This window comes from Streptomyces sp. DSM 40868, assembly GCF_011820545.1.
GTDB classification, from domain to species: Bacteria; Actinomycetota; Actinomycetes; order Streptomycetales; family Streptomycetaceae; genus Streptomyces; species Streptomyces eurythermus.
The window spans coordinates 2,325,333-2,438,795 of the sequence record NZ_CP050504.1; the positions used below are offsets into that span (position 1 = coordinate 2,325,333).

Sequence of the window (113,463 nt, forward strand, 5' to 3'; positions counted from 1 at the left end):
CGGCCCGTGCTCAACGGCGGCACCGGACGCCCGGTCCGGGTCACCGACATCGACCGGGCGGTACGGCTCTCCCGCCGCGTCGGCCTGCTCGCCCTCGGCACCACGCTCGCCGCGCGCGCACTCCTGAAAGGACGTGGGAAGTGAACGGTGGCCTCCTCGTGGCCGGCACCACCTCGGACGCCGGCAAGAGCGTCGTGACGGCCGGGATCTGCCGGTGGCTGGTCCGCCAGGGCGTCAAGGTGGCGCCGTTCAAGGCGCAGAACATGTCCCTGAACTCCTTCGTGACCCGGGAGGGCGCGGAGATCGGCCGCGCCCAGGCCATGCAGGCCCAGGCCTGCCGGATCGAGCCGACCGCGCTGATGAACCCGGTGCTGCTCAAGCCCGGCGGCGAGCAGAGCAGCCAGGTCGTGCTGCTCGGCAAGCCGGTGGGCGAGCTGAGCGCGCGCGGCTACCACGGCGGGCGCCAGCAGCGGCTGCTGGGCACGGTACTGGACTGCCTGGCCGAGCTGCGGGGCACGTATGACGCGGTGATCTGCGAAGGGGCGGGCAGCCCGGCCGAGATCAACCTGCGGCGGACCGACATCGTCAACATGGGCATCGCGCGGGGCGCGCGGCTGCCGGTGCTGGTGGTGGGCGACATCGACCGCGGGGGCGTCTTCGCGTCCTTCTTCGGCACGGTCGCCCTGCTCTCGCCCGAGGACCAGGAGCTGGTCGCCGGGTTCCTGGTGAACAAGTTCCGCGGCGACGTCGGCCTGCTCGAACCCGGCCTGGACATGCTGCACGGCCTCACCGGGCGGCGGACCTACGGCGTCCTGCCGTTCCGGCACGGGCTCGGCATCGACGAGGAGGACGGACTGCGCGTCTCCCTGCGCGGCACCGTACGGGAGTCCACGGTCACTCCCCCGGTCGGCGAGGACGTCCTCCGGGTCGCCGTGTGCGCGATCCCGCTGATGTCCAACTTCACCGACGTGGACGCGCTCGCCGCCGAACCGGGCGTCGTCGTACGGTTCGTGGACCGGCCGGAGGAACTGGCCGACGCCGACCTCGTGGTGATCCCGGGCACCCGCGGCACCGTACGGGCGCTCCAGTGGCTGAGGGAACGCGGACTGGCGGACGCCCTCGTACGCCGGGCCGCCGAACACCGGCCCGTCCTCGGCATCTGCGGCGGCTTCCAGATCCTCGGCGAGCACATCGAGGACGACGTCGAAAGCCGCAAGGGACACGTCGACGGGCTCGGCATCCTGCCCGTGCGGGTGCGCTTCGCCCGCGAGAAGACCCTCACCCGGCCCAGCGGCCAGGCCCTCGGCGAGCACGTCGACGGCTACGAGATCCACCACGGCGTCGCCACGGTCGAGGGCGGCGAACCCTTCCTGGACGGCTGCCGCGTCGGCCAGACCTGGGGCACCCACTGGCACGGCTCCCTGGAGTCGGACGGCTTCCGGCGCGCCTTCCTGCGCGAGGTGGCCGCCGCCGCGGGCCGCCGCTTCGTCCCCGCGCCGGACACCTCCTTCGCCGCGCTGCGCGAGGAGCAGCTCGACCGGCTCGGCGACCTCATCGAACAGCACGCGGACACGGACGCGCTGTGGCGGCTCATCGAGTCCGGCGCGCCGCAAGGACTGCCTTTCATTCCACCGGGAGCGCCCGCATGAGCACAGTGTTGTTGTTGTCGACCGCCGACACGGATCTGCTGGCGGCCCGGGCCTCCGGCGCCGGCTACCGCATCGGCAACCCCACCCGGATCGACGTCGCCGGGGAACTGCCGGCCCTGATCGAGGGCGCGGACCTCGCCGTCGTACGGCTGCTGGGCGGCAAGCGGGCCTGGGAGGACGGGCTGGCCGCGCTGAAGGCGTCCGGCATCCCGACCGTGCTGCTGGGCGGCGAGACCGTACCCGACGCCGAACTCATGGCCGAGTCCTCGGTGCCCGCCGGTGTGGTCGCGGAGGCGCTGAAGTACCTGGTCGAGGGCGGCCCCGCCAACCTGCTGGAGCTGTCCCGGTTCCTGTCCGACACCGTGCTGCTGACCGGCGAGGGCTTCGAGGAGCCGCGCCGCATGCCCGAGTTCGGTGTGCACGGCGGCTACGACATCCAGGACGGCCGCCCGACCGTGGGCGTGCTGTTCTACCGGGCGCACGAACTGAGCGGCAACACCGCCTTCGTGGACACCCTGTGCCAGGCGATCGAGGCGGCCGGCGCCAACGCCCTCCCCGTGTACTGCGGTTCGCTGCGCGGCGCGGACCCCGCCCTGTACGAGCTGCTGGGCCGGGCCGACGCGCTGGTCGCCACCGTGCTCGCGGCCGGCGGCACCCACGCCTCCACGGCCTCCGCCGGCGGCGACGAGGAAGCCTGGGACATCGGCGCGCTCGCCGACCTGGACGTCCCCGTGCTGCAAGGGCTCTGCCTCACCTCCTCGCGCGCCGCGTGGGAGGAGTCCGACGCCGCCCTGTCCCCCATGGACGCGGCGATGCAGGTCGCCATCCCCGAGTTCGACGGCCGGCTGATCACCGTCCCCTTCTCCTTCAAGGAACAGGGCCCCGACGACGTCCCGGTGTACGTCGCCGACCCCGAGCGGGCCGCCCGGGTCGCCGGGATCGCCGTCCGGCACGCCCGGCTGAAGCACAAGCCGAACGCCGAGAAGAAGGTCGCCCTCGTCTTCACCGCCTACCCGACCAAGCACTCCCGGGTCGGCAACGCCGTCGGCCTGGACACTCCCGCGTCCGCCGTCCGGGTGCTCGACGCGCTCCGCGACGCCGGCTACTCGCTGACCGAATACCCCGACGGCGGCGACGAGTTGATCCACCGGCTCATCGAGGCCGGCGGCCACGACGTGGAGTGGCTGACCGAGGAACAGCTGGCCGCCGCGCCCGCGCGGGTACCGCTCGCCGACTACCGGGCCTGGTTCGAGAAGCTGGACCCTCAGCTGCGGGACGCCATGACCGTGGCGTGGGGCGAACCCCCGGGCAGCCTCTACGTGGACGGCGACGACATCGTGCTCGCCTCCCTCCAGTACGGCAACGTCGTCGTCATGATCCAGCCGCCGCGCGGCTTCGGCGAGAACCCGATCGCGATCTACCACGACCCCGACATGCCGCCCTCCCACCACTACATGGCGGCCTACCGCTGGCTGGAGAACAGCTTCGGCGCCGACGCGATCGTGCACATGGGCAAGCACGGCACCATGGAGTGGCTGCCGGGCAAGGGCCTCGGACTCTCGCGCGGCTGTGCCCCCGACGCGGTCCTCGGCGAACTGCCGCTGATCTACCCGTTCATCGTCAACGACCCCGGCGAGGGCACCCAGGCCAAGCGGCGCGGGCACGCCACCGTGGTCGACCACCTGGTGCCGCCGATGGCCCGCGCGGACACCTACGGCGACCTGGCCAAGCTGGAACAGCTCCTCGACGAGTACGCGCTGGTCAGCGACCTGGACCCGGCGAAGGCCCCGGCCGTGCGCGCGCAGATCTGGACGCTCGTCAAGGCGGCGGAGCTGCACCACGACCTGCACGTGGACGAGCAGCCGGACGACGACGAGTTCGACGAGTTCGTCATGCACATCGACGGCTACCTGTGCGAGATCAAGGACGTCCAGATCCGCGACGGCCTGCACATCCTGGGCGGCGGCCCGGTCGGTGAAGCACGCGTCAACCTCGTCCTCGCGGTGCTGCGCGCCTCCCAGGTGTGGGGCGGCCAGGCCAACGCCCTGCCCGGCCTGCGGGCCTCGCTGGCGGCCCACTTCGGGCTGGTGGAGAAGGAGTTGCTGGCCGAGCCGGGCGCCCCGGTGAAGGTGCCGGTGGAGCTGACGGACCTGGTGGAGGGCCCGGCCCGGTCCGCCGCCGACGCCATCGACCTGCTGGAGCAGCTGTGCCGGCGGATCGCGGAGGGCATGGAGGCCCGGGCGTGGGACCGTACGGTGGTCCCGGCCGTCCTGCGGGGCGTGCTCGGCGCCGAACTGCCCGAGGCGGTCGCGGTGCTGGAGTTCGCGTGCGACGAGGTCGTACCGCGGCTGGCCCGGACCACCGACGAGATCGGGCACATCCTGCGGGCCCTGAACGGCGGTTACGTACCCGCCGGCCCGTCCGGCTCCCCGACCCGGGGCCTGGTGAACGTCCTGCCGACGGGCCGCAACTTCTACTCCGTCGACCCCAAGGCCATCCCGTCCCGGCTCAGCTGGGAGGTCGGGCAGTCACTGGCGGACTCGCTGGTGCAGCGGTACCTCAGCGACACCGGGGAGTACCCGAAGTCCGTGGGCCTCACCGTGTGGGGCACCTCCGCGATGCGCACCCAGGGTGACGACATCGCCGAGATCCTGGCCCTGCTCGGCTGCCGCCCGGTGTGGGACGAGGCATCGCGCCGGGTGACCGGCTTCGAGATCATTCCCCTGGCCGAACTGGGGCGGCCCCGCATCGACGTCACGGTCCGCATCTCCGGGTTTTTCCGGGACGCGTTCCCGCATGTGGTCGGGCTGATCGACGACGCGGTCCGGGCGGTGGCGGAGCTGGACGAGCCGGCCGAGTCCAACTACGTGCGGGCGCACGTGGACGAGGACGCGGCCGAGCACGGCGACCGGCGCCGCGCCACCGCCCGCATCTTCGGCTCCAAGCCGGGCGCCTACGGCGCGGGCCTGCTGCCGCTGATCGACGCCCGGAACTGGCGCAGCGACGCGGACCTCGCCGAGGTGTACGCCGTCTGGGGCGGCTACGCCTACGGCCGCGGACTCGACGGGCGGGCGGCGCGCGGGGACATGGAGACGGCGTTCCGGCGGATCGCGGTGGCCGCGAAGAACATCGACACGAGAGAGCATGACCTGGTCGACGCCGACGACTACTTCCAGTACCACGGCGGCATGGTCGCCATGGTCCGGCACCTGACCGGCGCCAGCCCCGAGGCGTACGTGGGCGATTCGGCCGTCCCCGACCAGGTGAAGACGCGGACGCTGGGCGAGGAGACGCACCGGGTGTTCCGGGCGCGGGTGGTCAACCCCCGGTGGATGGCGGCCATGCGCCGGCACGGCTACAAGGGCGCCTTCGAGATGGCGGCGACCGTGGACTACCTGTTCGGCTACGACGCCACGGCGGGCGTGGTGGACGACTGGATGTACGAGAAGCTCAGTGCCGAGTACGTCTTCGACCCGGAGAACCGGGAGTTCATGAAGAGGTCCAACCCGTGGGCCCTGCGCGGCATCACCGAACGCTTGCTGGAGGCGGCGGACCGGGGGCTGTGGGCGGAACCGGATCAGGAGACCTTGGACCGGCTCCGGGCGACCTACCTGGAGCTTGAGGGAGATCTGGAGGGGGACGCTTGATGTCCCTGGGGAGCCCCGCAGCGGCGGGGAGCACAGCAACCGCGGCCGCAACTCGCCCTCTTCGGGAGGACCACCCCCACATCAGCGGGGAGCACACGGCGACTGTCCCAGGTCCGGATTCGGAGCCCGATCCGTTTCGGCATGATTCACCCGGAGGAGTGATCAACGCGTGAGCACGCCCTACCCCTTCACGGCCGTTGTCGGCCAGGACGACCTGCGGCTGGCCTTGCTCCTCAACGCCGTCAGCCCCGCAGTGGGCGGTGTCCTGGTGCGCGGGGAGAAGGGGACCGCGAAGAGCACGACTGTACGCGCTCTTTCCGCCCTGCTCCCGGAGGTCGCCGTCGTCCCCGGGTGCCGTTTCTCCTGTGACCCGAACTCCCCGGACCCGGAGTGCCCGGACGGTCCGCATGAGCCGGGTAGTGGCACGCAGCGGCCCGCCCGGATGGTCGAGCTGCCTGTAGGTGCCTCCGAGGACCGGCTGGTGGGCTCGCTCGACATCGAACGCGCTCTCGCCGAAGGCGTGAAGAGCTTCGAGCCCGGCCTCTTGGCACAGGCCCACCGCGGGATCCTTTACGTCGACGAAGTCAATTTGCTGCATGACCACCTCGTCGACGTCCTGCTGGACGCGGCCGCGATGGGTGCCTCGTACGTCGAGCGTGAAGGCGTCTCCGTGCGGCACGCGGCTCGTTTTCTCCTCGTGGGGACCATGAACCCTGAGGAAGGCGAGTTGAGACCTCAACTGTTGGACCGTTTCGGTCTCACGGTCGAAGTCGCCGCCTCCCGTGAGCCGGACCAGCGGGTGGAGGTCGTGCGGCGGCGCCTCGCCTACGACGACGACCCCGCCGCCTTCGCCGCCCAGTGGGCGCAGGAAGAGGCCGCCGTACGGCAGCGGATCGTCGCCGCGCGGGAGTTGCTGCCGCAGGTGCGGCTCGGTGACGCGGCGCTGCGGCAGATCGCGGCCACCTGCGCGGCTTTCGAGGTGGACGGCATGCGCGCCGACATCGTGATGGCGCGGACCGCGACCGCGCTGGCCGCGTGGGCCGGGCGGACGGACGTCCTCGCCGAGGATGTGCGGCAGGCGGCGTTGCTGGCGTTGCCGCATCGCAGGCGCCGTGCGCCCTTCGACGCGCCGGGCCTGGACGAGGACAAGCTGGACGAGACGCTGGAGCAGTACTCCGGGGACGACGGCGACGACGAGCCGGACCCCGACGGTCCCGGCGGCGGTGGGCAGCCGGCGCCGGACAGCGGTCCGCAGGGTGACGGCGGTGAGGCCGCGCGGCCGGAGGCCGGTGAGGGCGGGCAGCCGCAGGCGTCCGGCGCGGGCGAGCAGTCGGCCGCACGCGCCACCGAGCCCTTCCGTACCAAGGCGCTGACCGTCCCCGGGATCGGGGAGGGTGCCGCCGGGCGGCGCTCGCGGGCGCGGACCGAGCACGGGCGCACCACCGGGGCGCGCCGGCCGCAGGGGACGCTGACCAAGCTGCACCTGGCGGCCACCGTTCAGGCGGCCGCGCCGCATCAGCGGGCGCGGGGGCGGTCCGGGCCGGGGCTGATCGTGCGCCGGGACGATCTGCGGCAGGCGACCAGGGAGGGGCGTGAGGGCAACCTCGTTCTCTTCGTGGTCGACGCCTCCGGTTCGATGGCCGCGCGGCAGCGGATGAGTGCCGTGAAGGGTGCGGTGCTGTCGTTGCTGCTGGACGCCTACCAGCGGCGGGACAAGGTGGGGCTGGTGACCTTCCGGGGTACCTCGGCCGATGTCGCCCTGCCCCCCACCTCGTCCGTGGACGCCGCCGCCGCGCGGCTGGAGTCGCTGCCGACCGGCGGTCGTACGCCGCTGGCGGCCGGGCTGCTGAAGGCGCACGAGGTGCTGCGCGTGGAGCGGCTGCGGGATCCGGCGCGGCGGCCGCTGGTGGTCGTGGTGACGGACGGGCGGGCCACGGGTGGTCCGGAGCCTGTGCTGCTCGCGTCCAGGGCCGCCGGGCTGTTCGCGGCCGAGGGCGTCGCCTCGGTGGTCGTGGACTGTGAGTCGGGGCCGGTGCGGCTGGGGCTGGCCGGGCAGCTGGCCGGTGAGCTGGGCGGTACGGCGGTGACGCTGGACGAGCTGCGGGCGGACTCGATCGCCGGGCTGGTGAAGGGTATTCAGGGCAGGAGGGCCGCGTAGTGCCGCAGGGACAGCCGAGTGTCGTACCGGACGACGGGCTGACGACGCGTCAGCGGCGGAACCGTCCGCTGGTCGTGGTGCACACGGGTATCGGCAAGGGCAAGTCCACCGCCGCGTTCGGGCTCGCGCTGCGCGCCTGGAACCAGGGGTGGCCGATCGGGGTGTTCCAGTTCGTCAAGTCGGCGAAGTGGAAGGTCGGCGAGGAGAACGCGCTGCGGGTGCTCGGTGCCTCCGGTGAGGGCGGCACGGTCGACTGGCACAAGATGGGCGAGGGCTGGTCGTGGGTCCAGCGGGATGCCCAGATGGACAACGAGGAGAAGGCCCGGGAGGGCTGGGAGCAGGTCAAGCGTGACCTGGCCGCCGAGACGTACCGGCTGTACGTGCTGGACGAGTTCGCGTACCCGATGCACTGGGGGTGGGTGGACACCGGCGAGGTGATCGAGGTGCTGCGGAACCGGCCCGGTACCCAGCATGTGGTGATCACCGGGCGGAACGCGCCGCCGGAGCTGGTGGACTTCGCCGATCTCGTCACCGACATGTCCAAGGTCAAGCACCCCATGGACGTGGGGCAGAAGGGCCAGAAGGGCATCGAGTGGTGACATCGTCGGTGCCTCGGCTGGTCGTCGCCGCACCCTCGTCGGGCAGCGGCAAGACCACCGTCGCCACGGGGCTGATGGCCGCGTTCGCCGCGCGGGGGCTCGCCGTGTCCCCGCACAAGGTGGGGCCGGACTACATCGACCCGGGGTACCACGCCCTCGCGACCGGGCGTACGGGGCGCAACCTGGACGCGTATCTGTGCGGGCCGGAGCTGGTCGCTCCGCTGTTCCTGCACGGGGCGCGGGGGTGTGACCTGGCCGTGGTCGAGGGTGTGATGGGGCTGTACGACGGGGCGGCCGGGCAGGGTGAGCTGGCGTCCACCGCGCATGTGGCGAAGCTGCTGCGGGCGCCGGTGGTGCTGGTGGTCGACGCGTCCTCGCAGTCGCGGTCGGTGGCGGCGCTGGTGCACGGGTTCGCCTCGTGGGATCCGGAGGTGCGCCTCGGGGGCGTGATCCTGAACAAGGTCGGGTCGGACCGGCACGAGGAGTTGCTCAGGGAGGCGCTGGATTCGTCCGGGGTGCCGGTCCTGGGTGTGCTGCGGCGGGTTCCTCAGGTGGACACTCCGTCGCGGCATCTGGGGCTGGTGCCGGTCGCCGAGCGGCGGGCCGATGCGGTGGACGCGGTCGCGGCGATGGCGGCGCAGGTCGAGCGGGGATGTGATCTCGAGGCTCTGTCGCGGCTGGCGGGCAGTGCGGGACCGCTGCCGGACGTGCCCTGGGAAGCGCCCGTCGGCGCGGCGGGGAGGCGTGCGGTGGTCGCCGTGGCCGGCGGTCCGGCGTTCACCTTCTCCTACGCCGAGCACACCGAGCTGCTCACCGCCGCCGGAGCCGAGGTCGTCGTATTCGACCCCCTGCGGGACGAGCGGCTGCCCGAGGGTACGGCGGGGTTGGTCATCGGCGGGGGCTTCCCCGAGGTGTACGCCGCCGAGCTGTCCGCCAACGAGCCCCTGCGCAGGGCCGTCGCCGAACTGGCGCTCTCCGGTGCCCCCGTGGCCGCCGAATGTGCCGGACTGCTCTACCTGTGCCGGGAGTTGGACGGCAGGCCGATGTGCGGTGTGCTGGACGCCACCGCGCGGATGAGTGAGCGGCTGACGCTCGGCTACCGGGACGCCGTGGCCGTCGGTGACAGCGCGCTGGCGGCGGCCGGGACGCGGATGCGGGGGCACGAGTTCCACCGCACGGTGGTGGAGCCGGGCGCGGGGGCCGCTCCCGCCTGGGGGGTCACGGCCCCGGTGCGGCGGGTCGAAGGTTTCGTACAGCAGGGCGTGCACGCGAGTTATCTGCACACGCACTGGGCTGCCCGGCCCGGTGTCGCCCGTCGGTTCGTGGAGAGGTGCCGGACGTCATGAGCAGCAGGCTGGTCGGAGTCGGGGTCGGTCCCGGTGATCCGGAGCTGGTGACCGTCAAGGGGGTCAACGCCCTGCGGGCGGCCGATGTCGTCGTGGTGCCCGTCATGGACACCGGGGAGCGGGGGCGGGCCGAGGCGACGGTGGCGCACTACGTGCCCGCGGAGAAGATCGTGCGGGTGGTGTTCGCGCTGAACGAGCGGACGGACCGGGCGCGCCGGGAGGCGGCCTGGGACGCGGCCGGGCGGCGGGTGGCCGAACTGCTGGAGGCGCACGCGTGTGTCGCGTTCGCCACCATCGGTGACCCGAACGTGTACTCGACGTTCACCTATCTGGCGCAGACCCTCGTGGAGCTGGTGCCGGATGTGGTCGTGGAGACGGTGCCGGGGATCACCGCGATGCAGGATCTCGCGGCGCGGTCGGGGGCGGTGCTGACGGAAGGCACCGAGCCGCTGACCCTGGTGCCGGTGACGGCCGGGGCGGCGGTGCTGAAGGAGGCGCTGGCCGGTCCGGGCACGGTGGTGGCGTACAAGTTCGGGCGGCAGGCCGCCGAGGTCGCCGAGGCGCTGAAGGAGACCGGGCGGCTCGCGGACGCGGTGTGGGGGTCGGCGCTGGGGCTGCCGGAGGAGTCGGTGCGGCCGGCCGCCGAGCTGGACGGGACGCCGCTGCCGTATCTGTCGACGCTGATCGCGCCGCCGCGGCGGGACGGCGGCCGGGGCGGGAAGCTGTGAGACCGGCCCCGTCACCCGCTGACGCCCACCACCAGCCATATGAACGCGACACCCGCGACCGTGCACAGCAGGGTGGAGCGGGCGGGGTGGGCGTGGTGGGCCTCGGGGAGGATCTCGGCGGCGGCGAGGTAGAGCAGGGCGCCGCCGAACAGGCCGAGATAGCCCCCGAGGACGTCCTCGGGAATGGTGAGGAACGCGGACGCGGCGGCTCCGGCGACGGGTGCGACGGCGTCCGCGAAGAGCATGGCGAGGGCCTTGCGGCGGGCGTTGCCGTACAGGCGGGTGAGGGTGAAGGTGTTGAAGCCGTCCGCGAAGTCGTGGGCGATGACGGCGAGCGCGACCGCGGTGCCCATGCCGCCGCCCACCTGGAAGGACGCGCCGATCGCCACGCCGTCCATCAGGCTGTGCCCCACCATGGCGGCCGCCGCGGTCAGTCCCACCTCGGGGCTGCGGTGGCGGTGCTCGGCCGCGTCGTGCTCGGCCGCGTCGTGCTCGGCCGCGTCGTGCTCGGCCGCGTCGTGGTCGGCCGCCGCGTGCCGGGCCGCGTCGTGGTCGGCCGCCCCGTGCCGGACCGCCGTGTGTTCGACCGCCCCGTGCGCGGCGCGGCGGGCCGCCAGCAGGCGTTCCACCAGATGGGCGAGGAGGAAGCCGGCCACGAACAGCAGCAGCGCGGCCGGGACGCCGTGGATCTCGTGGTCCGCCGCCCGCAGGGCCTCGGGCAGCAGGTCCAGGCCGACCACGCCGAGCATCAGCCCGCCGGCCAGGCCCAGCACCAGATGGCGACGGTCGGTCACGCGCTGTGCCGTCCAGCCGCCGGCCAGCGTCATCAGGAACGCGCCGAGCGCGACGAAGACCGCCATACGCCCTTGCTATCGGATCGACCCGGGTTCCCGCACGTCCGACGGCAGTCCCCGCAGTACTCGTAGGAGAGGACCGATTTCCATGGCCGATGCCACCACCGGCAAGGTGACCTTCGTCGGTGCCGGCCCCGGCGCCGCCGACCTGCTGACGTTCAGGGCCGCGCGGGCCATCGCCGAGGCCGACGTCGTGATCTGGGCCGCGAGCCTGGTCCAGGCGGAGGTCCTCGACCACGCGCGCGAGGGCGCCGAGATCCTGGACTCGGCGGCCATGTCGCTGGAGGACGTCGTCGCGGTGTACCGACGTGCGTTCGAGGAGGGGCTGAAGGTCGCCCGGATCCACTCCGGCGACCCGGCGCTGTGGGGCGGCACGCAGGAGCAGCTGGACCGCTGCCGGGAGATCGGCATCGCGACCGAGGTCGTGCCGGGCGTGTCGTCGTTCTCCGCGGTGGCCGCGCTGGCGCAGCGGGAGCTGACGATCCCGGAGGTCGCGCAGTCCGTGGTGCTGACCCGGCTGGGCGGCGGCAAGACGCCGATGCCGCCCGGCGAGGAGGTGCGCGAGTTCGCCCGGCACGGCACCACCATGGCCGTGTTCCTGTCGGCGGCGCGCAGCGGGCAGCTGGTGCGGGAGCTGCTGGAGGGCGGCTACCCGACGTCCACCCCGGTCGTGGTGGCGTACCAGGCGACCTGGCCGGAGGAGCTGGTCGTGAAGTGCACGATCGGCACGCTGGAGGAGACGGTCAAGGAGCACAAGCTCTGGAAGCACACGCTGTTCCTGGTCGGTCCGGCGCTGGACGCGTCCGGCACCCGCTCGCACCTGTACCACCCGGGGCACTTCCACGGCTACCGCAAGGCCGACCCCGAGGCGCGGCGGGCGCTGCGGGAGCAGAGGGCGAAGAGTTGATCACGGTCGTCGGTACGGGGACCGGGACGCCGGCTGATCCGGACCTGCTCGCCGGGGCCGCGCTGGTGGTCGGCGGGCGGCGGCACCTGGACGCCGTGGCGCTGCCCGAGGGCGCGGAGCGGGTGGTGCTCGGGCCGCTGGCGCCCGCGCTGGACACCGTCGCGGAGTACGTCGGCAAGGAGCTGCCGGTGGTGGTGCTGGCCTCCGGGGACCCGGGGTTCTTCGGGATCGTGCGGGCGCTGGCGGAGCGGTTCGGTGCCGGGCTGCTGGACGTGCGGCCGGGGGTGTCCTCGGTGGCGACGGCGTTCGCCCGGATCGGGCTGCCCTGGGACGACGCGGTGGTGGTGAGCGCGCACGGCCGGGAGCTGCGGACGGCGGTGAACGTGTGCCGGGCGCGGCCGAAGGTGGCGGTGCTGACCGGGCCGGGGGCCGGTCCGGCCGAGCTGGGGGCGGCGCTGCCCGGGGACCGGGTGCTGGTGGTGGCGAGCGCCCTCGGTGATCCGGAGCGGGAGCGCGTGGAGCGGGTGACGGCGGCCGAGGCGGCGGCGCGGGACTGGGGTGCGGCGGTGAGCGTGGTGCTGTGCCTGGACGAGGCGCGGGCGCTCGGTGCGGTGCGGACGGTCGCGGGGGTGCCCGCGGCTCCGGAGCGGTGGGCGCTTCAGGAGGACGCGTTCGCGCACCGGGACTCGATGATCACGAAGTTCGAGGTGCGGGCGCTGGCCCTGGCCCGGCTGGGGCCGCGCCTGGGCGATCTGGTGTGGGACGTGGGGGCCGGGTCGGGGTCGGTCGCGGTGGAGTGCGCGCGGCTCGGCGCGGCCGTCGTCGCCGTGGAGAAGGCGGCCGACGGGGTCGGGCGGATCCGGGCCAACGCGCGCGCCCACGGCGTCGAGGTGGACGTGGTGCACGGTGCGGCGCCGGCGGCCCTGGCGGGGCTGGCGGACGATCCGGACGCGGTGTTCGTCGGCGGCGGGGGCCGGGAGCTGCCGGAGGTGGTCGCCGCGTGTGCGCGGCGGGCGCGGCGGACGGTGGTCGTGGCGATGGCCGCGCTGGACCGGGTGCCGGCGGCGCGCGCGGCGCTGACGGAGGCCGGGTTCGTCTGCGACGGGGTGCTGTTGCAGTCGTCGCGGCTCGCGCCGCTGCCGGGGGACGTGACCCGGCTGGCGGCCACCAATCCGGTGTTTTTGCTGTGGGGCGTGAGAACCCCGGTGTCTAGTGAAGGAGTTGACCAGTGATCGGCCTGATTTCCGCCACCGCGGCGGGGGCGGCGGCGCGGGACCGGCTGGCCGCGGCCTGGCCGGACCGTACGCGGGTGTACGAGGGTCCCGTCAAGGAGGCGGTGCGGGCCGCGTTCGCCGAGTGCGAGCAGCTGGTGTGCTTCCTGGCGACGGGCGCGGTGGTGCGGCTGCTGGCACCGCTGCTGGCCGGCAAGGCGGCCGACCCGGGTGTGGTGTGTGTGGACGAGGGCGGCCGGTTCGCGGTGTCGCTGCTCGGCGGGCACGGCGGCGGCGCCAATGAACTGGCCCGCGAGGTGGGCGCGTTGCTGGGTGCGGAGCCGGTGGTGACGACCGCGACGGACGCGGTGGGGCTGCCGGGTCTGGACACGCTGGGGCTGCCGTACGAGGGTGCGGTGGCGGCGGTGTCGCGGGCGCTGCTGGACGGGGAGCCGGTCGCGCTGGCGGCGGAGGTGGCGTGGCCGCTGCCGCCGCTGCCGTTCGCGGACGAGGGGGCGTACACGGTCCGGGTCACCGACCGGGACGCCGTACCGGGTGAGCGGGAGGTGCTGCTGCGCCCGCCGTCGCTGGTGGTCGGGGTCGGCGCGTCCAGGGGCGCGCCGGCCGAGGAGGTCCTCGCCCTGGTGGAGGGGGCGCTGCGGGAGGCGGGGCTGACGGCGCGGTCGGTCGGTGAGCTGGCCACCGTGGACGCCAAGGCCGGGGAGCCGGGCATCGTGGCCGCCGCCGAGCGGCTCGGGGTGCCCCTGGTGACGTACTCCGCCGAGGAGTTGGCGGGTGTGGAGGTGCCGAACCCGTCCGCCGCGCCACTGGCCGCGGTCGGCACACCGTCGGTCGCCGAGGCCGCCGCCCTGCTGCGCGGTGGTGAACTCCTGGTGCCGAAGCGGAAGTCGGCGATGGCGACCTGTGCGGTGGTACGGCGGCCGGCGCGCGGGCGGCTCGCGGTGGTCGGACTCGGGCCGGGCGCCCGGGACCTGCTCACCCCGCGTGCGGCGGCGGAGCTGCGGCGGGCCTCGGTGGTGGTGGGTCTGGACCAGTACGTGGACCAGATCCGGGATCTGCTGCGGCCGGGGACCCGGGTGCTGGAGTCGGGGCTCGGCGCGGAGGAGGAGCGGGCGCGGACGGCGGTCGCCCAGGCCCGCGCGGGGCACGCGGTGGCGCTGATCGGCAGCGGGGACGCTGGGGTGTACGCCATGGCGTCCCCGGCGCTCGCGGAGGCGTCGGACGACATCGACGTGGTCGGGGTGCCGGGGGTGACGGCGGCGCTGGCCGCCGGGGCGATCCTGGGCGCGCCGCTGGGCCACGACCACGTGTCGATCAGCCTGTCCGACCTGCACACGCCGTGGGAAGTCATCGAGCGGCGGGTGCGGGCGGCGGCCGAGGCGGACCTGGTCGTCACCTTCTACAACCCGCGTTCCCGGGGCCGGGACTGGCAGTTGCCCAAGGCGCTGGCGATCCTCGCCGGGCACCGGGAGCCGGCGACGCCGGTCGGTGTCGTGCGCAACGCGTCCCGGCCGGACGAGTCGAGCCGGGTCACCACGCTGGCCGCGCTGGATCCGGCGAGCGTCGACATGATGACGGTGGTCACCGTCGGCAACACGGCGACCCGGATCGTCGCGGGGCGCATGGTGACCCCGCGCGGCTACCGCTGGCAGGCATCGCGGGAGGAGCCGAAGTGAACCGTGTCGTCCATCCGATCGAGCAGGAGTCCTACCGGCGGCTGCGCGCCCGCCTGGACACCTCGCACTTCCCGCCGCTGACCCGGGCGGTGGTGGAGCGGGTCATCCACTCCGCCGCCGACCTCGAGTACGCGACCGATCTCGTCATGGACGAGGGCGAGTTGGTGACGGCGCACGCCGCGCTGCACGCCGGGGCGCCGGTGGTCGTGGACGTGGAGATGGTGGCCGCCGGGATCACCCGGCGCGAGACCGTCTGCCGGCTGAGGGACGCCGTGGCCGGGCCGGGGCTGACCCGGTCGGCACACGCGATCCGGCTCGCGTACGAGCAGGTCGGTCCCGGGGCCCTCTGGGTGATCGGCAACGCGCCGACCGCGCTGGAGGAGCTGCTGACCCTGAACGCCGACCCGGCCCTGGTCATCGGGCTGCCCGTCGGTTTCGTCGGCGCGGTCGAGTCCAAGGCCGCGCTGCGGGAGAGCGGACTGCCCGCCGTGAGCAACGTGTCCGAGAAGGGCGGGTCGGCGGTCGCGTCCGCCGCGCTCAACGCCCTGCTGTACCACCCCGTTCCAGACTCCGAGGAGACCTCGTGACCACCCCGCCCGCCCTGCTCATCGCCGGACACGGCACCCGTGACGACGCCGGTGCCGAGGCGTTCCGCGACTTCGTCCGGGAACTGGGGCGCCGCCACCCCGAGCTGCCCGTCGCGGGCGGCTTCATCGAACTGTCCCCGCCGCCGCTCGGCGAGGCCGTCGCCGAACTGGTCGAGCGGGGCGTGCGCCGGTTCGCGGCGGTGCCGCTCATGCTGGTGTCGGCCGGGCACGCCAAGGGTGACATCCCGGCCGCGCTGGCCCGCGAGAAGGAGCGGCACCCGGGCATCTCCTACACCTACGGCCGCCCGCTGGGCCCGCACCCGGCGCTGCTGAGCGTGCTGGAGCGGCGGCTGGAAGAGGTGCTGGACGGCGCGGACCGCTCGGAGGTGACCGTGCTGCTGGTCGGGCGCGGCTCCACCGACCCCGACGCCAACGCGGAGGTATTCAAGGCGGCGCGGCTGCTGTGGGAGGGCCGCGGGTACGCCGGGGTGGAGACGGCGTTCGTGTCGCTGGCGGCGCCGGACGTGCCCAGCGGCCTGGACCGGTGCGCGGCGCTGGGCGCGCGGCGGATCGTGGTCCTGCCGTACTTCCTGTTCACCGGCATCCTGCCGGACCGGGTGCGGCAGCAGACCGAGGACTGGGCGGCGGCGCACCCGGAGCTGGACGTGCGGTCGGCCGATGTCATCGGGCCCGAGCCGGAGCTGCTGGACCTGGTGATGGAGCGGTACGAGGAGGCCGTCAAGGGCGATCTGCGGATGAACTGCGACTCGTGCGTGTACCGGATCGCGCTGCCGGGGTTCGAGGACAAGGTGGGGCTGCCGCAGCAGCCGCACTTCCACCCGGACGACGACGGCCACCACCACGGCCACGGGCACCACCATCACGGGGGCCACTCGCACAGCCATGCGCACTGAGCCGAGCGGCGTCCCGGGGCCCGATCTGCGGCATCACGGGGACGCCGAGGTCCGGGACGACGGGGCCGGCCTGGTGGACCTCGCCGTCAACGTCCGGGCGGACACGCCCCCGCGGTGGCTGCGGGAGGAGATCGCCGGTTCGCTGTCGTCCCTCGCGGCCTACCCGGACGGGCGGGCCGCGCGGGCGGCGGTGGCCGCGCGGCACGGGCTGCCGGTGGAGCGGGTGCTGCTGACGGCGGGGGCCGCGGAGGCGTTCGTGCTGCTGGCCCGCGCGCTGAAGGTGCGCCGGCCGGTGGTCGTGCATCCGCAGTTCACGGAGCCGGAGGCGGCGCTGCGGGACGCCGGGCACAGCGTGGACCGGGTGCTGCTGCGGGAGCGGGACGGGTTCCGCCTGGATCCGTCGGCGGTCCCGGAGGACGCCGACCTGGTGGTGATCGGCAACCCCACCAATCCGACGTCGGTGCTGCACCCGGCGGGGACGGTCGCCGGCCTCGCCCGCCCCGGCCGGACGCTGGTGGTGGACGAGGCGTTCATGGACGCGGTGCCGGGCGAGCGGGAGGCCCTGGCCGGCCGCACCGACGTCCCCGGCCTCGTCGTCCTGCGCAGCCTGACCAAGACCTGGGGCCTGGCCGGCCTGCGCATCGGCTACGTCCTGGCTCCCCCGGAGATCATCGCCGAACTGGAGCGGGCCCAGCCCCTGTGGCCGGTCTCCACCCCGGCGCTGGCCGCGGCGCGGGCGTGTGTGACGCCCCGGGCGCTGGCCGAGGCGGGTCACGCGGCCCACCGCATCGCCGGCGACCGGGCGCACCTGGTGGCCGGCCTGACCGCGCTCGCCGCCCACGGGGTACGGGTGGTGGGGCCGGCGCGGGGCCCCTTCGTCCTGGTGCGCGTCCCGGAAGCGGCCGAGGTCCGCCACCGCCTGCGCGACCTCGGCTACGCGGTCCGCCGGGGCGATACGTTCCCGGGCCTGGACCAGGACTGGATCCGTCTGGCCGTACGCGACCGCACGACGGCGGACGGCTTCCTGAAGGCCCTGTCGGCCGTGCTCGGCGCGCCGGTCTCCCCGCCCCGTGAGGCCGCTCCCTGACCGGGGGCGGCGCACCGGGCGGGGAGCGGCGCGGGGGCCGTCGGAGGTCCCGGCGGCCGGCCGGGCCTTCGGGGCCGTCAGCGCTTCCTGCGCCGGGCCAGGGTCAGCGCTCCCCCGCCCGCCAGCAGCAACGCCAGCGCGCCGCCCGCGATGTACGGGGTTGCCGGACTGCCGCCGGTTTCCGCGAGGTTGGCCTCCGACGGGGCGCCCTGGGGGCGGGGGCCGGCGGCCGGGTCGTGGCTGGGGACCGGCTTGGCGGTGGGCGGGGCCGTCGGGGACTCGCAGGTGGCCTCGGCCAGGGTGACCGTGCCCTCGACCTCGGCGACGCCCAGCTTCAGGGGGTTGACGGAGACCTTGAGTCCGAGGGCGGTCGCGGCGGCCGTGCGGGTCGTCGTGGTGTGCCGGGACAGGTCGAGGCGGACCTCGCCGACGCCGGGCACCTTCACCTCGACGGGGGCGCCGGCGGTCAGGGTGACGCGCTTGCCGAGGACGGTGACGGCGCCGAGGACGTTCGCGGTGGCGGTGGGCGCCTTGCCGACCGCGCAGGTGGCCCTCGCGGTGACCGCGTCGGCCTCGATCACGGACAGCAGGGGCAGCCCGGGGACGTGCAGCCGGGCGTGGGCGACCCGGACCGAGCCCTCGGCGCGCCGGGCGGTGACCGTGGCCTTCGACTCGGCGACGTCGGCGCCGAGCACGGTGAACGGTTTGCCGCCGTCGACGCCGTCGAGCCGGACGGACAGCGTCGTGCGGTCCGCGCTGCGCGGTGCCCGGACCTCGTTGAAGGAGACCGCGAGCGGGACGTTCACGGTCCTGTTCAGGAGAGACACATCGAGCCCGGTGCGCAGCACGACGGCGGAGGCGCGGCCGTGGCCGGTGGCCGCGTGCGCGGTGCCCGCGCCCAGGACCACGGGTGCCGCGGTGAGGACGGCGGCCGTCACGAGGGCGGCCGGACGGCGTGCGGGCATGCGGAAGTTGTTGCTGTTCAAGGCGGTGGGACCCCCAGAGGAAACGTGCTTGGGACCCGTCAACCTTGTCCCCGGTACGGGTGAACGGTCAGCGTTCCAGGGCTACTTCACCCGAACGTGAATACCCCGCACGGTGATTCGAATCGGGGGCGCGGCTACGCGATGACCCGCCCGTTCAGCACCACCCGGCGCGGACCCGCCAGCACCCGTACGTCGGCCCGGGGATCGGCCTCGTACACCACCAGGTCGGCGGGGGCGCCCTCGTCCAGTCCGGGCCGGCCGAGCCAGGCGCGGGCACCCCAGGTGGTCGCGGACAGGGCGGCGAGGGGCGGGATGCCGGCGGCGACCAGCTCGGCGACCTCCTCGGCGACCAGGCCGTGGGCCAGCGAGCCGCCGGCGTCCGTGCCGACGTAGACCGGGATGCCGGCGTCGTAGGCGCCGCGCACGGTGTCGTAGCGCCGCTCGTGCAGCCGGCGCATATGGGCGGACCAGCGGGGGAACTTCTGCTCGCCGCCCTCGGCGAGCCGCGGGAAGGTGGCGATGTTGACCAGGGTGGGAACGATGGCGACGCCCCGCTCGGCGAACAGCGGGATCAGGTCCTCGCTGAGCCCGGTCGCGTGCTCGACGCAGTCGATGCCCGCCTCGACCAGGTCGCGCAGCGAGCTTTCCGCGAAGCAGTGCGCGGTGACGCGGGCGCCGAGCCGGTGGGCCTCGGCGATGGCCGCTTCCACCGCCTCGCGGGGCCAGCAGGGGGCGAGGTCGCCGAGGTCGCGGTCGATCCAGTCGCCGACCAGCTTGACCCAGCCGTCGCCGCGCCGGGCCTCCTGGGCGACGTAGGCGACGAGGTCGTCCGGTTCGATCTCCCAGGCGTAGTTGCGGATGTAGCGGCGGGTGCGGGCGATGTGCCGGCCCGCCCGGATGATCTTCGGCAGGTCGGCGCGGTCGTCGATCCAGCGGGTGTCGGAGGGCGAGCCGGCGTCCCGGACCAGCAGGGTGCCCGCGTCCCGGTCGGTGAGCGCCTGCTTCTCGGCGGTCTCGGCGTCGACCGGGCCGTGCGCGTCCAGGCCCACGTGGCAGTGCGCGTCGACCAGGCCGGGCAGGGCCCAGCCGGTGACGGTGCGCACGTCGCGGGCGCCGGCGGGGCGGTCGTAGGAGATCCGGCCCCCGACCACCCACAGCTCGTCCCGGACGTCGTCCGGACCGGCCAGGACGCGCCCCTTCACGTGCAGCACAGCGCCATCGCTCATGCACCGCACCCTAACGGCCTACGGCTCGGACTTCCCCACCTGGTCGGAGGTCTCCTCCTCCACGTCGGCCATCGCCGGGTCGAGCAGGCGGGAGAGGAAGTGCCGGGTGCGCTCGTGCCGCGGGTTTCCGATGACCTGGTCCGGGCTGCCGTCCTCGACGATCACTCCGCCGTCCATGAAGACGACCCGGTCGGCGACCTCGCGGGCGAAGGTCATCTCGTGGGTGACGACCATCATGGTCATGCCCTCCCGGGCGAGCATGCGCATGACGGCGAGGACGTCGCCGACCAGCTCGGGGTCGAGCGCGGAGGTCGGCTCGTCGAAGAGCATCACCTCGGGGCCCATGGCGAGCGCGCGGGCGATGGCGACGCGCTGCTGCTGGCCGCCGGAGAGGGAGGCCGGATAGGCGTCCGCCTTCTCGGCGAGGCCGACCCGGGCCAGGTTCTCGGCGGCGGTCCGCGCGGCGGTCGCCTTGTCCCGACGGAGGACCCGGCGCTGGGGCAGTGTGAGGTTCTCGGTGACGTTCAGGTGCGGGAAGAGGTTGAACTGCTGGAATACCATGCCGATGCGGCGGCGCACGGCGTCGATGTCGACGTCCGGGTCGGTCACCTCGGTGCCGCCGACGAAGACCTGGCCCTTGGTGGGCTCCTCCAGCAGGTTCACACAGCGCAGCAGCGTCGACTTGCCGGACCCGGAGGGGCCGATGACACAGACGACCTCGCCCTGGCGGATCTCCAGGTCGATGCCGCGCAGCACCTCGTTGTCGCCGAAGGACTTGTGCAGCCCGCGGACTTCGATCTCCGGACGGCTCACCGGATCGCCTCCTGGGCCTTGGTCTCCATACGGCGTACGACGAAGCTGAGCGGGATGGTGACCAGCAGGTAGCACAGGCCCGCGACCAGGATCGGTGTGGAGTTGGCGGTCGTACTGGCCAGGTCCCGGCCGAACTTGGACAGTTCGCGTTCCTCCAGGGTGACGCCGAGGAACAGCACCAGCGAGGAGTCCTTGAACAGCAGGACGAGTTCGTTGGTCAGCGGCGGCAGGATGATCCGGAACGCCTGCGGGATGATGATCGAGATCATGGCCTTCGCCGGCGAGAAGCCGAGCGAACGGGCCGCCTCCATCTGTCCCTTGGGCACGGCCTGGATGCCGGCGCGGATGGTCTCGGCCATGTAGGCGGCGGAGACCAGGCCGAGCGCGAGGGCGACCTTGCCGTAGGTGCCGCCGGGGATCTCCGTGCCGGGGAAGGCGAGGGGCACGGCCACGCCGACGAAGATGAAGATCAGCAGGGCGGGCAGGCCGCGGAAGATCTCGATGTAGACGCCCGCCAGCCAGCGGTAGGGGCCCACGGAGGACAGCCGCATCAGCGCGATGACCATGCCGAGGACCAGCCCGACCACGAAGCCGGACAGCGTGTACAGCACGGTGTTCTTCAGCGCCAGCGTGATGACGTCCGGGAACATCTGCTTGGCGATGTCGGCCTGGGCGAACTGGTTCTGCAGCCGGTCCCAGTCGGCCGTGGCCGCGAAGGCGATCACGGCGGCGGCGAAGACGGCGTACTGGACGCCCCGCGACAGGGTGCGCTTCTGCCGCCGGGTCAGTCCCTTCTTCTTGGGCTGGAGGGGTGTGTCCGTGTCGGTCATGAGGCGGCGGGAGACGCGACGGAGGCGTCGTACGGGCCGATCCACTTCTCGTAGATCTTCTTGTAGGTGCCGTCGGCCTTGGCCTGCTTGAGCGCCTTGTTGATGGCGTTGCGCAGCGCCGTGTTGCCCTTCTTGACGGTGAAGCCGTACTGCTCGCCGGTCTTGAGGTTGTCGACGACCTTGAACTTGTCGGCGTTGGCCTTGTCCTTCAGCCAGCCCTGGACCACCGGGTAGTCGATGACGACGGCCTTGACCTGACCGGTGCGCAGACCGTTGAGGACCGCGTCGGAGGACTCGAAGGAGACCGGGTCGTAGCCCTTCTCCTTGACGTAGTCCTCGCCGGTGGTCTGCGCCTGGGCACCCAGCTTCTTGCCCTTGGCCTTGACGTCGGCGAGCGAGGTGATCCCGCTGTCCTTGTCGACGAGGACGGCCTGGGTGGCCTCGAAGTACGGGTCGGAGAAGTCGACGTTCTTCTTGCGCTCGTCGGTGATGGTCATGCCGGCGGCGGCCAGGTCGCACTCCCCGGAGTTCAGGAAGGCGCCGGTCTTGAAGTTCTCGAAGGGCGTGTCGCGGATGTTCTGCTCGACGCCGAGGTCCTTGGCGACGAGGTCGATCAGGGCGACGTCGAAGCCCTGCACCTTGCCGTCGACCTCCGACTGGAACGGCGGGTACGGAAGGTGGGTGCAGGTGGTCAGCTGCCCCGCCTTGGCCAGGTGGACGCCCTTGACGGTGGTCTTGCCGCTCCCCCCGCCGTCGTCCGAGGAGCAGCCGGCCACGAGCGCGAGCCCGGCCGTCACGGTGATGGCTGCCAGAGCGCGGGTCCGGCGTCCGAGGAGCGTTGTCATGGGGGGAATCTCCCGGTAGGGAACGTTGGGTTCCGATTATAAGGAAAAGTTTGACCCTCTCAAACCAAACCCATGGTAACGGGGCCGTTGCACCTAAGATCGGGGGAATCGACTTCCCGTTTGAAGAGAGAGCACGCCGTGAGCCACCCCTTCCTCGATCTGCCCCCGCTGAGTGCCGAGCGCTTCGCCGCCATCGAGGACGGCGTGGCCCGGCTGCTGGACACCCGGCAGGACGTCCTGATCACCCAGGGCGAGGCGCTGCTGCCGCTGGAGGGCGCGATCCGCGCGGCGGCCGGGCCGGGCACGGTGGCCCTGAACGTGATCACCGGTCCGTACGGCCAGACCTTCGGCGACTGGCTGCGGGACGCCGGCGCCACCGTGCACGACCTCGCCGTCCCCTTCCACACGGCGGTGACCGCCGGGCAGATCCGGGAGGCGTTCGCCGAGCACCCGGAGATCGACTTCGTGTCGCTGGTGCACGCGGAGGCGGCTACCGGCAACACCAACCCGGTCGCGGAGATCGGCGAGGCGGTACGGGAGCAGGGCGCCCTCTTCTATCTGGACGCGGTGGCCTCCGTGGGCGCGGAGCCGGTGCTGCCCGACGCCTGGGGCGTGGACCTGTGCGTGATCGGGGCGCAGAAGGCGATGGGCGGCCCGGCGGGGGTGTCGGCGATCTCGGTGAGCGAGCGGGCGTGGGCCCGGATGGCCGCCAACCCCGGCGCCCCGCGCCGCTCCTACCTGTCCCTGCTGGACTGGAAGGAGCGCTGGATCGACGCGGGCCGCAAGGCGCTGCCGCACGCGCCGGCCCAGTTGGAGATGCTGGCGCTCCAGGCGTGCCTGGAGCGGATCGAGTCGGAGGGGCTGGAGACGGTGATGGCCCGGCACCGCGGCGCGGCGCGGGCCGCGCGGGCCGGCGCGGTGGCGCTGGGCGGGGGCCTCGAGCCGTATGTGTACGAGGAGCGGGACGCGGCGCCGGTCGCGACGACGCTGCGGGTGCCGTCCGGTGCGGTGGCCTCGCAGGTGGTGGCGCGGGCCCTCGCGAGCGATCCGGCGCTGCCGCTGGCGGCCGGCGGCGGAGCACTGGCCAAGGAGATGATCCGGGTCAACCACTACGGCCGGGACGCGACGCCGGGTGCGGTGCAGGGCTCGCTGGCGGCGCTGGGCGCGGCGCTCGCGGAGCAGGGCCTGACGGTCGATCCGGCCGCCGCCCGCCGGGCCGCGGAGGACGCCTGGCGCTGAGCGCCGTTCGCTGTTCCCGGGGGCCGCGCTCCCGGGAACTTTTTTATGCCCGGACGTTATCGAAACCCACTCCATTTCATTTTCACAATTCCCGCCGATTCGCCGGACGATAGCTTCCCATCTTCTTCTGCCCGGTTTTTGCAGAGCTAAACGACCGAGTTTTCCGGCGGATTTCCCCGGCATTTCGGGCTGTGACACACTCCACAACGGGTGAGCTTTGTACCGATTTTCCTGGGTGTATTACGGACATATCTTCCGTCGGCCGAGGTGACACCGCTCCGGCTCCCGTGCACTTTCGAATTCACCTCGCTAAATTCGTGCCGCATGACCGCCGCACCCGCAGACCTGCTCATCGAAAGTCCGGCGACCAGCGACGGAGCCGCGCTCTGGCGCATCGCCAAGGAATCGAAAACCCTCGATCTGAACTCCTCCTACAGCTATCTGCTGTGGTGCCGGGACTTCGCCGGCACCTCGGTGGTGGCCCGTGGTGCGGACGGGGAACCGGTCGGCTTCGTCACCGGTTACCTGCGGCCCGGCCGCCCCCGCACCCTGCTCGTCTGGCAGGTGGCCGTCGACGCCGCCCACCGGGGCTGCGGCATCGCCGCCAGGCTGCTGGACGGGCTGACCCGGCGCCTCGTCGCCGAGCGCGGCATCACCGAGCTGGAGACCACCATCACCCCCGGCAACACCGCCTCCGAGCGCCTGTTCACCTCGTTCGCCGAGCGGCACGGCGCACGGGTCAGCCGCGAGGTGCTGTTCGGCGCCGACCTGTTCCCGGGCGGCTCGCACGATCCCGAAGTCCTCTACCGCATCGGCCCGTTGACCGAGTCCACCGCCCACTGAGGAGCGAATCACCGTGACCATCACCCAGCCCGACCTGAGCGTGTTCGAAACCCTCGAATCCGAGGTGCGCAGCTACTGCCGCGGCTGGCCCACCGTCTTCGACCGGGCCCAGGGCAGCCGGATGTACGACGAGGACGGCCACGCCTACCTGGACTTCTTCGCCGGCGCCGGATCACTCAACTACGGCCACAACAACCCGGTACTGAAACGGGCGCTGCTCGACTACCTGGAACGGGACGGCGTCACCCACGGCCTGGACATGTCGACCACGGCCAAGCGGACCTTCCTGCGCACCTTCCAGGACCTGGTGCTGCGCCCGCGGGACCTGCCGTACAAGGTGATGTTCCCCGGGCCGACGGGCACCAACGCGGTGGAGTCCGCGCTGAAGCTGGCGCGGAAGGTGAAGGGACGCGAGGCGGTCGTGTCGTTCACCAACGCCTTCCACGGCATGTCGCTGGGCTCGCTCGCGGTCACCGGCAACGCCTTCAAACGGGCCGGCGCCGGCATCCCGCTGGTGCACGGCACGCCGATGCCGTTCGACAACTACTTCGACGGCACGGTCCCGGACTTCCTGTGGTTCGAACGCCTCCTTGAGGACCAGGGCTCGGGGCTGGACAAGCCCGCCGCCGTGATCGTGGAGACCGTGCAGGGTGAGGGCGGCATCAACGTGGCCCGGCCCGAATGGCTGCGCGCGCTGAAGGAGCTGTGCGAGCGGCAGGACATGCTGCTCATCGTCGACGACATCCAGATGGGCTGCGGCCGTACCGGCGCCTTCTTCTCCTTCGAGGAGGCCGGCATCACCCCGGACATCGTCACCGTGTCCAAGTCGATCAGCGGCTACGGCCTGCCCATGGCACTCACCCTGTTCCGGCCCGAGCTGGACGTGTGGGAGCCCGGCGAGCACAACGGCACCTTCCGCGGCAACAACCCCGCCTTCGTCACCGCCACCGCCGCCCTGGAGACGTACTGGACCGACGGCTCGGCCATGGAGAAGCAGACCCGCGCCCGCGGTGAGCAGGTCGAGCGGGCGCTGATCTCCATCACCGAGGAGAACCTCGCCGCCGTCAAGGAGTACCGCGGGCGCGGGCTCGTATGGGGTCTGGAGTTCCACGCGAAGGACCGGGCCGCGCGGGTCGCCCGGCGCGCCTTCGAACTGGGGCTGCTGATCGAGACGTCCGGCCCCCAGGGCGAGGTCGTCAAGCTGCTGCCCGCGCTCACCGTGACCCCCGAGGAACTGGACGAGGGCCTGAGCGTCCTCGCCCGCTCCGTCCGCGAGACCGCGTGAGGACCGACCGCTCACAGACCGCTTAGAGAACGCCCAGAGAGCGCCTGGGACCGTCCGCGAACCGCCTGGCAAGGCCGGGCAAGGAGGAAGAGCACCACCGTGATCGTCCGATCGTTCAAGGAGATCGAGGGCACCGACCGCCATGTGAAGGCGGCGTCGGGCACCTGGGAGAGCAAGCGGATCGTCCTCGCGAAGGAGCGGGTCGGCTTCTCCCTGCACGAAACGATTCTGTACGCCGGGACGGAGACGTCGATGTGGTACGCCAACCACATCGAGGCCGTCGTCTGCACCCGGGGTGAGGCGGAACTCACCGACCACGAGACCGGTACGACGTACACCATCACGCCCGGCACCATGTACCTCCTCGACGGGCACGAGCGGCACACGCTGCGCGTCAAGGAGGACTTCCACTGCATCTGCGTGTTCAACCCGCCGGTCACCGGCCGGGAGGACCACGACGAGAACGGCGTCTACCCCCTGCTCACCGAGCCCGAGGAGGTGTGAGAACCCATGACCACCGCCACCGTGAAGGATCTCTACCCGACCCGCGGCACCGCCGAGGTGACCGTCCCCCGCCAGGACCCCGTCGTCTGGGGCGCCCCGGACACCCCGGGCCCGATCACGACCACCGACCTCCAGCGTTACGAGCGGGACGGCTTCCTCGCCGTCGACCAGCTGATCACGCCGGACGAGGTCGCCCTCTACAAGCGGGAGCTGGACCGGCTGGTCTCCGACCCGGACGTCCGCGCCGACGAACGCTCCATCGTGGAGCCGAAGTCGAAGGAGATCCGCTCGGTCTTCGAGGTGCACCGGATCAGCGAGGTGTTCGCGAACCTGGTGCGCGATCCGCGCGTGGTGGGCCGCGCCCGCCAGATCCTCGGCTCGGACGTGTACGTCCACCAGTCCCGGATCAACGTCAAGCCGGGCTTCGGCGCCAGCGGCTTCTACTGGCACTCGGACTTCGAGACCTGGCACGCCGAGGACGGCCTGCCCAACATGCGGACGGTGTCCGTCTCGATCGCACTGACCGAGAACCTCGACACCAACGGCGGCCTGATGATCATGCCGGGCTCGCACAAGACGTTCCTGGGCTGCGCCGGTGCCACGCCGAAGGACAACTACAAGAAGTCCCTCCAGATGCAGGACGCGGGCACCCCGTCCGACGAGGCGCTGACCGCCCTAGCGAGCGAGCACGGCATCCGCCTGTTCACCGGCAAGGCCGGCTCGGCGACCTGGTTCGACTGCAACTGCATGCACGGCTCGGGCGACAACATCACCCCGTACCCGCGCAGCAACGTCTTCATCGTGTTCAACAGCGTGGAGAACACGGCGGTGGAACCCTTCGCGGCCCCGGTGCGCCGCCCGGAGTTCATCGGGGCGCGGGACTTCACACCGGTCCGGTGAGTCCGTCCGCGAGGGCCTCCGCGCACCGGCCGGAGGCCCTCGCGGGGCATCGTCACAGCGTCGGGTAGTCCGTGTAGCCCTCGGCCCCGCCGCCGTAGAAGGTCGCCGGGTCCGCCGGGTTGAACGGGCCGCCGGCGCGCAGGCGGGCCGGGAGGTCGGGGTTGGCGAGGAACAGCCGGCCGAAGGCGACCAGGTCGGCCGAGCCGTCCTCGACCAGGGCGAGGGCGTCCGGGCCGGTGGGGTCCTCGGTCGCCGGGTTGAGGACGAAGGCCCCGCTGAAGCGCTTGCGCAGCACGGGCGTCAGGGCGCGGAAGTCCGCGCTCTCCATCACGTGCAGATAGGCGAGGCCCAGCGGCTCCAGCACGTCGAGCAGCGCGGTGTACTCCGGCTCCGGCTCGGGTTCCCGGATGTCGTTGAAGGGGTTTCCCGGGGAGATCCGCAGGGCGGTGCGGCCGGGGCCGATCGCCTCGGCGACGGCCCGGACGGCCTCCACGGCGAAGCGGACACGGCCCGGCACCGAGCCGCCCCAGCCGTCGGTGCGCCGGTTGCTGCCGGGCGCCAGGAACTGGTGGATGAGATAGCCGTTGGCGCCGTGGAGTTCCACCCCGTCGAACCCGGCCTCGACGGCGCCCCGGGCAGCCGCCGCGAAATCGGCGAGCGTGGCGCGGATCTCCGCCTCGGACAGTTCCCGGGGCGTGACGAAGTCCTTGGGTCCCTGGTGGGTGTAGACCTGGCCGCGGGCCGCCACCGCCGAGGGGGCGACGTTGACCAGTCCCGCGGGCAGCAGATCGGGGTGGCCGACGCGGCCGGTGTGCATGAGCTGGGCGAAGATCCGGCCCCCGGCGGCGTGCACGGCGTCGGTCACGGTGCGCCAGGCGGCGATCTGCGCGGCGGTGTGCAGGCCGGGGGTGTCGGGGTAGCCCTGGCCGACGGCCGAGGGCTGGATCCCCTCGGTGACGATCAGGCCGGCCGAGGCGCGCTGGGCGTAGTACTCGGCGGTCAGGGCCGTGGGCAGCCCGCCGGCGGCGGCCCGGCTGCGGGTCATCGGCGCCATGACGATGCGGTTGGCAAGTCGCAGGCCGGGGAGGTCCACGGGGTCGAAGGCGGTGGTCACGGTAACCCCCAAGAAGAGTTAGTTGGTCGGCCAAGTAGCTCGACGCGGACCACCTTAACCCATTCCTTGGTCGACCAATCAAATGCCGGTGAGTACGCTTCGGGACCGTACGGACGGGATCTACGAGCAGCGCGGGAGCCACCCATGGACGCCAGCAACGGACCGGCGACGGCGGACGCCGCCCGGCACTCCCACGCCGAGCTGCCCGCCGCCGCCCGGGGCGGGCCGGTCGGGCACGCCCTGAGCCGGGTGGCGCGGCTGCACCGCACGGCCGCCGCCGCACTGCTGCGCGGGCTCGGCCTCTACCCGGGCCAGGAACTGGTGATGATGCACCTGTGGGAACGCGGCCCGGCCCGGCAGTCGGAGCTGATCCGGCTGCTCGGACTGGACCCGTCCACGGTGACGAAGATGCTCCAGCGGCTGGAGCAGGCCGGTCATGTGCGGCGGCTGCCGGACCCGGCGGACCGGCGCGCGGTGCTCGTGGAGGCCACGGAGTCCGGGGCGCGGCTGCTGGACGAGGTGGCGCGGCTGTGGACCACGCTGGAGGAAGAGAGCTTCGCCGGGCTGACGCCCGCCGAGCGCGAGCAGCTGCTGGGGCTGCTCGGCCGGGTCGAGGCCAACCTGTGCGCGACGGCCGCGCGGGAGGACCGGGAGGGTCAGGCGGACAGCGCGGCCAGCAGGCGGTCCACGTCCTCGGGCGTGTTGTAGAGGTGGAAGGCCGCGCGCAGATTGCCCGCGCGGTCGGAGACCTCGATGCCGGCCTCGCTCAGCTCCCCCTGCCGGGCGCCCAGTCCGGGCACCGAGACGATCGCCGAGCCGGAGGCCGGCACCGGCTCGTGGCCGAGCGCGGCGAGCCCCGCGCGGAACCGGTCGGCGAGCGCGGTGTCGTGGGCATGGATCGCCGGCACGCCCAGCTCCTCGACGAGTTCGAGGGACCGGCGCAGTCCGGCGAACGTGAACAGGGCGTGGGTGAGGTCGAACCGCCGGGCGGAGTGGGCGAGTTCGGCCACCGGGCCGTAACAGCTGTCCCACGGATGCTCGGCCGCGACCCAGCCCGCGAGCAGCGGGGTGAGTCCGCCGAAGTCCTCGGGCACGGTGAGGAAGGCGGCGCCGTGCGGGCCCAGCAGCCACTTGTAGGCGACGCTCGCGGTGAAGTCGTAGGCGTCCGCGTCGAAGGGCAGCCAGCCGGCGGCCTGCGAGAAGTCGACGTAGGTGCGGGCGCCGTGGGCGCGGGCGGCCTCGCGCAGGGCGGGCAGGTCGGCGAGCCGGCCGTCGGCGGACTGCGCGGCGCTGACCGCGACGAGCGCGGTGCCCGGCCGGACGGACTCGGCGATCCGCTCCAGCGGGACCGTGCGGACCTTGAGGTCGCCGCGGACGTGGAACGGGTTGAGTACGGACGTGAAGTCGTCCTCGGCGGTGAGGACTTCGGCGCCCGCGGGCAGCGCGGCGGCGATCACCCCGGTGTGCGCGGCGACCGAGGCGCCGGCCGCGACCCGGGTGGCCGGGACGCCGGCGAGCCGGGCGAACGCGGCCCGGCTCGCCTCCACGTCCTCGTACAGCCGGGTCAGCGGCCGGCCCTCGGCCCGCAACAGCGCCGCCTCGTTCAGGGCGGCGACGGTACGGGCCGGCAGCAGCCCGTTGCTCGCGGTGTTGAGGTAGGTGCTCCGGGGCCGGAACTCGGCGCGGACGAGGCGGTCGAAGGTCTCCGTGGTCTGCATGGGACCACTCTGCGGCTCCCGGAACTCCCCGTCCATTGCGGATTTTTGCGTGGCAACTCGTAGCAGCGCTTATAGCACGCCCGTGACCTGCGGGTTCGGGTACTGCGGCCTGCGGTTTTCAGCCGTGCTGCGGGACCTCGCAGCCGTCCGGGCCGCAGGCGTCGCCGTCGCCCTGGCCGACCAGCCGCAGCGGGGAGCGCTCGCCCCATGCCTGGGTCAGCGCCTGGGTGAAGACCTCGGCGGGCTGGGCGCCGGAGACGCCGTACTTGCGGTCGAGGACGAAGAACGGCACGCCGGTCGCGCCGAGCTGGGCGGCCTCGCGCTCGTCGGCGCGTACCTCGTCGGCGTAGGCGTCCGGGTCGGCGAGCACCGCGCGGGCGGCCCCGGCGTCCAGTCCGGCCTCGGCGGCCAGCTCCACCAGGCGCTCGTCGCCCTCGGTGAAGACGGACCGCTCCTCGGCGAAGTTGGCCCGGTAGAGGATCTGGATCAGTTGGTCCTGCCGGCCGTGCTCCTTGGCGAAGTGCAGCAGGCGGTGCATGTCGAAGGTGTTGCCGTGGTCGCGGTCCCGGGTGCGGTAGTCCAGGCCCTCGGCGGCGGCCTGGGCGCCGAGGTTGTCCTCGCCGGCCTGGGCCTGGGCCTCGCTCATGCCGTACTTCCTGGTCAGCATGGTGATCACCGGCTGTACGTCGCCCTTGGCGCGGCCCGGGTCCAGCTCGAAGGAGCGGTGCACCACCTCGACCTCGTCGCGGTGCGGGAAGGCAGCCAGCGCCTTCTCGAAGCGGGCCTTGCCCACGTAGCACCAGGGGCAGGCGATGTCGCTCCAGATCTCGACGCGCATGTCTTCGGCTCTCTCCAGGTCGTACGGTACGGCCGTGGGGAATCTCCCCGGGCCGGGTATGTGAACATTCAAACAGGCCGGGGTATTCCCGTATCCGCGGTCCGGCGGCTCGGGTCCTGAGTACCGGTTCGGGGGCGGAGCCCGCAGGAGGTGCTGCGTGCGATGGAGGCGGAACCGCGCGGCACCGGGGAGGGCACGGCCGGGCTGGTCGAGGCGGATGACGCCCACCGTGCCGAGATGGATGACGACTACGGGGACGATTCCTACGTCGCGGGCGCCTTCCGGGCCCCGGGCGAGGACGGCGGCTGGACGGTTGTCCTCGGCTTCGACGGTGGCCTTGGGGTGCCGTGCGCGGAGGCGCTGTCGGAGGGCGGCCGGGTCGTGGCGCACTCGAGCAACGGCGGCAAGCCCATCCACCTCTTCCACTGGTTCGAGGACGGTGAGCTCCGTACGACGTTCGAGGACCCCTCGGCGCGCGACGGCAGCAGCCCCGGTGAACTGGTTCCCCTGTTGCGGGAAGTCGGCTTCCCGCTGACTCCCGAGGGAGAGCACGACGAAAGCGCTCCGGTCGTCGACGGGAAGGCGGCGGTTCTCGCTCTGGCCGAGAGACTCACCGGCGTACGTGTCACCGAATCCCTGCTCCAGGACGCCACGTACGAACTGGGACTCGTCCCCGAACAGCCCGCCGAGGAGTGGACCGGCCTGGTCATCGACATCACCGATGCCCGCGGAGAGCGTCTGTACAAGGGATGGACCTACGAGGAGATCGCGGCGGCTTCCGACCGCGCGCGGGCGGAGGCGAAGCGCCGGTCCTGATCACCACCGGCAACCGTTGTGACGCACTGCCGATCGAGCTGGAGAAGGTCCCCGGTGTGGTTGTGGCCGTCGAAGAGGCAGATCTTGCCTTCCGCACAGTTGCTCAGGAGCCCGTCCTCGGGGTCGGCCGACGCGGTTCCCGGGGCCGCCAGTACGGCGGTGGAGGCGAGGGCTGCCGCTACCACCGCGGTCTTGACCGCACGTCTCATGAGTGTCCCTTTCCCGTTGCTGCCCGTGGGAGCGCGGTCGTGGTCGCCGCGTCCGGATGCCGCTCCTCGAGGGCATCCGGTCGTACAACGGCCCTCGCGCGCATACGGTTCACGGGGATGACGTTCGAAGTCGCCTCAAGCGGGCCACGCCGCGGGCGAGTTGGATCCCGCTGGTGCGGGGACGGGCTGCGGCCCGGCTCGGTGGCGGTCCTCAGGCCACGGCGCGGGTGCCCGAGCCGGCCGTATGGCCGTGCCTGCTGAACTGGGCCCGGTACGCGCTCGGGGTGAGGCCGGTGCGGCGGACCAGGTGGGCGCGCAGGGAGTCGGCGGTGCCCAGACCGCAGGCGGCGGCCACCTGGTCCATGGGCAGCCGGGTGGTCTCCAGCAGTTCCTTGGCCCGCTCGATGCGCTGGTGCAGCAGCCACTGCAACGGGCTGACCCCGCTCTCCGCCTGGAACCGGCGGGTGAGGGTGCGTACCGAGACACCGGCGTGCCGGGCCAGGTCGGTCAGGGTGAGCGGCTTGTCCAGGTTGCGCATCGCCCAGCCCCGGGTGTCGGCGCAGGCGGTGCCGCGCTCGGGCGGCAGCGGGGTCTGGGTGAACTGGGTCTGCCCGCCGGGCCGGACCGGGGCGACCAGGGCGAGCCGGGCGACCTCGTTGGCGATGGCGGCGCCGTAGTCGGTGCGGACGATGTGCAGGCACAGGTCGATCCCGGCGGCGTAGCCGGAGGCGGTCAGGAGCGGGCCGTCCTGGACGAACAGGACGTCGCCCTGGAGGTCGATGTCGGGGTGGCGGCGGCGCAGCTCCCCGGCCTGTGCCCAGTAGGTGGTGGCCTTGCGGCCCTTGAGCAGGCCCGCCTCGGCGAGCGAGAAGGCGCCGGAGCAGATGGAGGCGATGCGCTTGCCCGCCGCCGCGGCCTCGCGCAGCGCCTCGACCACCCGCGGGTCCGGGGACAGGGGCCGGCCGGTGCCCGCGACGATCACGGTGTGCGCCTCGCGCAGCGCCTCCAGGCCGTGGGGCACGTACAGGTCGAGCGTGCCGGTGGTGGGCATGGGGCCGGGCTCGGGCGCGCAGATCACGACCTCGTAGCCCGGTTCGCCGTCGACCCGCACCTTGTCGAAGAGCAGCTCGGGGATGGCGAGGTTGAACATCGACACGGGCGGGGACGCGACGACGGCGACACGCAGCATGGCCAGAACCTCCGGATGCATGGCATTCAGGCCACTACTGTATGCCGCAGACGACCAGCACCATGGCCGCATGCCGAACGCCAAGACTCTGACCACCCCTCAACTGACCGGCCCCGGCGAGGAAACGGGCACCGCGCCGGTACTCACCCTCGTGGCGGCCATCCTCGGGACCGCCCTGATCACCCTGGACTCGACGATCGTGACCGTCGCCCTCCCGGCGATCGGCTCCTCCCTCGGTGGCGGGATGTCCGGCCTCCAGTGGGTGGTGGACTCCTACACCCTCGCCCTGGCCGCGCTCATGCTGTCCACGGGCGCCTTCGCGGACCGGGCCGGGGCGAGCCGCGCGTACGCCCTGGGCATCACGATGTTCACGCTCGCCTCGGCGGCCTGCGGGCTCGCGCCGGGCCTGCCGGCGCTGATCGGCGCGCGGACGGTGCAGGGGGCGGCGGCGGCCGTGGTGCTGCCCGCCTCGCTGGCCCTGGTGCGCCAGGCCTACCCGGATCCGGCCCGACGCGGCCGGGCGGTGGCCACCTGGGCGGCGGGCAGCTCGACGGCGCTGGCCCTCGGTCCGGTGGCGGGCGGGGTGCTGACCACCTGGTGGGACTGGCGGGCGGTCTTCTTCGTCAATCTGCCGCTGGGCGTGGCCGCGCTGGTCCTGCTGGTACGCGCTCCCCGCTCGGCGCGCCGCCCGGCCCCGCTGGACCTGCCGGGCCAGGCGACGGCCGTGCTCGCCCTGACCGCGCTGACGTTCGCGGTGATCGAGGGCGGTACGGCGGGCCTCGTCTCCGGTGCCGTGGCCGTGGCCGCCGCCGTCGCGTTCGTACGGATCGAGACGCGGCGGCCCCACCCGGTGGTGCCGCTCGGCCTGTTCCGCGACCGGACGGTGCGGCTGGCCGTGGCCACCGGGTCGGCGGCCAGCGTGGCGTTCTACGGGATGGTCTTCCTGTTCTCGCTGTTCTTCCAGCAGGTGCAGGGCCGTTCGGCGCTCGCCGCCGGGCTGTTGTTCCTGCCCATGACGGGGGTGATCGCGACGACGAACGTGGTCTCCGGCCGGCTCGCGGGGCGCTACGGCGCCCGGGTGCCGCTGCTGGCCGGGCAGGCGCTCGCGGTGGCGGGCCTGCTGGCCCTGTTCACCGTAGACGCCGGCACCCCGGCCGCGGTGGTGGCCGTGCTGCTGGTGCCGATGGCCGTCGGCGTGGCGCTGGCCGTGCCGGCCCTGACCGCGGTGCTGCTGGACGCCGTGCCGGCCGAGCGGGCGGGGGTGGCCGCCGGGGTGCTCAACGCGGCCCGGCAGGTGTCCGGCGGACTCGGGATCGCGGTGTTCGGCGCCCTGGTGGACGGCGGTTTCACCGCCGGACTGCGGGCGAGCCTGACCGTGGCGGCGGCCCTGCTCGCCGTGACGTTCCTGCTGGGCTGCCGACGGGTCACCGCTCCAGCCGCCCGCTGAACCACCGGGGCGGGCAGGCTACCGGCTACCGCTCCAGCCGTCCGTCGAACCGCCGGCGCGGGCGGGCTACCGCTCCAGCCACCCGCTCAGCCCCCGCGACCGGCGGACTACCGCTCCAACCGCCCGTTGAACCGCCGCGGCAGGCCGAGCGGGTTGTCGTCCTTCAGTTCGGCCGGCAGCAGCGCCTCCGGCGCGTTCTGGTAGACGACCGGCCGCAGCCACCGCTCGATGGCGGTGCCGCCCACGGAGGTCGAGGTGGAGGTGGTCGCCGGGTAGGGCCCGCCGTGGTGCTGGGCCGGTGCCACGGCCACCCCGGTCGGCCAGCCGTTGACCAGGACCCGGCCGGCCAGCGGGGTCAGCTCGGCGAGCAGCTCCGGTCCCCGGCCCTGGCCCGCGGCCTCCTGCGAGGAGAGCTGGACCGTCGCGGTGAGGTTGCCCGGGAGCCGGGACAGGACGGCCTTGGCCTCCTGCTCGTCGGCGTAGCGGGCCACCACCGTGACCGGCCCGAAGCACTCCTCCAGGAGCAGGTCGTGGTCGCCCTCCTCGGTCAGCTTCGCCGCCGGCACGGTGAGGAAGCCCGGGCTGACGGTGTGCTCGCCGCCCTCGCCCGGGGTGACGGGCGCGTCCACGTCGGGCAGCCCGGCGCGTTCGGCCACACCGGCGATGAAGTTGTCCCGCATGCGGTGGTCGAGCAGCACCCCGGCGTCGGTGCCGGCGACGGCGTCGGCCAGCGACTTCACCAGCTGGTCGCCGGCTCCGCCGGAGGGCACCAGCACCAGGCCGGGCTTGACGCAGAACTGGCCGACGCCGAGGGTCATCGACCCGGCGAGCCCGCCGCCGATCTCCTCGGGCCGCTCGGCCGCGGCGGCCTCGGTCACCAGGACCGGGTTCAGCGAGCCGAGTTCGCCGTGGAACGGGATCGGCACCGGGCGCGCGGCGGCGGCGTCGAACAGCGCCCGGCCGCCGCGGACGGAGCCGGTGAAGCCGGCCGCGGCGACCAGCGGGTGCTTGATCAGTTCGATGCCCGCCTGGAAGCCGTGCACCAGGCCGACGACGCCCTCGGGGATGCCGTGCCCGGCGGCGGCCCGGCGCAGCACCTCGGCGACCCGCTCGGACAGTGCCGGGTGGTCGGGGTGGGACTTGACCACGACGGGGCAGCCCGCGGCGAGCGCGCTCGCGGTGTCACCGCCGGCGACGGAGAAGGCGAAGGGGAAGTTGGAGGCGGAGTAGACGGCGACGACGCCGAGCGGCACCTTGTAGCGCCGCAGGTCCGGCACGGGCGGGGTCGCGGTGGCGTCGGGGTGGTCGATGACGACGTCCAGGAAGGCGCCCTCGTCGACGATGTCCGCGAAGGCCCGCAACTGGTAGACGGTCCGGGCCAGTTCGCCGGACAGCCGGACCTGGCCGAGGGCGGTCTCGGCGTCGGCGGTCTCGACCAGGGTGTCACGGGCCGCGTCCAGGCCCGCGGCGGCCGAGCGCAGGAAGGCGGCGCGGACCGCGCGGTCGGCGAGCGCCTCGCGCGCCGCCTCGGCCGCCCGGACGGCCGCGTCCACCTCCTGGGCTGTGGCCTCGACCGCAACCTGTTCGCGCTGCTTCCCGGTGCGCGGGTCGACACTCCAGACTGGTGCTGCTGCCACCGCGGGTCCCTCCAAAAGGCCGCACTAACTGAATCTGTGCGTCACCCATCAGCCGCGTTCGATATACTGAACACTGTCTCTGATGATGAACGCTGCTCGGAGACTATATATCTCGGTCCTCGTCGAACGAAGGGGTCAAGGGCGATGACGGCAGGCGACACAGGGGGCGGGGCGCAGGTCAAGTCCGCGGTACGGACCGTGGAATTGCTCGAGTACTTCGCCGGCCGGCCCGGTATGCACTCCCTCGCGGCCGTCCAGGAGGCCGTGGGCTATCCCAAGTCCAGCCTGTACATGCTGCTGCGCACGCTGGTGGAGCTGGGCTGGGTGGAGACGGACGCCACGGGCACCCGGTACGGCATCGGGGTGCGGGCGCTGCTCGTCGGCACCTCCTACATCGACGGCGACGAGGTGGTGGCCGCCGCCCGCCCGACCCTGGACCGGCTCTCCGACGACACCACGGAGACCATCCACCTGGCCCGGCTCGACGGCACCAACGTGGTCTACCTGGCCACCCGCCAGTCCCAGCACTACCTGCGCCCCTTCACCCGGGTCGGCCGCCGGCTGCCCGCCCACTCCACCTCCCTCGGCAAGGCGATCCTCGCCACCTACACCGACGAGCAGGTGCGCAAGCTGCTGCCGGAGACGCTGCCCGCGCTCACCGAGCACACCCTCACCGACCGGGAGCGGCTCATCGAGGAGCTGCGCCAGATCCGGGAGCAGGGCTTCGCGGTCGACCGCGAGGAGAACACGCTGGGCCTGCGCTGCTTCGGCGTGGCCATCCCCTACCGCACGCCCGCCCGGGACGCCATCAGCTGCTCGGTCCCGGTGGCCCGGCTGACCCCGGCCCACGAGCAGATGATCAAGGACGCGCTGTTCGACGCGCGCGACCGGCTGACCCTGGCGACCCGTCGGCTGTGAGCCGGGCGAGCCCAGGTGTGCCGTCCCGGAGAAGCACGCCTAGGCTCGGCCCCATGGAGATCGCGCTGCGCGCCGTCCGGGACAGTGACGTGCCGGTGTTCCACCGCCAGATGACCGACCCGGAGGCCGTCCGGATGGCCGCGTTCGGGCCGGAGGACTGCACCGGCCCGGAGGCCTTCGCGGCGTACTGGCGACGCCTGCGCGCCGGCCGCGCCGTCCTGCGCACGGTCCTGGCCGACGGGGCGGTGGCGGGCAGCGCGGTGGTGTACGGGGAGAGCGGCGAGCGCGAGGTGTCGTACTGGATCGACCGCGCGTACTGGGGCCGGGGCGTGGCGACGGCCGCGCTGCGGGCCCTGCTCGCCGAGGTCCCCGAACGGCCGGTGTACGCCCGGGCGGCGGCCGACAACACGGGTTCGCTGCGCGTCCTGGCCAAGTGCGGCTTCCGCGAGACGGCCCGCGCCCGGGGCTTCGCGAACGCGCGGGGCCGGGAGATCGATGAGGTCGTGCTGGTGCTGGAGGGCGGGGCGGACGGCTGCCCCGAGGCCGCCGCCTCCTGAGAGGACGATGAAAAAGCGGGGCGTACGGGAACGATCGGCACCGCTCCGCTCGTCTTCCGTGCGGGATGAACAAGACGATCAGGCGGGCGTCCGTCTTCGCGCTGCTGCTCGTGCTCGCCCTGCTGGTCAGGGCGACATGGCTGCAGTTCTACGACGGCCAGGCCCTCGCGGACGACAAGGACAACCGGCGGAACGTGATCGCGACGTACTCGCGTCCTCTGGGGAACATCATCGTGGCCGGGGAGGCGATCACCGGTTCCGCGCGGACGAAGGGAAGCGATCTCGCGTACAAGCGGACGTACACGGACGGCGAGCTGTACGCGGCGGTGACGGGCTACGCCTCGCAGGCCTACGCCCCCACCCAGCTGGAGGGCATCTACACGGACCTGCTCAACGGCACGGACAACCAGCTCAAGACGGTGATGGACACCGTCACCGGGGAGCGCCCCGAGCCGGGCAACGTCCTCACGACGATCGACCCGGCCGTGCAGAAGGCGGGCTATCGCGCGCTGGGCGGCAAGAAGGGCGGGGCCGTCGCGATCGACCCGAGGACCGGGAAGATCCTCGCGGCGGTCTCGACACCGTCGTACGACCCCTCCACGCTCACCGACGCGAACACCGCGGGCAAGGCGTGGAAGGCGCTCAACGCGGACAAGGACAAGCCGCTCACCAACCGCGCGCTGCGCCAGCCGCTGCCGCCGGGCTCGACGTTCAAGCTGGTCGTCGCCGCGGCCGCGCTGGAGGACGGGCTGTACAAGAATGTGGACCAGCCCACCGACAGCCCCGACCCGTACATCATGCCGGGCACGGTGCAGCCGCTGAACAACGAGAACAAGTCGGCGCCGTGCGAGAACGCCTCCATCCGGGTCGCCCTGCGCTACTCCTGCAACAACGTCTTCGGTCACATGGCCGTCGAGCTGGGGCAGGACAAGGTCAAGGAGATGGCCGAGAAGTTCGGCTTCAACGACGACGAGCAGGACGTGCCGGTGCGCGCCTATGCGAGCGTCTACCCCTCCGGCATGGACAAGGCGCAGACGGCCCTGTCGGGCATCGGCCAGTTCGACGTCACGGCCACCCCGCTCCAGATGGCCATGGTGTCCGCGGCCATAGCCAACGGCGGCAAGCTGGTCTCGCCGCACATGGTCTCGCAGATCACCGACAGCGGCGGTGACGTGCTGAAGGACTACGACGACGACACCGACACCTCGGAGATCATCAGCTCCACCACCGCCGAGCAGCTCCAGTCGGCGATGGAGACGGTGGTGAAGGACGGTACGGGCACGAACGCGCTGATCGACGGGGTGACCGTCGGCGGCAAGACCGGTACCGCGCAGCACGGCGAGAACAACAGCAAGACGCCGTACGCCTGGTTCACCTCCTACGGCAAGTCGGACTCCAATGGCAAGGAAGTGGCCGTCGCGGTCATGGTGGAGCAGTCCGACGCGGCCCGCTCCGAGGTGAGCGGCAACGGCCTGGCGGCGCCGGTGGCGCGGGCCATGATGCAGGCGGCGCTGAAGTAGCACGCCCGTGGCGCCCCGGCAGGGGGCGGGGCGCCACGCACTCCCCCGGCCCGTCCGGCGCGGATTCCCCCTCCTTCTCCCCTCTTCTCCCGTCCTCGTGAACCCTCTTCGGGTCGTTTCCGTGTTCCCTCAACGGGTTCGGTCGGTCATACGATGTCCGACCCCCCGTACGAGAACACCTAAACGATCACTGCTACGCTTCCGGATCTCCGTCCGGGCCTCCCTGGACCCTCGCATGTCATTCACATGACACTCACTTCCAGAGCGCGCATCGAGAAGAGGTCACCCGTGGGCACAGTCGTCGACGACGCCGCCTCCGTGGAGTTCCATGCCTTCTTCGAACGGCACTACGCCGAACTGGCTCGTCTTGCCCACCTGTTGACCGGCGAGGCGGACGCGGCGGACGACCTGGCGGCCGACGCGCTGCTGGCGCTGTGGCACCGCTGGGACCGGGTGCGCGCCGCCGACCGGCCGGTGGCGTACGCGCGGGGCGTGGTCGCCAACCTGGCCCGCACCCGGATCCGCGGCGCGGTGCGCGAGCGGCGGCGGATCGCGCTGTTCTGGCCGCGCGGCGAGGAGCGGACCGAGAACCCGGACGTCGCCGGTGTGGTGGACGTCCAGGAGGCCCTGCGCAGACTGCCGTTCCGGAAACGGGCGTGCGTGGTGCTCCGGCACGCGTTCGACCTGTCGGAGAAGGACACCGCGCTCGCGCTCGGGATCTCGGTGGGTACGGTTAAGAGCCAGACGTCCAAGGGCATGGCCGAACTCCAGCGGCTGCTCGGCCCGCAGGGCGACCCGCGGCGGGTGCACGCGGCGATGGCGGCCCGGGGCGGCGAGAGCGGAGGAAGGAACCGATGAGGCGGCAGGACGTGCACGACGAGCTGCGCGCCCGGCTGCACGAGGCGGCCGAGGCCCACGAACCGGACCGCGCGCGCATCCTGGCCCGGGTGGAGCGCGGCATGGCCGAGCCGTCCGGCCCCGGCCACCGGGCCGTGCGCCCGCCGGTGGTGGGCTGGTTGCGGGTGGTCTCCGCGACGGCCGCGGTGGCCGGTGTGCTCGCGGTCGGGGGTTACGCGGTGGCGTCCGCCGTACGGGACGATCCGCCGCCGGCCCGGCGGACGGTGGCGGTGTCGCCGACGCCCAGCGCGTCACCGGAGCGCTCCACGGCCCCGGCGCCCCCCGCCCCCACGGCGCGCCCGACGCCCGGCGAGGCCGCCGGCGAGCCGTCCCGCACGCCGTCCTCCTCCCCCTCCTCCGCCACCCCGGGGGCCACCACCCCGGCCGCTCCGCCGCCGGTCCGCGCCGAGCGGAACGGCCCCCTGTGGTCGGACGGCTCGGTGGACCCGCACAGCAACGTCTTCTGGGCGCAGAGCAATCTGACCCTGAAGACGTCCGTGCAACTCACCGCGCTCACCGTCGAGTTGCGGATCGCGCAGACCGGCGGGGTGACCTCCACGGGCGCCTGGCGCTCGCTGCCCGAGGCGGACTTCGCCCAGAGCGTCGTGGAGCGGGACGGGTTCGTCGTCTACACCTGGACGCTGAAGCCGGGGCGTACGGTGCCGGCGGGCGAGTGGGTGTTCGCCGGGCAGTACGACCACGCCCGCGGGGGGCGGGACGCCAAGGACGACGGCTATGTCATGACGGGGGCCGCCGACGGCCACACCTACACGGTGACCGGCGACTTCGCCCCGCACGACCGCTCCTAGGCCCTGGCGCCCGCCGGCCCGGGCGTCAGGAGACGAAGTACGTCGGGTTGGGCAGCTTGTAGGTGCGGTCGGCGTAGCCGCCCCCGAGGTCCGAGTACTGGTCGCCGAAGTTGGCGATGATCTCGTAGCCGAGGTCCTGCTCGATGTGCTTGCGCGTGGCGGACTTGAACTGGACCGTGGTGCACTTCCAGTTGCCCGGGGTGGCGCAGTCCTTCAGGTAGGCCGGCGGGTCGGCCTTGTCCTTGAGGAACATGTGGGCGGGGTCGAGGTTGACGTCGGCGCCGACCTTCTTCAGGTTCGCCACCGCGGCGGCGCGGCGGGCCTCGCCCAGACCGGTGTTGTAGAAGACCTCGACGCCCTTGGAGTCGGCGTAGCGCACCAGTTCCGGGCTGCCGAAGACGGCCGGGCGGTCGGCCCGGTCCACGTACGCGTTCCAGTCGGCGTCGTTGTACGTGTAGTTGGTGCGCTTCTCGTAGTCCAGGCTGAGCAGCAGGGTGTCGTCGATGTCGAAGACGACGGCCGGCTTCTCGCCCCGGCGGTGGGCCTTGCGGGCGGCCTTGTCGATGTAGCTCCTGGCGTCGGCGTCGATCCGCGCCAGGTCCCGGGCGTAGGGGCTGTCCGGAGACGCCTGGTAGACGCCGTTCGCGTCGGCGGTGGTGCCGTAGTAGGTGTCGATGTCCTTCACCAACTGGCCGATGTTGTACGGCTCGTGGGTGGAGTTGGCGGTCGACTGGCCGGCGGTGGCCGCGCCCGCGCCGTACAGCGCCGCGCCGGCGACGGCACAGGCGGCGCCGGCCGCGAGGACCCTGAGGGACTTGCGCATGGTTCTCCGATCCGGTGGATGAGAGTGATGTACCAGGTCGGAGACTGTCTACGCGCATCACATCGAGACCGCGAGCCCTGTTACCCGATCGGTATGCGAGCCGCTTTCCGGGGACGCCAGTCGCCGAGGTAGGCGGCCGGGGTGTGCAGCGCGGCCTCGGCGGCGGTGAGCCGCGGCCGGTTGGCCGGAACGCTGACCACCGCGCCCGGCCCGGAGTTGCGGTACTCGGCGAAGCGCATGGACTGCCAGGGGTAGGCGTCACGCATGTCGGCGTAGGGGGCCACCGGGTCGATGCCGGGCCCGATGACGCTGTCCCGGACGACCAGCGCGGGCCGGGCCGTGGTCTCGTTCGACGGCACCCACGGCCGCGCCAGCTTGTACGCCCCGTCCGCCGCGCCGGAGGTGAACCGGCAGCGCACGGCGAGCATGCCGCGGGGGTTGGCCCGGGCGGTGGAGGGCGCGAAGACGAAGCCGTAGGGCGGGGCGGACAGGTCACCGCGGTCCAGGGTGTGGAAGCGGCAGTGCTCGTACACGGCGGTGGCCCGCCCGAAGACGAAGTCGACGTCGCCCTCGATGTGGCAGTGCGCGTAGTACTGCCGGGCGAAGACGGACAGGGCGGTGGAGTCGGCGTACAGGGTGTCCTGGTGGCCGAGGAAGCGGCAGTGCCAGAAGGCGCTCCGGTCGCCCTGTGCCTTGAGCGCGACGGCCTGGGTGCCGGTGGTGCCGGGGTGGTCGGCGCGCAGCCAGTCGTTGGCGAAGGTGATCCAGCGGGCGGTGAACCCGTCGGCCTGGACGGTGGTCGTGGCCGAGCCGCTGGTGCCGTGGGTGCCGCCGCCGGGCTTGGGGGTGCCGGCCGCGTTGTCGTACACGATCACCACGTCCCGTGGGTCCTCGGAGGCGCCGATCCAGGTCATCTCCGTACGGCCGGCGTCGACGGTGACCGTCTCGCGGTAGGTGCCGGGGGCGATGACCAGGGTCCGGCCGCTGCCGGTGGCGGCGGTCACCGCGGCCTGGACGGAGGTGAAGTCGCCCCGGCCGTGCGGGTCGACGTACAGGGTGCCCGGGGTGCGGCGGCGGTCCGGGGAGCCGTGGCGGCCGAACGGGTCGCTGCGGGCTTGGGCGGGGGCCGGTGTCAGGGCGAGCGCGGCAGCGGCGGTGCCCGCGGTGAGCAGGGCCCTTCTGGTCAGGGGCATGGGAGTCCTCCCTCTCGGGGCGGCCGGGGCGGGGGCGCCCCGGCCGGGAACGGGTCAGTGCAGGCGTCCGGCGCCCGCGTGGCGGCCGACGATGCCGGGGACGGCCTGCGGCCGGTCGACCCGGGTGCGCAGCTCGGGGGTCCAGCCGGCGTCGGCCCGGAGGGTCTCGCCGGGCACCTCCGCGTTGTGGACGGCGAGGAGGTCCACCGGGCGGCCGTTGACGTAGTTGTCGGCTGCGGTGACCGGGGCGTCCTTCCACTTCTTCAGCACCGCACCGGCCCGGACGCCGTCCGGCAGGGTGAACGCGTTGTGCTCGGCGACGAGTTGGGACTCCATGCCGATGCCGTAGGTGTAGGAGTAGCCGTCACCGGCGACGAAGTGGTTGTTGTACGAGTCGACCTGCCCGAAGCGGACGCGCGGGGCCCGCTCGACCAGGTTCCGGAACAGGTTGTGGTGGAAGGTGACCTTCAGGTGCCCGCGGTCGACGGCGGCGGTGGCCGCGCTGTCGCTGTTGCCGATGAGGATCGTCTTGTCGTGGTCCTCGAAGACGTTCCAGGAGGCGGTGACGTAGTCGGAGCCCTTGACGACGTCCAGCTCGCCGTCGTGCTGCTGGTGGATCCGGCCGTAGTACGACGGCAGGGTGCTGTCCGGGTGGTCGCCGTCGGTGAAGGTGTCGTGGTCGATCCACACATGGGTCGAGCCGTGCACCACGGCGCTGTCGTACTCGGAGTTCCAGTTGCCGTCGGCGGTGTCGGTCGGGTCCCACTGCGGGAAGCAGTCGAGGGGGCTCTCGAAGGTCAGGTTGCGCACGATGACGTTGTCGACGCCCTTGATCTGGAGGCTGGCGCCCTTGAATCCGGCGTCGCGGCCGATGCCGACGATGGTGGTGTTGGCGGGGACGGCCGCCTTGATGAAGGCGTCCTGCCGGGCGGCGGAGGCGCGGCGCAGGCCCTCGGGGCTGTCGTCGGGCTCGGCGTCGAGGGTCCTGGCGCGGCCCCACACCGCCGGGTCGTAGGTCTTCAGGTAGGCGGCGAAGTCGTAACCGGGCACGGCGAACGCGTCGCAGCCCGGCCCGTCGGCGTCGATCGTGCCCTTCACCCGGACGATCTTCGGCGCGCTGCCGCCGTCGGCGAGGGCGGCCTTGAACTGCTCCCAGGTGGTGACGGTGTACACGTGCGCGGGGTCGGCGGCGGCCCCGCCGGTGGTCCCGGTGCCGTACGCGGCCCAGCCGTCCCGGGCGGGGAGCACCTGCCGGTCGGGGGCGGTGTGGTGGGCGGGGTGCGCGGACGCGGTGCCGGTGACGGCGAGGACGAGGGCGGTGGCACCCACCAGCACGCCCATGACCCGTCCATGACATCTCTGTGTACGCACTGTGCGGCTCTCCTAGATGGCTTGGTGACTCGGTGAATCGGCGGCCCGACGGCTCGGCGACCCGGTGGCCCGGTGGCCCGGTGGCTCCATGAGGGCCGGTCAGGGCGCCGGGGCGGGCGGCCAGGTGATCCAGGACGCCGGGACGTCCTCGTCCAGCCGGCGGACGTCGTGCCGGGCCAGCACCCGGGTGCGCAGCAGCTCGCGCGCCACGAGCCGCGCCACGGCGATGGCACCCGGCGGATTGAAGTGCGTGTTGTCCTGCTCGGTGGCGGTCCAGTTGAAGTAGGTCTTCGTCTCCTCCGCCCCGAGCCGCTGCCACAGCGCGAGCGACAGCGCCTGGATGTCGAGCAGCGGGACCCGCTCCGCCCCGGCGAGCGCCCGCACGGCCGCCGGATAGTCGCCGTGGGTGGGCTGGGCGGTGCCGTCGGCGCCGAACCGGCGGCGCTCCACGGAGGTGGCGAGGACGGGCCGGGCGCCCCGGGAGCGGGCGCCGTCGAGGTACAGCCGCAGATACCGCTGGTACGACGTCCACGGCTCGGTGTAGCGGGTGGGGTCGGTGGCCTTCTCGTCGTTGTGCCCGAACTGGACGACCAGGAGGTCTCCGGGCCGGATCACGGCCAGGACGGCGTCCAGCCGGCCCTCGTCGACGAAGCTCTTCGAACTCCGGCCGTTCACCGCGTGGTTGGCGACCGTAAGTTCCTTGTGGAGGAAGAAGGGCAGGGCCATTCCCCATCCGGTCTCGGGAGCCGCGTCGGCGTATTTCTGAGCGGCCGTGGAATCACCGGCGATATAGAGGGTCCGCGCCTCTTTCCGGGACCGCCCGGCCAAGGGGACGGCGGCGACAGCGGCGGACGTGACCTGCCTGCGGGTAAGGGACACAACCTGCGCCTTTCACATGTGTTTCCGACAAGGGGCGCGGGGAGCCGCGCGGCCGGCCCGTCACCGGGCGGCGGCTCCCCCGCCACCGCGACCACCCCGGAACCTCAGTGGTTCTTCTTCCAGTCCTCCTGCGCCTTGTTGAGCTGATCGGCCAGCAGGTCCAGGAATTCCTTGGCGCTCATCTTGCCGAGCAGCACCTTCTGGAAGTTCGGCTCGTTGTCGGCCTTGGAAATGGTGTTCCAGTCGGGCAGGTAGTACGGCAGCTGCACGATCTTCGTGCCGGCCCCGTCCAGCGCCTCGGCCGCCAGCTTCGCCGGCTCGTTGGCCCGCACCCAGGCGTCCTGCGCGGCCTGAGTGTTGGCCGGCACCGACCCGGCCGACTCGTTCCACTTGCTGTTGGCCTCGTGGGAGGCGGCGAACTCGATGAACTTCCAGGCGGCGGCCTTGTTCTTGCCGGACTTGAACAGGGCGAGCCCGTCGACCGGGTTGGAGACCTGCACCCGGGTCCCGTCGTCCAGGGTCGGGCTGGGAATGCCCCGGAACCTGCCCTTCAGCGCCTTCTCGTGGTCGGCGTAGGAGCCCAGGTTGTGGCTGAGCATCCCGATGGTGCCGGAGTCCCACTGGGCGACCATCTTGGTGAAGTCGTTGTTGACGTCGGCGGACGGGGTGTTCTTCTTGTACAGGCCGGTGTACTTCTCCAGCGCGGCCACGTTCTTCGGGTCGTTGACGGTGGTCTTGTCGCCGTTCCAGAAGGACGTGATCCCGCTCTGGCCGTACATCGCGTCCAGGGCCTGGGCGATGGAGCCCTCGCCGCCGCGGATGGTGTACCCGAAGGCGTTCTTGTCCTTGTCGGTGAGCTTGTCGGCGGCCTTGTAGAACTTCGTCCAGGTGGTCGGCGGCTCCAGCCCGGCCGCCCGGAACAGATCGGTGCGGTACCACAGCGTGCCGTTGTTCGCGGACGTCGGCACGGTGTACGTCCTGCCGTCCCCGCCGGCCGCCTTCACGCTCTCCAGGAACTTGGTGTTGAGCTTGCCGTTGAGCGGACTGTCGGCGAGCCGCTCGTCCAGCGGCTCCAGCGCGCCCTGCGCGGCGACCTCGGCCAGCATCGCCGTGCCGACGCCGCCGACGTCCGGCAGGCCGCCGCCCTGGATGGCGGTGTCGTACTTGGACTGCGCGCTCGCGGCGGGCACACCGACGTACTTGACCTTGATGTCGGGGTACTTGTGCTCGAAGTCGGCGATGATCTGCTTCCAGACGTCGGTGCGGACACCGCCGTTGTTGTCCCAGAAGGTGATCGTGCCCGTGCCGGAGCCCTCGTTCCCCTTCCCGCCCACGCTGCCGCTGCCGTCGTCGCCGCAAGCGGTGGCGGTCAGCGCGAGGGCGGAGCCCAGGGCCACGGCCAGGGCGGCGCGCCTGCTTCTGCGGATGCTGCTCTTCATCGGTCGGCTCTCTTCTGCTGGATCGTGCGGGGACAGGGTGGTGTGGGGGGTGCGAAGTCGTCGGCCGGTCAGCGGCGGGCGAACGGCGCCCGGCCGTCCGTGCCGCGCAGATGGTCGGCGACGGTGTACGACGCCGCGTCCGCGTCGCTCGGCTGCGGCCGGTCGGCGGTGACGGCGAGGACGGCGCCCGGGCGGGGCAAGCGCTTGCCAGGGATGTGCGTCATTGCGGCTCCCAACAGGGCTTCTCGGGCGACTACAGGGGCGTGATCCGGAATCGGGTGAAGGTCGCCGAGCCCGCGTGCCCGGGTCCCTCGGGCGCGACGGCGAACAGGCCGAGCAGGGCGCCGACCCAGCGCCAGGGCGTGGCGGCGAAGACCGGGCCGGAGCCGCGGAAACCGTCCCCGACGTCGTAGGAGAACCGGCAGCGCGCCCCGGGGCCGGCCTCGATCCGCAGCCGTGCCCGGCCTCCGGGCGCCACGCACGGCACCCCGGCGTCGCGCTCCCGCTCGGCGACCGCCTCCCCGAAGCGGTGCACGAGCCGCACCGTGCCGTCGGCCCCGCGCTCCAGCCCGATCCAGCAGAAGGCGTCCCCGAGCACCACCAGTCCCGCGCGGGCGCCCGGCTCGCCGGCGTCCAGCCGCAGCTCGGTCTCGACCGCGCTCGGCAGCCCGGGCAGCCGCTGGGTGAGGACGTTCGGCAGTTTCCGCGGGTCGCGGGCGTCGGCCGAGCGGACGCAGCTCAGCCGCAGCCCGTCCCCGGAGTGCTGGGTGGCCCAGCCGTCGCCGGGGTTGGCGGTCCACTGCCACTGCCGGCCGTACCGGCCGCCGGGGAAGTCGTCGTCGGTGGCGGGCGCGGCGGGCGGCTGCGCCGGCAGCGCGGGCCTGCGGTGTACGGCGACGGGTGCGCCCTCGTCCCCCAGCACCGGCCAGCCGTCCCTCCCCCAGCGCATCGGCTGGAGGTGGACCACCCTGCCGTAGGGGCCGCGCTGCTGGAAGTGCAGGAACCAGTCCTCGCCGGCCGCGGTGCGCACCCAGCCGCCCTGGTGGGGGCCGTTGACGTCGGTGTCCTTCTGCTCCAGCACGATCCGCTCCTCGTACGGTCCGAAGAACCCGCGCGAGCGGAACGCCCCCTGCCAGCCGGTCTCCACGCCACCGGCGGGGGCGAGGATCCAGAACCAGCCGTCGTGCCGGTAGAGCTTGGGCCCCTCGAGGGTGAACCAGCCGGGGATGCGGTCGCCGTCGACGATCACCTTGCCCTCGTCGAGCAGCGAGGTGGCGTCGGGGTGCATCCGGTGGCCGGTGAGGCGGTTCTTGACGCCGGAGCGGGACCTGGCCCAGGCGTGCACGAGGTACGCCTCGCCGGTCTCGTCGTCCCACAGCGGGCACGGGTCGATCAGGCCCTTGCCCGCCTTCACCAGGTGCGGCCGGGTCCACGGGCCCCTGATCTCGGGGGCGTTGACCTGGAAGACGCCCTGGTCGGGGTCGCCCCAGAAGATCCAGAACCGGTCGTCGTGATGCCGGATGGACGGCGCCCAGACCCCGCAGTCGTGCCGGGGCAGGGCGAACTCCTCCTCCGGTTCCAGGCGTTCCAGGGCGTGTCCGACGAGGGTCCAGTCGACCAGGTTCCGGGAGTGCAGCAGGGGCAGTCCGGGGGCGCGGCCGAAGCTGGAGGCGGTGAGGTAGAAGTCGTCGCCGACGCGGACCACGTCCGGGTCGGACCAGTCGGCGTTCAGCACCGGGTTGCGGTAGGTCCCGTTCACTGGGCCACCGCCTTGCGGACCAGGGCGGCCAGCTCGTCGCGGGCCGGGCGGCCGTCGGCGACGACGGTGACGATCCGGCGCACCACGGTCTCGCCGGGCGCGACGGTCAGCCGCTCGGTGTGCGCCAGGGAGGAGCCCACTCCGGGGTACTCGGCGGCCCGGACGAACCAGGGGTCGCGGCGGGTGTCCCCGGTGGCCCCGGCGAACGCCAGCGTCCAGCCGGCGCCGGCCAGCGCGAGCCAGACGGCGCGGGTGCCGTGCACTTCGGTCTCGCCCTCCCGGTCGGCGGTGAAGACCTCCGGGGGCCGGGACTCCTTGCGGGCCCGCCAGAAGAAGCCGCCGTAGGCCGCGCCGGCCCGCCCGTTGGTGGCGGGGCTGCCGAGGGACAGCGGGCCGGGGGTGACGTTGGTGAGGGAGAAGGTGAAGTCCAGCGCCCAGGCGGCCTCGGTGAGCCCGGTGGCCGCGACCGTGCGCCGCTCCCGCAGCAACTCGGTGCCTCCGGCGGCCCAGCGCAGCTCCTCCACGAAGCCGTCCGGGTCGCACAGCTGGAAACCGGTGTGCCGCTGGACGCCGTGGTTGTCCAGCTCGGTCGGGCCCTGGTCGCGCACGAAGGTGCGGCCGCCCCAGAAGTTGTGCCCCTCGACGTCGGGAACGGCGACACCGACGCCGAGGTGGTGCGCGTGGTCGGCGGGGCCGACCTCGGTGACCGGGGTGCCGGCCAGGGTGGTGACGGGGTGCAGATAGGGGCGCGGGGCGAGCCGGGCGGGCAGGTCGGGCCGGGTGACATAGCGGCCGACCGGGCGGCCCGCGGCCCGCAGGACCAGGCTGTCGTGGGATGTCATCAGGTGCTCACCTCGTTCGGCAGGGCCCAGGAGGCGCCCAGTTCGGAGTAGAGGGCGAGGGTGTCCGCCGCCGCCGCGACCAGGCCCTCCACGCCGGGCACGATCCGGCGCCGTTCCTCCGGCAGCGGCCGCCAGGCGGTGTCCGGCAGGGGTGCCGGGTCGGGGGCGGTGCGGATCGCCTCGACGACCCGCATGAAGGCGCCGGTGTCGTCCGGCGGGACCAGCAGCGCGGTGCCGTGCTCCAGGTGGCCGGCCAGGTTCTCCAGCAGGTCCGTGCGGCCGTACCCGGTCTCCTCGGGGCCGCGCCCGGAGCGCTGGAGCAGCACCCGGTCCTGCTTGTACCAGAAGGTGATCCGGCCGCGGTCGCCGTGCACCAGCACATACGGCTCCCCGGGGTGCTCGGCGCACAGGGTCGCGGCGACCGTGACCGGTCCGCGCGGAGTGTGCACGCGGACGCAGGAGGTGTCGTCGGACTCGATGGCGTTGGCGCGCAGCAGCTCGGTCTCGATGCCGGTGACGTCCTCGGCGCGGGTGGTGCCGAGCAGGGCCAGGCTGGTGGCGACGGCGTGCGCGAGGGGGTTGGTGAGCACCCCGTCGACCACGTCGGCGCCGTCCAGCCGCCGCCGGCCCGCCCAGGGGGCCCGCCGGTAGTAGGCCTCGTCCCGGGCCCAGGCCCCGGCGGCGCCGACCCCCTTGACCGTGCCGATGGCGCCCTCGGCGATCAGGCGCCGGATCGCGGGCACCGCGTGCGAGCCGAGCGACTGGAACCCGATCTGGCAGGCCACCCGGGCCCGGGCGACCCCGTCGGCCATGCGGCGGAACTCGGCGTAGGAGGGCGCGGGCGGCTTCTCCAGCAGCAGGTGTACGCCCCGCGCGGCGGCGGTGAGGGCGAGTTCGGTGTGGGTCGGGATGGGCGTGCAGATCACGGCGATCCGCGCGCCGGTGGCGTCCAGGAGCGTCCCGAGGTCGGCGGACTGCTCCGGTGTGCCCAGGCCGTCCGGGATCTCCGCCCCGGTGAGCGGGGTCAGTTCGCAGATCCCGGCGAGCCGCACCACGCCCCGGGCCTGGAGCCGGCGGATGTTGTCCAGGTGCCAGCGGCCGTGACCGCGGGCGCCCGCGAGGACGACGGGTACGGTCACCGGATCCTCCCCGCGCCCGCGCCGCGCGCCGGGCCGGCCAGGGCCGCCGCAGGAAGCAGGTGCCGCGGTCTCATCCCTTCACCGCCCCCGCGCTGAAGCCGGTGATTAGCCACTTCTGGATGAAGGCGAACACGATCACCACGGGCACGGCCGCGATGATGCCGCCCGCCGCCAGGGCGCCCAGGTCGACGCTGTCGGCGCTCATCAGGGTGTTCAGGCCGACCGGGATGGTCTGCTTGCCCTGGTCGGAGAGGAACATCAGGGCGAACAGGAAGTGGTTCCAGGCGTGCACGAAGGCGAAGGAGCCGACGGCGATCAGACCGGGCCGCAGCAGCGGCAGCACCACGATCCGGAAGCCGGTCAGGCGGTTGCAGCCGTCCACCCAGGCGGCCTCCTCCAGGGAGTAGGGCACGTTCCGGATGAACCCGCTGATCAGGATCATCGACAGCGGCAGCTGGAAGACGGTCTCGGCGATGACCACGCTGCCCAGCGAGTTGATCAGCCGCAGGTTGGCGAAGATCTGGAACAGCGGCACCAGCAGCAGCGCGCCGGGGACGAACTGCGAACACAGCAGGGCCAGCATGAAGCCGCGCTTGAGCCGGAAGTCGAAGCGGGCCAGCGCGTAGCCGCCGGCCAGCGCGACGACGGTGGTCAGCACGAGGGTGGCCAGGCCGACGTAGACGCTGTTGGTGAAGTAGGTGCCGAAGCTGCGTTCGGTCCACACCTTCTCGAAGTGCTCGAAGGTCATCGGCCAGGGCACCAGGGAGGTGGAGCCGGCCGGGCGGAGCGCGAAGAGCAGGATCCAGTAGAAGGGGATCAGGGTGAACAGCAGGTAGACGGTCAGCGGGACGTAGATCTGCCAGCGCGGGACCTCGTCCCAGGCGCGGCGCTTTCCGCCGGGCCGGGCGGGCTCGGCCGCCACGCGCTCGGGAGCGGGAGCGATCTCGGTGATCACCTGGACTCACCTCCGAACTTGCTCAGCCGCAGATAGACGATCGAGCAGAAGAGCAGGATCACGAACGCCACCGTGGTGAGGGCGGAGGCGTAGCCGAAGTTGTGGGCGTCGACGGACGTGTTGGCGATGTACAGCGGCAGGGTGGTGGTCTCGCCGGCCGGGCCGCCGCCGGTCAGGGTGTAGAGCAGGTCGACGTTGTTGAACTCCCACACCGCGCGCAGCAGCGTGGACAGGACGATGGCGTCCTTCAGGTGGGGCAGGGTGATGTGCCAGAACTGCTTGAGCCGGCTCGCCCCGTCGACCTCGGCGGCCTCGTACAGGTCCTTGGAGACGGACTGGAGGTCGGCGAGGATGAGGATCGCGAAGAACGGCACCCCGCGCCACAGGTCGGCGACCACGGTCGCCGGGAACACCGTGGAGGTGTCCGACAGCCAGCTGGTGCCGTACGAGCCCAGTCCCGCGTCGGCGAGGTAACGGCTGATGCCGGTCTGGGAGTTGTAGAGCAGCACCCAGATCGCGGAGGTCAGCACGCCGGAGACGGCCCAGGGGGAGAAGACGAGCGCGCGGCCCACCGCCCGGCCCACGAAGGTCTGGTTGACGATCAGGGCCAGGGCGAGCCCGAACAGCAGCTGCAACGCGACTTCCACCACGACCCACTTGGCGCTGAAGGTCAGGGTGTCCCAGAACTGCGGGTCGTGGGCGAAGGCCTGGGTGAAGTTGTCCAGGCCCGCGAATCCGTTCCGCCAGGGCTTGGTGGGGTTGTAGTTCTGCAGGCTGTAGTAGAAGACACTGAGCACCGGGTAGGCGATGAAACCCAGCATGAGCAGGGCCGCCGGGGCGATCAGCAGATACGGCAGCCTGCGCGGGGTGGCGGAGGCACGGCGCCGCCTCGGTGGCGCGGGCGGCTTCGCCACGGCTGCGGCTTGGGCCATGACTGTTCTCCGTTCTCGGTGAAGCGCTTTCCGATCGATGTTCGAGATCTCGACCGCAGGGGGCCGTGATCGTGTGCGGTTCAGCCCGCGTAGGGGTCCTGCACCGTGCCCGGCCGGGCGAGGAACTCGAAGTCGCAGCCGGTGTCCGCCTGGGTGATCTGCTCGCTGTAGAGCGCGCCGTAGCCGCGTTCGTAGCGCACGGGCGGCGGGGTCCACTCGGCCCTGCGGCGCTCCAGTTCGGCGTCGTCCACCTCGAGCCGGAGGGTGCGCGCCTCGACGTCGAGCGTGATCAGGTCGCCGGTGCGCACCAGGGCCAGCGGGCCGCCGACGTAGGACTCGGGGGCCACGTGCAGCACGCACGCGCCGTAACTCGTGCCGCTCATCCGGGCGTCGGAGATGCGGACCATGTCCCGCACGCCCTGCTTCAGCAGGTGGTCCGGGATCGGCAGCATGCCGTACTCGGGCATGCCCGGGCCGCCCTTGGGGCCGGCGTTGCGCAGCACCAGGACGCTGTCGGCGGTGATGCCGAGCGCGGGGTCGTTGATGGTGCGCTGCATGGTCTTGTAGTCGTCGAAGACGACGGCCGGGCCGGTGTGCCTGAGCAGGTGCGGCTCGGCGGCGATGTGCTTGATGACCGCGCCGTCCGGGCAGAGGTTGCCGCGCAGCACCGCGACCCCGCCCTCGCTCGCGACCGGATTGTCCCGGGTGCGGATGACGTCGTCGTCGTGGACCCGGGCGCCGGCCAGCTGCTCGCGCAGGGTGTCGTGGGACACCGTCGGCCGCTCCAGGTGGAGCAGGTCGGTGATCCGGGACAGGAAGCCGGGCAGGCCGCCGGCGAAGTGGAAGTCCTCCATCAGGTACTTCCGCCCGCCGGGGCGGACGTTGGCGAGGACCGGGACCGTGCGGGCGATGCGGTCGAAGTCGTCCAGGGTGAGCCGGACCCCGGCCCGGCCGGCCATGGCGATGAGGTGGATCACCGCGTTGGTGGAGCCGCCGAGGCCGAGCACGGTGGTGACGGCGTCCTCGAAGGCATCCCGGGTGAGGACGGCGGACAGCCGGCGGTCGCGGTGGACGAGTTCCACGGCGGTCATGCCCGCCTTCGCCGCCATCCGGTCGTGCCCGGAGTCCACCGCCGGGATGCTGGACGCGCCCGGCACGGTCACCCCCAGCGCCTCGGCCGCCGCGGTGAGCGTGGACGCCGTGCCCATCGTCATGCAGTGGCCCGGCGAGCGGGCCAGGCCGCTCTCCAGCTCGGCCATCTCGCAGTCGCCGATGAGGCCGGCCCGTTTGTCGTCCCAGTACTTCCACATGTCGGTGCCGGAGCCGAGGACCTCGCCGCGCCAGTGGCCCGGGAGCATGGGCCCGGCCGGTACGAACACGGTGGGCAGGTCGGCGGAGGCCGCGCCCATCAGCAGCGCGGGCGTGGACTTGTCGCAGCCGCCCATGAGGACCGCCCCGTCGACCGGGTAGGAGCGCAGCAGCTCCTCGGTCTCCATGGCGAGCATGTTGCGGTAGAGCATGGGGGTCGGCTTCTGGAAGGTCTCGCTGAGCGTGGAGACCGGGAACTCCAGCGGGAAGCCGCCCGCCTGCCACACCCCGCGCTTGACGGCCTGGGCGCGGTCGCGCAGGTGGACGTGGCAGGGGTTGATGTCGGACCAGGTGTTGAGGATGGCGATGACCGGCTTGCCCAGGTGCTCCTCGGGCAGATAGCCGAGCTGGCGGGTGCGGGCGCGGTGGCTGAAGGAGCGCAGCCCGTCGGTGCCGTACCACTGGTGGCTGCGCAGTTCCTCGGGCCGCTTGCGGGGGGCGTTCATATGGACCACCCGGCGGCGATGGCGGCGACCTCGGCGCGCTCGTCCTCGGGCAGCGGTCTGCTGGGCGGGCGGACGTCCCGGCGGCACAGGCCGAGCGCGGCGAGGGCCTCCTTGACGACGGTGACGTTGTTGGCGCTGCCCTGCGCGGCGCGCAGTTCCTCGAAGCGGCGGATCTGCTCCCAGACCTTCATGGCGGCCGGGTAGTCGCCGGCCCGCAGCGCGTCCAGCATGTTCCGGGAGACGGCCGGGGCGACGTTGACGAGCCCGGAGGTGAAGCCGGTGGCGCCCGCGGAGAAGTACGAGGGGGCGTACGGTTCGGCGAGTCCGGCCACCCAGACGAAGCGGTCCAGGCCGGCGTCCCGGGCGAAGGCCGCGAACCGGGCGGCGTCCGGGACGGCGTACTTCACGCCGATGACGTTCGGGCAGTGGTCGGCGAGTTCGGCGAGCCGGGCGCCGGGCAGCCGCTCGTTGCGGATGTAGGGCACGACGCCCAGCTCGGGGACGGCCTCGGCGATGGCGCGGTGGTAGTCGACCCAGCCGGCCGCCGACACGTAGGGGTGCACCGGCTGGTGGACCATGATCATCCGGGCGCCGAGGCTCTCGGCGTGCCGGGCGGAGTCGATCGCGGTGGGCAGGTCGTGGCCCACGCCGGCCAGGATCACGGCGCGGTCGCCGGCCTCGTCCGCGGTGAGCTCGGCGACCAGCCGGCGCTCCTCGGGGGTGAGGGCGTAGAACTCGCCGGTGTTGCCGTTCGGGGTGAGGGTGGTGATGCCGCCGTCGAGCAGACGGCGCAGCAGCGCCCGGTGGGTGGCGGTGTCGACGGTGCCGTCCGCGGCGAACGGGGTCACCGGGATGGCCACCACGTCGGCCAGGGCCGCCCGTTGGGTCTCGAAGGTCACGCTGCTCATTGCTCGCCTTCCGTGGGGAGGGGCTCGGGGAACGCCCGGCGGACGAAGGACGCGATGTGGGCGTGCAGGGCGCCCGCGGCCCCGTCCGCGTCGCCGTCCAGGGCGAGCCGCAGGATCTCGCGGTGCTCGGCGGCCTCCCGCTCCCAGGAGGGGTCGGCGGCCCAGGCCACGGCGGAGACGAGGGCGGCCTGGTCGCGGACCTGGTCCAGCATCCGGGCAAGCAGCGGGTTGCCGCACGGCAGGTACAGGGCGCGGTGGAACTCCCGGTTGGCCAGGGAGCGTTCGGCGGTGTCGGTGGCGTCGTCGGCGCGGGTCAGCGCGTCGCGGGCGGCATCCAGGGAGGCGCCCTTGGTCACGGCCCGGCGCAGGGCCTCCGGCTCCAGCAGCAGCCGTACGTCGTAGACCTCGCGCGCCATGTCCGCGTCCACCATGCGCACCGTGACGCCCTTGTACTGGCTCATCACGACCAGGCCGGTTCCGGCGAGGGTCTTCAGCGCCTCGCGCACCGGGGTCTTGGACACCCCGAACTGCGCGGCCAGTTCCGTCTCGACCAGTGCCTGACCGGGCGTCAGCCGCCCGGTGAGGATGCGGTGTTTGATCGCGTCCAGCACGTATTGCGTGCGGGACGGGATCGGGGTGGGCACAGAGGTCATGCGGCCCTCTCGGATCTCACATATCGCGTCTCATATATGACGTACGAAGTACGACGCGTTGAAGGTAGGAGGGGCCGAATGTTTCGTCAATGCTTCTGACAAAGGAAGTTGCGGCGACTCGGGTCCGGTTCGCGGGGGCACGAGCGGCCCGGTGGCACTCCACGGGGTCCCGCACCGCCTTGGCCCGGCCCCGGCCCCTCCCTACCGGCACCCCCGTCCGCGCCCCCCGATCCCGGGCATCCTCCCGATCCCCGCCCCCCTGCCTTAGGCCCACGATGGGCGGGCATGACGACTTCTCCGACCGTGTTCCGCGTACTGCGGGACCGTGATGCCGGGCTGTATCTGGGGGCCGTGGTGGTGTCCGGGTTCGGCACCTCCTCCCTGTGGCTGGCCTCGGGGGTGTGGGTGAAGGACATGACCGGCTCCGACGCCCTCGCCGCGCTGTGCATGCTCGCGATGTGGGCGCCCTCGCTCGCCGGACCGGCGCTCGGTACGCTCGCCGACCGGGTGCGCCGCAGGCCCCTGCTGATCTGTCTGAACCTGGGCCTCGCCGCGCTGCTCCCGGTGCTCTTCGCCGTCGACTCCCCGGACCGACTGTGGATCCTGTACGCCGTGCTGCTGGTGTACGGCGCCACCGGCACCGTCCATGACGCCGCCGAGTCGGCGCTGGTGACCACCGTGGTCGGCACCGGCCTGCTCGGTGACTTCAACGGACTGCGCATGACGGTCACCGAGGGCATGAAACTCGTCGCCCCGCTGACCGGCGCGGGCCTGTACGCGGCCTGGGGCGGCCCCGCCGTGGCCTGTCTGGACGCGGCCAGCTTCGTGCTCGCCGCCGGGATGTGCGCCCTGCTGCGGGTCCGCGAGGAGCGGCCCGTGCGGTCGGGCGAGGGCTGGTGGCGGGAGACCGCCGAGGGCACCCGCCACCTGTGGGGCCACCCGGCGCTGCGCCCGCTGGTCCTGGCGGGCGGCCTGACGATGCTGTTCACCTCGCTGGCCGGTACGGCGGTGTACGCCGTGGTCGACCGCCTCGGCCACTCCCCCGCCTACCTGGGCGTGCTGTACGCCGCCCAGGGCGCCGGCTCGGTGGCGGCCGGGCTGCTCGCCGGGCCGGCGCTGCGCCGGCTGGGCGCGCGACGGCTCGCGGCGGCCGGGATCGCGCTGACGGCGGTCGCGGCGGCGACGCGGGCGGTGGCGTGGGACCCGGTGGCCCTGGCGTCGAGCGTGGCCGGCGGGCTGGGTCTGCCCTGTGTGCTGATCGCCGCGCTCACCGCCGTGCAGCAGGACACGCCGGAGCCGCTGCTGGGCCGGGCGACGGCGACCGCCAACACGCTGATGTTCACGCCCACGGCGGTCGGGCTGGCCGCCGGGGCCGGTCTGGTGGGACCGGCCGGCCCCGGGCTGCTGCTGCCGCTGTGCGGCCTGGCCCTGCTGGCGACGGCCGTCCCGCTGCGGAAACGGCCGCCCGCCCCGGCGAAGTCCCCGGCCGGCGCGGACCTGACATGAACCCCTTCGGCCCCTCGGTGCGGTCCCCGGCCGGCGTGGACCTCGCGTGAACCCCGTTGGTGCAGGTCCCGGCTTCACAGGAACCCCCTCGGCGAAGCCCACGGCCGGTGCAGCCTCACATGCCTCGCGGTGAAGCCCCCGGCCGGCGCCGGCCTCGCACGAACTCCTCAAAGCCCCTCGCCCGGCGCCGGCCTCGCATGACCCCCCTCAGCGGGCCGCCAGCCCCGCACGCACCGCGGCCAGGTCCTCGTCCGAGGCCAACCCGGCGTGGTACAGCCGTAGTTCGGTGGCGCCCTCGGCACGCGCGCGGGCCGCGTCCGCCGCGAGCGTGCCGGGGCTGCCGCCCATGCCGGTGACGACGGTGAGGTTGGCGGCCAGCACCGTCCCCTGGCGCGCCTCGGCGGCGAACGGCGCCAGCAGGGCCGTACCGCCGGTGCAGGGCACCACGACGCCGTCGGCCACGGACAGGATGTGGGCCGGGTCGACGCCCGCGTTGGCGCCGCAGTGGTAGGAGACCGGGTCGGCGTGCAGCAGCACCCGGAAGCCGCGTGGCGCGGCGGCGCGTACGGCGGCGACGGCCTCCTCCTGGAGGGTGCGGGCGGTGGTGTCCCGCCACGCGCGCGTGGCCGTCGCCGTCTCCTCGCCGAGCAGCTTCTCCACCGTCGGCCAGCCGGTGTCGTCGGCCGTGCCCCGCCACAGCGGTTCCAGCGCCCGGCGCACGGCCGCGGCCAGCGCGTCGGCGTCCAGACCCTGCTCGCCGTACCCGGCCCGGCAGGACGGGCAGAAGCACAGGGACATCAGGTACTGCCCGGCCTCCCCGAGGGACACGCCGGCGGTCTTGTCGTGGGCGTGCAGGTGCTGGAGCCCGTACCAGCCGAGGGACTCCAGTTCGGTGCCCCGCGCGCCGGGGCGTACGGCGGCCTCGGCGGCCAGGTCGGTCAGGTACGCGCGCGTGCCGGGCTGGGCGATGCAGGGCGCCCACGGGTAGCGGTCGCCGTAGGCGTTGACGACGGAGGTGTCGGGGTGTTCGGCGCCCATGCGGGAGTTGTGGGCGAGGACGACCCAGGTGTGCACCTCCAGCCCGGCCGCGGCGAGTGCCTCGGCGGCCTCGGCGAAGGCGTTGCCGGGGGCCCAGCAGCCGGCCGGGTAGGGCCGCAGACCTCTGCCCGCCCAGCGGTCGCCGGGCGGGTAGAGGACGGCCGCGTACTCGGCGGTGACGACGCGCTGCCGGGGGTGGCGGGGGGTCAGCGCGCGGGTGGAGTGGTAGGCGGCGGCGAGGGTGACCTGCTCGACGCCGAGCCCGGCGATGCGCGCGGGCGCCTCCGGGTCGCCATTGACGTCCCAGGGGTAGACGAACGCCGAGGCCCTCACGCGTCCCCCTCCAGCAGCGCCTGGCCGCGCTCGACGAGCCGGGCGAGCTGTTTGACGTGGTCGTCGGCCGGTTCGTGCAGCGGGGGCCGGACCTCGCCGACGTCCAGGCCGCGCAGCCGTACGCCCGCCTTGACGAGGGAGACGGCGTAGCCGCGGCCCTGGGCGCGCAGGTCGGCGAACGGGCCGTAGAAGCCGTCCAGGAGGCGGTGCGCGACGGTCAGGTCACCGGTGTGCAGGGAGCGGTGGAAGGCGAGGGCGATCTCGGGGGCGAAGCAGAACACCGCGGAGGAGTACAGGGTGATGCCGAGCGCGCGGTAGGCGAGCTGGGTCTGCTCGGCGGTGGGCAGGCCGTTGAAGTACAGGAAGTCGCCGGGGACCTCCGTGCGGACGGCGCTGACCACGCGCTGCATCAGGTCGAGGTCGCCGAGGCCGTCCTTGAGGCCGATGACGCCCTCGGTGCGGGCGAGTTCGACGACGGTCTCCGGGGTGAAGACGGCGTTGTCGCGCTGGTAGACGATCACCGGCAGGGCGGTGGCCGCGGCGACCTCGCGGTAGTGCCGCAGCAGGCCCTCCTGGCCGGCCAGCACCAGGTACGGCGGCATGGCGAGGAGGCCGTCGGCGCCCGCGGCCTCGGCGAGCCGGGCGTAGCGGACGGCGAGGGCAGTGCCGTATCCGGCGCCCGCGACGACCGGGACGCGTCCGTCGGCGGCCTCGACGGCCGCGCGGACGCAGGCCTCGAACTCCTCCGGCAGCAGCGCGTGGAACTCCCCGGTGCCGCAGGCGGCGAAGACGGCGGCGGCACCGGCTTCGACGCCCCGGCGCACATGGGTGCGGTAGGCGTCCAGGTCGAGTGCGCCGCCCGGGCCGTAGGCCGTGACGGGGAAGAAGAGCGGCCCGCGGGGGTCGCGGAGCCGGGCGGCGAGAGGGGCTGGCGTCACAGGCGCTCCCTGTCAGTGCATGTTTCTGATCACTGTCTATATTTCTGAACAGCCTCACGCTAAGGGCCGCAATTGCGGCGGGTCAAGCCGGAGTGCGGGCAACAGAGCAGCGGATTCGCCCGTGGCGGGGCACACTTGACGCGGCACGGCACCCCTCCCTAGCGTGTCCACGCATGTGAACCATGTCCACACATGCGGCCGTTGAGGACACCGGTTCCCGGACCCCAAGGAGATCGAAGGATGCCCGCTCCCCGCACCGTCCTGCTCACCGGCGCCGCCGGCGGGCTCGGCACCCTGATGCGCTCCCTGCTGCCGGCGTACGGCTACACGCTGCGCCTGTTCGACGTACGCCCCATCGAGGGCGAGCCGGACGCCGTCACCGCCGACCTCACCGACAAGGACGCGCTGCGCGAGGCGGTCCGGGGCGTGGACGCCGTACTGCACCTCGCGGGCATCTCCCTGGAGGCACCCTTCGAGAAGATCCTCCGGTCCAACATCGAGGGCACCTACAACCTGTACGAGGCCGCGCGCCGGGAAGGCGTGGCGCGGATCGTCTTCGCCTCCTCCAACCACGCCGTCGGCTTCACCCCGGCCCCGCGCCCGGGCGAGCCGCTCATCCCGGTCGACACCCCGCGCCGCCCGGACACCTTCTACGGCCTGTCGAAGTCCTTTGGCGAGGACCTGGCCCAGCTCTACTGGGACAAGCACGGCCTGGAGACCGTCTCGGTGCGCATCGGCTCCTGCTTCCCGGAACCCACCAGCGTGCGCATGCTCTCGGTGTGGATGAGCCCCGCCGACGGCGCCCGCCTCTTCCACGCGGCGCTGACCGCCGAGGGGGTCGGCCACACGGTGGTCTACGGCTCCTCCGCCAACACCCGCCTGTGGTGGGACCTGAGCAGCGCCCGGGCGCTCGGCTACGACCCCCAGGACGACTCCGAGCCGTACGCGGCCAAGCTCATCGCCGAACAGGGCGAGCTGGACCCGGAGAACCCGGCCCACGGCCACCTCGGCGGGCACTTCGTCAACGACCCGCCCATCTGGCCGTACTGAAACCCCCGCCGGCCGCCGGGTGACCGCCCGGCGGCCGGAAACCGACGTCCACGCGCGCGGGCGGGCACCGAACGGGCCCGCCCGCCGCCGTGTCCGGGCACCCGCGGTGCCCGAACCCACCCGGCGCCGGACGGCCGCGCAGGTCCGCCCCGGACACGCCCCGGGCGAAGCGGGCACAAACGGGCAGCATCGGGCCCGCGACAGACCTGGTCAGCGCCGCGCACCGGCGGTAGAACTTCCCCCATGGGCCCGAACGGGCAACTCCACAGGGAGGTGGGTGACGACATGGGCACGCGGACCGCGGAGGAACGCCGGCGCGAGATCGTGCGGGCCGCCCGCGCCACCGGCTCGGTGGACGTCTCCGCCCTCGCCGCCGAACTCGGCGTGGCCAAGGAGACCATCCGGCGCGATCTGCGCGCGCTGGAGGACCACGGCCTCGTCCGCCGTACCCACGGCGGCGCCTATCCGGTGGAGAGCGCCGGCTTCGAGACGACGCTCGCCTTCCGCGCCACCAGCCGGGTGCCCGAGAAACGCCGGATCGCCGCCGCGGCGGCCGGGCTGCTCGGGGAGGCCGAGACGGTCTTCGTCGACGAGGGCTTCACCCCCCGGCTCATCGCCGAGGCGCTGCCCCGGGACCGGCCGCTGACCGTCGTGACCGCCTCCCTGCCGGTCGCGGGCGCCCTCGCGGAGGCCGACCGGGTGTCCGTGCTGCTGCTGGGCGGCCGGGTCCGCCCGGGCACACTGGCCACCGTCGACCACTGGACGACGAAGATGCTGGCCGGCTTCGTGATCGACCTCGCCTACATCGGGGCCAACGGCATATCCCGCGAGTACGGCCTGACCACCCCCGACCCGGCGGTCAGCGAGGTGAAGGCGCAGGCCGTCCGGGCCGCCCGCCGCACCGTCTTCGCGGGCGTGCACAGCAAGTTCGGCGCGGTCAGCTTCTGCCGGTTCGCGGAGGTCGGCGGGCTGGAGGCGATCGTGACGAGCACCCTGCTGCCGTCCGCCGAGGCCCACCGCTACTCCCTGCTGGGCCCCCAGGTCATCCGGGTCTGACCCACCCGCCCCGCCCTGCCCGCCCTTCCCTGGCCGTGGCACCCCTTCGCACGCCCTTTATCACCCTTTATCCCCCCATCTATCCAGGAGTGATCCATGCGCACCCCGAGCCGACGGAGGCCGCGAGCGGCGCTCGCCGTGGCCGCCGGGACGCTGCTCGCCCCGCTGCTGTCCGGCTGCTGGGCCGGTGCGGGCGGGTCCGGTTCCGGCGGCGACGCCATCAACGTCCTGATGGTCAACAACCCGCAGATGACCGAGTTGCGGAAGCTGACCGCCGCCCACTTCACCCGGGACACCGGCATCAAGGTCAACTTCACGGTCCTGCCGGAGAACGACGTCCGCGACAAGATCAGCCAGGACTTCGCCAACCAGGCCGGCCAGTACGACGTCGCCACCCTGTCCAACTACGAGATACCGATCTACGCCCGCAACGGCTGGCTGCGCGAGATGGACTCGTACGTGGCCAAGGACCCCTCGTACGACGAACCGGACGTCCTGCGCCCCCTGCGCGAGGCCCTCACCGGCGCCGACGGCAAGCTCTACGGGCAGCCCTTCTACGGCGAGTCGTCCTTCCTGATGTACCGCAAGGACGTGTTCGCGGCGAAGGGCCTGACGATGCCCGCCCGCCCCACCTGGCGCCAGGTCGCCGAGCTGGCCGCGAAGGCGGACGGCGCCCGGCCCGGCATGCGGGGCATCTGCCTGCGCGGACTGCCCGGCTGGGGCGAGCTGACGGCACCGCTGACCACCGTCGTGAACACCTTCGGGGGCACCTGGTTCGACAAGGACTTCAAGGCCCGGCTCGACTCGCCCGCCTTCCGGCAGGCGACCGAGTTCTACGTCGGCCTGGTCCGCCGGCACGGCGAGTCCGGCGCCGCCCAGTCCGGCTTCGCCGAGTGCCTGAACAACATGACCCAGGGCAAGACCGCCATGTGGTACGACGCCACCTCCGCGGCCGGCCTGCTGGAGGCGAAGGGCTCCCCGGTACGCGGCAAGCTCGGCTACGCCCCCGCGCCCGTGGAGCGCACCGCCTCCTCCGGCTGGCTCTACACCTGGGCCTGGGGCATCCAGCAGTCCTCCCGCAACCCGGACAAGGCCTGGAAGTTCGTCTCCTGGGCGTCCGGCAAGGGCTACGAACGGCTGGTCGGCGAGACCAGCGGCTGGGCGAACGTCCCGGCGGGCAAACGGGCCTCGACGTACGCGAACGCCGACTACCGGGCGTCCGCCGCCGCCTTCCAGGACATGACCAGGAAGGCCATCGAGAGCAGCCGCCCGGACGACCCCGGCGTCCAGCCGCGCCCCGCGCCCGGCATCCAGTTCGTCGGCATCCCCGAGTTCACCGATCTGGGCACCAAGGTCTCCCAGGAGATCAGCGCGGCCATCGCCGGACGCCAGTCCGTCGCCTCGGCGCTGCGCGAGTCCCAGCGGCTCGCCGAACGGATCTCCGAGGAGTACGAGGGACGATGACCGCGACGACCGCACCCCTGACCCGCACCCCGGTGCGCGCCGCCCGCCGGCCCCCCGCCCGGCTGCGCGCCTGGGCCACCCGGGCCCCGCTGCTGCCCGCCCTGGTCTTCCTGATCGCCGTCACCCAGCTGCCGTTCGTGGCCACGCTGGTGATCTCCTTCTTCGACTGGAACGCCCTGTATCCCAAGGCCCGCCGCTTCACCGGCCTGGACAACTACCGCCAGGTCCTGACCGACGCGGACCTGCGCCACTCGGTGTGGACGACCGTGCTGCTCACCGCGGCGGTGGTGCTGGCCAGCCTGGTCCTGGGACTCCTGCTGGCGCTGCTGCTGGACCGCCGGTTCCGCGGCCGGGGCATCGTGCGCACCCTGCTCATCGCGCCGTTCCTGGTGGTGCCGGTGGCGGCGGCCCTGCTGTGGAAGCATGTGCTCTACAACCCTGAATACGGCTTGTTGAATGGCTTGTCGCACTATGTGGGCGGCCCACAGCCCGACTGGATCTCCCGCACCCCGCTGCTCGCCGTCGAGGTCTCCCTGGTGTGGCAGTGGACGCCGTTCATGATGCTGATCCTGCTGGCCGGGCTGCAGAGCCGGGACCAGCAGCAGATCGAGGCGGCCCGGGTGGACGGCGCGACCGACTGGCAGATCTTCGTCCACCTCACGCTGCCGCACCTGCGCCGCTACCTCGAACTCGGCGCCCTGCTGGGCTCGATCTACATCGTGCAGAACTTCGACGCGGTGTTCACGATCACCTCCGGCGGCCTGGGCACCGCCAACCTGCCCTACACCGTGTACCAGAGCTTCTACCAGGCCCACGAGAACGGCCTGGCCTCCGCCGCCGGGGTCCTGGTGGTCATCGGTTCGCTCGTCCTCGCGACGTTCGCGCTGCGCGTGGTGTCGTCGCTGTTCCGCGAGGAGGTGTCCCGCGCATGAGGACCGTACGCCGCCACGGGCCGGGCCTGCTGGCCTGGTTCGCCGGGATCGTGTTCTTCCTGCCCATCGCCTGGATGGCGCTGACGTCCTTCCACTCCGAGGCGGACGCGGCGACCAACCCGCCGTCCTTCACCGCCGCCCTGACCCTCGACGGCTACCGCGCGTTCTTCGGCAGCGACGGCGGCGCGAGCCCGTGGCCCGCGCTGGCCAACTCGGCGGTGGCCTCGATCGCCTCGACGCTGCTGGTGCTGCTGCTGGCCTTGCCGGCCGCGTACGCGCTGTCGATCCGGCCGGTGCGGAAGTGGACGGACGTGCTGTTCTTCTTCCTGTCGACGAAGATGCTGCCGGCCGTGGCGGGTCTGCTGCCCGTCTACCTCTTCGCCAAGGACGCCGGGCTGCTCGACAACATCTGGCTGCTGGTCGTCCTGTACACCTCCATGAACCTGCCGATCGCGGTGTGGATGATGCAGTCCTTCCTCGCCGAGGTGCCGGTCGCGGTCATCGAGGCGGCCCGGGTGGACGGCGCCCGGCTCCCGGTGGTCCTCACCCGCGTGGTGGCCCCGATCGCCCTGCCCGGCATCGCCGCCACGGCCCTGATCTGCTTCATCTTCAGCTGGAACGAACTGCTCTTCGCCCGGGTCCTGACGGGCGTGGTCGCCGAGACCGCCCCCGTCTTCCTGACCGGCTTCATCACCAGCCAGGGCCTGTTCCTGGCGAAGGTGTGCGCCGCGTCGCTCGTCATCTCCCTGCCGGTGCTCGCCGCGGGGTTCGCCGCCCAGGACAAGCTGGTCCAGGGCCTGTCGTTGGGAGCCGTGAAATGAAGGCCGCCGTCATCGAGTCCGTGGGCCGCGCCGTCGTCACCGAGGTCCCCGACCCGGTGCCAGGACCCCGCGAGGTCGTCGTCGAGGTCGCCGCCTGCGGCCTGTGCGGCACCGACCTGCACATCCTCCAGGGCGAGTTCGCGCCCAAGCTGCCGATCGTGCCCGGGCACGAGTTCGCCGGCGAGGTGGTCGGGGTCGGCACCCAGGTCACCGAACTGTCGCCCGGCGACCGGGTCGCGGTCGACCCCTCCCTGTACTGCCACGAGTGCCGCTACTGCCGTACCGGCCACAACAACCTCTGCGAACGCTGGGCGGCGATCGGCGTGACGACGGCCGGCGGCGCGGCCCGGTACGCCGTCGCTCCCGTGGCGAACTGCGTACGGCTGCCCGAGCACGTGCGCACCGAGGACGCCGCCCTGGTGGAACCCCTGTCCTGCGCGGTACGCGGCTACGACGTGCTGCGCTCCCGCCTCGGCGCGCACGTGCTGATCTACGGCTCCGGGACGATGGGCCTGATGATGCTGGAGCTGGCCAAGCGGACCGGCGCGGCGAGCGTGGACGTGGTCGACGTGAACCCGGCCCGCCTGGAGACCGCCCGCCGGCTCGGCGTCTCGGGCACGGCGGACAGCGCGGACGAACTGGACCGGCCGCAGGGCTGGGACGTGGTCGTGGACGCGACCGGCAACGCGGCGGCGATCCAGGACGGGCTGGGCCGGGTGGCGAAGGCGGGCACCTTCCTCCAGTTCGGCGTGGCGGACTACGCGACCCGGGTGACCATCGACCCGTACCGGATCTACAACCAGGAGATCACGATCACCGGTTCCATGGCGGTGCTGCACAGCTTCGAGCGGGCGGCGGAGCTGTTCGCGAACGGGGTGCTGGACCCGGAGGTCTTCATCAGCGACCGGATCCCGCTGGAGCGCTACCCGCAGGCGCTGGAACAGTTCGCGGCGGGCGTGGGGCGGAAGATCGTGGTGGTGCCGTAGGCCGTCCGGCGGGTTCCGTGGGCCGTTCGGCGGGTTCCGGCCGGTAAGGGAACGGTAAAGCGGTGTCGTTCGTTCACCCGGCATGACAGCTATGACCCCAGGCTCGAACATCCCTCTGCCGACCGCGCGCGTGACGGTGGACGTCTCCGCCCCGGTGCGGCTCGACGTGTCGGGCCTGCTGCTCACCGGCGACGGCAAGGTGCGTTCCGACGACGACTTCATCTTCTACAACCAGCCGAGCGGCCCCGGCGTGACCTACCGCTCGGGCGGCGGTACGGCCCCGGACGCGGTCACGGTGGACACCGCCGCCGTCCCGCCGGAGATCGAGAAGATCGTCGTCACGGCCAGCCCGGACGCGGCCGGCCAGACCTTCCAGGGCATCGAGCCGACGGCCACGATCCGGGACGCGGACGGCGGTGCCGTCCTGGCGACGTTCACCCCGCCGCGGCTCGGCACCGAGACCGCGCTGGTGATCGTGGAGATCTACCGCCGGGGCGGCCAGTGGAAGGCGCGGGCCGTCGGCCAGGGGTACGCCGACGGGCTCGCGGGCATCGCGACCGACTTCGGTGTGACGGTGGAGGAACCGGCGGCGGCCGCACCGGCCCCGGCGGCCCCCGTGGCCCCGCCGCAGCCGGCGGCCGCCCCGCCCGTACCGGCCGCCCCGCCGCAGCCGGCCGCCCCGGTGCCGGGCGCCGGGAAGATCAACCTGGACAAGGGCCGGGTCAGCCTCCAGAAGAACCAGACGGTGTCCCTGGTCAAGGGCGGCCGGCCGGTGCTGTCCCAGGTGCGGATGGGCCTCGGCTGGGAACCGGCGTTCCGGGGCCGGGACATCGACCTGGACGCCTCGGTCATCGCCTACGGCCCGCAGCGCAACCACATCGACAGCTGCTACTTCGGCAACCTGGTGATCCTCAACGGCGCGATCCGGCACTCCGGTGACAATCTGACCGGCGAGGGCGGGGGCGACGACGAGGTCATCACGGTCGACCTCGGCCGGCTGCCCCAGGAGGTCACCGGCCTGGTCTTCACGGTGAACTCCTTCTCCGGCCAGAAGTTCACGGAGGTCGCCAAGGCCTACTGCCGCCTGGTCGACGCCGCGTCGGGCGAGGAACTGGTCCGCTTCGACCTCACCGCCGCGGAACCCCGCACGGGCGTCATGATGGCCAAGCTCATCCGCCAGTTCTCCGGCGAATGGGACATGACAGCGATGGGCGACTTCGTCAAGGCCCGCACGGTACGCAACATGGTGGACCCGGCCGCGAAGGCGCTGTAACTCCACCCCACCACAGGAGGGGGCGGCACCACTGCCGCCCCCGGGCCCGCGCTACTGCCGCAGGCGCAGCCGCCCCCGCCCTCCGGCCCTGGCTGCGGGCAGCGCCCACCATCCGGCGGCCGACGCAGGCGCCCGCACTCCCGTAGCCGCGGGCAGTCGTGCCTCCCCCAGAGGGGGGAGGTACCCCGCCAGCGCCGGCAAGCGAAACCCACCCCAGCCAACCCACGCCGAAAAGTACCCTCACCCGGTCAACGCCCCACCGCCCCCAACCCCTCCCCCAGCAAACGCAAATAACGGCGGATCTCCCTCTCCCCCGCCCCCGCCAGCTCCGCCGCCGAAGCCACCCCGTGGGCCAGCCGCAGCACCTCGATCGGCTCGACATCCCCCCGCAGCGCCCCAGCTTCCTGCGCCGCCACCACCAACCGCGCCACGGCCCCCTTCACCACGGCCCCGCACACGGTCGGCGCCGCCGCCCCGCCGTCGGTCACCGCCGAGCCCAGCAGCGCCTTCATCCCGCGCACCTGGATCGTGCCGACCGCCAGCTCGTACAGCCACTCCGCCAGCGCCTCCCCCGGCGCCAGCTCCTTCGCCAGCTCGTCGGCCCGCGCCCCCAACGCCTCGATGCGGTCCACGTACGCCGCCTCCAACAGCGCCTTCCGCGTCGGGAAATGCCGGTACAGCGTGCCCGAACCGACGCCCGCCCGCTTGGCGATGTCATCGAGTGACGCGTTCTCTCCATGCTCGGCGAAGGCCTCCGCCGCCACCTTCAGCAACCGCTCGTAGTTGCGCCGAGCGTCCGCGCGCATGGGCCTGCCCTGCGTCATCCACCCACTCCTCGCCAACGGGGGACCCTCTCCACATCTTATCGAGCACCGCACGGAGAGAGTTCCCGCTCACCGATGGCCGGCCCTGCTGGAGCCCGGGTACGGCTACGCGGACGGGCTGCTCGGACCGCTGGTCCTGGTCGGCCTGGTCCTGGGGCTGAGCTTCATGCCGCCGAACGCGACGATCCTGTCCGCCGTCACCCCGCGGCAGACCGGCGCCGCCTCCGGCCTGCCGCAGACCCTCCAGTGGCTGGGCAGCGCCGTCGGACTGCCGGCCCTGGTCACGGTGTACGGCACGGCGACCCGGCACACCACCGGCTCGCCGGACGCCGTCCTCACCCACGGCCCCGCCCATGCCTTCGCCACCGGCGCCGCGCTGACCCTGACCGGCGGGCGCCGGGCGAACCGGCCGGGCGAGGTCAGCGCCGCTGCCGCTTCCAGGGCCCGGTGATGGCGAGCATGATGCCGGGCGTCTGGATGTTGGCGAACAGGGTCCGGCCGTCGGGCGAGAAGGTCACACCGGTGAACTCGCTGTACTCCGGCTCCTCGTCGGTCCCGATGTTCAGCTCGTTACGGGCGATCGGGTAGGTCCGGCCGCTCTCGGTGGCGCCGAACAGGTGCTGGACGCCCTCGCCGTCCTCGGCGATGACCAGACCCCCGTAGGGGGAGACGGTGATGTTGTCGGGGCCGTCGAAGGCGCCGTCCGCGGCCGGGTCCGGGTTCACCCCGAGCAGCACCTTCAGGGTCAGGGTGCGGCGCCCCGGGTCGTAGAACCAGACCTGGCCGTCGTGCTGGACCGGGCTCTCCTGGCGGGCGTAGGAGGAGACGACGTACACCCCGCCGTCGGCCCACCACATGCCCTCCAGCTTGCGGGCGCGGGTGACCTGGCCGTCGGTGAACTGCTTGCGCACCGAGACGGTCCGGGCGTCCCGGTCGGGGACGTCCACCCAGTCCACGCCGTACACGGTGCCGGTCTTCGTGGCACGGGACAGGTCGTCCACGTACCGGCCGCCGGAGTCGAAGCACTTGAACGCCTGGAGCACGCCCGCGTCGTCGGCGAGGGTGCGCAGCTTGCCGCGGCCGTGCCGGAAGCCGGTCGGCGGGACCCAGCGGTAGAACAGGCCGTTGGGGCCGGAGGCGTCCTCGGTGAGGTAGGCGTGGCCACGCTTGGGGTCGATGACGACCGCCTCGTGGGCGTAGCGGCCGAACGCCTTGACCGGCTTGGGGTCGCGGTTGGCCCGGCGGTCCTCCGGGTCGACCTCGAAGACATAGCCGTGGTCCTTGGTGAAACCGTTCTTCCCGGCCTTGTCCTCGGTCTCCTCGCAGGTCAGCCAGGTGCCCCAGGGGGTGCTGCCGCCCGCGCAGTTGGTGGCGGTGCCGGCGATGCCCACCCATTCGGCGACCTCGCCGCCCCGGCGGACCTCGACCACCGTGCAGCCGCCGGCCGCCGCCGGGTCGTATACCAGGCCCTCGGTGAGCGGCACCGGGTGCGGCCACTGGGCGCGGGCGCCGGCCAGCTCGTGGTTGTTGACGAGCAGGGTGGTGCCGCGCGGGCCCTGGAAGGTGGCGGTGCCGTCGTGGTTGGACGGGGTGAACTCGCCGGACTCCAGCCGGGTACGGCCGCTGTAGGTGATGATCTCGTAGCGGAAGCCGGCGGGCAGGGCGAGGATGCCGTCCGGGTCGGGGATCAGCGGGCCGTAGCCGACGCCGTGGTGGTGGCCCCCGTGCGCCGGGGCGGCCCCGGCGCTCTCGGTCTCCGTGGCGGCAAGGGCGTTCGGCGCGGTGGCGAGGGCGCCGACGCTGCCCGCCAGGGCGACCCCGGCACCGGTGATCGCGGATGTCCTGGCGAAGTCCCTGCGGGTGAGCGACATGGTGTCTCCTGTGACGGCGTTGCGGTGTCGTGGAGGGTGGGGGGCCTCGGTTCGGCGCACACGCTCCCGTCCATCCGTGAACGGAAGTTGAACACCGGACCACCAACGCGGCGCCTGTTCCATGAATCCGTATGCCACAGACCAAGACTGCGTACAGCACGACGACCCAGGTCAGAACCGGCACGACGGACAGCGCCCCGAAGGGGCGCGGGGAACCGCGCGACCGGCCCACCACGGCCCGCGGCCGAACGCCGGTCCAAGCCCCCCGTACCGCCGTCCCGTCGAGGATCCAGCCGAGGCACGGCGCACTGACGCCGGGGCATGAGCCGACAAGGACCCCCGCACCGACGGCCTACGACCACGCCACAACGGTCCGCGGCGCCGGGCACCGGCCGCCCACGCCGCCCCGTCACCACCCCCGGCGCTCAACCCCCGTGCTGGGACCGCGCCTTGAACGCCGCCTTCCTGGCCTCCTTGGCCACCTTCTTGTCCGGGTGCAGCCGGCCCATCGCGTCCAGCACCTCGGCGGTGGCGGGATGGTCCACCCGCCAGGCCGCCGCGAAGAACCCGCTGTGCTGGGCGGCCAGCCCCTCCACCAGGGCCCGCAGCTCCTCGGAGTTGCCCTCGGCCGCCAGCTGCGCGGCCAGCGTGTCGACGGTCAGCCAGAACACCAGCTCCTGGGAGGGCGCCGGCACCCCCGCGGCTCCCCGCTCGCTCAGCCACACCCGGGCCAGTCCGCCCAGCTCGGGGTCGTCCAGCACCTCCCGCAGCGCGGGTTCGGCCTCGGCGCCCACCAGCGACAGCGCCTGCTGGCAGCGCAGCCGGCGCAAGGGGCCCCCGGCGTCCGCGCCGCGCGCCGCCGCCAGCAACTCCCGGGCCGCGGCGAGCGGTTCACGGCGGGCGAGCCACAGCTCCGTCTCGGCGCGGGCGGCCGACTGCCCGAACCGGGCGGTGCCGTCGAGCAGCGCGTCCGCGCCCTTGTCGGCCAGCTCGCCGACGACGGGCGCCTCGAACCCGGCCTCCAGCAGCCGCGCCCGCAGCCCGTACACGCCGAGCGGGGTGAGCCGGACCATGCCGTAGCGGGAGACGTCGGTGTCGTCCACGGGCGCCGCGGGTTCCTCGTCGGCGTCGGCCATCAGCGCCTCGTCCACCGGCTGGTAGGCCACGAGTCCGGCCGGCTCCAGCGCGCGGAACTGGTCGTCCAGCCGCATCATCGCGTCGGAGACCTGCTCCAGGACGTCGTTGGTGGGCTCGCCCATGTCGTCGGGCACCAGCATGGACGCGGCGAGGGCGGGCAGCGGGACGGGGCTCTCGCCGGCGCCGTCCTCACCGACGGTGAGCAGATACAGGTTGCCGAGGACGCCGTCGAGGAAGTCCGCGTCGGCCTGCGGATCCCAGTCGAGCGACGAGAAATCGACCCTGCCGCCCTCGTCCATGGCGTCGGCCAGGTCCTCCAGGTCGGGCACGGCCGCGTCGGCGAGGACGGTCTCCAGCGCGGTGAGCCACACCGCGAGCACCTCGCGCGGGGAGCCGGTGAGCAGGGCCAGGTTCTCCCCCGCCCGGACGGTGCCGGCCTCCTCGTCCACGATCTCGACCAGGCCCGCGTCCACGGCGACCCGCCATGCCTCGCTGGCGTAGGCGGCGGCGTCGTCCCCGGTCAGGCCGAGCAGGGCGGCGGCGGCCGGCAGCTGCTCCTCGACCAGGGTGCCGCCCGCGTCGACCCGGGTGTCCGGCCCGGCCCAGCGGGCGAGGCGGGCCGCCCGGGACAGCAACGGCGTGGACAGCGCGGCGCGCGCCAGCTCCGCTTCGGGGTGCAGCCGCGCGGGCGGCAGGGGGGAGCTGTCTGACATCGGCTGGTTCTCCTCGGACCGAGAAACGGGCTCAGCCGCTCAGCCTAGACGGATTTCCACCCATGCCGCCCGGTTCATCTCTCCGTAAGCAGTCGGCCATGGCCGAAACCTTGACAACTCCCCCGGCCAGGCAGGAGATTGACGCGCGTAGAAGTTCGGGGGACAACTGTTCACTCGGCGCTACGCGTGTCACAGGGGGCACACGCGTCCCCCGCGGTCTCCGTTTCCGTCCTCGTCCCGGCGCTCACGCACGTCCCGGAGGGAATCCCTTGCCGAGCAGGTCTTCCGCGCGCCTCGCCGCGCTCACCGTCGCCGCCGTCTGCGGCGCGGCGTCCGCCGTCGTCCTCACCTCCCCCGCGCACGCCGACTCGGTGCGGGTCCACGACATCCAGGGCACGACCCGGATATCGCCGTACGCCGGGCAGAAGGTGACGGACGTGCCCGGCATCGTCACGGCCACGCGCACCTACGGCTCCTCCCGGGGCTTCTGGCTCCAGGACGCGGCCCCGGACGACGACCCGGCCACCAGCGAGGGCGTCTTCGTCTTCACCAGCTCCACGCCGAAGGTCGCGGTCGGTGACGCGGTGACGGTGACCGGCACGGTCACCGAGTACGTCCCGGGCGGGGCCTCGTCCGGCAACCAGTCGCTGACGGAGATCACCAAGCCGCAGGTCACCACAGTCTCCACCGGCAACCCGGTGCCGGCGCCGGTCGTGATCGACGAGGACGCGGTGCCGGACGCCTACGCGCCCGAGGGCGACCCCGTCGCGGCGGGCTCGATCAACGGGCTCACCCTGGACCCGTCGGCGTACGCCCTGGACTACTACGAGTCCCTGGAGGGCATGAACGTCCAGGTCGCCGACGCCCGCGTGGTCACCGCGACCGACTCGCACAGCGAGCTGTGGGTCACGGTCAAGCCGTGGGAGCACCGCAGCCGCCGCGGCGGCACGGTCTACGGCTCCTACGACTCCCAGAACACCGGCCGGCTCCAGATCCAGTCGCTGGGTTCCGCCGCCGACTTCCCCAAGGCCGACGTCGGCGACCGTCTCTCCGGTACGACGACCGGCCCGCTGGACTTCAACCAGTACGGCGGTTACACGCTGGTCGCGAGCGGCCTCGGCACGCTGGAGAGCGGCGGCCTCCGGCGCGAGACCACCCGCGCGCAGTCGGAGCGCGAGCTGGCGGTGGCGACGTACAACGTCGAGAACCTCGACCCGTCGGACACCACCTTCGAGCAGCACGCCGCCGCGATCGTGGACCACCTGAAGTCGCCGGACATCGTGTCCCTGGAGGAGATCCAGGACAACAACGGCGCCACGAACGACGGCACGGTGGACGCGGACAAGACCGTCACCAAGCTGATCGACGCCATCGCCGCGGCGGGCGGCCCGGTGTACGACTGGCGGTCGGTCAACCCGGTCGACGGTCAGGACGGCGGCGAGCCCGGCGGCAACATCCGGCAGGTGTTCCTGTTCAACCCCGAGCGGGTCTCCTTCACGGACCGCCCGGGCGGCGGCCCGGCCACCGCGACCGGTGTCACCAAGGAGCGCGGCAAGGCCCGGCTGACGGTCTCGCCGGGCCGCATCGACCCGGCGAACGCGGCCTGGAGCAACAGCCGCAAGCCGCTCGCGGGCGAGTTCGTCTTCCGCGGCAAGACCGTCTTCGTGATCGCCAACCACCTCAACTCCAAGGGCGGCGACCAGGCGCTGACCGCGCAGTACCAGCCCCCGGTGCGCGGTTCGGAGATCCAGCGGCACGCCCAGGCGACCGCTGTGAACGCGTTCGTCAAGGACATCCTGGCGGTGCAGAAGAACGCGGACGTGATCGCGCTCGGCGACATGAACGACTTCGAGTTCTCCGGCACCACGAAGATCCTGGAGGGCGACGGCGCCCTGTGGTCGGCGATCAAGTCCCTGCCGAGGAACGAGCGTTACACCTACGACTACCAGGGCAACCAGCAGGTCCTGGACCAGATCCTGATCAGCCCGGCGATCCGCCGCGGCGACTTCGAGTACGACAGCGTGCACATCAACGCGGAGTTCCACGACCAGATCAGCGACCACGACCCGCAGGTGCTGCGGCTGCGCCCGTAACCCGGGGCACGACGGCGGGACCGGCCGGGCGTCGCGCCCGGCCGGTCCCGCCGTCCCGTGTCAGCGGCTCACTGTCCGCCGCGGTCGACGCGGCGCCAGACCACGGCCACGCCGACCAGGGCGGCGCCCGCCGCGCCCGCGAGCATCGCCGGCCGGGGGTGGCGCAGCGCGGTGCGCACGGCCCTGCGCACCGGTCGCGGCAGCCGCACGTCGTGCTGCGCGGTGTGCCCGGCGTGCACCGCCCGGTCCCGCAGCGCGTGCCGGCCGTGTCCGGCCCGCTCCCGCATCAGATGGCCGGCCCTGGTCATCCGCTCCTGCGCGCCGTGCCCGGCCCGCACGGCCCGGTCCTGCAGCAGATGTCCGGCCTTGGCCGCCCCCTCCTGCATCCGGCCGCCCGCCCCGGCGGCCCGGCCCTGCACGAGCTGCCCGGCCCTGGCCGCCTTGTCCTGCACGAGGTGCCCCGCCTTGGCGGCCTTGCCCTGCACGAGGTGTCCCGCCTTGGCCGCCCGGCCCTGGGCGCCGTGTCCCGCGTGGGCGGCGCCGGAGCGCAGCTGTACGGTCATGGCGCCGGCCTTGTCCCTGAGGTCCGCAGCCCGCGTGCGGGCCCGGCCCGTGACATCGGCGCGGCCCGTCAGCCGGCCGACGGTGCCACCGAGCCGGCTCCGGCTCTGTTCGATCTGCCGGCGCAGCTCGTCGGGGCCCTTGGCGCCCGAGCCGCGCGGGTTCCTGTGCCTCATCGGTGTGCCCTTTCCCTGGTCGCGTCCCCGGTCGCGGCGGCGTCCGTCCGGATCCGCCGCGACCGGTTCCGTGCGGACCGCCCGGGTACCCGGATGCGGGGGCGCTCACCCCTGTGCGCCGTCGCCCGCCCCGCGCTCGCCGAGGCGGGCGAGTTGGGACTGGAACCAGTCGAGGCGCGCCTGCAACAGGGCTGCCTCCGCGACGAGTTCGGGCACACTCGGCCCGGCACCCATCGCCAACTCGTCCGGGCCGGGGTGTCCGGTGCCGTCCTCGGCGACCACCCGGAGCCCCTGTCCGGCCAGCCGGGCGAACTCCGCGAGGGAGAGGGACGTACGCCCGCGCACGCACAGCGCGCAGGCGGGGGCCAGCGCCCGCCAGCCCGGGCGGCCCCAGCCGGCGTCGGCCAGCGCGACGGCACCGGCGCCGCAGCCGCAGGGTCCGGCGGTGGCCGTACGCACCCGTTGCCGGGCGTAGCGGAAGCCGCGTTCGAAGCGGATGTAGGCGCCGAGGACGGAGACCTCCAGCAGCACGGCCGCGCGGTGCTCGGCGGTGCACCGCAGGTCCTCGGCGGCGGCCCGGTCGTGCACGCAGTGGAAGCCGCAGTCGCAGCGGCGCGCGGGCGGGCGGTGCCGACGCCCGTAGACACAGGAGGCGTCGTCGAGGACGGCGTACGGCAGCGCGCCGCCGAGCGAGACTCCGGTGAACCCGGCCCGGGTGCCGTCCCCGGACAGCACCGGGTGGGCGATCTTGTAACCGGTCGGCGGCTCCGTCGGGCGTTCCGCCGGGAGCCGCAGTCTCATCGGGCGGCCGGCACCTCTTCGCGGGCCGGCTCGGCCGGTGCGGTGCGGTGGGTCTCCTCGGGCAGCGGCGATTCCTCCGCGTGGTCGAGCGGCCGCTCCTCGGCGACTCCGGTGGCCAGTGCCTTGCCGAGCTTCATGGTGCCTCCCATGACCGGACGGTGGGGATCCTCCGGCCATGGTGACGCATAAGGGGCGAGTTGAACACAGGGCGTCCGCCGGCACCCGGAACCTCTCAGCAACGCTTACCCATACATCGTAGGAGAATTAAGTAGAGCTTCACGGATGTGCCGCCGAGACTACTCCCATGACGAGCACCCGCAAGCCCCCGCCCTTCGGCCGTACCCTCTGCGCGATGATCACGCCGTTCACCGAGGCGGGCGCGCTCGACCTGGACGGCGCCCGGCGGCTGGCCGCGCACCTGGTGGCCGAGGGCTGCGACGGCCTGGTCCTGAACGGCACCACGGGCGAGTCGCCCACCACCACCGACGAGGAGAAGACCCGGCTGGTGCGGGCCGTGCGGGAGGCGGTCGGCGACCGGGCGGCGCTGGTCGCGGGCGTGGGCTCGGCGGACACCCGGCACACGGTCGAGCTGGCCCTCGCGGCCCGGAAGGCGGGCGCGGACGGCGTCCTGGTGGTGACGCCGTACTACAGCCGGCCCCCGCAGGAGGCCGTAGCCGCCCACTTCCGCCGGGTCGCCGACGCGAGCGGGCTGCCGGTGATGCTGTACGACATCCCGGGCCGCACCGGCACCCGGATCGAGCCCGAGACACTGATCCGGCTCGCCGAGCACCCGCGGATCGTGGCCGTCAAGGACTGCTCCTACGATTTCCTCGGCGCCCAGAAGGTGCTGGCACAGACCGGGTTGGCGTACTACGCGGGCTGCGACGAACATGTGCTGGCGCTCTACGCGGTCGGCGCGGCGGGCTGTGTCAGCACCGTCGCGAACGCCATACCGGCACACATCGCCGCCATCCCGGCCGCGTTCGACGCCGGCGACACCGCCCGGGCACGGCAACTCCAGCTGGCGGCCACGCCGTTGATCGAGGCGATGATGAACGCGGGCCTGCCCGGCACGGTCACCACGAAGGCCCTGCTCCCCCGCCTCGGCCTCCCCGCGGGCCCGGTCCGCGCCCCCTTGCTGCCCGCCGACCCCCGGACGGCCACCGCCCTGCTCACCCGGTACGAGGCACTGCGCGCGGCGTGATCCCCCCCCGCATGACACAGCGCCCTCCACCACGGGGTGAGGGGCGCTGCGCCGGGTGTGGCCGGGGTGTCAGTTGTGGCTGTGCAGAATGTCGTTCAGGCCGCCCCAGACCGCGTTGTTCGGGCGGGCCTCGACCGCGCCGGTGACCGAGTTGCGGCGGAAGAGGATGTTGGAGGCGCCGTTGAGCTCGCGGGCCTTGACGATCTGACCGTCGGGCATGGTGACGCGGGTGCCCGCGGTGATGTAGAGGCCGGCCTCGACCACGCACTCGTCGCCGAGGGCGATGCCGATGCCCGCCTCGGCGCCGATCAGGCAGCGCTCGCCGATGGAGATGACCACGTTGCCGCCGCCGGACAGGGTGCCCATGGTGGAGGCGCCGCCGCCGATGTCCGAGCCGTCGCCGACCACGACGCCCGCGGAGATCCGGCCCTCGACCATGGAGGTGCCGAGCGTGCCGGCGTTGAAGTTGACGAAGCCCTCGTGCATGACCGTGGTGCCGGCGGCGAGGTGGGCGCCGAGACGGACCCGGTCGGCGTCGGCGATGCGCACGCCCGTGGGGACGACGTAGTCCGTCATGCGCGGGAACTTGTCGACCGAGGTCACCTGGAGGTGCAGGCCCTCGGCGCGGGCGTTCAGCCGCACCTTCTCGATGTCGTCCACCGCGACCGGGCCGAGCGAGGTCCAGGCGACGTTGGCGAGGAAGCCGAACTGGCCCTCCAGGCTGAGGCCGTGCGGCTTCACGAGCCGGTGGCTGAGCAGGTGCAGCCGCAGGTAGACGTCGTGCGCGTCCACCGGCTTGTCGTCCAGCGACGCGATGACCGTGCGGACCGCGACCACCTCGACGCCCCGGCGGGCGTCCGGGCCGGTCGCCGCGGTCGCGCCGCCGCCCAGCAGCTGAGCCGCCTGTTCGGCCGTCAGCCGCTCGGTGCCGGCCGGGCCCGGCTCCTCGACCAGCTCGGGGGCCGGGAACCAGGTGTCGAGAACGGTGCCGTCGGAGGCGATGGTGGCGAGGCCGGCGGCGACGGCGCCGGTGGTACGGGTTGCAGACTCGGTCATGGGGAAAACCTAACGTGGGCGGGGTGATGAGGGCGAACCGCGTCTCACGTGCCGGGCGCGGGTTCAGGGGATCAGCCGAGCCAGCAGCGTGCGCGCGTGGTCCTCGTCGTACGAACCGCCCGTCAGCAGCACCTGGAGGCACAGGCCGTCCATCAGCGCGAGCAGCGCCCGGGCCGTGACCGGATCGGTGCGCCGGGCCAGCGGCGCCGCCGCCCGCTCGTTCCACTCGGCGGCGACGGGGCGCAGCGCGGGCCGGCGCAGCGCGGCCAGGTACAGCTCGTACTCCAGCTCCACGCCGGTGCGCTCGCCGCCCAGCCACACCCCCAGGGCCCGGGCCAGCTGCGCGGCGAGGCCGTCCGGGCCGCCGTGGTCCGGGACCAGCTCGGCCAGCACCCCGGAGAATCCCTCGCCGGCCTGCCGCAACGCGGCCACCAGCAGTTCTTCCAGGGTGGCGAAGTGATACGTGGTGGAGCCGAGCGGCACGTCCGCCTCGGCGGCGACGCTGCGGTGGCTCAGCCCGGCGATGCCGTCCCGCCCGACCACGCGGATCGCCGCGTCGATGATCCGCTGCCGGCGCCCGGGGTCGTGGCGGCGCGCCATCAGTGCGCCGCTCCGCCCAGGTTCAGCACCACCACGCCCCCGATGATCAGCAGGATCCCGCCGACCTTGGCCGCCGTCAGCCCCTCCCCGAACAGCAGCAGTCCGAGGACGGCGATGGCCGCGGTGCCGACCCCGGACCAGATGGCGTAGGCGGTGCCGATCTGCACGGTCTTCAGCGTCCGGGCGAGCAGCGCGAACGACACGACGTACCCCACCGCGGTCACCAGCGAGGGCCAGAGCCGGGTGAATCCCTCGCTGTACTTCATCGCCGTCGTAGCGGTCACCTCGGCCGCGATGGCACCCGCGAGCAGCAGATATCCCATGTGTACGAGCGTACACAACGGGCCCGTGGGCGGGTACGCGAAAGCGGCGGCACCCGGTGTGGGTGCCGCCGCTTCACGCACGCGGTGCGGTCAGACGTTGAAGCCCAGCGCGCGGAGCTGTTCGCGGCCGTCGTCGGTGATCTTGTCGGGGCCCCACGGCGGCATCCAGACCCAGTTGATGCGCAGCTCGTTGACCAGGCCGTCGGTGGCGGACTTGGCCTGGTCCTCGATCACGTCCGTCAGCGGGCAGGCCGCCGAGGTGAGGGTCATGTCGACGGTCGCGATGTTGGAGTCGTCGATGTGGATGCCGTAGATCAGGCCCAGGTTGACGACGTCGATGCCCAGCTCGGGGTCGACCACGTCCATCAGGGCCTCGCGGAGCTCCTCCTCCGAGGCCGGCTTCATCTCAGCGGTGTCGGTCATGCCGTCTTCCTTTCGGCGTCGGCGCCACCCAGCGCCTGGGCCGTCGCGTCCTTCCACGCCATCCAGCTCAGGAGGGCGCACTTGACCCGCGCGGGGTACTTGGAGACCCCGGCGAACGCGACCGCGTCCTCCAGGACCTCCTCCATCGCGTCGTCGGGCTCGATTTTGCCCTTGGACTGCATCAGCTCCAGGAAGGTCTCCTGGATCTTCTGCGCCTCGGCCAGGTCCTTGCCGACCAGCAGCTCGTTGAGGACCGACGCGCTGGCCTGGCTGATCGAGCAGCCCTGGCCCTCGTACGACACGTCCTCGATCGTGGTGCCGTCGTACTTCACGCGCAGGGTGATCTCGTCGCCGCACGTCGGGTTCACGTGGTGCACCTCGGCGTCGCCATCCCTCAGACCACGCCCGTGCGGGTTCTTGTAGTGGTCCAGGATGACGTCCTGGTACATCGAGTCCAGCTTCACCTTGTCAGCACGCCTCTCAGCCGAAGAAGTTCCGTACGTGCTCCAGGCCGTCGACCAGAGCGTCGATCTCGGCCGGCGAGGAGTACAGATAGAACGACGCTCGCGTGGTCGCGGGAATTCCGTAGCGCAGGCACACCGGACGCGCGCAGTGGTGGCCGACCCGGACCGCGATGCCCTGCTCGTCCAGCACCTGGCCCACGTCGTGCGGGTGGATGTCGCCGAGCGTGAAGGAGATCGCCGCGCCCCGGTCCTCGGCCGTCGTCGGACCGATGATCCTCAGGTCCGGCACCTCGGCCAGGCGCCGCACCGCGTACTCCGTCAGCGCGTGCTCATGGGCGAGGATCTTGTCCATGCCGATCGAGTTCAGGTAGTCGATCGCCGCGCCGAGCCCGACCGCCTGGGCGATCGGGGGCGTGCCCGCCTCGAACTTGTGCGGTGCCGGGGCGTAGGTGGAGGAGTGCATCGAGACGGTCTCGATCATCTCGCCGCCGCCCAGGAAGGGGGGCAGGTCCTCCAGCAGCTCCTGGCGGCCCCACAGCACGCCGATGCCGGTCGGGCCGCACATCTTGTGGCCGGTGAAGGCCACGAAGTCGGCCTGGAGCGCCTGCACGTCCAGCGGCATGTGCGGCGCGGCCTGGGAGGCGTCGATGCACACCAGCGCGCCGACCTCCTGGGCGCGCCGGATGATCGTCTCGACCGGGTTGACCGTGCCCAGGATGTTCGACACCAGCACGAAGGAGACGATCTTCGTCTTCTCCGTGATGATCTCGTCGATGTTCGACAGGTCCAGCCGGCCGTCGTCCGTGAGGCCGAACCACTTCAGCTTCGCGCCCGTGCGCTGCGCCAGCAGCTGCCACGGCACGATGTTGGAGTGGTGCTCCATCTCCGTGATGACGATCTCGGTGTCCTGGTCCACCCGGTAGGGCTCGTCGGCCCAGCCGAGCATGTTCGCCACGAGGTTCAGCGACTCGGAGGCGTTCTTGGTGAAGATCACCTCGTCGCGGCTGGGCGCGTTGATGAACTCGGCGACCTTGTCGCGCGCGCCCTCGTACAGCGCCGTGGCCTCCTCGGCGAGCACATGCACACCGCGGTGGACGTTGGCGTTGTAGCGCTCGTAGTACTCGCTCAGGGCGTCCAGCACCTGGCGCGGCTTCTGACTGGTCGCCGCGTTGTCCAGGTACACGAGCTTCCTGCCGTCGTGGACGACTCGGTCCAGAACGGGGAAGTCCTTGCGGATCGCCTCGGTGTCGAGGAGGCCCGGCAGCTGTGTCACGCGGATGCGCCACCCTTCACGTACGACTCGTAGCCCTCGTTCTCCAGCTTGTCCGCGAGCTCGGGGCCGCCGGACTCGACGATGCGGCCGCCGGCGAACACGTGGACGTGGTCGGGCTTGATGTAGCGCAGGATGCGCGTGTAGTGCGTGATCAGCAGGGTGCCGACCTCGCCGGTCTCGCGGACGCGGTTGACGCCCTCGGAGACGATGCGGAGCGCGTCGACGTCCAGACCGGAGTCCGTCTCGTCGAGGATCGCGACCTTCGGCCGGAGCAGCTCCAGCTGGAGGATCTCGTGGCGCTTCTTCTCACCGCCGGAGAAGCCCTCGTTGACGTTGCGCTCGGCGAAGGAGGGGTCCATGTTGAGGCGCTCCATGGCCTCCTTGACCTCCTTCACCCAGGTGCGCAGCTTCGGGGCCTCGCCGCGGATGGCGGTGGCGGAGGTGCGCAGGAAGTTGGAGACGGAGACGCCGGGCACCTCGACCGGGTACTGCATCGCCAGGAACAGGCCGGCGCGGGCCCGCTCGTCGACGGACATCTCCAGGACGTCCTCGCCGTCCAGGGTGACGGTGCCGCCGGTGATGGTGTACTTCGGGTGACCCGCGAGGGAGTAGGCGAGGGTCGACTTGCCGGAGCCGTTGGGGCCCATGATGGCGTGCGTCTCGCCCTGCTTCACGGTGAGGTCGACGCCCTTGAGGATCTCCTTCGTGGCGTTGTCGGCCTCGACGGTGACGTGCAGGTCTCGGATTTCAAGCGTTGCCATGGGTGCCTCAGGACTCCTGGGTGAGGGAGACGAGAACGTCGTCCCCTTCGATCTTTACGGGGTATACGGGGACGGGGCGCGTCGCCGGAAGACTGTCGGGCTTGCCGGACCGCAGGTCGAAGCGCGAGCCGTGCAGCCAGCACTCGATGTGGCAGTCGTCGACCTCGCCCTCCGACAGCGAGACGTTCGCGTGCGAGCAGATGTCGTGGATCGCGAACACCTCGCCCTCGGTCCGCACGACCGAGACCGGCGTGCCGTCGATCTCCACCCGCTTCGGGGTGTCCTCCGCCAGCTCGCTCAGCCCACAGACGCGTACGAAGGCCGTCATGCGACCGAGGCCTCCAGCTCCGTCTCGATCTTGGCGAGCAGCCGCTCCTCGATGTCGGCGACGCCGATCTGCTGGACCAGCTCGGCGAAGAAGCCGCGGACCACCAGACGGCGGGCCTCGTGCTCCGGGATGCCGCGGGCCATCAGGTAGAAGAGCTGCTCGTCGTCGAAGCGGCCGGTGGCGGAGGCGTGGCCGGCGCCGACGATCTCGCCGGTCTCGATCTCCAGGTTCGGCACCGAGTCGACGCGCGCGCCGTCCGTGAGGACCAGGTTGCGGTTCATCTCGTAGGTGTCCGTGCCCTCGGCCTTGGCCTCGATGAGCACGTCACCGATCCAGACCGCGTGCGCGTTGTCGCCCTGGAGCGCGCCCTTGTAGACGACGTTCGACTTGCAGTGCGGGGTGTTGTGCGTGACCAGCAGGCGGTGCTCGTGGTGCTGGCCGGCGTCGGTGAAGTACAGGCCGAGCAGCTCCGCCTCGCCGCCGGGGCCGGCGTACTCCACGCGCGGGTGGATGCGCACCAGGTCGCCGCCGAAGGTGACGACGACGTGCTTGAAGCTCGCGTCCCGGCCGACCAGGGCGCTCTGCTGGGCGACGTGCACGGCGGTGTCGGCCCAGTCCACGATGGTGACCACGGTCAGCTTCGCGCCGTCACCGAGGACGTACTCCACGTTCGCGGCGCGGACGGTGTCACCGGTGTGGTCGATGACGACCGTCGCCTCGGCGAAGGCGCCGAGCTCGAACACGGTGTGCCCGTAGGTCACGCCGCCCTCGCCGTGCAGCGTGAGGCGCACCGGCTCGGTCAGCACGGTCTCCTTCGGCACGGTGACGATCGTGGCCTCCTCGAAGAAGGAGTACGCCTGGGCCGCGATCCGGTCCACCGGCTTGCCGGCCCGGCCGAGCCGGGCGTCGTCGCGGCCGACGGTCTCCACGGTGACGCCGTCGGGGGCGGAGAAGTCGGCCTTGATCGAGCCTCCGGCGACCGCGGTGCCGTCGTGCAGCCCGCGCAGCCGCTCCAGCGGGGTGAACCGCCACTCCTCCTCGCGGCCGTGCGGGACCGGGAAGTCCGCCACGTCGAAGGACGGGGGCGCGCTCATGCGCGACACGACGGTCGACTCCGCGGCGACCGCGATCGAGCCGGCGGTGGTGGAACCCACCGGGATGTTCTGGGCCTCAGCCATGGCTGTCGTAATGCTCGCTTTCTTACGTGTGGGCTTGACGGGGGTGCGGACCGGTGGTTAACCGACCGCGCCCTCCATCTGCAGCTCGATCAGCCGGTTGAGCTCCAGCGCGTACTCCATGGGCAGTTCCTTGGCGATCGGCTCGACGAAGCCGCGCACGATCATCGCCATCGCCTCGTCCTCGGACAGACCGCGGCTCATCAGGTAGAAGAGCTGGTCCTCGGAGACCTTGGAGACGGTGGCCTCGTGGCCCATGGACACGTCGTCCTCGCGGACGTCGACGTACGGGTACGTGTCCGACCGGGAGATGGTGTCGACCAGCAGCGCGTCGCACAGCACGTTGGACTTGGAGCCGGCGGCGCCCTCGCCGATCTCGATCAGACCGCGGTAGGAGGTACGGCCACCGCCGCGCGCCACGGACTTGGAGACGATGTTGGACGACGTGTTCGGCGCCATGTGGACCATCTTCGCGCCCGCGTCCTGGTGCTGGCCCTCGCCCGCGAAGGCGATGGACAGGGTCTCGCCCTTGGCGTGCTCGCCCATCAGGTAGACGGCCGGGTACTTCATCGTCACCTTGGAGCCGATGTTGCCGTCGATCCACTCCATGGTCGCGCCCTCGTAGGCGACGGCGCGCTTGGTGACCAGGTTGTAGACGTTGTTCGACCAGTTCTGGATGGTCGTGTAACGGCAGCGGGCGTTCTTCTTGACGATGATCTCGACGACCGCGGAGTGCAGCGAGTCGGACTTGTAGATCGGCGCCGTGCAGCCCTCGACGTAGTGCACGTAGGCACCCTCGTCGACGATGATCAGGGTCCGCTCGAACTGGCCCATGTTCTCCGTGTTGATGCGGAAGTAGGCCTGGAGCGGGATCTCGACGTGCACGCCCTTCGGCACGTAGATGAAGGAGCCGCCGGACCACACGGCGGTGTTCAGCGCGGCGAACTTGTTGTCACCGGCCGGGATGACCGTGCCGAAGTACTCCTTGAAGAGCTCCGGGTGCTCCTTCAGCGCGGTGTCGGTGTCCAGGAAGATGACACCCTGCTCCTCCAGGTCCTCGCGGATCTGGTGGTAGACGACCTCGGACTCGTACTGGGCGGCGACACCGGCGACCAGGCGCTGCTTCTCGGCCTCCGGGATGCCCAGCTTGTCGTAGGTGTTCTTGATGTCCTCGGGCAGGTCCTCCCAGGACTCCGCCTGCTTCTCCGTGGAGCGCACGAAGTACTTGATGTTGTCGAAGTCGATGCCCGAGAGGTCGGAGCCCCAGTTCGGCATCGGCTTCTTCTCGAAGAGCTTCAGGCCCTTCAGGCGCAGCTTGGTCATCCACTCCGGCTCCGACTTCTTGCCGGAGATGTCGCGGACGACGTCCTCGCTCAGGCCACGCCTGGCGGAGGCACCGGCCACGTCCGAGTCGGCCCAGCCGTATTCGTACTTGCCCAGGCCCTCCAGCTCAGGGTGGGCAGTCTCCGTGGGGAGAGTCATGCGGGGTTCCTCCCGGCCGTGCTTGCAGGTGCGTCAGTGGAAATCTTGGGGATGAACGTCGTGCAGACGCCGTCGCCGTGCGCGATGGTCGCCAGTCGCTGGACGTGGGTGCCCAGCAGCTCCGCGAAGATCTCCGTCTCCGCCTCGCACAGCTGCGGGAACTGTTCCGCGACATGGGCGACCGGGCAGTGGTGCTGGCAGAGCTGCTCGCCGACCGGTGCGCTGCGCGCCGTAGCAGCGTACCCGTCCGCACTCAGGGCCTTGGCCAGTGCTTCGGCGCGCTTGTCCGGGGTCGCGGCCTCGATCGCCCGGCGGTACGCGCGCGCCTGGGCGGCGACCCGGGCGCGGGCGAAGGCGGCGACCGCCTCGGGGCCGCCCTCCCGTTCGGCGATCCAGCGGAGCGCGTCCGCGGCGAGCTTGTCGTAGGACTGGTCGAAGGCGTCCCGGCCGCAGTCGGTGAGCGCGAAGACCTTGGCGGGGCGGCCACGCGTGCGCGTGCCGTACACCCGCTGCTCCCGGGCCTCCACGACGTCGTCGGCGACGAGCGCGTCCAGATGGCGCCGGACGGCCGCCTGGGTCAGTCCCAGCCGGCCGGCGAGTTCGGCGACGGTCGACGGCCCGTGGTCCAGGATGGAGCGCGCGACCCGGTTGCGCGTGGAGCGCTCACCGGTCGCTAGCTCCTCCTGAGGGGCCCCCGTGGGGGTCTCCCGAGCCTCGCCGACGTTTTTCACAACGCCATTGTTGCGTAATTCCGCGGAGCCTGACAAGCGGCGTCCGGATCATCAGGCGGTGCCCTGCGTCACTTAGGCATACCTAATCTGACCTGCGGAAACGATCTTCTGCTGATCATTTCAAATCGTTTCCGCGGTCTTTTCAGTGGCGCTCCGGGGCCCCGTCCGGAAGACTCCCGAACCATGCCCGCACCCCCTCCGACCGGCCCACTTGTCACTCGGGACACCCTCGCCACAGAGCTGCGCCTGCTGGGTGTCGAGACCGGCGAGACCCTGCTCGTGCACTCCTCGCTCAGCTCACTCGGCTGGGTGAACGGAGGCGCGGTCGCGGTCGTCCGGGGACTCCTCGACGCGCTCGGCCCCGACGGCACCCTCGTCGTCCCCACCCAGACCGGCGACCAGTCCGACCCGGCCCTGTGGGAGAACCCGCCGGTGCCCCGGGAATGGTGGGACCGGATCCGCGCCACCATGCCCCCGTACGACCCGCTGGTCACCCCCTCGCTCGGGGTCGGCGTGATCCCCGAGACCGTGCGGACCTGGCCCGGCGCCCTGCGCAGCGCCCACCCGCAGACCTCCTTCGCCGCGCTCGGCCCCCGCGCGCGGGAGATCACCGAGGGCCACGCCCCGGACTGCCGGCTCGGTGAGGCCAGTCCGCTGGCGAAGCTGGAGAAGCTGGGCGCCCGGGTGCTGCTGCTCGGCGCGGGCTACGACTCCTGCACCGCCTTCCACCTGGCCGAGTACCGGATACCCGCCCCGCGCGTGGAGGTCGGCCGGCCCGCTCCCGGCGGCGGCTGGGAGACGGTGGTCGAGGTGTCGATCACCTCGGACCGGTTCGGTGAACTCGGGCACGACTTCGAACGGGACCGGCCCGTCGTCCGCGGCCGGGTCGGCGGCGCGGACGCCCGGCTGTTCCCGGTGGCGGACGCCGTGGCCTACGCCGAACGGTGGCTGGCGCTGCACCGGCCACGGGAGGGGGACTTCCCGTACCCGCCCGTCTGAACCGCGCGCCGTCTCCCTACACTCGGCCCCATGCGAAGTGAGCCTGTGGTCCAGGTGACGGCCCTGGTGAAGCGGTACGGCCCGAAGACCGCGGTGGACGGCCTCGACCTGACGGCCCGGCCCGGCGTGACCGCCGTACTCGGCCCGAACGGCGCCGGGAAGACGACCACGGTCGAGACCTGCGAGGGGTACCGGAGGCCGGATTCCGGCACGGTGCGCGTCCTGGGCCTCGACCCGGTCCGGCAGGCCGCCGAGCTGCGGCCCCGCATCGGCGTGATGCTCCAGTCGGGCGGTGTGTACTCCGGCGCCCGCGCCGAGGAGATGCTCCGGCACGTGGCGAAGCTGCACGCGCACCCGCTCGACGTCGACGCCCTCGTCGAACGCCTCGGCCTCGGCTCCTGCGGCCGGACGAGCTACCGCCGGCTCTCCGGCGGCCAGCAGCAGCGGCTCGCGCTCGCCATGGCCGTCGTGGGCCGCCCGGAACTGGTGTTCCTGGACGAGCCCACCGCCGGCCTCGACCCGCAGGCCCGCCGGGCCACCTGGGACCTGGTGCGCGACCTGCGCGCCGACGGCGTCTCGGTGATCCTCACCACGCACCACATGGACGAGGCCGAACAGCTCGCCGACGACGTGGCGATCATCGACGGCGGCCGGGTCATCGCCCAGGGCTCCCCGGAGGAGCTGTGCAAGGGCGGCGCCGAGAACACCCTGCGCTTCACCGGCCGCCCCGGCCTCGACATCGCCTCGCTGCTCAAGGCGCTCCCGGCCGACTGCGCGGCCGCCGAGCTGACCCCGGGCGGCTACCGGGTGGTCGGCAAGGTCGACCCCCAGCTGCTGGCCACCGTGACCTCCTGGTGCGCCCAGCACGGGGTGATGCCCGACCGGATCTCGGTCGAGCGGCACACGCTGGAGGACGTCTTCCTGGAGCTGACCGGCAAGGAGCTGCGCTCGTGACCGTGGGTACGTACACGCCGAAACCCGGAGCCGCCCCGCTCCCCCGCATGATCGCGGCGCAGGCGGCGCTGGAGACGAAGATGCTGCTGCGCAACGGCGAGCAGCTGCTGCTGACGGTCGTGATCCCGACCCTGCTGCTGGTCCTCTTCAGCTCGGTCGACATCGTGGACACCGGCAAGGGCGAGGCGGTCGACTTCCTCGCCCCCGGTGTGCTGGCGCTGGCGGTGATGTCGACGGCGTTCACCGGGCAGGCCATCGCCACCGGCTTCGAGCGCCGCTACGGCGTGCTCAAGCGGCTCGCCTCCTCCCCGCTGCCACGCTGGGGCCTGATGGCCGCGAAGACGGCGTCCGTGCTGGTCACGGAGGTCCTCCAGGTGGTCCTGCTGACCGTGATCGCCTTCGCGCTGGGCTGGTCCCCGCACGGCAACCCGGCCGCCGTCGTCCTGCTGCTGATCGTCGGCACCGCCGCCTTCTCCGGGCTCGGCCTGCTGATGGCGGGCACCCTCAAGGCCGAGGCGACGCTGGCCGCCGCCAACCTGGTCTTCCTGCTGCTGCTGGTGGGCGGCGGGGTGATCGTGCCGCTGGAGAAGTTCGGCTCCACGGGCGAGCGGATCCTGGGCCTGCTGCCCATCTCCGCCCTCTCCGACGGCCTGCGGGACGTGCTCCAGCACGGCGCCGGCATGCCCTGGGGCGACCTGGGCGTCCTCGCCGCCTGGGCGGTCGTCGGCCTGGCCGCGGCCGGACGGTTCTTCCGCTGGGAGTGACCCTCCGGGCCCTCCCGTGAGCAGGAACACCCCCATCGGAGTGACCCTCGTGAACGCGTGCACAAGCGGCGGCCTACGATGGTGCGCGTGCCTAAGCTGAACCGCGCCGACGCCGAAGCCGCCCTGCGCAATCCGCTCGCCTTCATCGCCGACCGCTGGACCCCGGACCCCCGGACCGTCCGGCGGGCGGCCCTCGCCGCGCTCGTCATGTCGGTGGTCATCGTCGTCACCGGCGGCGCCGTCCGCCTGACCGGCTCGGGCCTCGGCTGCCCGACCTGGCCCACCTGCACCGACGACTCGCTGACCACCACCCGGGCCATGGGCTTCCACGGGATCATCGAGTTCGGCAACCGCATGCTGACGTACGTGCTGTGCGCCGCCGTCGGCTGGGCGATCATCGCCGCGCGCTCCGAGAAGCCGTGGCGGCGCGGCCTGACCCGGCTGGGCTGGGCCCAGTTCTGGGTCGTCATGGGCAACGCCGTGCTCGGCGGCATCGTCGTCCTGGTCGGCCTGAACCCGTACACCGTCGCCGCGCACTTCCTGCTCTCCACGGCCCTGATCGCCATCGCGACGGTCATGTGGCAGCGCACCCGGGAGGGCGACGAGGCCCCGCGGCCGCTGGTCGGCAAGGCGGTGGCGCAGCTGGTGTGGTTCCTGGTGGCCGCGTCCGCGCTGCTCATCGCGGTCGGCACGGTGGTGACCGGGGCCGGGCCGCACGCCGGCGACTCCAGCGAGGTCGAGCGCATCCCCATCGACTGGGAGACCGTCTCCAAGCTGCACGCGGTGCTCGCCTGGATCGTGGTCACGCTGACGTTCGCGCTGTGGTTCGTGCTGAAGGCCGTCGACGCGCCGAAGGGGCCGCTGGCGCGCACCCGGGAGCTGTTCGTCATCCTGCTGTGCCAGGGGGCCATCGGCTACGTCCAGTACTTCACCCACCTCCCGGAGGCCCTGGTGGCCGCCCACATGCTCGGCTCCACGGTGATGTGGATCTGGGTGCTGCGCGTGCTGCTGGCGCTGCGCGAGCGCCCCGAGACCCCGCAGGACCTGCCGGTGGCCCGGGCCGGGATGACGGTCGGCTCGCGGGCCTGAGTCATCCGGCGCCCGCGCCCTCGACCAGGGCGTCGATCGCCGGACCCAGAAACGCCCGGGTCGCCCCGGCCCGCCGGGCGATCCGGTCGGCGTCGGCCGGGGCGGGTGCGGGGTCCTCGTGCCGGCGGCGGGCGATGTCCGCGACGACCTCGGCGGGCGCGCCGAGGGCCGGCAGCTCGGCCAGGGCCTCCCGTTTGGAGATCAGCCGCCCGTCGCGCAGGGTCACGGTGGCCCGGGCGAAGGTCAGCAGCCCCAGGTCCACCCAGACGTCCTGCCGCCACAGCGGGGCCTTGTCCACCGCCGGCCGCCAGAAGTCGCGCTGATCACGCACGACGAAGTCGCGCAGCTGCCCCTCCGGCACCGGCGGCAGCAGCCCGCCCGGCGGCTGCCCGTACAGCACCCGGCCGAAGTCGTGCAGCTCGCGCCGGGTGACAGGGGTGACCGGGCGGCGCAGCAGGCGGCCGTGTGCCCAGGTGAGGTGCGGGCGGTCCGGGTCGTCCAGGGCGGCCGGGGTGAGATAGGAGCAGTGGAGCTTCGCCGCGAGGGGCCGCCGGCGCAGCCCGGCGTGCAGGGCGGCGATCCGAAAGGCGTGTGCCGGGCCGAGCGGGCCGGGCAGTACGGCGATAAGGTCGAGGTCGCTGCGCCCCTCCTGGTAGTCGCCGCCGGCCAGGGAGCCGTGCGCCCAGAGGGCGCGGGGCCGCAGCGGCAGCAGGGCCTCCAGGAACCCGTCGAGCAGGGAAGCGGTCGTCATCCGGCCAGTCTCGACGGCTCACCGGGGCGTGTACACCCGGAAAAAGGCCTCCTACTACGGAAGCGCGCCCCGCGGCGAAGCCGCAGGGCGCCGCGGCGGGCCGGTCAGCCGCCGACCTGGATGCCGGCCATCCGCTTCCACTCGTACGGCCCCGTGGTCACCTTGGCCGCGAACTCGCCGTCGAAGGAGTCGTGGACCGTGATGCCGGACCTGGTCACCGCCTGCTCGGCGATGGCGTACGTGGGGGCCACCAGGTCGCCCCAGCCGCCGTCCTCGCCGACGAGGACGATGCGGGCGCCGCGTTCGCCGATGTGGGCGACCTGGCCCTCCGCGCCGCCGTGCGCCTTGGCGAAGGCGCTGATCCGGTGGGCGAGCCGGGACACCGTGCGCTCGGCCCTCGCGTCAACCTGCTGCGTGTCTGCCATGCCCAGGATGCTACTCACCGGTAGATCGACTGGCGAGAGCAGGGCGCTGTGACGTACGCCCGGTGCGGCTCAGCGCAGGAACGGGTCCACCGCGACCGCCACGAACAGCAGCGACACATAGGTGATCGACCAGTGGAAGAGCCGCATCTCCTTCAGCTTCGTGCCCGTGGCCTCGGCCTTGGCCCGGTTCTGCAGCGCGTGCGCCTCCCACAGCCACCAGCCGCCCGCCGCGAGGGCGACGGCCGTGTAGAACCAGCCGGTGTAGCCGAGGGGGGTCAGCAGCAGGGAGACGACGACCATCACCCAGCTGTAGATGACGATCTGCTTGGCGACCACCTTGTTGGAGGCGATGACCGGAAGCATCGGCACGCCCACGCGCGCGTAGTCCTCCTTGACCTTCATGGACAGCGGCCAGTAGTGCGGCGGCGTCCAGAAGAACATGACGAGGAAGAGGATGACCGGCGCCCACGACAGCGAGTTCGTCACGGACGACCAGCCGATGAGCACCGGCATGCAGCCCGCGATGCCGCCCCACACGATGTTCTGCGACGTGCGCCGCTTGAGGATCATCGTGTAGACGACGACGTAGAAGAGGAGCGCCCCGAGTGACAGCCAGGCGCTCAGCCAGTTGACGGTCAGCCCGAACAGCAGCGTCGAGACGACCGCCAGGGTGATGCCGAACGCCATGCACTCGCGCGGACTGACCATCCCGGTCACCAGCGGGCGCTGGGAGGTCCGGTCCATCAGGGCGTCGATGTCCCGGTCGATGTACATGTTGAGCGCGTTGGCGCCGCCCGCCGACAGATAGCCGCCGAGGCAGGTGAGCAGGACCAGCTTCAGGTCCGGCACACCCTGCTGCGCCAGGAACATCACCGGAACCGTGGTGATGAGCAGCAGTTCGATGATCCGCGGCTTGGTCAGCGCCACGAACGCCTTGACACGGGCCCCCAACGGCCGGTGAACCGGGCCCTGGCTCGCACCACCGAGCACACCCTCCCCCAGGGCCTTGAGGGCCTGGGAGGGACCCCCAGGACGGGATTCGACGGCCGTCACGCACACCCCTGACAGAGACATCCCAGCGAGCCTCCGCGCCGGACACTCCGGGTTACGGCTCGCGCGTACCACGCCACTTTAGACGTTGCCCATACCCCGGCCTTCGCGGGGGTGGGTTCGTGTTGGCGGGGCCCTCCGTACACACGTGCGCGGGCTCGCTCGGATGCGCCGGAAACGGGGTGGTCCAAAGGGTGATCCTCCGTGCGCGGGAAAGCTCTCCTGAGCGGTCAGATGAGCGGGTCCTTATTCATGTGCCGAATGCCGTTCCGCCCAGTCGGGAGGCGGATCCCAGCGACTCCCGGCAGTCTTGAAACACTCGAAAAAACGCACGTCCTCACGGGGGTAGGCTCGACAACGACCGGGGGGCGACAAGCCCCTCGGCGGCCGGTTCTGGCGTATGCCCGACGGACCGGCGACCGACATGTGGAGAGGAGCCCTGACCCAGGGTGAGCACCAAGCCGACCACCACAGACCTTGAGTGGACCGAGCTGGACCAGCGGGCCGTGGACACCGCCCGTGTCCTGGCCGCAGACGCCGTACAGAAGGTCGGCAACGGCCATCCCGGTACGGCGATGAGCCTGGCCCCGGCCGCCTACACCCTCTTCCAGAAGGTGATGCGGCACGACCCGGCCGACCCGGAGTGGGTCGGGCGCGACCGCTTCGTGCTGTCCGCCGGCCACTCGTCCCTGACCCTCTACACCCAGCTCTACCTGGCCGGCTTCGGCCTGGAGCTGGACGACCTGAAGGCCTTCCGGACGTGGGGTTCCAAGACCCCGGGTCACCCGGAGTACGGACACACCAAGGGTGTGGAGACCACCACCGGCCCGCTGGGCCAGGGTGTGGCCAACGCGGTGGGCATGGCGATGGCCGCCCGCTACGAGCGCGGTCTGTTCGACCCGGACGCGCCGGCCGGTGAGTCCCCCTTCGACCACTTCGTCTACTGCATCGCCGGTGACGGCTGCCTCCAGGAGGGCATCGCCGCCGAGGCGTCCTCGCTGGCCGGCCACCAGAAGCTGGGCAACCTGGTCCTGCTGTGGGACGACAACCACATCTCGATCGAGGGCGACACGGAGACGGCCGTCTCCGAGGACACCGTCAAGCGGTACGAGGCCTACGGCTGGCACGTGCAGCGGGTGGAGGCCCAGGAGAACGGCGACCTGGACCCGGCGGCGATCTACGCCGCGATCCAGGAGGCCAAGCGGGTCACCGACCGCCCGTCCTTCATCGCGATGCGCTCGATCATCGCCTGGCCGGCCCCGAACGCGCAGAACACCGAGGCCGCGCACGGCTCGGCGCTGGGTGACGAGGAGGTCGCGGCCACCAAGCGCGTCCTCGGCTTCGACCCGGAGAAGTCGTTCGAGGTCGCCGACGAGGTCATCACCCACACCCGCAAGGCGCTGGAGCGCGGCGCCCAGGCGAAGGCCGAGTGGGAGAAGTCCCTCCAGGAGTGGCGCGACGCCAACCCGGAGCGGGCCGCCGAGTTCGACCGGATCGCCAAGGGCGAGCTGCCCGCCGGCTGGGAGGAGAAGCTCCCGGTCTTCGAGCCCGGCAAGGCCGTGGCCACCCGTGCCGCGTCCGGCAAGGTGCTCCAGGCGCTCGGCGCGGTGATCCCCGAGCTGTGGGGCGGCTCCGCCGACCTGGCCGGCTCGAACAACACCACCATCGACAAGGACAGCTCGTTCCTGCCCGCGGGCAACCCGCTGCCGGAGGCCAACCCGTACGGCCGCACGATCCACTTCGGCATCCGCGAGCACTCCATGGGCGCCGAGATCAACGGCATCGCCCTGCACGGCAACACCCGCATCTACGGCGGCACGTTCCTCGTCTTCTCCGACTACATGCGCAACGCGGTGCGCCTGTCGGCCCTGATGCACCTGCCGGTGACGTACGTGTGGACGCACGACTCCATCGGCCTCGGCGAGGACGGCCCCACCCACCAGCCGGTCGAGCACCTGGCCTCGCTGCGCGCCATCCCGGGCCTGAACATCGTCCGCCCGGCCGACGCCAACGAGACCGCGATCGCCTGGCGGGAGATCCTCAAGCGCTGGACCAAGGAGTTCGGCAAGGGCCAGCCGCACGGCCTGGCGCTCACCCGCCAGGGCGTGCCGACGTACGAGCCGAACGACGACGCGGCCAAGGGCGGCTACGTCCTGTTCGAGGCCGAAGGCGGCGAGCCGCAGGTCATCCTGATCGCCACCGGTTCCGAGGTGCACGTGGCCGTCGAGGCGCGCGAGCGGCTCCAGGCCGAGGGCGTGCCCACCCGTGTGGTGTCGATGCCGTCCGTGGAGTGGTTCGAGCAGCAGGACCAGGGGTACCGGGACTCCGTGCTGCCGCCGTCCGTCAAGGCCCGTGTCGCCGTGGAGGCGGGCATCGGCCTGACCTGGCACAAGTACGTGGGGGACGCCGGCCGCATCGTTTCCCTGGAGCACTTCGGTGCTTCCGCCGACGGCAAGCTGCTCTTCCGCGAATTCGGCTTCACCGCGGAGAACGTGGCCGCCAAGGCGCGGGAATCCCTCGCCGACGCCCAGCGCTGACGCCCATATACGACACGTAGGAGATGTAATTCCATGACAGACGCACTCAAGCGCCTCTCCGAAGAAGGCGTCGCGATCTGGCTGGACGACCTGTCGCGCAAGCGGATCACGTCCGGCAATCTCGCCGAGCTGATCGACCAGCAGCACGTCGTGGGCGTCACCACCAACCCGACGATCTTCCAGAAGGCGATCTCCCAGGGCGACGGCTACGACCAGCAGCTGTCGGACCTCGCCGCCCGCAAGGTCACCGTCGAAGAGGCCATCCGCATGATCACCACGGCGGACGTCCGCGACGCCGCCGACATCCTGCGCCCGGTCTTCGACGCCACCGGCGGCCAGGACGGCCGGGTCTCCATCGAGGTCGACCCGCGCCTGGCCCACCACACCAAGGCGACCGTCGCCGAGGCCAAGCAGCTGGCCTGGCTCGTCGACCGCCCCAACACCCTGATCAAGATCCCGGCCACCCAGGCGGGTCTGCCGGCGATCGCCGAGGTGATCGGCCTCGGCATCAGCGTCAACGTCACGCTGATCTTCTCGCTGGAGCGCTACCGGGCCGTCATGGACGCGTACCTCACCGGCCTGGAGAAGGCCAAGGAGCGGGGCCTGGACCTGTCCGAGATCCACTCCGTGGCGTCCTTCTTCGTGTCCCGCGTGGACACCGAGATCGACAAGCGCCTCAACGACCTCGGCACCGACGAGGCCAAGGCGCTGCGCGGCAAGGCCGCCCTCGCCAACGCCCGGCTCGCCTACCAGGCGTACGAGGAGGTCTTCTCCTCCGACCGCTGGACGGCGCTGGAGAGCGCGGGCGCCAACAAGCAGCGTCCGCTGTGGGCGTCGACCGGTGTGAAGGACCCGGCGTACCCGGACACCCTGTACGTCACCGAGCTGGTCGCGCCGAACACGGTCAACACCATGCCGGAGGCCACCCTGGAGGCCACCGACGACCACGGCGAGATCACCGGCGACACCATCTCCGGCACCTACGAGCAGGCGCGCGCCGACCTGGACGCGCTGGAGCGGCTCGGCATCGGGTACGACGACGTCGTGCAGGTGCTGGAGGACGAGGGCGTCGAGAAGTTCGAGGCGTCCTGGAACGACCTGCTGAAGTCGACCCAGGCGGAGCTCGAGCGCCTTGCCCCCTCGGAGGGCTGAGTTGTCACCCGTTTCCGGTTCCGGAGCGAACCCGCTTCGTGACCCGGCCGACCGACGGCTCCCGCGCATCGCGGGGCCGTCGGGCCTGGTCATCTTCGGCGTCACCGGCGACCTGTCGCGCAAGAAGCTGATGCCCGCGGTGTACGACCTCGCCAACCGGGGTCTGCTGCCGCCGGGCTTCTCCCTGGTGGGCTTCGCCCGCCGCGACTGGGAGCACGAGGACTTCGCGCAGGTCGTCCACGACGCCGTCAAGGAGCACGCGCGCACCCCGTTCCGCGAGGAGGTCTGGCAGCAGCTCCTCCAGGGGATGCGCTTCGTCCAGGGCACCTTCGACGACGACGATGCCTTCGAGCGGCTGCGCGCCACCATCGACGAGCTGGACAAGGCCCAGGGCACGGGCGGCAACTTCGCCTTCTACCTGTCGGTGCCCCCGCGCTCCTTCCCGGTGGTCATCCAGCAGCTGAAGAAGCACGGCCTGGCCGATCAGAGCGGCGGTTCCTGGCGCCGCGCGGTCATCGAGAAGCCGTTCGGCCACGACCTGGCGTCGGCCGAGGAGCTCAACAAGGTCGTGCACGAGGTGTTCGAGCCGGACCAGGTGTTCCGGATCGACCACTACCTCGGCAAGGAGACCGTCCAGAACATCCTGGCGCTGCGCTTCGCCAACCAGATGTTCGAACCGATCTGGAACCGGTCCTTCGTGGACCACGTGCAGATCACCATGGCCGAGGACATCGGCATCGGCGGCCGGGCCGGCTACTACGACGGCATCGGCGCCGCCCGCGACGTCATCCAGAACCACCTGCTCCAGCTGATGGCGCTCACCGCGATGGAGGAGCCGGCCTCCTTCGGCGCGGACGCGCTGGCCGCGGAGAAGGAGAAGGTGCTCGGCGCGGTCCGGCTGCCGAAGGACCTGGGCGCCGACACCGTTCGCGGTCAGTACGCGGCGGGCTGGCAGGGCGGCGAGAAGGTCATCGGCTACCTCGAAGAGGAGGGCATCGACCCCAATTCGAAGACCGACACCTACGCCGCGATCAAGCTGGAGATAGACAACCGCCGCTGGGCGGGCGTCCCCTTCTACCTGCGCACCGGCAAGCGGCTGGGCCGCCGGGTCACCGAGATCGCGGTGGTCTTCCAGCGGGCCCCGCACTCCCCGTTCGACACCACGGCGACGGAGGAGCTGGGCCAGAACGCGATCGTCATCCGCGTCCAGCCCGACGAGGGCGTCACGGTCCGCTTCGGCTCCAAGGTGCCCGGCACCTCCATGGAGATCCGGGACGTGTCGATGGACTTCGCCTACGGCGAGTCGTTCACGGAGTCCAGCCCGGAGGCGTACGAGCGGCTGATCCTGGACGTGCTGCTCGGCGACGCCAACCTCTTCCCGCGCACGGAGGAGGTCGAGCTGTCCTGGAAGATCCTCGACCCGATCGAGGAGTACTGGGACACGCACGGCAGGCCCGCGCAGTACAAGTCGGGCACCTGGGGTCCGGTGGAAGCGGACGAGATGCTCGCACGAGACGGACGGAGCTGGCGCCGGCCATGAAGATAGATCTGACCGACACCACCGCCGGAGAGATCAACAAGGCGCTCGTGCGGGGCCGCCGCGCCATCGGCACCCCCGCCGTCGGCATGGTCCTGACCCTCGTCATCGTCACCGACGAGGAGAACGCCTACGACGCCCTGAAGGCCGCCAACGACGCCTCCCGCGAGCACCCCTCGCGCACCCTCGTCGTCATCAAGCGGGTCTCCCGCGGCCCGCGCGACCGCACCTCCTCGCGGCTGGACGCCGAGGTGCGGGTGGGCGCGGACGCGGGCACCGGCGAGACGGTGGTCCTGCGGCTGTACGGCGAGGTCGTCGAGCACGCCGACTCGGTGGTGCTGCCGCTGCTGCTGCCGGACGCCCCGGTCGTCGTGTGGTGGCCGGTGAACGCGCCGCTCGACCCGGCCAAGGACCCGCTGGGCGCGCTCGCCCAGCGCCGGGTCACCGACAGCTACACCGCCGAGCAGCCGGTGCGCGAGCTGGCCGCCCGCGCCGCGGCCTACACCCCCGGCGACACCGACCTGTCCTGGACCCGGATCACGCCGTGGCGTTCGATGCTGGCGGCGGCCCTGGACCAGGTCGCGTGCGAGGTGCGGGCCGTGGAGGTGGAGGGCGAGGAGTTCAACCCGAGCTGTGAGCTGCTGGCGATGTGGCTCGCGGACCGGCTGGACGTTCCCGTCCGGCGCTCCCCGTCCGCCGGCCCGGGGCTGACCGCCGTCCGGCTGGACACCAGCCGGGGTCCGATCACGCTGGACCGCGCGGACGGCTCGCTGGCCACGCTCGCCATCGAGGGCCAGCCGGCCCGCGCGGTGGCACTGAAGCGGCGGGACACCGCCGAGCTGATCGCGGAGGAGCTGCGCCGGCTGGACCCGGACGACACCTACGCGTCGGCGCTGCGCTACGGCGTGGAGCGGCTGAGCACGGTGCCGCAGCAGTCCGGCGAGGCCCCGGCCGAACCGGCCGCCGCGGAGGCGGCTGAACCGGTCACCGAGCCGGCCGCCGCCACGGAGGCCACCGAACCGGTCGCCGAGCCGGAGCCGGTTCAGGAGGCGGCCAAGGCCCCCGCGAAGAAGGCGGCGGCCAAGAGCGCCAAGAAGGCACCGGCGAGGAAGGCGGCGGCGAAATGAGCACACCGCAGCTGGTCGTCCACCACGACAAGGAGCTGATGGCGCAGGCCGCCGCGGCCCGCCTGATCACGAAGATCGTGGACGCGCAGGCCTCCCGGGGCACCGCGTCCGTGGTCCTCACCGGCGGCCGCAACGGCAACGGGCTGCTGGCCGCGCTGGCGGCGGCGCCCGCCCGGGACGCCATCGACTGGGGCCGGCTGGACCTGTGGTGGGGCGACGAGCGCTACCTCCCCGAGGGCGACCCCGAGCGCAATGTCACGCAGGCCCGCGAGGCGCTGCTGGACTCCGTCCCGCTGGACCCGGAGCGCGTGCACGCCATGCCCGCCTCCGACGGCCCGTACGGCTCGGACGTCGAGGCGGCGGCCGAGGCCTACGCGGCGGAGCTGGCCAAGGCGGCCGGACCGGAGAACCACGGTGCGGTGCCCGCCTTCGATGTGCTCATGCTGGGTGTCGGCCCGGACACCCATGTGGCCTCGCTCTTCCCGGAGCTGCCGGCCGTACGGGAGACCGAGCGCACGGTGGTCGGCGTGCACGGCGCGCCCAAGCCCCCGCCCACCCGGATCACCCTCACCCTTCCGGCGATCCGCGCGGCGCGCGAGGTCTGGCTGCTCGCGGCCGGCGAGGACAAGGCGGAGGCCGCGGCCATCGCCCTGTCGGGCGCGGGTGAGATCCAGGCCCCGGCGGCGGGCGCGTACGGCACCCGGCGCACCCTGTGGCTGCTGGACTCCGCCGCGGCCTCGCAGCTGCCGCGGTCGCTGTATCCGCCGGCGTCGCCGTGAGGGAGTGACGCGTCGACGGGGCGGCAGGTGTCCACCTGCCGCCCCGTTGCCGTTCCGGCCCCGCGCACGCCGCACGCCCTTCGGTCTCCGGACGAGGTCCGAGCCGCCGTGACGCTGTGTCACCGATGTCGGCTCCCGCGGGTGATCCGGGCACGAAGCGGAATGTGCCGCACCGCTCCTGGGACGTACGCTCCGCTCGTAATCGTCCCCACACACAAGGGAGTTGATGGTGTCGACAGCAGTGGTGGTCGGTGCGGGACCCGGAATCGGCAAGGCCGTCGCCGCCCGGTTCGCACGGGAGGGTCTCTCCGTCGCCGTGATCGCGCGGCGGACGGAGACCGTGGCACGGGTGGCCGAGGAGATCGGGCCGAGCGGCCGGAAGGTGCTGCCCCTCACCGCCGACAGCACGGACGAGGCCGCGCTGCACGCCGCGCTGGACCGGGCCGCCGGGGAACTCGGGCCGATCGAGGTGGCCGTGTACAACGCGGCCCTGATCCGCATGGACTCCCCGGGCGAACTCGACGCGCGGGGGCAGCTGGACGCCTGGGCGGTCAACGTGGTCGGCGCGCTCAGCACCGCCGTCCGCGTGGCTCCGGGCATGGCGGCGCGGGGACGGGGTTCACTCCTGTTCACCGGCGGTATGCCGCGTCCCGACCGCCGGTACGTGAGTTTGGGACTGGGCAAATTCGGTATCCGGACCCTGGTCAGCCTGCTCGATGCGGAGTACGGTCCGGCGGGTGTCCACGTGGCCTCGGTGACCGTGCCCGGCGCGGTCTCCCCCGGTGGCCCCTACGACCCCGACGACATCGCCGAGCAGTACTGGCGTCTGCACACCCAGCCCCGTGAGGCATGGGAGCACGAGGTCGTGCACGGCCCGGTGCCGGGAGCGTAGCGGCCGGACCGTACGAACGACCTCCGTGACGTCAAGGGTGCCTTTCCAGCCGTCCTGGCACACCGTGCCACCATCGCGTCGGACCACCCGCTGTGACGGCATACGATTCCGGGCACCCGCACGGGCCGACCGGTCGTCCTGTTTCTCGTCGCGAATTTTTCGTTAACTACCCTCCGTACAGGACGACACCCGCCCTCACCAGGGAGGGACACGGAGCGTCGATAGTTGCGGCGCCAACCAATGGCGTGAACCTTACTGCCAGGCCGGCGGGGCCCTGGCACAGAATGTCACGCGAAACTGCCCTCCCCGTTTATCAGGAGATCAGGAAAGGAGTTTTGATGCCCCGCCTACGACGAGGCATAGGCATACCCGGAACGACCTCAGAGCATCGGTCATGAAGACCGAGCAGGTCGACGCGCGGAGACCGGTGCGGGTGCTGCGCACGGAGGAGTCGCGCCTGCGCCACAGCTTTCATACCTGGGGGGAAATGGTGGCCGACACGTGCGGCCCATTGCATGTCTACCGGACCGAGCCGGGTGATTTTCGCGGAGCCATCGTCTCCGGCACCTTCGGCACCGTCCAGCTCGCCGCGGTCAAGGCCGGGCCGCACTCCGTCGAGCGCACCGAACGGCTGGCCGGCAAGGTCGCCTTCGCACCGCTCTACCTGACCTTCGTCCTTGACGGCGAGGTCCAGGTCAGCCAGGGCGAGCGCACGGCCGTCGCCCGGACCGGGAACCTCTTCTCGCACGACAGCTCCCGCCCGTTCCGCATGTCGATGCGGCGCCCCATCCACATGGTGAGCGTGAAGTTCGACCACCGTCTGGTCGATCTCAGGGCCGGGCTGGAACACCCGCTGGGCGCGGCCACCTGGTGTGGCGCCAAGGGAGCGAGTGCGCTGCTCGCGGGCCTGCTGCGCAGCGCGGCGCCGCGCATGACCGAGTTCGACACGTCGATCGCGGACCAGCTGGGCACCAGCGTCGCCAGCCTGGTCACGGCCGTGTGCGCGGAGAAGCTGGGCGCGGTGGGCAGTGATCCCACCGCGGCCCGACTGGCACTGCTGCACCGCATCAAGACGTTCGCGCGGGCCCGCCTGAACTGCGCCGAACTGAGCCCCGGCCTGCTGGCCCGCAGCCACAACATCTCGCTGCGGTACCTCCAGTTGCTCTTCCAGGAGGAGAACACCAGCCCCGCCCTGTGGATCCGCAACGAGCGGCTGGGGCGCTGTCGGGACGACCTGGCCGATCCGCGTGCCGCACACCTGACGGTCGCGAACATCGCCGAGCGCTGGGGGCTGGACAGCGCGTCCCACTTCAGCAAGCTCTTCCGGGAGCGCTACGGTCTGACGCCCCGCGAGTGGCGCAGGCAGTCCCTGTCCGCCCGCGGGTAGCTCCCCGGGCCTTTCCCACCGCTCCGCCCCGGGCACCGGGCGCGGCAAGCCGACGCGGCCGCCGCGCCCGTTCGTGCGCGAATCCGTTATCCCGTATGCGTGCATGCGCCAGGGGCGGTGTCCGGAAGACAGAAGAATGAGTCCGTACTTCCGCGCGGTTTTCATTCCGGTTCTGCACGCAGTGCGGCCATTTCCACCCGGCCGATTCCATCGACTACTGCCGGAAGAAGGGCAGAAGTCGCCCGCATCATGGAACGGGGGTTTTCATATGCCGATTCCCACGAGAATTGGGATAATCGGAGGGGGTGCCTCCGCGGTATGCCTGCTCGACGCATTGAGCCGGCATGACGAAGTCCCGCAGTCGGTGACCGTATTCGATCCGTCTCCGCACTTGTGGCGGGGCCGCGCCTACCAGCCCGATGCGACGGTCCTGCGGGTGAACGCCCCGCCCGAGGACATGACCGTGCGCGCCGGCGATCCGGCCCACTTCACCCGCTGGCTCCGGACGCGCACGAAAATGCTCGGGGCGCAGACGGACCACGTGGACGCCAGGTCGGGCATCTCTTTCCCGCCACGCGCCGTCTACGGCGACTATCTCGAGCAGTGCGCCCGCAGCTCGCTCGGCCGGCTCGCCGCGCTGGGCAGCCGGATCCGGCTGGTGCGGGAGGCCGTCACCGACCTGGTCCGCGAGGACGGCGCCCTGCTGGCCCGTACCGCCGGCCGGGACGCCTTCGCGCTGGACCATGTCGTCCTGTGCGTCGGCACCGGGACGCCGGCCGACCCGCACGGCCTGTCCGGTGCGCCGGGCTTCGTCGCGGATCCCTACCCGGTGGTCCGGCAGCTGGCCGGTATCGGTGAGCGGGACCGGGTGGTCGTGCTGGGCAGCGGACTGACCGCCGTGGACGTCGTCCTGTCGCTCACCGCGGCCGGGCACAACGGGGAGGTCGTGCTGGCCTCCCGGCGCGGTGTGCTGCCCGGTGTCCGGCAGCGGCCGGTCGAGCACGAGCTGCGGTACTTCACCGCGGAGCGCTTCCGGGCCATGGCCGCCCGGGGCGAGCGACTGCCCCTGGACGACGCCGTCGCCCTCATGCGGACCGAGCTGTCCGCCGCCGGCTCCCGCTTCGACGCGGTCGTGCGGGAGATCGGCGGGAGCGGCACCGAGGAGCCCCTGGCCCGTCTGCGCCGGCAGCTGGACCTGGTGAACGACCCCGATCCGGGGCTGCGCATCCTGCAACGCGCCGTCCCGGACACGGGTCCCGACGTGTGGCCGCTGCTGCCCGAGCAGGACAAGACCCGGCTGCTGCGCGACCACTACCGGACGATCATGAGCCTGTGCTGCCCCATGCCGCCGGCCAGCGCCGCGACGCTGCTGGAGCAGGCCGACAGCGGCCGGCTCGGCGTGCTGCGCGGGGTGGAGCGGATCAGCCCCGGCCCCGCCGGAGGTTTCCGGGTGCACGGCCCCGACGGCGTCCGGCACGCCGATGTCGTCGTGAACGCGGTGAGCCCGCCCGCGCACCGTGTCCCGCCGGCCGCCGCGGCACTGGTCGACGCGCTCACCGGACGGGGACTGGCGTCCCGGCACCCGCGGGGCGGGATCTCCGTCGCCCGGGCCACCAGTGGCCTGCTCACCGGCGGCGGGACCGACCGCCGGGTGTACGCCCTGGGCGACCTGGCCGCCGGTTCGCTGTTCTTCACCTTCGGGGTCCCCTCCCTGGTGGACCGCGCCGTCGACATCGCCGACGCCATCCGCCGGGACGTGGCCCGCAGCACGGTCGGGTTCGCGGACTCCATGCAACCCGCGTGAACCACGGTCCGGCGGCACAGGGCCGCCGGACCCGCGGACCGGCCCCTTCGGGCCGGACGACCACCGACGACCGAGGAGTCGACAGATGAGCGACATCGCGACACGCGAACGCCCCAGTTACCTCGCGGACACCCACACCGGGCTCCCGCTGCCCACGGAGCCGGTCTTCGACTCCGTCGAGGACGACCGCAGACACCGCAAGCAGCGCTTGGCCGCCGCACTGCGGCTGTTCGGCAAGTACGGCTACGGGGAGGGCATCTCCGGGCACATCTCGGTGCGCGACCCCGAGGACGAGGACCGCTTCTGGGTGAACCCGTTCGGTATCTCGTTCAGCCGGGTGAAGGTCCGTGACCTGATCCTGGTGGACTCGCAGGGCCGGGTCGTCGAGGGCCGGCACCGGGTGAACCCCAGCGCGTTCGTGATCCACTCCGCCATCCACCGGGCCAACCCGGGCGCCACCGCGGCGGCCCACGGGCACACGCCGTACTCGCGGGCCCTCGGCGCGCTCGGCAGGCTGCTGGAGCCCCTCGACCAGGAGTCCGCCGCCTTCTACCAGGACCAGGTCCTCTACAGCGACTACGAGGGCCCGTCCATCAGCCTGGCCCAGGGCGAGGACATCGCCGACAAGCTGGGCGACCACCGGGCGATCCTGCTGCGCCACCACGGGCTGATCACCGTCGGCGGCTCGGTGGACGAGGCCGTGCACTGGTTCTTCACCTACGAGGCCGCCGCCCAGGTGCAGCTGCTGGCCGCGGCGGCCGGGCAGCCGAAGCCGATGAGCCACGAGCAGGCGACGGCGGCCCGCGACGGCTTCGGGGACCGGCACCTCGGCTGGTTCAGCTTCCAGCTGCTGTGGGACGAGATCGTGCACGAGCAGCCCGACCTGCTGGAGGAGTGACCGGGCGGCTCCTCGCCGGGCCGCGCACACGGTAGGAGGCCGGCCCCCCGCACAGGGGGGCCGGCCTCCTGGTGTGCCGAGCCCCGCCGTCGGGGCTCGGCACCGTCGGTCAGCCGGCGGAGTGTCCGGCCGACTCGGCCGACCGCTCGTCCACGGCCACGGCGCGCCGGGCGGCCGGGGCGGTGGCGGTCCGGCGACGGGCGGCCAGCGCGGCGAGCGGCACCGCGAGCGCCGACACGGCGGCGATGGCGATGATCACCCAGGTGCCCTGGTGGTAGCCGTCGAGCAGGGCGGGCCGGTCGGCGGTGTCGTCCTCGTTGCCCATGCGCACGGTCACCACGGCGAGCACGACCGCGGCACCCACCTGGTAGCCGGTCTGCAGGATGCCCGCGGCGAGGCCCTGCTCGGACTCGTCGACGCCGTTGGTGGCCTGCACGTTGGCCGCGGTGAAGGCGAAGGGGAAGCCGATGCCGATGAGCAGCATGCTGGGCAGCACCATCAGCCAGTACGAGGAGCCCTCACCGACCCGGAGGAAGAGCAGGAAGGCGACGGCGTAGGCGAACATGCCGCCGAAGATCGGCCAGCGCAGTCCGGTCCGGCCGAGCCACTTTCCGGCGCGCGGCGCGAAGGTGAGGATCATCAGGCCGATCGGCAGGAAGGCGAACGCCATCTCCAGCGGGGACCAGCCCCGGTAGGTCTGCAGGTAGAGACTGCCGATGAACTGGTAGCTCATGTAGGTGCCGAGGATGGCCGCGGCGATCAGGCTGGCGCCGACCAGCGACTTGTTGCGCAGCAGACCGAGGCGGAGCAGCGGCTGCGGGGCGCGCGACTCGATGACCGCGAAGACGGCGAGCAGCAGGACCGCGACCGCGAGGACGCCGAGGGTGGGGGCGGAGAACCAGCCCTCGGCGGGGGCCTGCACGATGCCGTAGACGATCAGCAGCATGGCGGCGGTGACGGTGACGGCACCAGCGGCGTCGTAGTGACGCTTGCCGCCGTCGTGCGCGGGGTCCTTGGGAACGAGGGCGAGGGCACCGACGAGGGCCGCCACGGCGACCGGCACGGAGAGCATGAAGGTCCAGCGCCAGCTCGCCTCGGTGAGGGCGCCGCCGACCACCACGCCGATGGAGTACCCGACGGCGCCGCAGGCGGTGTAGATGCCGACGGCACGGTTGCGCTGCGGCCCCTCGGGGAAGTTGCCGACGATGATGGAGAGGGCGGAGGGGGCGGTCAGCGCCGCGCCGATGCCCATCACCAGGCGGCCGGCGACCACCATGAAGCCGCTGGTGGCCAGGCCGCCGGCGAGTGAGCCGACCGCGAGGACGGTGAGGCCGGTGAGGAACACCCGCCGCTTGCCGAGCAGGTCCGCCATGCGGCCACCGAGCAGCAGGAAGCCGCCGAAGCCCAGGACATAGGCGCTCACGACCCATTGCGCGGCGGACGTGCTCATGTTGAACTCGTCCTTGATCTGGGGCGTGGCGATGCCCACCATGATGTTGTCGAGGGCGTCCAGCGAGAAGGCGCCGCACACCACCACGAGCATCAGCCATTCGCGCAGGCCCCAGCGCACGGGGGCCTCTTTGCCCGGGGCGGGTGAGGCGCCGTCCACCGGGACGTCGTCCGCGATAGCCATGAACCGGATCTCCTTCGGGATTGAACGCCGTACCCAAAGGGCCCGCCCGGCGGGTGGGCGAGAGGCGGGTGGACCATAGGGTTCGACGCAGGACGAAGTGGCCGCACGCCCGTCACCACCTGGGGATCTTTGGGCAGCGCGACTTCTGTACTAACCTCTACACATGAAGCTAACGATCGGCTGATCCGCCGTCAAGGAGGTCAAGTGGCCCGCACCGGACGCCCCCGCGCCTTCGATCGCGACGCGGCACTGCACACGGCCATGCTGGTCTTCTGGGAGCGTGGTTACGCGACCACGTCGACCACCGACCTCAGTGCCGCCATGGGCATCAACCCGCCCAGCCTGTATGCCGCCTTCAAGAACAAGGAACAGTTGTTCCGGGAGGCCATCGGCCTCTACGAACGCACCGAGGCCGAGGCCTCGCGCCGGGAGATGGAAGCCGCGCCCACCGCCCGGGGAGCCATCGCCGCGCTGCTGCACGCGAGCGTCGACCGGTTCACCGCGGAGGACAAGCCACGCGGCTGCATGATCGTGCTCGCGGCCACCAACTGCACCGAGGACCACGAGTCGGTCCGCGACTTCGCGCTGCGCTGCCGGGCCCGCACCAAGGAGATGATCAAGGCGCGTCTGGACAGCGCCGGGGCCGCGGGGGAACTGGCCCCGGGCACGGACACGGACCGGCTCGCCGCCTTCTACACCACCTTCCTCAACGGTCTGTCGATCCAGGCGCGCGACGGGGCGGATCGCGCGCTGCTGCACGGCCTGGTGGACATGGCGATGTCCGCATGGGACGCCCCGGCCGGTCCCCTCGTCGGCGCGCCGTCGGCCGCCTGAGGGAACAGCGGTCAGCCGGCGGCCGTCACGCTCCGCAGCCAGGACTCGGTGGCCTCGGGGGACTTGATGGCCTCCCACATGGCCGCCGGGTGGTTGAAGTTGGTGACGAACGCGTCCGCCACCCGCTGGTCGCCGGTGGCGGTGGCGAACACCGCGCCCAGGTGCTCCGGCGGCGGACCGATGTTGAGGTTGGACCAGGCGACGACCGGCTCCGCGATCCGCCACAGCTCCGCGCTCGCCCGCTCGGCGAAGGCGGCGTCGAACGGCCCGGCGGCCACGATCAGCTCGGCCAGCTCGAACGCGCAGCGGGAGCCGAGGTTGGCGCCCTGCCCGGTCAGCGGGTCGTTGAGCACCCAGGCGTCGCCGAGGGCGACGGCCACCCGGCCCGAGGGCAGCGTGGTCCAGCCGCGGCGCACCGTCGGGGTGAGGCCGCCCTGGATCACATCGCCGGGACGGATGACCCCGAACTCGCTGTCGACGATGCGTTCCCGCAGGTCGGGCGCGAACTCGCCGACCAGGGAGAGCAGGGTCTTCTCGAAGCCGGCCAGGTCCCCGGCGTGGTCGTAGGAGGCGAGCTGCTCCAGCGGGCCGCCGGGCAGCGCCTCCACCACCATGCCGTGCACGGGGCCGTCGGCGGTGAGGATCCAGGTGGAGAAGATCTCCCCGGCCTCGGAGACCTGGAAGTGGATGTGGCTCGGCTCCACGGGCGCTATGCCGTGGAAGAGGCCCGCGGTCAGGATCCGCTGCGGCTCGGTGTACGGCGAGCGCTCCGGGTCGCGCGGGAAGAGTCCGGTACGCGCGCTGCGGCCGCTCGCCACGACGACCAGGTCGTGGTCGCGGGAGATCCGGTCGATCTCGGCGGCGTCCGGCGAGAGCACCTCCAGCCGGCCCCCGCGCTCCAGGTAGTCGGTGGTCAGCCGGGGCAGGTAGAGCCGCAGGTCGATGCCGCTCGCGGGCGCGTCGAGGTGGCCGAGGAAGTCGATCCCCGGGTCGCCGGCCGCGACGAGACGCACGCCGACGGTGTGGTTCTCCGGCTGGTCCCAGTGCGCGACCCCCAGCTCCCGCTCGCGCCGGACGGTGCGGCCGAAGCGGACCGGGAGGCTGAGCGGGCGGCCCTTGGCCACCTCCTCGGGGCTGCGCTCGGCATAGACCGTGGTGTTCACTCCGGCCTGCTGCAGCCGCAGCGCCAGGTGCAGACCGGATACGCCGGCTCCGACGATGGCGATGTCTGGCATGGTGCTCCTCCGTGGTGGGACGTCGTACGGGAAATGGCGGGGCCGCGGCGCGGGGGCCACCGGCTCAGCGGAACTGCGGGATCACGTGCTCGGCGAAGAGCCGCAGCGAGCGGCGGGCCCGGTCGGCGGGCAGGCCGGGCGCCCGGCCGAAGAAGATGACCCGCTCCACGTCGCCCAGCGGCTTGACGCGGTCGCGCAGGCCCTCGGCGACCACGTCGGGCGGGCCCACGAGGAACAGGTCGCGGGGCAGGTCGTCGACGGACGGCAGACCGGGGTTGCCGAACCACTCCTGGAACTTGTTGAGCAGGTACCAGTAGTGCTCCCGTATCTCCTGCCAGCCCTCCTCGGCGTCCTCGCAGACGTAGACGCCGGGGGTGACGATGGCGGTGACGCCGAACTGCGCGGGGTCGTGGCCGTTCTCGGCGAGGGTCCGCCGGTACAGGTCGAGGATCTCCGGCGAGGTGCCGAGGTCGGGCAGGAACCGCAGGCCGTGGCGGCCGGCCCGGAGCGCGGCGGCCTTGGAGCCGCCGCCGATCCACAGCGGCGGATGCCGGTCGGGCACGGGGGTGACGACGACGTCGTCCACGGTGAAGTGCCGGCCCGCGTAGGAGAACGGCTCGCCGTCCCAGGCCCGGCGCAGGATCTCCACCGTCTCCTCGGTGCGCGCCCCGCGCTGGGCCCGCTCCACGCCGAGGGCCTCGAACTCCTTCTCGCGGTAGCCGGGCGCCAGGCCCAGTTCCAGCCGGCCGCCGGAGAGCAGGTCGGTGACGGCCGCGTCCTCGGCGAGCCGCAGCGGATGGGTGAGGCTCGCCAGCAGCATGGCGGTGCCCAGCCGGACCCGGCTGGTCCGGGCGGCGATGGCCGCGAGCGCCGGGAAGAGGGAGGGCAGGTAGCCGTCGTCGGTCAGGTGGTGCTCGGAGAGCCAGACCGACTCGAATCCCAGTTCCTCGGCGTCCGTCGCCAGCGCGAGGTTCTCCTCGTACACCTCGGCCCAGGGCTGCCGCCAGCGCTCGGGGTTGCGGAAGTCGAGCCAGATGCCGAATTTCACGGTGCCTCCTACGAGTTCGTACAGCGGTCGATCAGGTCGGACGGGGGTCACGCCTCGGACAGCACGCGCAGGGTGCCGTTGACGGCCACCAGCGGAGGACGCCGGTACCGGCCACCGGTGGCCAGCACCTCGCCGATGAGCACGGTGTGGTCCCCGGTGTCGTGCCGGTCGTGCAGGCCGCACTCCAGCCAGCCCGGGGCGTCCAGCACCAGGGCCCCGGTCCGGGGGCCCGGTGAGGTCGCGCAGGTCAGCAGGGCCCGGGCCCGCTCCTCCCGGTCGCCCTCCAGGGCCTGGGCCAGGTCGACGCCGGCCACGTCGAGGATCGACACCGCCCACACCCGGGTGTCGAGGAGTGTGGCGAGGACATCGGAGTCGCGCCGCACGGCCAGGGAGACCAGCGGCGGGTCGAGGGATACGGAGGTGAAGGAACGCACCACCACCGCGTCGTGCCGCCGCCCGCCCTCCGTCTCCGCGAAGGTCGTCACGACGGTGAGCCCGGTGGCGAACGTACGCATCGTCGCGCTCAGGTCCAGGGACACGTCAGGCCTTTCGTTCGGGGTGCCCACGCCGGGCACCGGGCAGCCGGGAGGCCAGTACCGACCGGCGGAGCTTGCCGGTGGCCGTCCTGGGCAGTTCGTGCTCCGCCAGCGCCTCCACATGGGCCGGGCCGGCACCGAACCGGCTCCGCACCCGCTCCCGCACCCGCTCCTCCGCCTCGGCCGGCGCGATGCCGGGCCGGGGCCGGAAGAACACCGCCAGGCCACTGGCCGCGGCACCGTCGGCGGGAAACGCGCGGGCGACCGCGGACGCGGGCAGGACACAGGACAGTTCCTCGACCGCGTCCTCGATCTCGTGGCCGTACCAGGAGGCGCCGTTCAGCTCCACGAGTCCGTCGGCCCGGCCCGTCACCACCAGTTCGCCGTCCGCCACGAAGGCGAGGTCGTCGGTGACCAGCCAGCCGTCGGCGGACAGCGGGGCCGGCCGCGGCGTGCCGCCCTCCAGGTAGGCGCGGACCACCGGAACCCCGGTGACCTGGAGCCGGCCCGTGGCGCCGGCCGGCAGCACCCGGCCCCGCTCGTCCACCACGCGCACGGACACTCCGGGGTGCGGCACGCCGACCGGTACGAAGCGCCGCGGCGCTTCGGCGGGCCGGAAGACGCTGTCGACGACCCCCGAGGCGGTCTCCGGCATCCCCCAGCCGGGGTGCACGGCGTCCGGGGGCAGCCCGTACGGGGCCAGCGCCTCGAGAAACCGGCGGGCGACCCGCTCCTTGACCGGCGCGCCGCCGTTCATGACGTAGCGCAGCCGGCTCAGGTCCCAGGACCGGGGCCGGCCCTCCTCGAGCCGGTCGACGACCTGCGCGAAGGCGGGGCTGGGCGCCCAGGTGGTGTCGATCCGCCCGGAGTCGGCCAGGTCCAGCCAGCGCAGCGGATCGGCCCGCACCCAGGCGGTGTCGGCGTGCACCTGGTGGCAGCCGAGGAAGACGTCCCGCACGTGGAACATGACGATCCCGCTGATGTGGTCCAACGGCATCCAGTTCAGGCTGCGGGTGTGCTCGCCCAGTCCTCGCGCCACAGCCGTGGCGTGGGCCCGGCCGATCACGTGCCGGTGGGTCAGCGGCACCGCCTTGGGCCGCCCGCCGCTGCCCGAGGTGAGCGTGAGCACCGCCAGGTCGTCCGGGCGGGCGGCCGCCGGCGGGGTGGTGCCGGGGCGCGCCGCGCGCAGCGCGCCCACCGGTCCGAGCGGGCGCAGCAGCGGTGGCAGCCCGGCGGGAGCGTCCTCGCCGATCAACCACGCCTCCCCCACCGCCGCGACGGCCTCGGCGAGTCCGTCCGCCGGGGTGCCGGGCGGTACGGGCAGCGGCACCAGGCCGGCGAGCACACACGCCCAGAAGGCGGTGAGCAGGTCGGCGGTGTCCGCGGTCCGCAGGATCACCCGCGCCCCGGGCCGGGCCCCGGCCGCGGCCAGTCCGGCGCACACACGTGCCGCGTCCTCGTACAGAGCGCGGTAGGACCGGTGTGTCCCGGCGCCCTCCCGGTCGACCAGGACCACCCCGTGCGGGGTGCGGGTGGCGCGCAGCAACGCCTCGCCCAGCGTGCCGACCGGCGGCTCGGGCAGCTCGCCGCCGTGCAGCAGCGCCTGACCGGCGGGTGCCGTCGACGGGGCGGGGCCGGCGGCACCGGTGCGCGGGTGCCCGGTCATGCCACGATGCCCAGGCTGAACGGGTTGTGCGGAGTGCCGCCGAGCAGGTGCGCGCCGGCCGACTGGAGCACCTGGTCCTGGGCGATGACGTGCTGGCGCATCGTCGTCAGGTCACGCAGCCAGCGGTCCAGCGGCGACGGGCGGTAGATGGCGGTGGTCGCCACCAGGTCGTACAGCCGGCTGACGATGGTGCGGGCCACACGGAACGCGTTGACCCTGGCGAGGACGGTGTCCACCCGCTCGTCCGGGTCGAGTTCGCCGCCCGCGTCGATGATCTCCATCTGCCGGCGCAGGCTGCCGTAGACGGCGTGCCGGGCCGCGCCCAGCTCCATCTCGGACTCGGCGACGGCCAACTGCACCCGGTAGGTGTCGGCCCAGGGTGTGGAGGTGGCGCGGTCCGTGCGGTCGGCGGCCAGTTCGCGCACGTAGTCGAGGGCGGCCCGGGCCACGCCGAGCGGCACCCCGGGCATGTTGCGCAGGATGGCCTCGGGGGTCGCGTGCGGTCCGGGGGTGCGCGGGTGGCCCAGGCTGAAGGAGTGTTCTTCCGGTACGAACAGGTCCTTGGCCTGGTAGTCGCAGCTGCCGCTGCCGGCCAGCCCGGTGGTGTGCCAGGTGTCGAGGACCTCGAACTCCTCGCGGCGGGCCAGCATGATGCGCCAGTGGCCGGGGGCCCCGTCCGGACCGGGCTCGGGCCGGCCGTCCCGGTGCACGAAGCAGCCGGCCACCACCCAGTCGGCGTGGGTGATGCCGCTGCCGAACCCCCAGCGCCCGGTGACCCGGTAGCCGCCGGGCACCCGTTCCGCGCGGCCCAGGGGCAGGATGAGGCCGGCGGTGATGATGTCCGGGTCGCCGAGCTCCTCGCGGGCGACGGACTCGGGCAGGAACTGGGCGTACAGCGGGGTGTCCATGCCGATCATGGCGCACCACGCGGCGGAGGCGTCGCCGCGGGCGAGGATCTCCACGACCTCCGTCTGCTGTACGGAGTCGAGTCCCGGGCCGCCCTGTTCGACGGGTACGCCCATCCGGAAGACCCCGGCGTCGCGGAGCTGTTCGACCACCTCGGCGGGCAGTCTGCGGGCCCGCTCGATGTCCTCTGAGGCGGCGCGCAGCACCGGGACGAGGTCCTCGGCCCGGCGGAGCAGTTCCTCCGCCGTGACGGGCCGGGAGGTGGCGGGGCGCCTGGTGGCAGCCGCCTGTGATGTAACCATCTGCGAAGTCCCCTGTCTCACTGGTGTCCGGCGGTCTCCCGCGGTCAGCGGTAACGTCCCGGAGCGATGGCGTTGTTGGGGTCGAGCACGGCCTTGAGCCGGCGGGTGAGGGCGACGGCCGCGGCGTCCACGGAGAGCGCGTCCCGCTGCCCGGCGTGGTCGATGTCGAGCCGGTACGGCGTGAAGCCGGCCTCGGCGAACGACGCGTACAGCAGGTCCAGCGCCCGGTGGGCCCGCTCGGCCGCCTCCTCCTCGTGGGGGAACTTCATCGCCACCACGCAGTCGATGAGGTCGGGGCCCAGCAGGTGCAGGGTCGCCGAGAGCCGTACGCCGGTCTCGGCCGCCGCTTCCCGCAGCAGCCGGTCCGCGTGTGCCACCGCCTCGCCGGTGAACGGCAGCAGCGGCAGGAAGAACAGGAACCCGGCCGCCGTGTCGACCTTGTCGGCGCCGACGCCCATCTTGGCCCGGAACAGGGTGTCGGTGATGTCCGGGTCGCCGGCGTACCCGCGTTCCACCAGGCGGGTCACCTCGTGGTTGGGGTGGGACGGGTCGCTGCCGTCGGTGGCGGAGATGTCGGTGAACAGGCCGGTACGGCGGGCCTCCGCGGTCAGGATGCCGGTGAGCGCCTCGACCGCCTCGGCGGTGCCGTCGACCGGCAGGTGCACCAGGTACTCGCCCTCGGCGCCGCCGTACGCCTGCCCGGCCGCCGGGTCGTAGATCCGCGGGACGCCGCGGGTCAGCCCCTGGGCGACCCAGCGGCGCACGGCGTCGGTCACCTCGGCGAGCGCGGGGGCCGGGAAGCTCAGCCGGATCACGCGCCCCGCCTCGGGGCGCGGGGGCAGCCGGATCACGGCGGCGGTCACCACGCCCAGGTTGGACTGGACGAACAGCGGCAGCGCGGACGGGCCCAGGCCGTGCGGGTAGACCGGCGCGGTGCGGCCCGCGGTGGGCCACCAGCCCACGCGGACGGTCTCCCCGCCCGGCAGGACCACTTCCAGGCCGACGAGGTCCTCGGTGCGCTGGCCGCGCATGCCCACACCGCGGTCCAGGGCGTTGCCGACGATGCTGGTCTCGGCGGCGGAGACGGTGACGTTGACCAGCCGGGGGGTGTGGGACAGCAGCCGGGACAGCTGTCCCTGGGTGACACCCGGTTCGACGACGGCCCAGCCGGCGTCCAGGTCCAGCGTGCGCACCCGGTCCAGGCCGCCGAGGTCCAGCACCACGACGTCGTCCTGGGCGGGTTCGCGGGAACCCAGGCCCCAGTTGCGTCCCGTGCTGACGGCGTGCAGGCTCCCGGAATCCGGCTCCCGGGAGAAGAGTTCGACGATCTCCCGCACCTGCTCGGCGGTGGTGGGCCGCAGGACGGCGGCGACCCGGCGGGAGCGGAACAGGCTCGTGTTGGGTCCGAGCAGCCGGCTCCGCTCGGCATCGTCCGCCGCGCGCGCCACCCGGTCCTCGCCCAGTACGCGGGCGGCCGCGTCCAGGGCCGCGCGCAGCGCGGCGGTCCCGGGGCCGGGCGGGGCGGTGACGGGGCTGTCGACGGCCGTGGTCAGTTCGGGCATGTTGATCTCCCTGGACGGTGTGGGTCCTGGTCGTGCGGTTGTCGGTGTCAGGCGGCGGTGGCGGGGGTGAGCGCACCGTGCAGGAACACGAGCGGGTTCTGCGGGGCACGCACTCCGGTGGCCAGTACGGTGCCGATCACCATGAGGTGGTCGCCGACGGTGAAGGAGTCGGCCAGTGCGCACTCCATCCATCCGGGGCCGTCCAGCAGCAGCGCGCCGGTGTGCGGGCCCGGTGAGGCGGGCAGGGTGCGCAGGGCCTCGGCCCGGTGCTCCCGCGGCCGCGCCAGCGTGCGGGCGGTGTCCGCCCCGTCCGCGGCGAGGATCGACACGCCCCAGAACCCGGCCGTCAGCAGGTCCGCCAGGAAGGCCGACCCGTGGCGCAGGGAGAGCGCGACGAGCGGGGGGTCGTAGGACACCGGGATCAGCGAGTTCACCGTGACCGCGTCGTGGCGCCGCCCGCCGGGCTCGCCCGGGTCCTCGGTCCAGCTGCTCACCACACCGACGCCGGTGGCGAAGTGCCGCATCACCGTACGCAGATCGAGTTCCACCGTTCTTCCTCTCCGTCGTGTGCCGGCCTTCCCCGCGGCCCCCGGGAGGCCCGGCGGGTGTCCGGCGGCCCCGGCGAGACGAAGGTACGAACCGTCGGGGGGCGCACTGTGCCGTGCCCGCGCATGTGCTCTGTCGCGTTAGCGAACGCGGGGACACGCGCGGGGACATGCGCGCATTCGACACTCGCTGTGCGCGGCTGTGCGAGTACGGGACCGGGTCCCCGATCACACTCGGGCGTCGCGGAGGTACGGCGGTGACCGCCGTGCCCGCGCGTGTGGGGGCGGACGGCTCCTGCGCAGGGTGTTTCCGGGGAGAAGGGAAACCAATGATCCGCACCGCGGCCGTGGTGGGAACCGGGCTCATCGGCACGTCCGCCGGCCTCGCGCTGAGCCGCCGTGGCGTGCACGTCCACCTGATCGACGC

At 72.6% G+C, this 113,463-nt stretch carries 106 protein-coding genes and 1 pseudogene (2 of these 107 running past the window's edge); 52 read left to right on the forward strand and 55 right to left on the reverse strand.

Annotation, left to right across the window (positions count from 1 at the left end):
- From HB370_RS10470 to cobI, 7 genes are all read left to right on the forward strand, one after another.
- A protein-coding gene (locus HB370_RS10470) for a cobalamin biosynthesis protein (protein ID WP_030791168.1) crosses the window boundary here: on the forward strand, positions 1–144 show its final stretch. Its footprint begins 801 nt before the window's first position; 144 of the gene's 945 nt are visible here — the last part of the coding sequence; its start codon lies beyond the left edge, outside the window; the stop codon is at positions 142–144.
- The gene (locus tag HB370_RS10475) at positions 141–1,649 is read left to right on the forward strand and encodes a cobyric acid synthase (RefSeq protein ID WP_030791170.1); all 1,509 of its coding nucleotides are present in this window, start codon (positions 141–143) and stop codon (positions 1,647–1,649) included. The genes HB370_RS10470 and HB370_RS10475 overlap by 4 nt, the downstream gene beginning before the upstream one ends.
- The gene (gene cobN, locus HB370_RS10480; protein WP_030791172.1) at positions 1,646–5,296 is read left to right on the forward strand and encodes a cobaltochelatase subunit CobN; all 3,651 of its coding nucleotides are present in this window, start codon (positions 1,646–1,648) and stop codon (positions 5,294–5,296) included. The genes HB370_RS10475 and cobN overlap by 4 nt, the downstream gene beginning before the upstream one ends.
- A 169-nt stretch (positions 5,297–5,465) precedes the next feature.
- Positions 5,466–7,454, forward strand: a complete 1,989-nt coding sequence (locus HB370_RS10485) for a putative cobaltochelatase (protein ID WP_030791174.1) — start codon at positions 5,466–5,468, stop codon at positions 7,452–7,454.
- The gene (gene cobO, locus HB370_RS10490; protein ID WP_030791176.1) at positions 7,454–8,053 is read left to right on the forward strand and encodes a cob(I)yrinic acid a,c-diamide adenosyltransferase; all 600 of its coding nucleotides are present in this window, start codon (positions 7,454–7,456) and stop codon (positions 8,051–8,053) included. The genes HB370_RS10485 and cobO overlap by 1 nt, the downstream gene beginning before the upstream one ends.
- On the forward strand, positions 8,050–9,399 hold the full coding sequence (locus tag HB370_RS10495; RefSeq protein ID WP_037702935.1) for a cobyrinate a,c-diamide synthase: 1,350 nt from the start codon (positions 8,050–8,052) through the stop codon (positions 9,397–9,399). The genes cobO and HB370_RS10495 overlap by 4 nt, the downstream gene beginning before the upstream one ends.
- A complete protein-coding gene (cobI, locus tag HB370_RS10500) occupies positions 9,396–10,127 on the forward strand; it encodes a precorrin-2 C(20)-methyltransferase (RefSeq protein WP_030791181.1) in 732 nt (243 codons plus the stop codon). Before HB370_RS10495 ends, cobI begins: the two co-directional genes overlap by 4 nt.
- Before the next feature lie 11 nt (positions 10,128–10,138).
- Here cobI and HB370_RS10505 read toward each other — a convergent pair whose 3' ends face one another.
- Entirely contained in the window at positions 10,139–10,987 is an 849-nt protein-coding gene (locus tag HB370_RS10505) for a ZIP family metal transporter (RefSeq protein WP_030791184.1), read from the reverse strand.
- A gap of 82 nt (positions 10,988–11,069) precedes the next feature.
- Between HB370_RS10505 and cobM the strand changes: the two genes are divergently transcribed.
- Genes cobM through cobC form a run of 6 tightly spaced genes read left to right on the forward strand, consistent with a single transcriptional unit; the run spans position 11,070 to position 17,384 of the window.
- The gene (gene cobM, locus HB370_RS10510; RefSeq protein WP_030791188.1) at positions 11,070–11,888 is read left to right on the forward strand and encodes a precorrin-4 C(11)-methyltransferase; all 819 of its coding nucleotides are present in this window, start codon (positions 11,070–11,072) and stop codon (positions 11,886–11,888) included.
- Positions 11,885–13,120: a bifunctional cobalt-precorrin-7 (C(5))-methyltransferase/cobalt-precorrin-6B (C(15))-methyltransferase gene (locus tag HB370_RS10515; RefSeq protein ID WP_030791190.1), complete on the forward strand. Its 1,236-nt coding sequence runs from the start codon at positions 11,885–11,887 to the stop codon at positions 13,118–13,120. The genes cobM and HB370_RS10515 overlap by 4 nt, the downstream gene beginning before the upstream one ends.
- Complete coding sequence (gene cobJ / locus HB370_RS10520; protein ID WP_030791191.1) at positions 13,117–14,796, forward strand: precorrin-3B C(17)-methyltransferase; 1,680 nt, start codon at positions 13,117–13,119, stop codon at positions 14,794–14,796. The genes HB370_RS10515 and cobJ overlap by 4 nt, the downstream gene beginning before the upstream one ends.
- Positions 14,793–15,383: a precorrin-8X methylmutase gene (locus tag HB370_RS10525; protein ID WP_030791193.1), complete on the forward strand. Its 591-nt coding sequence runs from the start codon at positions 14,793–14,795 to the stop codon at positions 15,381–15,383. Before cobJ ends, HB370_RS10525 begins: the two co-directional genes overlap by 4 nt.
- The gene (locus tag HB370_RS10530; RefSeq protein ID WP_030791196.1) at positions 15,380–16,297 is read left to right on the forward strand and encodes a sirohydrochlorin chelatase; all 918 of its coding nucleotides are present in this window, start codon (positions 15,380–15,382) and stop codon (positions 16,295–16,297) included. The genes HB370_RS10525 and HB370_RS10530 overlap by 4 nt, the downstream gene beginning before the upstream one ends.
- Positions 16,287–17,384, forward strand: coding sequence for an Rv2231c family pyridoxal phosphate-dependent protein CobC (gene cobC, locus HB370_RS10535; RefSeq protein WP_051816106.1), 1,098 nt, complete (start codon positions 16,287–16,289; stop codon positions 17,382–17,384). Before HB370_RS10530 ends, cobC begins: the two co-directional genes overlap by 11 nt.
- Before the next feature lie 77 nt (positions 17,385–17,461).
- Here cobC and HB370_RS10540 read toward each other — a convergent pair whose 3' ends face one another.
- The 5 genes from HB370_RS10540 to HB370_RS10560 form a co-directional block, all read right to left on the reverse strand.
- Positions 17,462–18,370: an SCO1860 family LAETG-anchored protein gene (locus tag HB370_RS10540; RefSeq protein WP_030791202.1), complete on the reverse strand. Its 909-nt coding sequence runs from the start codon at positions 18,368–18,370 to the stop codon at positions 17,462–17,464.
- A gap of 134 nt (positions 18,371–18,504) precedes the next feature.
- On the reverse strand, positions 18,505–19,596 hold the full coding sequence (locus tag HB370_RS10545) for an amidohydrolase family protein (protein WP_030791205.1): 1,092 nt from the start codon (positions 19,594–19,596) through the stop codon (positions 18,505–18,507).
- A gap of 18 nt (positions 19,597–19,614) precedes the next feature.
- A complete protein-coding gene (locus HB370_RS10550) occupies positions 19,615–20,409 on the reverse strand; it encodes an amino acid ABC transporter ATP-binding protein (protein ID WP_030791208.1) in 795 nt (264 codons plus the stop codon).
- Entirely contained in the window at positions 20,406–21,239 is an 834-nt protein-coding gene (locus tag HB370_RS10555; RefSeq protein WP_030791210.1) for an amino acid ABC transporter permease, read from the reverse strand. The genes HB370_RS10550 and HB370_RS10555 overlap by 4 nt, the downstream gene beginning before the upstream one ends.
- Complete coding sequence (locus tag HB370_RS10560; protein ID WP_030791212.1) at positions 21,236–22,084, reverse strand: basic amino acid ABC transporter substrate-binding protein; 849 nt, start codon at positions 22,082–22,084, stop codon at positions 21,236–21,238. Before HB370_RS10560 ends, HB370_RS10555 begins: the two co-directional genes overlap by 4 nt.
- Before the next feature lie 138 nt (positions 22,085–22,222).
- Between HB370_RS10560 and HB370_RS10565 the strand changes: the two genes are divergently transcribed.
- From HB370_RS10565 to thpD, 5 genes are all read left to right on the forward strand, one after another.
- Positions 22,223–23,323, forward strand: coding sequence for an aminotransferase class V-fold PLP-dependent enzyme (locus HB370_RS10565; RefSeq protein WP_030791215.1), 1,101 nt, complete (start codon positions 22,223–22,225; stop codon positions 23,321–23,323).
- A gap of 324 nt (positions 23,324–23,647) precedes the next feature.
- Complete coding sequence (gene ectA, locus HB370_RS10570; protein ID WP_030791217.1) at positions 23,648–24,166, forward strand: diaminobutyrate acetyltransferase; 519 nt, start codon at positions 23,648–23,650, stop codon at positions 24,164–24,166.
- 13 nt (positions 24,167–24,179) lie between these two features.
- A complete protein-coding gene (gene ectB, locus HB370_RS10575; RefSeq protein ID WP_167512960.1) occupies positions 24,180–25,451 on the forward strand; it encodes a diaminobutyrate--2-oxoglutarate transaminase in 1,272 nt (423 codons plus the stop codon).
- Positions 25,452–25,550: 99 nt separating this feature from the next.
- Entirely contained in the window at positions 25,551–25,955 is a 405-nt protein-coding gene (locus HB370_RS10580) for an ectoine synthase (protein WP_030617739.1), read from the forward strand.
- 6 nt (positions 25,956–25,961) lie between these two features.
- Positions 25,962–26,855, forward strand: a complete 894-nt coding sequence (gene thpD / locus HB370_RS10585) for an ectoine hydroxylase (protein ID WP_030792084.1) — start codon at positions 25,962–25,964, stop codon at positions 26,853–26,855.
- A gap of 52 nt (positions 26,856–26,907) precedes the next feature.
- Here the strand turns inward: thpD and HB370_RS10590 are convergent, their stop codons facing one another.
- Complete coding sequence (locus tag HB370_RS10590) at positions 26,908–27,969, reverse strand: alkene reductase (RefSeq protein ID WP_030792087.1); 1,062 nt, start codon at positions 27,967–27,969, stop codon at positions 26,908–26,910.
- Between the two features lie 144 nt (positions 27,970–28,113).
- On the opposite strand from HB370_RS10590, the gene HB370_RS10595 reads away from it, so the two are divergent.
- Positions 28,114–28,677, forward strand: a complete 564-nt coding sequence (locus tag HB370_RS10595) for a MarR family transcriptional regulator (protein ID WP_051816129.1) — start codon at positions 28,114–28,116, stop codon at positions 28,675–28,677.
- On the opposite strand, the gene HB370_RS10600 is transcribed toward HB370_RS10595, so the two are convergent.
- A complete protein-coding gene (locus tag HB370_RS10600; RefSeq protein WP_030792093.1) occupies positions 28,626–29,687 on the reverse strand; it encodes an aminotransferase class V-fold PLP-dependent enzyme in 1,062 nt (353 codons plus the stop codon). The two genes, HB370_RS10595 and HB370_RS10600, sit on opposite strands and share 52 nt — an antisense overlap.
- A 118-nt stretch (positions 29,688–29,805) precedes the next feature.
- Positions 29,806–30,525: a DsbA family oxidoreductase gene (locus HB370_RS10605; RefSeq protein WP_030792095.1), complete on the reverse strand. Its 720-nt coding sequence runs from the start codon at positions 30,523–30,525 to the stop codon at positions 29,806–29,808.
- A 138-nt stretch (positions 30,526–30,663) separates the two neighbouring features.
- Here HB370_RS10605 and HB370_RS10610 point away from each other — a divergent pair.
- A pseudogene (locus HB370_RS10610) lies at positions 30,664–31,341 on the forward strand (DUF6461 domain-containing protein); the annotation flags it as partial.
- Between the two features lie 420 nt (positions 31,342–31,761).
- On the opposite strand, the gene HB370_RS10615 reads toward HB370_RS10610, so the two are convergent.
- On the reverse strand, positions 31,762–32,760 hold the full coding sequence (locus HB370_RS10615) for a helix-turn-helix domain-containing protein (RefSeq protein WP_030792104.1): 999 nt from the start codon (positions 32,758–32,760) through the stop codon (positions 31,762–31,764).
- Between the two features lie 49 nt (positions 32,761–32,809).
- Between HB370_RS10615 and HB370_RS10620 the strand changes: the two genes are divergently transcribed.
- Positions 32,810–34,186, forward strand: coding sequence for an MFS transporter (locus HB370_RS10620; protein ID WP_051816130.1), 1,377 nt, complete (start codon positions 32,810–32,812; stop codon positions 34,184–34,186).
- Positions 34,187–34,293: 107 nt separating this feature from the next.
- Here HB370_RS10620 and HB370_RS10625 read toward each other — a convergent pair whose 3' ends face one another.
- Entirely contained in the window at positions 34,294–35,823 is a 1,530-nt protein-coding gene (locus HB370_RS10625; protein ID WP_030792110.1) for an aldehyde dehydrogenase (NADP(+)), read from the reverse strand.
- Between the two features lie 144 nt (positions 35,824–35,967).
- Here HB370_RS10625 and HB370_RS10630 point away from each other — a divergent pair, with 144 nt between their 5' ends.
- The 5 genes from HB370_RS10630 to HB370_RS10650 all read left to right on the forward strand — a co-directional run bounded on the left by HB370_RS10630 (position 35,968) and on the right by HB370_RS10650 (position 40,524).
- Positions 35,968–36,741, forward strand: coding sequence for an IclR family transcriptional regulator (locus HB370_RS10630; RefSeq protein ID WP_030792113.1), 774 nt, complete (start codon positions 35,968–35,970; stop codon positions 36,739–36,741).
- Positions 36,742–36,794: 53 nt separating this feature from the next.
- A complete protein-coding gene (locus HB370_RS10635; protein ID WP_051816131.1) occupies positions 36,795–37,298 on the forward strand; it encodes a GNAT family N-acetyltransferase in 504 nt (167 codons plus the stop codon).
- Between the two features lie 65 nt (positions 37,299–37,363).
- A complete protein-coding gene (locus HB370_RS10640; protein WP_030792121.1) occupies positions 37,364–38,818 on the forward strand; it encodes a penicillin-binding transpeptidase domain-containing protein in 1,455 nt (484 codons plus the stop codon).
- A 288-nt stretch (positions 38,819–39,106) separates the two neighbouring features.
- On the forward strand, positions 39,107–39,676 hold the full coding sequence (locus HB370_RS10645; RefSeq protein WP_030792124.1) for a SigE family RNA polymerase sigma factor: 570 nt from the start codon (positions 39,107–39,109) through the stop codon (positions 39,674–39,676).
- Entirely contained in the window at positions 39,673–40,524 is an 852-nt protein-coding gene (locus HB370_RS10650) for a hypothetical protein (protein ID WP_030792126.1), read from the forward strand. The genes HB370_RS10645 and HB370_RS10650 overlap by 4 nt, the downstream gene beginning before the upstream one ends.
- 25 nt (positions 40,525–40,549) lie before the next feature.
- Here HB370_RS10650 and HB370_RS10655 read toward each other — a convergent pair whose 3' ends face one another.
- From HB370_RS10655 to HB370_RS10720, 14 genes are all read right to left on the reverse strand, one after another.
- Complete coding sequence (locus HB370_RS10655; protein ID WP_030792130.1) at positions 40,550–41,347, reverse strand: HAD family acid phosphatase; 798 nt, start codon at positions 41,345–41,347, stop codon at positions 40,550–40,552.
- A gap of 80 nt (positions 41,348–41,427) precedes the next feature.
- Entirely contained in the window at positions 41,428–42,540 is a 1,113-nt protein-coding gene (locus HB370_RS10660) for a pectinesterase family protein (RefSeq protein WP_030792132.1), read from the reverse strand.
- 54 nt (positions 42,541–42,594) lie between these two features.
- Positions 42,595–43,881: a pectate lyase gene (locus HB370_RS10665; protein ID WP_030792135.1), complete on the reverse strand. Its 1,287-nt coding sequence runs from the start codon at positions 43,879–43,881 to the stop codon at positions 42,595–42,597.
- Positions 43,882–44,010: 129 nt separating this feature from the next.
- The gene (locus HB370_RS10670) at positions 44,011–44,790 is read right to left on the reverse strand and encodes a rhamnogalacturonan acetylesterase (protein ID WP_030792138.1); all 780 of its coding nucleotides are present in this window, start codon (positions 44,788–44,790) and stop codon (positions 44,011–44,013) included.
- A 104-nt stretch (positions 44,791–44,894) separates the two neighbouring features.
- Positions 44,895–46,229, reverse strand: a complete 1,335-nt coding sequence (locus HB370_RS10675; protein WP_030792141.1) for a sugar ABC transporter substrate-binding protein — start codon at positions 46,227–46,229, stop codon at positions 44,895–44,897.
- A gap of 68 nt (positions 46,230–46,297) precedes the next feature.
- Entirely contained in the window at positions 46,298–46,453 is a 156-nt protein-coding gene (locus tag HB370_RS10680) for a hypothetical protein (RefSeq protein WP_157855650.1), read from the reverse strand.
- A 29-nt stretch (positions 46,454–46,482) separates the two neighbouring features.
- A complete protein-coding gene (locus HB370_RS10685) occupies positions 46,483–47,988 on the reverse strand; it encodes a glycoside hydrolase 43 family protein (protein ID WP_030792144.1) in 1,506 nt (501 codons plus the stop codon).
- Positions 47,985–48,830 carry a PmoA family protein gene (locus HB370_RS10690; RefSeq protein ID WP_030792147.1) on the reverse strand — a complete coding sequence of 282 codons (846 nt, stop codon included), beginning with the start codon at positions 48,828–48,830 and terminating at the stop codon, positions 47,985–47,987. The genes HB370_RS10685 and HB370_RS10690 overlap by 4 nt, the downstream gene beginning before the upstream one ends.
- On the reverse strand, positions 48,830–49,969 hold the full coding sequence (locus HB370_RS10695) for a Gfo/Idh/MocA family oxidoreductase (protein WP_030792150.1): 1,140 nt from the start codon (positions 49,967–49,969) through the stop codon (positions 48,830–48,832). Before HB370_RS10695 ends, HB370_RS10690 begins: the two co-directional genes overlap by 1 nt.
- Positions 49,970–50,039: 70 nt before the next feature.
- On the reverse strand, positions 50,040–50,924 hold the full coding sequence (locus HB370_RS10700) for a carbohydrate ABC transporter permease (RefSeq protein WP_030792153.1): 885 nt from the start codon (positions 50,922–50,924) through the stop codon (positions 50,040–50,042).
- Positions 50,921–51,856 carry a sugar ABC transporter permease gene (locus HB370_RS10705; protein WP_030792156.1) on the reverse strand — a complete coding sequence of 312 codons (936 nt, stop codon included), beginning with the start codon at positions 51,854–51,856 and terminating at the stop codon, positions 50,921–50,923. The genes HB370_RS10700 and HB370_RS10705 overlap by 4 nt, the downstream gene beginning before the upstream one ends.
- Positions 51,857–51,936: 80 nt before the next feature.
- Positions 51,937–53,670, reverse strand: coding sequence for an L-arabinonate dehydratase (gene araD, locus HB370_RS10710; protein ID WP_030792159.1), 1,734 nt, complete (start codon positions 53,668–53,670; stop codon positions 51,937–51,939).
- Positions 53,667–54,578, reverse strand: a complete 912-nt coding sequence (locus tag HB370_RS10715) for a dihydrodipicolinate synthase family protein (protein WP_030792163.1) — start codon at positions 54,576–54,578, stop codon at positions 53,667–53,669. Before HB370_RS10715 ends, araD begins: the two co-directional genes overlap by 4 nt.
- On the reverse strand, positions 54,575–55,231 hold the full coding sequence (locus tag HB370_RS10720) for a GntR family transcriptional regulator (protein WP_030792167.1): 657 nt from the start codon (positions 55,229–55,231) through the stop codon (positions 54,575–54,577). The genes HB370_RS10715 and HB370_RS10720 overlap by 4 nt, the downstream gene beginning before the upstream one ends.
- A gap of 285 nt (positions 55,232–55,516) precedes the next feature.
- Here HB370_RS10720 and HB370_RS10725 point away from each other — a divergent pair, with 285 nt between their 5' ends.
- Entirely contained in the window at positions 55,517–56,737 is a 1,221-nt protein-coding gene (locus HB370_RS10725) for an MFS transporter (RefSeq protein WP_030792170.1), read from the forward strand.
- A gap of 207 nt (positions 56,738–56,944) precedes the next feature.
- Here the strand turns inward: HB370_RS10725 and HB370_RS10730 are convergent, their stop codons facing one another.
- Together HB370_RS10730 and HB370_RS10735 are read right to left on the reverse strand one after the other, a co-directional pair.
- Positions 56,945–58,108: a hypothetical protein gene (locus tag HB370_RS10730; protein ID WP_030792173.1), complete on the reverse strand. Its 1,164-nt coding sequence runs from the start codon at positions 58,106–58,108 to the stop codon at positions 56,945–56,947.
- Positions 58,105–59,046, reverse strand: a complete 942-nt coding sequence (locus tag HB370_RS10735; RefSeq protein WP_030792176.1) for a 5-dehydro-4-deoxyglucarate dehydratase — start codon at positions 59,044–59,046, stop codon at positions 58,105–58,107. The genes HB370_RS10730 and HB370_RS10735 overlap by 4 nt, the downstream gene beginning before the upstream one ends.
- 240 nt (positions 59,047–59,286) lie before the next feature.
- Here HB370_RS10735 and HB370_RS10740 point away from each other — a divergent pair, with 240 nt between their 5' ends.
- The 7 genes from HB370_RS10740 to HB370_RS10770 all read left to right on the forward strand — a co-directional run bounded on the left by HB370_RS10740 (position 59,287) and on the right by HB370_RS10770 (position 66,628).
- Complete coding sequence (locus HB370_RS10740; protein WP_030792178.1) at positions 59,287–60,096, forward strand: NAD(P)-dependent oxidoreductase; 810 nt, start codon at positions 59,287–59,289, stop codon at positions 60,094–60,096.
- Between the two features lie 285 nt (positions 60,097–60,381).
- On the forward strand, positions 60,382–61,152 hold the full coding sequence (locus tag HB370_RS10745) for a DeoR/GlpR family DNA-binding transcription regulator (protein ID WP_030792180.1): 771 nt from the start codon (positions 60,382–60,384) through the stop codon (positions 61,150–61,152).
- Positions 61,153–61,248: 96 nt separating this feature from the next.
- The gene (locus HB370_RS10750; protein ID WP_030792182.1) at positions 61,249–62,616 is read left to right on the forward strand and encodes a sugar ABC transporter substrate-binding protein; all 1,368 of its coding nucleotides are present in this window, start codon (positions 61,249–61,251) and stop codon (positions 62,614–62,616) included.
- Complete coding sequence (locus HB370_RS10755; protein ID WP_030792184.1) at positions 62,613–63,548, forward strand: sugar ABC transporter permease; 936 nt, start codon at positions 62,613–62,615, stop codon at positions 63,546–63,548. The genes HB370_RS10750 and HB370_RS10755 overlap by 4 nt, the downstream gene beginning before the upstream one ends.
- Entirely contained in the window at positions 63,545–64,369 is an 825-nt protein-coding gene (locus HB370_RS10760) for a carbohydrate ABC transporter permease (protein WP_030792185.1), read from the forward strand. The genes HB370_RS10755 and HB370_RS10760 overlap by 4 nt, the downstream gene beginning before the upstream one ends.
- Positions 64,366–65,355 (forward strand): zinc-dependent alcohol dehydrogenase family protein, encoded by a 990-nt coding sequence (locus tag HB370_RS10765; RefSeq protein ID WP_030792187.1) that lies wholly within the window; start codon positions 64,366–64,368, stop codon positions 65,353–65,355. Before HB370_RS10760 ends, HB370_RS10765 begins: the two co-directional genes overlap by 4 nt.
- Positions 65,356–65,446: 91 nt before the next feature.
- Positions 65,447–66,628: a TerD family protein gene (locus HB370_RS10770; protein WP_030792190.1), complete on the forward strand. Its 1,182-nt coding sequence runs from the start codon at positions 65,447–65,449 to the stop codon at positions 66,626–66,628.
- A 248-nt stretch (positions 66,629–66,876) separates the two neighbouring features.
- Here the strand turns inward: HB370_RS10770 and HB370_RS10775 are convergent, their stop codons facing one another.
- Positions 66,877–67,452 (reverse strand): TetR/AcrR family transcriptional regulator, encoded by a 576-nt coding sequence (locus tag HB370_RS10775; RefSeq protein WP_030792193.1) that lies wholly within the window; start codon positions 67,450–67,452, stop codon positions 66,877–66,879.
- On the opposite strand from HB370_RS10775, the gene HB370_RS10780 reads away from it, so the two are divergent.
- Positions 67,433–67,903, forward strand: coding sequence for a hypothetical protein (locus HB370_RS10780; protein WP_342450998.1), 471 nt, complete (start codon positions 67,433–67,435; stop codon positions 67,901–67,903). The two genes, HB370_RS10775 and HB370_RS10780, sit on opposite strands and share 20 nt — an antisense overlap.
- Here the strand turns inward: HB370_RS10780 and HB370_RS10785 are convergent.
- Positions 67,872–69,323, reverse strand: coding sequence for an alkaline phosphatase PhoX (locus tag HB370_RS10785; RefSeq protein ID WP_030792199.1), 1,452 nt, complete (start codon positions 69,321–69,323; stop codon positions 67,872–67,874). The two genes, HB370_RS10780 and HB370_RS10785, sit on opposite strands and share 32 nt — an antisense overlap.
- A gap of 425 nt (positions 69,324–69,748) precedes the next feature.
- A complete protein-coding gene (locus HB370_RS10790; RefSeq protein WP_030792200.1) occupies positions 69,749–71,173 on the reverse strand; it encodes a hypothetical protein in 1,425 nt (474 codons plus the stop codon).
- A 269-nt stretch (positions 71,174–71,442) separates the two neighbouring features.
- Here HB370_RS10790 and HB370_RS10795 point away from each other — a divergent pair, with 269 nt between their 5' ends.
- The gene (locus HB370_RS10795; RefSeq protein ID WP_030792202.1) at positions 71,443–73,266 is read left to right on the forward strand and encodes an endonuclease/exonuclease/phosphatase family protein; all 1,824 of its coding nucleotides are present in this window, start codon (positions 71,443–71,445) and stop codon (positions 73,264–73,266) included.
- 68 nt (positions 73,267–73,334) lie between these two features.
- On the opposite strand, the gene HB370_RS10800 is transcribed toward HB370_RS10795, so the two are convergent.
- The 3 genes from HB370_RS10800 to HB370_RS10810 all read right to left on the reverse strand — a co-directional run bounded on the left by HB370_RS10800 (position 73,335) and on the right by HB370_RS10810 (position 74,953).
- Positions 73,335–74,003, reverse strand: coding sequence for a DUF3618 domain-containing protein (locus HB370_RS10800; protein WP_037703027.1), 669 nt, complete (start codon positions 74,001–74,003; stop codon positions 73,335–73,337).
- Between the two features lie 105 nt (positions 74,004–74,108).
- The gene (locus HB370_RS10805; RefSeq protein WP_030792204.1) at positions 74,109–74,804 is read right to left on the reverse strand and encodes a hypothetical protein; all 696 of its coding nucleotides are present in this window, start codon (positions 74,802–74,804) and stop codon (positions 74,109–74,111) included.
- Positions 74,801–74,953 (reverse strand): hypothetical protein, encoded by a 153-nt coding sequence (locus tag HB370_RS10810; protein ID WP_157855651.1) that lies wholly within the window; start codon positions 74,951–74,953, stop codon positions 74,801–74,803. The genes HB370_RS10805 and HB370_RS10810 overlap by 4 nt, the downstream gene beginning before the upstream one ends.
- A gap of 155 nt (positions 74,954–75,108) precedes the next feature.
- Between HB370_RS10810 and dapA the strand changes: the two genes are divergently transcribed.
- Positions 75,109–76,008 (forward strand): 4-hydroxy-tetrahydrodipicolinate synthase, encoded by a 900-nt coding sequence (gene dapA, locus HB370_RS10815; protein WP_051816132.1) that lies wholly within the window; start codon positions 75,109–75,111, stop codon positions 76,006–76,008.
- A gap of 69 nt (positions 76,009–76,077) precedes the next feature.
- Here the strand turns inward: dapA and dapD are convergent, their stop codons facing one another.
- The 11 genes from dapD to HB370_RS10870 all read right to left on the reverse strand — a co-directional run bounded on the left by dapD (position 76,078) and on the right by HB370_RS10870 (position 84,624).
- Positions 76,078–77,064, reverse strand: a complete 987-nt coding sequence (dapD, locus tag HB370_RS10820; RefSeq protein ID WP_030792210.1) for a 2,3,4,5-tetrahydropyridine-2,6-dicarboxylate N-succinyltransferase — start codon at positions 77,062–77,064, stop codon at positions 76,078–76,080.
- 63 nt (positions 77,065–77,127) lie between these two features.
- Positions 77,128–77,664 carry a TetR family transcriptional regulator gene (locus HB370_RS10825; RefSeq protein ID WP_030792213.1) on the reverse strand — a complete coding sequence of 179 codons (537 nt, stop codon included), beginning with the start codon at positions 77,662–77,664 and terminating at the stop codon, positions 77,128–77,130.
- Positions 77,664–77,987, reverse strand: a complete 324-nt coding sequence (locus HB370_RS10830; protein ID WP_030792216.1) for a multidrug efflux SMR transporter — start codon at positions 77,985–77,987, stop codon at positions 77,664–77,666. The genes HB370_RS10825 and HB370_RS10830 overlap by 1 nt, the downstream gene beginning before the upstream one ends.
- A 90-nt stretch (positions 77,988–78,077) precedes the next feature.
- Positions 78,078–78,410, reverse strand: a complete 333-nt coding sequence (locus HB370_RS10835; protein WP_030792219.1) for a metal-sulfur cluster assembly factor — start codon at positions 78,408–78,410, stop codon at positions 78,078–78,080.
- Entirely contained in the window at positions 78,407–78,874 is a 468-nt protein-coding gene (sufU, locus tag HB370_RS10840; protein WP_030792222.1) for a Fe-S cluster assembly sulfur transfer protein SufU, read from the reverse strand. The genes HB370_RS10835 and sufU overlap by 4 nt, the downstream gene beginning before the upstream one ends.
- Positions 78,875–78,890: 16 nt before the next feature.
- On the reverse strand, positions 78,891–80,147 hold the full coding sequence (locus HB370_RS10845; protein ID WP_030792225.1) for a cysteine desulfurase: 1,257 nt from the start codon (positions 80,145–80,147) through the stop codon (positions 78,891–78,893).
- Positions 80,144–80,908 carry a Fe-S cluster assembly ATPase SufC gene (gene sufC, locus HB370_RS10850; RefSeq protein WP_030792227.1) on the reverse strand — a complete coding sequence of 255 codons (765 nt, stop codon included), beginning with the start codon at positions 80,906–80,908 and terminating at the stop codon, positions 80,144–80,146. The genes HB370_RS10845 and sufC overlap by 4 nt, the downstream gene beginning before the upstream one ends.
- A gap of 7 nt (positions 80,909–80,915) precedes the next feature.
- On the reverse strand, positions 80,916–81,236 hold the full coding sequence (locus HB370_RS10855) for a non-heme iron oxygenase ferredoxin subunit (protein WP_030617894.1): 321 nt from the start codon (positions 81,234–81,236) through the stop codon (positions 80,916–80,918).
- Complete coding sequence (gene sufD, locus HB370_RS10860; protein WP_030792230.1) at positions 81,233–82,414, reverse strand: Fe-S cluster assembly protein SufD; 1,182 nt, start codon at positions 82,412–82,414, stop codon at positions 81,233–81,235. The genes HB370_RS10855 and sufD overlap by 4 nt, the downstream gene beginning before the upstream one ends.
- A gap of 57 nt (positions 82,415–82,471) precedes the next feature.
- Entirely contained in the window at positions 82,472–83,893 is a 1,422-nt protein-coding gene (sufB, locus tag HB370_RS10865) for a Fe-S cluster assembly protein SufB (RefSeq protein ID WP_030792234.1), read from the reverse strand.
- A complete protein-coding gene (locus HB370_RS10870) occupies positions 83,890–84,624 on the reverse strand; it encodes an ArsR family transcriptional regulator (protein ID WP_030792237.1) in 735 nt (244 codons plus the stop codon). Before HB370_RS10870 ends, sufB begins: the two co-directional genes overlap by 4 nt.
- A gap of 183 nt (positions 84,625–84,807) precedes the next feature.
- Between HB370_RS10870 and HB370_RS10875 the strand changes: the two genes are divergently transcribed.
- The 4 genes from HB370_RS10875 (at position 84,808) to HB370_RS10890 (ending at position 88,430) form a co-directional block, all read left to right on the forward strand.
- Complete coding sequence (locus HB370_RS10875) at positions 84,808–85,623, forward strand: AAC(3) family N-acetyltransferase (RefSeq protein ID WP_030792239.1); 816 nt, start codon at positions 84,808–84,810, stop codon at positions 85,621–85,623.
- 30 nt (positions 85,624–85,653) lie between these two features.
- Complete coding sequence (locus HB370_RS10880; RefSeq protein ID WP_030792242.1) at positions 85,654–86,577, forward strand: ABC transporter ATP-binding protein; 924 nt, start codon at positions 85,654–85,656, stop codon at positions 86,575–86,577.
- A 47-nt stretch (positions 86,578–86,624) separates the two neighbouring features.
- Positions 86,625–87,341, forward strand: coding sequence for an ABC transporter permease (locus tag HB370_RS10885; RefSeq protein WP_051816135.1), 717 nt, complete (start codon positions 86,625–86,627; stop codon positions 87,339–87,341).
- A gap of 78 nt (positions 87,342–87,419) precedes the next feature.
- A complete protein-coding gene (locus HB370_RS10890) occupies positions 87,420–88,430 on the forward strand; it encodes a COX15/CtaA family protein (protein WP_030792248.1) in 1,011 nt (336 codons plus the stop codon).
- A 1-nt stretch (position 88,431) separates the two neighbouring features.
- Here HB370_RS10890 and HB370_RS10895 read toward each other — a convergent pair whose 3' ends face one another.
- From HB370_RS10895 to HB370_RS10905, 3 genes are all read right to left on the reverse strand, one after another.
- Positions 88,432–89,181, reverse strand: a complete 750-nt coding sequence (locus HB370_RS10895; RefSeq protein ID WP_030792251.1) for a nucleotidyltransferase — start codon at positions 89,179–89,181, stop codon at positions 88,432–88,434.
- 104 nt (positions 89,182–89,285) lie between these two features.
- Positions 89,286–89,606 (reverse strand): hypothetical protein, encoded by a 321-nt coding sequence (locus tag HB370_RS10900; protein ID WP_030792253.1) that lies wholly within the window; start codon positions 89,604–89,606, stop codon positions 89,286–89,288.
- Positions 89,607–89,675: 69 nt separating this feature from the next.
- Positions 89,676–90,680 (reverse strand): heme o synthase, encoded by a 1,005-nt coding sequence (locus HB370_RS10905; protein ID WP_244405487.1) that lies wholly within the window; start codon positions 90,678–90,680, stop codon positions 89,676–89,678.
- 425 nt (positions 90,681–91,105) lie between these two features.
- Here HB370_RS10905 and tkt point away from each other — a divergent pair, with 425 nt between their 5' ends.
- From tkt to HB370_RS10950, 9 genes are all read left to right on the forward strand, one after another.
- On the forward strand, positions 91,106–93,193 hold the full coding sequence (gene tkt, locus HB370_RS10910) for a transketolase (RefSeq protein ID WP_167512961.1): 2,088 nt from the start codon (positions 91,106–91,108) through the stop codon (positions 93,191–93,193).
- A gap of 33 nt (positions 93,194–93,226) precedes the next feature.
- Positions 93,227–94,345, forward strand: coding sequence for a transaldolase (gene tal, locus HB370_RS10915; protein ID WP_030792258.1), 1,119 nt, complete (start codon positions 93,227–93,229; stop codon positions 94,343–94,345).
- Between the two features lies 1 nt (position 94,346).
- Entirely contained in the window at positions 94,347–95,885 is a 1,539-nt protein-coding gene (gene zwf, locus HB370_RS10920; RefSeq protein ID WP_167512962.1) for a glucose-6-phosphate dehydrogenase, read from the forward strand.
- Complete coding sequence (gene opcA / locus HB370_RS10925; protein WP_030792262.1) at positions 95,882–97,009, forward strand: glucose-6-phosphate dehydrogenase assembly protein OpcA; 1,128 nt, start codon at positions 95,882–95,884, stop codon at positions 97,007–97,009. The genes zwf and opcA overlap by 4 nt, the downstream gene beginning before the upstream one ends.
- Entirely contained in the window at positions 97,006–97,788 is a 783-nt protein-coding gene (gene pgl, locus HB370_RS10930) for a 6-phosphogluconolactonase (protein WP_030792265.1), read from the forward strand. The genes opcA and pgl overlap by 4 nt, the downstream gene beginning before the upstream one ends.
- Positions 97,789–98,014: 226 nt before the next feature.
- Positions 98,015–98,680, forward strand: a complete 666-nt coding sequence (locus HB370_RS10935; RefSeq protein ID WP_244405490.1) for an SDR family NAD(P)-dependent oxidoreductase — start codon at positions 98,015–98,017, stop codon at positions 98,678–98,680.
- Positions 98,681–99,074: 394 nt separating this feature from the next.
- Positions 99,075–100,067 (forward strand): helix-turn-helix domain-containing protein, encoded by a 993-nt coding sequence (locus tag HB370_RS10940; RefSeq protein ID WP_030792270.1) that lies wholly within the window; start codon positions 99,075–99,077, stop codon positions 100,065–100,067.
- Positions 100,068–100,335: 268 nt separating this feature from the next.
- Complete coding sequence (locus HB370_RS10945) at positions 100,336–101,871, forward strand: FAD/NAD(P)-binding protein (protein WP_063766454.1); 1,536 nt, start codon at positions 100,336–100,338, stop codon at positions 101,869–101,871.
- 85 nt (positions 101,872–101,956) lie between these two features.
- Positions 101,957–102,769: a class II aldolase/adducin family protein gene (locus HB370_RS10950; protein WP_030792274.1), complete on the forward strand. Its 813-nt coding sequence runs from the start codon at positions 101,957–101,959 to the stop codon at positions 102,767–102,769.
- A 109-nt stretch (positions 102,770–102,878) separates the two neighbouring features.
- On the opposite strand, the gene HB370_RS10955 is transcribed toward HB370_RS10950, so the two are convergent.
- Entirely contained in the window at positions 102,879–104,402 is a 1,524-nt protein-coding gene (locus HB370_RS10955) for an MFS transporter (RefSeq protein WP_063766455.1), read from the reverse strand.
- Positions 104,403–104,606: 204 nt separating this feature from the next.
- On the opposite strand from HB370_RS10955, the gene HB370_RS10960 reads away from it, so the two are divergent.
- A complete protein-coding gene (locus HB370_RS10960) occupies positions 104,607–105,236 on the forward strand; it encodes a TetR/AcrR family transcriptional regulator (RefSeq protein ID WP_030792278.1) in 630 nt (209 codons plus the stop codon).
- 11 nt (positions 105,237–105,247) lie between these two features.
- On the opposite strand, the gene HB370_RS10965 is transcribed toward HB370_RS10960, so the two are convergent.
- From HB370_RS10965 to HB370_RS10995, 7 genes are all read right to left on the reverse strand, one after another.
- Positions 105,248–106,471: a styrene monooxygenase/indole monooxygenase family protein gene (locus HB370_RS10965; RefSeq protein WP_037703032.1), complete on the reverse strand. Its 1,224-nt coding sequence runs from the start codon at positions 106,469–106,471 to the stop codon at positions 105,248–105,250.
- Between the two features lie 64 nt (positions 106,472–106,535).
- Positions 106,536–107,519, reverse strand: a complete 984-nt coding sequence (locus tag HB370_RS10970; RefSeq protein WP_051816133.1) for an LLM class flavin-dependent oxidoreductase — start codon at positions 107,517–107,519, stop codon at positions 106,536–106,538.
- A 47-nt stretch (positions 107,520–107,566) separates the two neighbouring features.
- On the reverse strand, positions 107,567–108,058 hold the full coding sequence (locus HB370_RS10975) for a flavin reductase family protein (protein WP_030792298.1): 492 nt from the start codon (positions 108,056–108,058) through the stop codon (positions 107,567–107,569).
- Between the two features lies 1 nt (position 108,059).
- Positions 108,060–109,721 (reverse strand): AMP-binding protein, encoded by a 1,662-nt coding sequence (locus tag HB370_RS10980; protein WP_030792300.1) that lies wholly within the window; start codon positions 109,719–109,721, stop codon positions 108,060–108,062.
- Positions 109,718–110,929 carry an acyl-CoA dehydrogenase family protein gene (locus tag HB370_RS10985; protein ID WP_030792303.1) on the reverse strand — a complete coding sequence of 404 codons (1,212 nt, stop codon included), beginning with the start codon at positions 110,927–110,929 and terminating at the stop codon, positions 109,718–109,720. The genes HB370_RS10980 and HB370_RS10985 overlap by 4 nt, the downstream gene beginning before the upstream one ends.
- 44 nt (positions 110,930–110,973) lie before the next feature.
- Positions 110,974–112,491, reverse strand: a complete 1,518-nt coding sequence (locus HB370_RS41350; RefSeq protein ID WP_063766456.1) for an FAD-binding oxidoreductase — start codon at positions 112,489–112,491, stop codon at positions 110,974–110,976.
- Positions 112,492–112,538: 47 nt separating this feature from the next.
- The gene (locus tag HB370_RS10995) at positions 112,539–113,039 is read right to left on the reverse strand and encodes a flavin reductase family protein (protein WP_106980786.1); all 501 of its coding nucleotides are present in this window, start codon (positions 113,037–113,039) and stop codon (positions 112,539–112,541) included.
- 326 nt (positions 113,040–113,365) lie between these two features.
- On the opposite strand from HB370_RS10995, the gene HB370_RS11000 reads away from it, so the two are divergent.
- On the forward strand, positions 113,366–113,463 hold the start of the coding sequence (locus tag HB370_RS11000) for a prephenate dehydrogenase (RefSeq protein WP_030792312.1). 1,009 nt of this gene lie beyond the right edge of the window; the window shows 98 of its 1,107 coding nt (coding positions 1–98); the start codon lies at positions 113,366–113,368; its stop codon lies off the right edge, out of view.

Excerpts from the sequence above, each read along its gene's own strand:
- HB370_RS10650 (WP_030792126.1), top strand. The coding sequence starts at position 39,673 with ATGAGGCGGCAGGACGTGCACGACGAGCTGCGCGCCCGGCTGCACGAG.
- HB370_RS10855 (WP_030617894.1), bottom strand. The coding sequence starts at position 81,236 with ATGACGGCCTTCGTACGCGTCTGTGGGCTGAGCGAGCTGGCGGAGGAC.
- HB370_RS10955 (WP_063766455.1), bottom strand. The coding sequence starts at position 104,402 with ATGGCTATCGCGGACGACGTCCCGGTGGACGGCGCCTCACCCGCCCCG.
- HB370_RS10825 (WP_030792213.1), bottom strand. The coding sequence starts at position 77,664 with ATGGCGCGCCGCCACGACCCCGGGCGCCGGCAGCGGATCATCGACGCG.
- HB370_RS10890 (WP_030792248.1), top strand. The coding sequence starts at position 87,420 with ATGGTGCGCGTGCCTAAGCTGAACCGCGCCGACGCCGAAGCCGCCCTG.
- HB370_RS10755 (WP_030792184.1), top strand. The coding sequence starts at position 62,613 with ATGACCGCGACGACCGCACCCCTGACCCGCACCCCGGTGCGCGCCGCC.
- HB370_RS10875 (WP_030792239.1), top strand. The coding sequence starts at position 84,808 with ATGCCCGCACCCCCTCCGACCGGCCCACTTGTCACTCGGGACACCCTC.
- ectA (WP_030791217.1), top strand. The coding sequence starts at position 23,648 with ATGACCGCCGCACCCGCAGACCTGCTCATCGAAAGTCCGGCGACCAGC.
- araD (WP_030792159.1), bottom strand. The coding sequence starts at position 53,670 with ATGAACGCCCCCCGCAAGCGGCCCGAGGAACTGCGCAGCCACCAGTGG.
- HB370_RS10805 (WP_030792204.1), bottom strand. The coding sequence starts at position 74,804 with ATGAGACTGCGGCTCCCGGCGGAACGCCCGACGGAGCCGCCGACCGGT.
- HB370_RS10595 (WP_051816129.1), top strand. The coding sequence starts at position 28,114 with ATGGACGCCAGCAACGGACCGGCGACGGCGGACGCCGCCCGGCACTCC.
- HB370_RS10705 (WP_030792156.1), bottom strand. The coding sequence starts at position 51,856 with ATGGCCCAAGCCGCAGCCGTGGCGAAGCCGCCCGCGCCACCGAGGCGG.
- HB370_RS10885 (WP_051816135.1), top strand. The coding sequence starts at position 86,625 with ATGATCGCGGCGCAGGCGGCGCTGGAGACGAAGATGCTGCTGCGCAAC.
- HB370_RS10505 (WP_030791184.1), bottom strand. The coding sequence starts at position 10,987 with ATGGCGGTCTTCGTCGCGCTCGGCGCGTTCCTGATGACGCTGGCCGGC.
- HB370_RS10980 (WP_030792300.1), bottom strand. The coding sequence starts at position 109,721 with ATGACCGGGCACCCGCGCACCGGTGCCGCCGGCCCCGCCCCGTCGACG.
- dapD (WP_030792210.1), bottom strand. The coding sequence starts at position 77,064 with ATGACCGAGTCTGCAACCCGTACCACCGGCGCCGTCGCCGCCGGCCTC.
- HB370_RS10945 (WP_063766454.1), top strand. The coding sequence starts at position 100,336 with ATGCCGATTCCCACGAGAATTGGGATAATCGGAGGGGGTGCCTCCGCG.
- HB370_RS10935 (WP_244405490.1), top strand. The coding sequence starts at position 98,015 with ATGGTGTCGACAGCAGTGGTGGTCGGTGCGGGACCCGGAATCGGCAAG.
- HB370_RS10630 (WP_030792113.1), top strand. The coding sequence starts at position 35,968 with ATGACGGCAGGCGACACAGGGGGCGGGGCGCAGGTCAAGTCCGCGGTA.
- HB370_RS10770 (WP_030792190.1), top strand. The coding sequence starts at position 65,447 with ATGACCCCAGGCTCGAACATCCCTCTGCCGACCGCGCGCGTGACGGTG.
- HB370_RS10605 (WP_030792095.1), bottom strand. The coding sequence starts at position 30,525 with ATGCGCGTCGAGATCTGGAGCGACATCGCCTGCCCCTGGTGCTACGTG.
- HB370_RS10785 (WP_030792199.1), bottom strand. The coding sequence starts at position 69,323 with ATGTCGCTCACCCGCAGGGACTTCGCCAGGACATCCGCGATCACCGGT.
- HB370_RS10675 (WP_030792141.1), bottom strand. The coding sequence starts at position 46,229 with ATGAAGAGCAGCATCCGCAGAAGCAGGCGCGCCGCCCTGGCCGTGGCC.
- HB370_RS10715 (WP_030792163.1), bottom strand. The coding sequence starts at position 54,578 with ATGAGCAGCGTGACCTTCGAGACCCAACGGGCGGCCCTGGCCGACGTG.
- HB370_RS10900 (WP_030792253.1), bottom strand. The coding sequence starts at position 89,606 with ATGGCAGACACGCAGCAGGTTGACGCGAGGGCCGAGCGCACGGTGTCC.
- HB370_RS10635 (WP_051816131.1), top strand. The coding sequence starts at position 36,795 with ATGGAGATCGCGCTGCGCGCCGTCCGGGACAGTGACGTGCCGGTGTTC.
- HB370_RS10725 (WP_030792170.1), top strand. The coding sequence starts at position 55,517 with ATGACGACTTCTCCGACCGTGTTCCGCGTACTGCGGGACCGTGATGCC.
- HB370_RS10790 (WP_030792200.1), bottom strand. The coding sequence starts at position 71,173 with ATGTCAGACAGCTCCCCCCTGCCGCCCGCGCGGCTGCACCCCGAAGCG.
- thpD (WP_030792084.1), top strand. The coding sequence starts at position 25,962 with ATGACCACCGCCACCGTGAAGGATCTCTACCCGACCCGCGGCACCGCC.
- HB370_RS10895 (WP_030792251.1), bottom strand. The coding sequence starts at position 89,181 with ATGACGACCGCTTCCCTGCTCGACGGGTTCCTGGAGGCCCTGCTGCCG.
- HB370_RS10690 (WP_030792147.1), bottom strand. The coding sequence starts at position 48,830 with ATGACATCCCACGACAGCCTGGTCCTGCGGGCCGCGGGCCGCCCGGTC.
- HB370_RS10740 (WP_030792178.1), top strand. The coding sequence starts at position 59,287 with ATGCCCGCTCCCCGCACCGTCCTGCTCACCGGCGCCGCCGGCGGGCTC.
- cobI (WP_030791181.1), top strand. The coding sequence starts at position 9,396 with ATGAGCAGCAGGCTGGTCGGAGTCGGGGTCGGTCCCGGTGATCCGGAG.
- HB370_RS10830 (WP_030792216.1), bottom strand. The coding sequence starts at position 77,987 with ATGGGATATCTGCTGCTCGCGGGTGCCATCGCGGCCGAGGTGACCGCT.
- HB370_RS10985 (WP_030792303.1), bottom strand. The coding sequence starts at position 110,929 with ATGGTTACATCACAGGCGGCTGCCACCAGGCGCCCCGCCACCTCCCGG.
- sufB (WP_030792234.1), bottom strand. The coding sequence starts at position 83,893 with ATGACTCTCCCCACGGAGACTGCCCACCCTGAGCTGGAGGGCCTGGGC.
- HB370_RS10940 (WP_030792270.1), top strand. The coding sequence starts at position 99,075 with ATGAAGACCGAGCAGGTCGACGCGCGGAGACCGGTGCGGGTGCTGCGC.
- HB370_RS10760 (WP_030792185.1), top strand. The coding sequence starts at position 63,545 with ATGAGGACCGTACGCCGCCACGGGCCGGGCCTGCTGGCCTGGTTCGCC.
- HB370_RS10775 (WP_030792193.1), bottom strand. The coding sequence starts at position 67,452 with ATGACGCAGGGCAGGCCCATGCGCGCGGACGCTCGGCGCAACTACGAG.
- tal (WP_030792258.1), top strand. The coding sequence starts at position 93,227 with ATGACAGACGCACTCAAGCGCCTCTCCGAAGAAGGCGTCGCGATCTGG.
- HB370_RS10655 (WP_030792130.1), bottom strand. The coding sequence starts at position 41,347 with ATGCGCAAGTCCCTCAGGGTCCTCGCGGCCGGCGCCGCCTGTGCCGTC.
- HB370_RS10560 (WP_030791212.1), bottom strand. The coding sequence starts at position 22,084 with ATGACAACGCTCCTCGGACGCCGGACCCGCGCTCTGGCAGCCATCACC.
- sufC (WP_030792227.1), bottom strand. The coding sequence starts at position 80,908 with ATGGCAACGCTTGAAATCCGAGACCTGCACGTCACCGTCGAGGCCGAC.
- cobN (WP_030791172.1), top strand. The coding sequence starts at position 1,646 with ATGAGCACAGTGTTGTTGTTGTCGACCGCCGACACGGATCTGCTGGCG.
- HB370_RS10555 (WP_030791210.1), bottom strand. The coding sequence starts at position 21,239 with ATGACCGACACGGACACACCCCTCCAGCCCAAGAAGAAGGGACTGACC.
- HB370_RS10750 (WP_030792182.1), top strand. The coding sequence starts at position 61,249 with ATGCGCACCCCGAGCCGACGGAGGCCGCGAGCGGCGCTCGCCGTGGCC.
- HB370_RS10545 (WP_030791205.1), bottom strand. The coding sequence starts at position 19,596 with ATGAGCGATGGCGCTGTGCTGCACGTGAAGGGGCGCGTCCTGGCCGGT.
- HB370_RS41350 (WP_063766456.1), bottom strand. The coding sequence starts at position 112,491 with ATGCCCGAACTGACCACGGCCGTCGACAGCCCCGTCACCGCCCCGCCC.
- opcA (WP_030792262.1), top strand. The coding sequence starts at position 95,882 with ATGAAGATAGATCTGACCGACACCACCGCCGGAGAGATCAACAAGGCG.
- HB370_RS10615 (WP_030792104.1), bottom strand. The coding sequence starts at position 32,760 with ATGCATCCGGAGGTTCTGGCCATGCTGCGTGTCGCCGTCGTCGCGTCC.
- HB370_RS10600 (WP_030792093.1), bottom strand. The coding sequence starts at position 29,687 with ATGCAGACCACGGAGACCTTCGACCGCCTCGTCCGCGCCGAGTTCCGG.
- pgl (WP_030792265.1), top strand. The coding sequence starts at position 97,006 with ATGAGCACACCGCAGCTGGTCGTCCACCACGACAAGGAGCTGATGGCG.
- HB370_RS10765 (WP_030792187.1), top strand. The coding sequence starts at position 64,366 with ATGAAGGCCGCCGTCATCGAGTCCGTGGGCCGCGCCGTCGTCACCGAG.
- HB370_RS10835 (WP_030792219.1), bottom strand. The coding sequence starts at position 78,410 with ATGACCGACACCGCTGAGATGAAGCCGGCCTCGGAGGAGGAGCTCCGC.
- HB370_RS10665 (WP_030792135.1), bottom strand. The coding sequence starts at position 43,881 with ATGGGCGTGCTGGTGGGTGCCACCGCCCTCGTCCTCGCCGTCACCGGC.
- HB370_RS10965 (WP_037703032.1), bottom strand. The coding sequence starts at position 106,471 with ATGCCAGACATCGCCATCGTCGGAGCCGGCGTATCCGGTCTGCACCTG.
- cobM (WP_030791188.1), top strand. The coding sequence starts at position 11,070 with ATGGCCGATGCCACCACCGGCAAGGTGACCTTCGTCGGTGCCGGCCCC.
- sufD (WP_030792230.1), bottom strand. The coding sequence starts at position 82,414 with ATGGCTGAGGCCCAGAACATCCCGGTGGGTTCCACCACCGCCGGCTCG.
- cobC (WP_051816106.1), top strand. The coding sequence starts at position 16,287 with ATGCGCACTGAGCCGAGCGGCGTCCCGGGGCCCGATCTGCGGCATCAC.
- HB370_RS10680 (WP_157855650.1), bottom strand. The coding sequence starts at position 46,453 with ATGACGCACATCCCTGGCAAGCGCTTGCCCCGCCCGGGCGCCGTCCTC.
- HB370_RS10620 (WP_051816130.1), top strand. The coding sequence starts at position 32,810 with ATGCCGAACGCCAAGACTCTGACCACCCCTCAACTGACCGGCCCCGGC.
- dapA (WP_051816132.1), top strand. The coding sequence starts at position 75,109 with ATGACGAGCACCCGCAAGCCCCCGCCCTTCGGCCGTACCCTCTGCGCG.
- HB370_RS10640 (WP_030792121.1), top strand. The coding sequence starts at position 37,364 with ATGAACAAGACGATCAGGCGGGCGTCCGTCTTCGCGCTGCTGCTCGTG.
- HB370_RS10780 (WP_342450998.1), top strand. The coding sequence starts at position 67,433 with ATGGGCCTGCCCTGCGTCATCCACCCACTCCTCGCCAACGGGGGACCC.
- HB370_RS10800 (WP_037703027.1), bottom strand. The coding sequence starts at position 74,003 with ATGAGGCACAGGAACCCGCGCGGCTCGGGCGCCAAGGGCCCCGACGAG.
- HB370_RS10720 (WP_030792167.1), bottom strand. The coding sequence starts at position 55,231 with ATGACCTCTGTGCCCACCCCGATCCCGTCCCGCACGCAATACGTGCTG.
- HB370_RS10950 (WP_030792274.1), top strand. The coding sequence starts at position 101,957 with ATGAGCGACATCGCGACACGCGAACGCCCCAGTTACCTCGCGGACACC.
- HB370_RS10880 (WP_030792242.1), top strand. The coding sequence starts at position 85,654 with ATGCGAAGTGAGCCTGTGGTCCAGGTGACGGCCCTGGTGAAGCGGTAC.
- HB370_RS10660 (WP_030792132.1), bottom strand. The coding sequence starts at position 42,540 with ATGCCCCTGACCAGAAGGGCCCTGCTCACCGCGGGCACCGCCGCTGCC.
- HB370_RS10745 (WP_030792180.1), top strand. The coding sequence starts at position 60,382 with ATGGGCACGCGGACCGCGGAGGAACGCCGGCGCGAGATCGTGCGGGCC.
- HB370_RS10810 (WP_157855651.1), bottom strand. The coding sequence starts at position 74,953 with ATGGGAGGCACCATGAAGCTCGGCAAGGCACTGGCCACCGGAGTCGCC.
- HB370_RS10905 (WP_244405487.1), bottom strand. The coding sequence starts at position 90,680 with ATGTCTCTGTCAGGGGTGTGCGTGACGGCCGTCGAATCCCGTCCTGGG.